General features: G+C 39.2%; 99 protein-coding genes, 2 tRNA genes, 1 other RNA gene and 1 CRISPR repeat array (2 of these 103 cut by a window edge). Of the genes, 39 read left to right on the forward strand and 63 right to left on the reverse strand.

All coding sequences use genetic code 11. From position 1 onward, the window contains the following. The 3 genes from dnaQ to nudC all read left to right on the forward strand — a co-directional run. On the forward strand, window positions 1-1,322 hold the 3' portion of the coding sequence (gene dnaQ / locus B9T30_RS02320) for a DNA polymerase III subunit epsilon (protein ID WP_086183594.1). The gene continues 112 nt to the left of window position 1, outside the view; 1,322 of the gene's 1,434 nt are visible here — the last part of the coding sequence; its start codon lies off the left edge, out of view; it ends in the stop codon at window positions 1,320-1,322. Window positions 1,323-1,446: 124 nt separating this feature from the next. After that, on the forward strand, window positions 1,447-3,090 hold the full coding sequence (locus tag B9T30_RS02325; RefSeq protein WP_086183595.1) for a chemotaxis protein: 1,644 nt from the start codon (window positions 1,447-1,449) through the stop codon (window positions 3,088-3,090). Further along, window positions 3,090-3,863: an NAD(+) diphosphatase gene (gene nudC / locus B9T30_RS02330; RefSeq protein WP_086183596.1), complete on the forward strand. Its 774-nt coding sequence runs from the start codon at window positions 3,090-3,092 to the stop codon at window positions 3,861-3,863. The genes B9T30_RS02325 and nudC overlap by 1 nt, the downstream gene beginning before the upstream one ends. Before the next feature lies 1 nt (window position 3,864). Here the strand turns inward: nudC and B9T30_RS02335 are convergent, their stop codons facing one another. The 4 genes from B9T30_RS02335 to B9T30_RS02350 form a co-directional block, all read right to left on the reverse strand. After that, window positions 3,865-4,752, reverse strand: a complete 888-nt coding sequence (locus B9T30_RS02335; RefSeq protein WP_086183597.1) for an alpha/beta hydrolase — start codon at window positions 4,750-4,752, stop codon at window positions 3,865-3,867. Further along, window positions 4,742-5,425 carry a BON domain-containing protein gene (locus tag B9T30_RS02340; protein ID WP_086183598.1) on the reverse strand — a complete coding sequence of 228 codons (684 nt, stop codon included), beginning with the start codon at window positions 5,423-5,425 and terminating at the stop codon, window positions 4,742-4,744. Before B9T30_RS02340 ends, B9T30_RS02335 begins: the two co-directional genes overlap by 11 nt. A 65-nt stretch (window positions 5,426-5,490) precedes the next feature. Beyond that, window positions 5,491-5,922, reverse strand: coding sequence for a YraN family protein (locus B9T30_RS02345; protein ID WP_086183599.1), 432 nt, complete (start codon window positions 5,920-5,922; stop codon window positions 5,491-5,493). Continuing rightward, complete coding sequence (locus B9T30_RS02350; RefSeq protein ID WP_086183600.1) at window positions 5,922-6,857, reverse strand: penicillin-binding protein activator; 936 nt, start codon at window positions 6,855-6,857, stop codon at window positions 5,922-5,924. Before B9T30_RS02350 ends, B9T30_RS02345 begins: the two co-directional genes overlap by 1 nt. A gap of 12 nt (window positions 6,858-6,869) precedes the next feature. Between B9T30_RS02350 and rsmI the strand changes: the two genes are divergently transcribed. Next, the gene (gene rsmI, locus B9T30_RS02355; protein WP_086183601.1) at window positions 6,870-7,709 is read left to right on the forward strand and encodes a 16S rRNA (cytidine(1402)-2'-O)-methyltransferase; all 840 of its coding nucleotides are present in this window, start codon (window positions 6,870-6,872) and stop codon (window positions 7,707-7,709) included. Window positions 7,710-7,789: 80 nt separating this feature from the next. Here the strand turns inward: rsmI and B9T30_RS02360 are convergent, their stop codons facing one another. The 3 genes from B9T30_RS02360 to ubiH form a co-directional block, all read right to left on the reverse strand. Next, window positions 7,790-8,041, reverse strand: coding sequence for a hypothetical protein (locus B9T30_RS02360; protein WP_086164239.1), 252 nt, complete (start codon window positions 8,039-8,041; stop codon window positions 7,790-7,792). 177 nt (window positions 8,042-8,218) lie between these two features. Then, complete coding sequence (locus B9T30_RS02365) at window positions 8,219-9,460, reverse strand: FAD-dependent monooxygenase (RefSeq protein WP_086183602.1); 1,242 nt, start codon at window positions 9,458-9,460, stop codon at window positions 8,219-8,221. Then, on the reverse strand, window positions 9,457-10,665 hold the full coding sequence (gene ubiH, locus B9T30_RS02370) for a 2-octaprenyl-6-methoxyphenyl hydroxylase (RefSeq protein WP_086183603.1): 1,209 nt from the start codon (window positions 10,663-10,665) through the stop codon (window positions 9,457-9,459). The genes B9T30_RS02365 and ubiH overlap by 4 nt, the downstream gene beginning before the upstream one ends. A 387-nt stretch (window positions 10,666-11,052) precedes the next feature. Between ubiH and B9T30_RS02375 the strand changes: the two genes are divergently transcribed. Then, window positions 11,053-11,433, forward strand: coding sequence for a hypothetical protein (locus tag B9T30_RS02375; protein WP_086183604.1), 381 nt, complete (start codon window positions 11,053-11,055; stop codon window positions 11,431-11,433). 174 nt (window positions 11,434-11,607) lie between these two features. Here the strand turns inward: B9T30_RS02375 and pepP are convergent, their stop codons facing one another. Both pepP and B9T30_RS02385 read right to left on the reverse strand, forming a co-directional pair. Further along, complete coding sequence (pepP, locus tag B9T30_RS02380; RefSeq protein ID WP_171264113.1) at window positions 11,608-12,927, reverse strand: Xaa-Pro aminopeptidase; 1,320 nt, start codon at window positions 12,925-12,927, stop codon at window positions 11,608-11,610. A 79-nt stretch (window positions 12,928-13,006) separates the two neighbouring features. After that, window positions 13,007-13,639, reverse strand: coding sequence for a UPF0149 family protein (locus tag B9T30_RS02385; protein WP_086183606.1), 633 nt, complete (start codon window positions 13,637-13,639; stop codon window positions 13,007-13,009). A gap of 64 nt (window positions 13,640-13,703) precedes the next feature. Between B9T30_RS02385 and B9T30_RS02390 the strand changes: the two genes are divergently transcribed. From B9T30_RS02390 to ssrS, 3 genes are all read left to right on the forward strand, one after another. Next, window positions 13,704-14,255 carry a hypothetical protein gene (locus tag B9T30_RS02390; protein ID WP_086164245.1) on the forward strand — a complete coding sequence of 184 codons (552 nt, stop codon included), beginning with the start codon at window positions 13,704-13,706 and terminating at the stop codon, window positions 14,253-14,255. Between the two features lie 2 nt (window positions 14,256-14,257). Further along, the gene (locus B9T30_RS02395) at window positions 14,258-14,542 is read left to right on the forward strand and encodes a cell division protein ZapA (RefSeq protein WP_086183607.1); all 285 of its coding nucleotides are present in this window, start codon (window positions 14,258-14,260) and stop codon (window positions 14,540-14,542) included. A gap of 100 nt (window positions 14,543-14,642) precedes the next feature. After that, window positions 14,643-14,827, forward strand: a non-coding RNA gene (gene ssrS, locus B9T30_RS02400) — 6S RNA. Window positions 14,828-15,374: 547 nt separating this feature from the next. Here ssrS and B9T30_RS02405 read toward each other — a convergent pair. From B9T30_RS02405 to B9T30_RS02435, 8 genes are all read right to left on the reverse strand, one after another. After that, window positions 15,375-16,049: a 4'-phosphopantetheinyl transferase family protein gene (locus B9T30_RS02405; protein ID WP_086183608.1), complete on the reverse strand. Its 675-nt coding sequence runs from the start codon at window positions 16,047-16,049 to the stop codon at window positions 15,375-15,377. Between the two features lie 72 nt (window positions 16,050-16,121). After that, on the reverse strand, window positions 16,122-16,784 hold the full coding sequence (gene elbB / locus B9T30_RS02410; RefSeq protein WP_086183609.1) for an isoprenoid biosynthesis glyoxalase ElbB: 663 nt from the start codon (window positions 16,782-16,784) through the stop codon (window positions 16,122-16,124). A gap of 93 nt (window positions 16,785-16,877) precedes the next feature. Continuing rightward, complete coding sequence (locus tag B9T30_RS02415) at window positions 16,878-17,684, reverse strand: AraC family transcriptional regulator (RefSeq protein WP_086183610.1); 807 nt, start codon at window positions 17,682-17,684, stop codon at window positions 16,878-16,880. Window positions 17,685-18,451: 767 nt separating this feature from the next. Continuing rightward, window positions 18,452-18,994 (reverse strand): YbhB/YbcL family Raf kinase inhibitor-like protein, encoded by a 543-nt coding sequence (locus tag B9T30_RS02420; protein WP_086183611.1) that lies wholly within the window; start codon window positions 18,992-18,994, stop codon window positions 18,452-18,454. A gap of 62 nt (window positions 18,995-19,056) precedes the next feature. After that, the gene (locus B9T30_RS16450) at window positions 19,057-19,206 is read right to left on the reverse strand and encodes a hypothetical protein (protein ID WP_171264103.1); all 150 of its coding nucleotides are present in this window, start codon (window positions 19,204-19,206) and stop codon (window positions 19,057-19,059) included. Between the two features lie 162 nt (window positions 19,207-19,368). Next, window positions 19,369-20,061 carry an LrgB family protein gene (locus B9T30_RS02425; protein ID WP_413772547.1) on the reverse strand — a complete coding sequence of 231 codons (693 nt, stop codon included), beginning with the start codon at window positions 20,059-20,061 and terminating at the stop codon, window positions 19,369-19,371. Then, window positions 20,061-20,444 (reverse strand): CidA/LrgA family protein, encoded by a 384-nt coding sequence (locus B9T30_RS02430; protein ID WP_086183613.1) that lies wholly within the window; start codon window positions 20,442-20,444, stop codon window positions 20,061-20,063. Before B9T30_RS02430 ends, B9T30_RS02425 begins: the two co-directional genes overlap by 1 nt. Before the next feature lie 198 nt (window positions 20,445-20,642). Continuing rightward, window positions 20,643-21,458: a hypothetical protein gene (locus B9T30_RS02435; RefSeq protein ID WP_086183614.1), complete on the reverse strand. Its 816-nt coding sequence runs from the start codon at window positions 21,456-21,458 to the stop codon at window positions 20,643-20,645. 393 nt (window positions 21,459-21,851) lie between these two features. Between B9T30_RS02435 and B9T30_RS02440 the strand changes: the two genes are divergently transcribed. The 5 genes from B9T30_RS02440 (at window position 21,852) to B9T30_RS02460 (ending at window position 26,353) form a co-directional block, all read left to right on the forward strand. Next, entirely contained in the window at window positions 21,852-23,312 is a 1,461-nt protein-coding gene (locus B9T30_RS02440; RefSeq protein ID WP_086183615.1) for a cytochrome ubiquinol oxidase subunit I, read from the forward strand. After that, the gene (gene cydB, locus B9T30_RS02445; protein WP_086183616.1) at window positions 23,305-24,309 is read left to right on the forward strand and encodes a cytochrome d ubiquinol oxidase subunit II; all 1,005 of its coding nucleotides are present in this window, start codon (window positions 23,305-23,307) and stop codon (window positions 24,307-24,309) included. Before B9T30_RS02440 ends, cydB begins: the two co-directional genes overlap by 8 nt. 30 nt (window positions 24,310-24,339) lie before the next feature. Then, the gene (locus B9T30_RS16550) at window positions 24,340-24,456 is read left to right on the forward strand and encodes a DUF2474 domain-containing protein (RefSeq protein ID WP_413772550.1); all 117 of its coding nucleotides are present in this window, start codon (window positions 24,340-24,342) and stop codon (window positions 24,454-24,456) included. A gap of 143 nt (window positions 24,457-24,599) precedes the next feature. Continuing rightward, the gene (locus tag B9T30_RS02455) at window positions 24,600-26,027 is read left to right on the forward strand and encodes a PLP-dependent aminotransferase family protein (RefSeq protein ID WP_086183617.1); all 1,428 of its coding nucleotides are present in this window, start codon (window positions 24,600-24,602) and stop codon (window positions 26,025-26,027) included. A 203-nt stretch (window positions 26,028-26,230) separates the two neighbouring features. Further along, window positions 26,231-26,353 (forward strand): hypothetical protein, encoded by a 123-nt coding sequence (locus B9T30_RS02460; protein ID WP_086183618.1) that lies wholly within the window; start codon window positions 26,231-26,233, stop codon window positions 26,351-26,353. 153 nt (window positions 26,354-26,506) lie between these two features. Beyond that, a CRISPR array of direct repeats spans window positions 26,507-30,482; the repeat unit is 28 nt; unit sequence TTTCTAAGCTGCCTACATGGCAGTGAAC. A gap of 131 nt (window positions 30,483-30,613) precedes the next feature. On the opposite strand, the gene cas6f is transcribed toward B9T30_RS02460, so the two are convergent. The 8 genes from cas6f to B9T30_RS02500 form a co-directional block, all read right to left on the reverse strand. After that, the gene (cas6f, locus tag B9T30_RS02465) at window positions 30,614-31,201 is read right to left on the reverse strand and encodes a type I-F CRISPR-associated endoribonuclease Cas6/Csy4 (RefSeq protein ID WP_086183619.1); all 588 of its coding nucleotides are present in this window, start codon (window positions 31,199-31,201) and stop codon (window positions 30,614-30,616) included. Between the two features lie 2 nt (window positions 31,202-31,203). Next, window positions 31,204-32,214, reverse strand: coding sequence for a type I-F CRISPR-associated protein Csy3 (gene csy3, locus B9T30_RS02470; protein ID WP_086183620.1), 1,011 nt, complete (start codon window positions 32,212-32,214; stop codon window positions 31,204-31,206). Window positions 32,215-32,238: 24 nt separating this feature from the next. Continuing rightward, entirely contained in the window at window positions 32,239-33,129 is an 891-nt protein-coding gene (csy2, locus tag B9T30_RS02475; protein ID WP_086183621.1) for a type I-F CRISPR-associated protein Csy2, read from the reverse strand. After that, window positions 33,129-34,379 carry a type I-F CRISPR-associated protein Csy1 gene (csy1, locus tag B9T30_RS02480; protein ID WP_086183622.1) on the reverse strand — a complete coding sequence of 417 codons (1,251 nt, stop codon included), beginning with the start codon at window positions 34,377-34,379 and terminating at the stop codon, window positions 33,129-33,131. The genes csy2 and csy1 overlap by 1 nt, the downstream gene beginning before the upstream one ends. Window positions 34,380-34,397: 18 nt before the next feature. Next, window positions 34,398-37,787 carry a type I-F CRISPR-associated helicase Cas3f gene (cas3f, locus tag B9T30_RS02485; protein WP_086183623.1) on the reverse strand — a complete coding sequence of 1,130 codons (3,390 nt, stop codon included), beginning with the start codon at window positions 37,785-37,787 and terminating at the stop codon, window positions 34,398-34,400. Continuing rightward, a complete protein-coding gene (gene cas1f, locus B9T30_RS02490) occupies window positions 37,784-38,743 on the reverse strand; it encodes a type I-F CRISPR-associated endonuclease Cas1f (RefSeq protein WP_086183624.1) in 960 nt (319 codons plus the stop codon). Before cas1f ends, cas3f begins: the two co-directional genes overlap by 4 nt. A gap of 278 nt (window positions 38,744-39,021) precedes the next feature. Next, entirely contained in the window at window positions 39,022-40,722 is a 1,701-nt protein-coding gene (locus B9T30_RS02495; RefSeq protein WP_086183625.1) for an NAD-dependent malic enzyme, read from the reverse strand. Window positions 40,723-41,288: 566 nt separating this feature from the next. Further along, window positions 41,289-44,159, reverse strand: a complete 2,871-nt coding sequence (locus tag B9T30_RS02500; protein WP_086183626.1) for a heavy metal translocating P-type ATPase — start codon at window positions 44,157-44,159, stop codon at window positions 41,289-41,291. Window positions 44,160-44,243: 84 nt separating this feature from the next. Here B9T30_RS02500 and B9T30_RS02505 point away from each other — a divergent pair, with 84 nt between their 5' ends. The 3 genes from B9T30_RS02505 to lon all read left to right on the forward strand — a co-directional run bounded on the left by B9T30_RS02505 (window position 44,244) and on the right by lon (window position 47,834). Further along, window positions 44,244-44,624, forward strand: coding sequence for a MerR family transcriptional regulator (locus tag B9T30_RS02505; protein ID WP_086183627.1), 381 nt, complete (start codon window positions 44,244-44,246; stop codon window positions 44,622-44,624). Window positions 44,625-44,673: 49 nt separating this feature from the next. Next, a complete protein-coding gene (locus tag B9T30_RS02510; protein ID WP_086183628.1) occupies window positions 44,674-45,261 on the forward strand; it encodes a 5-formyltetrahydrofolate cyclo-ligase in 588 nt (195 codons plus the stop codon). 146 nt (window positions 45,262-45,407) lie between these two features. Beyond that, the gene (gene lon / locus B9T30_RS02515) at window positions 45,408-47,834 is read left to right on the forward strand and encodes an endopeptidase La (protein WP_086183629.1); all 2,427 of its coding nucleotides are present in this window, start codon (window positions 45,408-45,410) and stop codon (window positions 47,832-47,834) included. A 240-nt stretch (window positions 47,835-48,074) separates the two neighbouring features. Here lon and B9T30_RS02520 read toward each other — a convergent pair whose 3' ends face one another. Continuing rightward, window positions 48,075-49,040, reverse strand: a complete 966-nt coding sequence (locus B9T30_RS02520; protein WP_143223186.1) for a M28 family peptidase — start codon at window positions 49,038-49,040, stop codon at window positions 48,075-48,077. Window positions 49,041-49,194: 154 nt separating this feature from the next. Between B9T30_RS02520 and rlmH the strand changes: the two genes are divergently transcribed. From rlmH to B9T30_RS02535, 3 genes are all read left to right on the forward strand, one after another. Continuing rightward, a complete protein-coding gene (rlmH, locus tag B9T30_RS02525) occupies window positions 49,195-49,677 on the forward strand; it encodes a 23S rRNA (pseudouridine(1915)-N(3))-methyltransferase RlmH (RefSeq protein WP_074943347.1) in 483 nt (160 codons plus the stop codon). Window positions 49,678-50,207: 530 nt separating this feature from the next. Next, window positions 50,208-50,984 carry a DODA-type extradiol aromatic ring-opening family dioxygenase gene (locus B9T30_RS02530; protein ID WP_086183630.1) on the forward strand — a complete coding sequence of 259 codons (777 nt, stop codon included), beginning with the start codon at window positions 50,208-50,210 and terminating at the stop codon, window positions 50,982-50,984. 139 nt (window positions 50,985-51,123) lie between these two features. Next, a complete protein-coding gene (locus B9T30_RS02535; protein WP_086183631.1) occupies window positions 51,124-51,891 on the forward strand; it encodes an META and DUF4377 domain-containing protein in 768 nt (255 codons plus the stop codon). A 71-nt stretch (window positions 51,892-51,962) separates the two neighbouring features. On the opposite strand, the gene gdhA is transcribed toward B9T30_RS02535, so the two are convergent. Continuing rightward, a complete protein-coding gene (gdhA, locus tag B9T30_RS02540) occupies window positions 51,963-53,309 on the reverse strand; it encodes an NADP-specific glutamate dehydrogenase (RefSeq protein WP_227518932.1) in 1,347 nt (448 codons plus the stop codon). A 347-nt stretch (window positions 53,310-53,656) separates the two neighbouring features. Here gdhA and B9T30_RS02545 point away from each other — a divergent pair, with 347 nt between their 5' ends. Further along, entirely contained in the window at window positions 53,657-54,451 is a 795-nt protein-coding gene (locus B9T30_RS02545; RefSeq protein WP_086183633.1) for an RnfABCDGE type electron transport complex subunit B, read from the forward strand. Window position 54,452: 1 nt separating this feature from the next. Next, window positions 54,453-55,148, forward strand: a complete 696-nt coding sequence (gene nth, locus B9T30_RS02550) for an endonuclease III (RefSeq protein WP_086183634.1) — start codon at window positions 54,453-54,455, stop codon at window positions 55,146-55,148. Window positions 55,149-55,150: 2 nt separating this feature from the next. Here nth and B9T30_RS02555 read toward each other — a convergent pair whose 3' ends face one another. The 4 genes from B9T30_RS02555 to B9T30_RS02570 all read right to left on the reverse strand — a co-directional run bounded on the left by B9T30_RS02555 (window position 55,151) and on the right by B9T30_RS02570 (window position 58,080). Next, window positions 55,151-55,333, reverse strand: coding sequence for a hypothetical protein (locus B9T30_RS02555; RefSeq protein ID WP_034697385.1), 183 nt, complete (start codon window positions 55,331-55,333; stop codon window positions 55,151-55,153). Window positions 55,334-55,429: 96 nt separating this feature from the next. Continuing rightward, complete coding sequence (adk, locus tag B9T30_RS02560; protein ID WP_074943360.1) at window positions 55,430-56,089, reverse strand: adenylate kinase; 660 nt, start codon at window positions 56,087-56,089, stop codon at window positions 55,430-55,432. Window positions 56,090-56,180: 91 nt separating this feature from the next. Continuing rightward, window positions 56,181-57,497, reverse strand: a complete 1,317-nt coding sequence (locus B9T30_RS02565; protein WP_086183635.1) for a hypothetical protein — start codon at window positions 57,495-57,497, stop codon at window positions 56,181-56,183. A gap of 64 nt (window positions 57,498-57,561) precedes the next feature. After that, window positions 57,562-58,080, reverse strand: a complete 519-nt coding sequence (locus tag B9T30_RS02570) for a hypothetical protein (RefSeq protein WP_086164570.1) — start codon at window positions 58,078-58,080, stop codon at window positions 57,562-57,564. Window positions 58,081-58,311: 231 nt separating this feature from the next. Here B9T30_RS02570 and mrdA point away from each other — a divergent pair, with 231 nt between their 5' ends. The 4 genes from mrdA to B9T30_RS02590 all read left to right on the forward strand — a co-directional run bounded on the left by mrdA (window position 58,312) and on the right by B9T30_RS02590 (window position 62,244). Beyond that, on the forward strand, window positions 58,312-60,318 hold the full coding sequence (mrdA, locus tag B9T30_RS02575) for a penicillin-binding protein 2 (protein WP_086183636.1): 2,007 nt from the start codon (window positions 58,312-58,314) through the stop codon (window positions 60,316-60,318). Window positions 60,319-60,321: 3 nt separating this feature from the next. Then, on the forward strand, window positions 60,322-60,882 hold the full coding sequence (gene rsmD, locus B9T30_RS02580) for a 16S rRNA (guanine(966)-N(2))-methyltransferase RsmD (protein WP_086183637.1): 561 nt from the start codon (window positions 60,322-60,324) through the stop codon (window positions 60,880-60,882). A gap of 140 nt (window positions 60,883-61,022) precedes the next feature. Further along, window positions 61,023-61,757, forward strand: a complete 735-nt coding sequence (locus tag B9T30_RS02585; protein ID WP_086183638.1) for a sulfite exporter TauE/SafE family protein — start codon at window positions 61,023-61,025, stop codon at window positions 61,755-61,757. A 157-nt stretch (window positions 61,758-61,914) separates the two neighbouring features. Next, window positions 61,915-62,244 (forward strand): hypothetical protein, encoded by a 330-nt coding sequence (locus tag B9T30_RS02590; RefSeq protein WP_086183639.1) that lies wholly within the window; start codon window positions 61,915-61,917, stop codon window positions 62,242-62,244. Window positions 62,245-62,388: 144 nt separating this feature from the next. Here B9T30_RS02590 and B9T30_RS02595 read toward each other — a convergent pair whose 3' ends face one another. Further along, window positions 62,389-62,976, reverse strand: coding sequence for a 1-acyl-sn-glycerol-3-phosphate acyltransferase (locus B9T30_RS02595; protein WP_086183640.1), 588 nt, complete (start codon window positions 62,974-62,976; stop codon window positions 62,389-62,391). Window positions 62,977-63,270: 294 nt separating this feature from the next. On the opposite strand from B9T30_RS02595, the gene B9T30_RS02600 reads away from it, so the two are divergent. From B9T30_RS02600 to B9T30_RS02610, 3 genes are all read left to right on the forward strand, one after another. Next, window positions 63,271-63,759 (forward strand): copper resistance protein NlpE, encoded by a 489-nt coding sequence (locus B9T30_RS02600; protein ID WP_086183641.1) that lies wholly within the window; start codon window positions 63,271-63,273, stop codon window positions 63,757-63,759. A 252-nt stretch (window positions 63,760-64,011) separates the two neighbouring features. Next, the gene (locus tag B9T30_RS02605) at window positions 64,012-64,680 is read left to right on the forward strand and encodes a copper resistance protein NlpE N-terminal domain-containing protein (RefSeq protein WP_171264104.1); all 669 of its coding nucleotides are present in this window, start codon (window positions 64,012-64,014) and stop codon (window positions 64,678-64,680) included. 273 nt (window positions 64,681-64,953) lie between these two features. After that, window positions 64,954-67,044 (forward strand): TonB-dependent siderophore receptor, encoded by a 2,091-nt coding sequence (locus B9T30_RS02610; RefSeq protein WP_086183643.1) that lies wholly within the window; start codon window positions 64,954-64,956, stop codon window positions 67,042-67,044. A 361-nt stretch (window positions 67,045-67,405) separates the two neighbouring features. On the opposite strand, the gene B9T30_RS02615 is transcribed toward B9T30_RS02610, so the two are convergent. The 8 genes from B9T30_RS02615 to B9T30_RS02650 form a co-directional block, all read right to left on the reverse strand. Beyond that, the gene (locus tag B9T30_RS02615) at window positions 67,406-68,110 is read right to left on the reverse strand and encodes an ABC transporter ATP-binding protein (RefSeq protein ID WP_086183644.1); all 705 of its coding nucleotides are present in this window, start codon (window positions 68,108-68,110) and stop codon (window positions 67,406-67,408) included. Further along, entirely contained in the window at window positions 68,103-69,326 is a 1,224-nt protein-coding gene (locus tag B9T30_RS02620; RefSeq protein WP_086183645.1) for an ABC transporter permease, read from the reverse strand. Before B9T30_RS02620 ends, B9T30_RS02615 begins: the two co-directional genes overlap by 8 nt. After that, window positions 69,323-70,552: an efflux RND transporter periplasmic adaptor subunit gene (locus B9T30_RS02625; protein WP_086183646.1), complete on the reverse strand. Its 1,230-nt coding sequence runs from the start codon at window positions 70,550-70,552 to the stop codon at window positions 69,323-69,325. Before B9T30_RS02625 ends, B9T30_RS02620 begins: the two co-directional genes overlap by 4 nt. A 207-nt stretch (window positions 70,553-70,759) precedes the next feature. Further along, on the reverse strand, window positions 70,760-71,260 hold the full coding sequence (locus B9T30_RS02630; RefSeq protein ID WP_086164287.1) for a Dps family protein: 501 nt from the start codon (window positions 71,258-71,260) through the stop codon (window positions 70,760-70,762). Window positions 71,261-71,831: 571 nt separating this feature from the next. Continuing rightward, window positions 71,832-73,466 (reverse strand): chaperonin GroEL, encoded by a 1,635-nt coding sequence (gene groL, locus B9T30_RS02635; RefSeq protein ID WP_086183647.1) that lies wholly within the window; start codon window positions 73,464-73,466, stop codon window positions 71,832-71,834. Window positions 73,467-73,524: 58 nt separating this feature from the next. After that, window positions 73,525-73,815 carry a co-chaperone GroES gene (groES, locus tag B9T30_RS02640; protein WP_086164289.1) on the reverse strand — a complete coding sequence of 97 codons (291 nt, stop codon included), beginning with the start codon at window positions 73,813-73,815 and terminating at the stop codon, window positions 73,525-73,527. A gap of 197 nt (window positions 73,816-74,012) precedes the next feature. Further along, on the reverse strand, window positions 74,013-74,786 hold the full coding sequence (locus B9T30_RS02645) for a metallophosphoesterase family protein (protein ID WP_086183648.1): 774 nt from the start codon (window positions 74,784-74,786) through the stop codon (window positions 74,013-74,015). After that, window positions 74,767-75,705, reverse strand: coding sequence for a diacylglycerol/lipid kinase family protein (locus B9T30_RS02650; RefSeq protein WP_086183649.1), 939 nt, complete (start codon window positions 75,703-75,705; stop codon window positions 74,767-74,769). Before B9T30_RS02650 ends, B9T30_RS02645 begins: the two co-directional genes overlap by 20 nt. A 416-nt stretch (window positions 75,706-76,121) precedes the next feature. Here B9T30_RS02650 and B9T30_RS02655 point away from each other — a divergent pair, with 416 nt between their 5' ends. Beyond that, window positions 76,122-77,954, forward strand: a complete 1,833-nt coding sequence (locus B9T30_RS02655; protein WP_086164292.1) for a phosphoenolpyruvate carboxykinase (GTP) — start codon at window positions 76,122-76,124, stop codon at window positions 77,952-77,954. Between the two features lie 94 nt (window positions 77,955-78,048). After that, the gene (locus tag B9T30_RS02660; RefSeq protein ID WP_086183650.1) at window positions 78,049-78,414 is read left to right on the forward strand and encodes a hypothetical protein; all 366 of its coding nucleotides are present in this window, start codon (window positions 78,049-78,051) and stop codon (window positions 78,412-78,414) included. Between the two features lie 191 nt (window positions 78,415-78,605). Here the strand turns inward: B9T30_RS02660 and glpD are convergent, their stop codons facing one another. Continuing rightward, window positions 78,606-80,120, reverse strand: coding sequence for a glycerol-3-phosphate dehydrogenase (gene glpD, locus B9T30_RS02665; protein ID WP_086183651.1), 1,515 nt, complete (start codon window positions 80,118-80,120; stop codon window positions 78,606-78,608). A gap of 301 nt (window positions 80,121-80,421) precedes the next feature. Here glpD and B9T30_RS02670 point away from each other — a divergent pair, with 301 nt between their 5' ends. Together B9T30_RS02670 and B9T30_RS02675 are read left to right on the forward strand one after the other, a co-directional pair. Then, the gene (locus B9T30_RS02670; protein WP_086183652.1) at window positions 80,422-81,729 is read left to right on the forward strand and encodes an MFS transporter; all 1,308 of its coding nucleotides are present in this window, start codon (window positions 80,422-80,424) and stop codon (window positions 81,727-81,729) included. A gap of 224 nt (window positions 81,730-81,953) precedes the next feature. Continuing rightward, on the forward strand, window positions 81,954-82,382 hold the full coding sequence (locus B9T30_RS02675) for a hypothetical protein (protein ID WP_086183653.1): 429 nt from the start codon (window positions 81,954-81,956) through the stop codon (window positions 82,380-82,382). A 25-nt stretch (window positions 82,383-82,407) separates the two neighbouring features. Here B9T30_RS02675 and B9T30_RS02680 read toward each other — a convergent pair whose 3' ends face one another. Together B9T30_RS02680 and folD are read right to left on the reverse strand one after the other, a co-directional pair. Further along, window positions 82,408-83,076: a class I SAM-dependent methyltransferase gene (locus tag B9T30_RS02680; RefSeq protein ID WP_086183654.1), complete on the reverse strand. Its 669-nt coding sequence runs from the start codon at window positions 83,074-83,076 to the stop codon at window positions 82,408-82,410. Between the two features lie 250 nt (window positions 83,077-83,326). Further along, window positions 83,327-84,175: a bifunctional methylenetetrahydrofolate dehydrogenase/methenyltetrahydrofolate cyclohydrolase FolD gene (gene folD, locus B9T30_RS02685; protein ID WP_086183655.1), complete on the reverse strand. Its 849-nt coding sequence runs from the start codon at window positions 84,173-84,175 to the stop codon at window positions 83,327-83,329. 152 nt (window positions 84,176-84,327) lie between these two features. Between folD and B9T30_RS02690 the strand changes: the two genes are divergently transcribed. Both B9T30_RS02690 and B9T30_RS02695 read left to right on the forward strand, forming a co-directional pair. Beyond that, window positions 84,328-84,401: transfer RNA gene (locus B9T30_RS02690), tRNA-Cys, on the forward strand. 12 nt (window positions 84,402-84,413) lie between these two features. Next, a tRNA-Leu gene (locus tag B9T30_RS02695) sits at window positions 84,414-84,499 on the forward strand. Window positions 84,500-84,722: 223 nt separating this feature from the next. Here B9T30_RS02695 and B9T30_RS02700 read toward each other — a convergent pair. The 7 genes from B9T30_RS02700 to cysD all read right to left on the reverse strand — a co-directional run bounded on the left by B9T30_RS02700 (window position 84,723) and on the right by cysD (window position 91,095). Then, window positions 84,723-85,715 carry an NAD(P)H-quinone oxidoreductase gene (locus B9T30_RS02700; RefSeq protein ID WP_086183656.1) on the reverse strand — a complete coding sequence of 331 codons (993 nt, stop codon included), beginning with the start codon at window positions 85,713-85,715 and terminating at the stop codon, window positions 84,723-84,725. Between the two features lie 146 nt (window positions 85,716-85,861). Continuing rightward, window positions 85,862-86,122, reverse strand: a complete 261-nt coding sequence (locus B9T30_RS02705; RefSeq protein WP_086183657.1) for a DUF2798 domain-containing protein — start codon at window positions 86,120-86,122, stop codon at window positions 85,862-85,864. Between the two features lie 32 nt (window positions 86,123-86,154). After that, window positions 86,155-86,457 carry a DUF3861 domain-containing protein gene (locus B9T30_RS02710; protein ID WP_086183658.1) on the reverse strand — a complete coding sequence of 101 codons (303 nt, stop codon included), beginning with the start codon at window positions 86,455-86,457 and terminating at the stop codon, window positions 86,155-86,157. A gap of 9 nt (window positions 86,458-86,466) precedes the next feature. Next, window positions 86,467-86,988, reverse strand: a complete 522-nt coding sequence (locus B9T30_RS02715; RefSeq protein WP_086183659.1) for a PadR family transcriptional regulator — start codon at window positions 86,986-86,988, stop codon at window positions 86,467-86,469. 46 nt (window positions 86,989-87,034) lie between these two features. Beyond that, window positions 87,035-88,396, reverse strand: a complete 1,362-nt coding sequence (locus B9T30_RS02720; RefSeq protein ID WP_086183660.1) for a hypothetical protein — start codon at window positions 88,394-88,396, stop codon at window positions 87,035-87,037. Window positions 88,397-88,487: 91 nt separating this feature from the next. Then, window positions 88,488-90,104: a sulfate adenylyltransferase subunit CysN gene (cysN, locus tag B9T30_RS02725; protein WP_086183661.1), complete on the reverse strand. Its 1,617-nt coding sequence runs from the start codon at window positions 90,102-90,104 to the stop codon at window positions 88,488-88,490. 82 nt (window positions 90,105-90,186) lie between these two features. Beyond that, window positions 90,187-91,095: a sulfate adenylyltransferase subunit CysD gene (gene cysD / locus B9T30_RS02730; protein ID WP_171065359.1), complete on the reverse strand. Its 909-nt coding sequence runs from the start codon at window positions 91,093-91,095 to the stop codon at window positions 90,187-90,189. Window positions 91,096-91,436: 341 nt separating this feature from the next. Here cysD and B9T30_RS02735 point away from each other — a divergent pair, with 341 nt between their 5' ends. The 5 genes from B9T30_RS02735 to pgaB (B9T30_RS02755) all read left to right on the forward strand — a co-directional run bounded on the left by B9T30_RS02735 (window position 91,437) and on the right by pgaB (B9T30_RS02755) (window position 96,988). Then, window positions 91,437-91,979 (forward strand): hypothetical protein, encoded by a 543-nt coding sequence (locus B9T30_RS02735; RefSeq protein ID WP_086183710.1) that lies wholly within the window; start codon window positions 91,437-91,439, stop codon window positions 91,977-91,979. Window positions 91,980-92,274: 295 nt separating this feature from the next. Continuing rightward, on the forward strand, window positions 92,275-92,922 hold the full coding sequence (locus tag B9T30_RS02740; protein ID WP_227518937.1) for a YqiJ family protein: 648 nt from the start codon (window positions 92,275-92,277) through the stop codon (window positions 92,920-92,922). A 33-nt stretch (window positions 92,923-92,955) separates the two neighbouring features. Continuing rightward, complete coding sequence (locus tag B9T30_RS02745) at window positions 92,956-94,674, forward strand: flotillin family protein (protein WP_086183663.1); 1,719 nt, start codon at window positions 92,956-92,958, stop codon at window positions 94,672-94,674. 148 nt (window positions 94,675-94,822) lie between these two features. Beyond that, window positions 94,823-95,653, forward strand: a complete 831-nt coding sequence (locus tag B9T30_RS02750) for a VOC family protein (protein ID WP_086183664.1) — start codon at window positions 94,823-94,825, stop codon at window positions 95,651-95,653. Window positions 95,654-95,764: 111 nt separating this feature from the next. Further along, on the forward strand, window positions 95,765-96,988 hold the full coding sequence (pgaB, locus tag B9T30_RS02755) for a poly-beta-1,6-N-acetyl-D-glucosamine N-deacetylase PgaB (RefSeq protein ID WP_086183665.1): 1,224 nt from the start codon (window positions 95,765-95,767) through the stop codon (window positions 96,986-96,988). On the opposite strand, the gene pgaD is transcribed toward pgaB (B9T30_RS02755), so the two are convergent. The 13 genes from pgaD to sdhC form a co-directional block, all read right to left on the reverse strand. Beyond that, window positions 96,954-97,460, reverse strand: coding sequence for a poly-beta-1,6-N-acetyl-D-glucosamine biosynthesis protein PgaD (gene pgaD, locus B9T30_RS02760; RefSeq protein WP_086183666.1), 507 nt, complete (start codon window positions 97,458-97,460; stop codon window positions 96,954-96,956). The two genes, pgaB (B9T30_RS02755) and pgaD, sit on opposite strands and share 35 nt — an antisense overlap. After that, window positions 97,453-98,721, reverse strand: coding sequence for a poly-beta-1,6-N-acetyl-D-glucosamine synthase (gene pgaC / locus B9T30_RS02765; protein ID WP_086183667.1), 1,269 nt, complete (start codon window positions 98,719-98,721; stop codon window positions 97,453-97,455). The genes pgaD and pgaC overlap by 8 nt, the downstream gene beginning before the upstream one ends. Continuing rightward, a complete protein-coding gene (pgaB, locus tag B9T30_RS02770) occupies window positions 98,721-100,559 on the reverse strand; it encodes a poly-beta-1,6-N-acetyl-D-glucosamine N-deacetylase PgaB (protein ID WP_086183668.1) in 1,839 nt (612 codons plus the stop codon). Before pgaB (B9T30_RS02770) ends, pgaC begins: the two co-directional genes overlap by 1 nt. Next, a complete protein-coding gene (gene pgaA, locus B9T30_RS02775) occupies window positions 100,559-103,033 on the reverse strand; it encodes a poly-beta-1,6 N-acetyl-D-glucosamine export porin PgaA (RefSeq protein ID WP_086183669.1) in 2,475 nt (824 codons plus the stop codon). Before pgaA ends, pgaB (B9T30_RS02770) begins: the two co-directional genes overlap by 1 nt. 377 nt (window positions 103,034-103,410) lie before the next feature. Further along, on the reverse strand, window positions 103,411-104,301 hold the full coding sequence (gene sucD / locus B9T30_RS02780; protein WP_074945622.1) for a succinate--CoA ligase subunit alpha: 891 nt from the start codon (window positions 104,299-104,301) through the stop codon (window positions 103,411-103,413). Window positions 104,302-104,313: 12 nt separating this feature from the next. Continuing rightward, on the reverse strand, window positions 104,314-105,480 hold the full coding sequence (sucC, locus tag B9T30_RS02785; RefSeq protein ID WP_004651302.1) for an ADP-forming succinate--CoA ligase subunit beta: 1,167 nt from the start codon (window positions 105,478-105,480) through the stop codon (window positions 104,314-104,316). A 174-nt stretch (window positions 105,481-105,654) separates the two neighbouring features. Further along, window positions 105,655-107,088 carry a dihydrolipoyl dehydrogenase gene (gene lpdA / locus B9T30_RS02790; RefSeq protein WP_086183670.1) on the reverse strand — a complete coding sequence of 478 codons (1,434 nt, stop codon included), beginning with the start codon at window positions 107,086-107,088 and terminating at the stop codon, window positions 105,655-105,657. 63 nt (window positions 107,089-107,151) lie between these two features. After that, complete coding sequence (gene odhB / locus B9T30_RS02795) at window positions 107,152-108,363, reverse strand: 2-oxoglutarate dehydrogenase complex dihydrolipoyllysine-residue succinyltransferase (protein WP_086183671.1); 1,212 nt, start codon at window positions 108,361-108,363, stop codon at window positions 107,152-107,154. Then, a complete protein-coding gene (locus B9T30_RS02800) occupies window positions 108,363-111,203 on the reverse strand; it encodes a 2-oxoglutarate dehydrogenase E1 component (RefSeq protein ID WP_086183711.1) in 2,841 nt (946 codons plus the stop codon). Before B9T30_RS02800 ends, odhB begins: the two co-directional genes overlap by 1 nt. 832 nt (window positions 111,204-112,035) lie before the next feature. Then, on the reverse strand, window positions 112,036-112,746 hold the full coding sequence (locus tag B9T30_RS02805) for a succinate dehydrogenase iron-sulfur subunit (RefSeq protein ID WP_086164314.1): 711 nt from the start codon (window positions 112,744-112,746) through the stop codon (window positions 112,036-112,038). Between the two features lie 14 nt (window positions 112,747-112,760). Then, a complete protein-coding gene (gene sdhA / locus B9T30_RS02810) occupies window positions 112,761-114,659 on the reverse strand; it encodes a succinate dehydrogenase flavoprotein subunit (protein ID WP_086164315.1) in 1,899 nt (632 codons plus the stop codon). A gap of 12 nt (window positions 114,660-114,671) precedes the next feature. Then, entirely contained in the window at window positions 114,672-115,037 is a 366-nt protein-coding gene (gene sdhD / locus B9T30_RS02815; RefSeq protein ID WP_074945610.1) for a succinate dehydrogenase, hydrophobic membrane anchor protein, read from the reverse strand. Then, a protein-coding gene (gene sdhC / locus B9T30_RS02820) for a succinate dehydrogenase, cytochrome b556 subunit (RefSeq protein WP_074945608.1) crosses the window boundary here: on the reverse strand, window positions 115,037-115,343 show its 3' portion. The gene runs 92 nt beyond the window's last position; only the last 307 of its 399 coding nucleotides appear in the window; its start codon lies beyond the right edge, outside the window; its stop codon occupies window positions 115,037-115,039. The genes sdhD and sdhC overlap by 1 nt, the downstream gene beginning before the upstream one ends.

Below are 115,343 nucleotides of genomic sequence, written 5' to 3' on the forward strand. Positions count from 1 at the left end.
GCGAACCACACACCACCAACAATCGTATGGAATTAATGGCGGCAATTGAAGGGATTAAATTTTGCCCTAACGATGCCAAATTGATTATCTGGACCGATTCGAACTACGTCAAACAAGGCATTACCGAGTGGATTCACGGCTGGAAAAAGAAAAACTGGAAAGATGTTAAAAATCCAGATCTTTGGAAATTACTGGATGCAACCTGCCAAGGTCGTGAAATTGAGTGGCACTGGATTAAAGGTCATGCAGGACATGCAGGTAATGAAATGGCAGATCAATTGGCAAATTTAGGGGCAGACCAAACCCTTGAGTCCATGAAAAATCCATCTGCAAATGCAAATCAAACACCCACAGTTGTTGTCGATATGGATAAAAAAAAAGATGAAAGAGATTGGTTGTTAGATGACCCTTTTGGTTTTGATTTAATGGATTCTGATCCACAAGATGACGATGAAATTTTAGAAAATGATGATCAAATTGCAGAACATTTAACAGTAGAAATTGCTCAGACTGAAACGGTGCAAGACGATATTATGCCTCAGCAAGAAGTTTTATCGAGCACTGCCACACCTTCTGCATCGGCGCATCCACACATTGTTATTACCCCTCGAAGCAAAGAGGTTTTTGGCCCACGTCAACTGATTTTAGATACAGAAACCACAGGTTTTTATTTCCAAGATACGGATCGTATTATTGAGGTCGGTGCGATTGAAATGGTGAACCGTAAACTTACGGGCAGCTCCATTCATATTTATATCAACCCGAAAAAACCTGTGGGCGACTCTGAAAATATTCATGGTATTTCAGATGCCTTCTTGCAAGACAAACCTGAGTATGCAGAAATTGCAGAGGTACTTTTTAATTATTTAAAAGGTGCTGAAATTATTGCCCATAACGCCACCTTCGATATGAACTTCCTGAACATGGAGTTTAAACGTGCAGGTTTTGTTGCCCTCTCTGAAGTCTGTTCCGTCACAGACACCTTGGCTATGGCAAAAAATAAGCATCCGGGACAAAAAAACTCCCTCGATGCTTTAGTGCGCCGTTATGAAGTTCCACAACGAGACCGTACCTTCCACGGTGCGTTACTCGATGCGGAAATTTTATCCGATGTCTATCTTGCCATGACAGGTGGTCAAGTCTCCTTCGATATGGATAGCTTGACTGAAAGTGAACAACAAGAAGCACAAACAGCACGCCAGCAAAGTGTACAGGTTGATCTACCAATCATTTATCCTTCAGCACAAGAACTTGATGAACATGAGACATGGATCAAACAATTTGAAGAAAAACATGGAATAGCCTGTCTTTTTGTAAAATAAAATCTACATTTCTAGTGTTTTTTGTATTTAAACGTTTAGCAGTTAAGTTATAGTTAAACGTAAAGAAGTTTCGCCTTAATTGGCTGCTCATAAACAGATAAAACCCTAGGAAAGGTGCAGATACATGTCTTACCAAACCTCTATTCATTTTGACCCAACTGCATTGCTGATAATAAAAAATGAGGTTGATAACTCAATTAAATTAGTTGAATCAGCGGTGAGTACTTTAGCAGAAGACCAAAGTTTACCTTTTGGTATTGATGATGCGCTCAATCAATTTGAGCAATGTGCTCAAGTCTTGGCGCTAATTGACATGCAAAGTTTGGCTAAAATTGCACAATATTCAGCTGAATTAATGCGTAAAATTATGGGGAATCCTGCGCAAATTAACACGCAAGAGGTGATTGCTTTAAGTGAAGGCACCACCATGTTGAAGCGCTATATCGAATTTATTTGCTTACGCGAAGTTAAAATTCCACAATTCCTACTCGACACCCTCAATCGTTTGGAAATTGTCTTGGGTAAGCCAATTACCCATGAAGGTCAGCATATCGAGTCGCTACTTGACTGCATCACCCCAGATTTTCAACTGCCTCAAGCACCTACATTAGAAAAATCTAAATATGTGCATCGCTTGTATAAATTATCTTTGAACAAGATGATTAAACAAGATGAAACTGAATTTGATCTTCAAGCCATTAAATTAGTCGGTGCATATTTAGCAGGTCTTGCTGAAAATACACCAAGTAAACAATATTGGAATTTGGTGCATGTCGCGTTTAATCAGATGGATCATTTGCTGCTCAATGACCCACGTTTACGCACCTTAGTCAGTATTGAAAGAAATATGGCCCAATATTTCAATGCACCTGATCGTTTCAAACCAAGTTTGTCCGATTTAGCCAATATTTTAAGTTTGTGTATTAGCCAAGAAGATGATGCTGCACAGCATATTCGTAACCAATTAAACATTGGTGACGACCATCTTACAGATACGCAATTACAAGTCTTCAGCCGTCATTTATATGGCCCTGATTTTGATACCATGCATACGATTAGTGAACTTGTGACCAGTGAAATGGCACAAATTCGTAACGACATCGAATACAACTATCAAAACATGACCGCAGAGAAAACTTCAGAATTACAACAGAAGTTAAACAATCTGGCTAATATTTTCAAAGTGTTAAATCTCAATGAAGCCTTCAATGATTTATCGCGCCAAGCCAGTTTGCTTAACGATGCAGAGGTGCTAAAAGATGAAGGTTTTGCACAACAATTGATGAATTGTATTTTATCTGCAATGAATTCAATTGGGGTCTTAGAGCGTCATCACACTTCAAGCCGTTTACAGCTTCGTGTCAACAATATGAATATTTCGTTAGATCGTTTGGACGAAGCACATGAAGCTTTACTCAATGAAGCGAAGATGCTGGTTGATCTGTCTAGTCAAACCTTAATGCAATATGCACAAGACAATAATCTTACGATAGTAGAAAGTATTCCGACCCAATTACGTGAAATTGGTGGTGCATTACTGTTCTTAAATGCTGAAGCAGGTCAAACGGCATTAAGAACTGCGGCTGATTTTATCCAACAGCAAATTGAAACGTCAGGATTAATCAACCCTGAACACATCAATTATACGCTCGACACTTTAGCCAGTGCCGATATGATGATTGACAATTTAAAATACAAACAGCCTGTATTACAGTCGATGTTTAATGTAGCATTGCAAAGTAGCGAAAAACTGAAAACTGTTGCCTAATGTCTGAATTATCACTTGCTTATATTTTTCATCAACATCAACTTTTAGTGGATGAAAACTTTCAACTTCCTCAAGTTGAAAGTTTAGCAAGTGATCTTTACTTTCAGGCAGGCGATCAAGTGATTGCCCGTGATTTACGTGAAGATGAAGCCATTCCTCAAGGTTTACAGTTGGTTCCCATCCGTCAATTATTGACGCTTTGGGATACCCAGCAATTTGAATATGCCAGTCGTGCAATTCAACTCTTAGAATGGCGTAGAAACCATAAATTTTGCAGTCATTGTGGGCATCAAACAGAAGCACATCCGACTGAACATGCCATGATTTGCCCTGCATGCCGCTATCATCAATATCCCCGTGTCCAACCTTGCGTTATCATTGTAATTACACGCGGTGATGATGAAATTCTGCTGGCAAAAAATGCAAAAAATACAACCGATATGTACGGTCTCATTGCAGGTTTTGTCGAAGTTGGGGAAACTTTGGAAGAGGCTGTACGCCGTGAAACCTTCGAGGAAATTGGATTAAAATTAAAAAATGTCCAATATCTTGCCAGCCAACCTTGGCCTTTCCCAAGCAATCTCATGCTCGCTTTTCGTGCTGAATATGCTTCTGGAGTAATCAAACTTCAAGAAGAAGAAATTAGCGATGCGCAATTTTTTAAATTTGATCAACTGCCTGAAATTCCATTTAAAGGCAGCATTGCATACGCGATGATCAAACATGTCATTGAAGGTCACCCTGTGGCAGATGACACTCGTGAATGGTTATAAATTAAGGTTTTAACGCTTCCTCTAAAACCGCCAAAATTTGTTTTTTGGTTTGGAAATAACGGCTAAACAAACTCGAAACCGATCCCATAATGGAAACATGCCCCGTACCAGAGATGGTAATCATTTGGCTATGATTACCCTTTTCCTGCAAAATACGATGAAAATCTTCTGAATTATTACGACCAACCACTTGATCATTCGATGCTAAAAAGAGGTAATGCTTAACTTCATTGGTTTCAACAAAATAATACGGCATGACATTTTGATAGGGTACGTTCTGATCAAATGCGTCTGCACATAAAGGATCATCTTTATAATCAAAATGATAAGGTCCCGATAAACCAATAATCACGCGAATTTGAGAACGACATTGCAAAGCATAAGGCTTCGGATGATAAATGGCCGACATCACATTAAAGGCACCCGCTGAATGCCCCATCAAGACTATTTTTTCAGTGCGAATCTTTAATTTCGTTTGATGCTGCGTCAGATAATTTAATGCCAAATTCAAGTCATCAATATAACTCGGAAAAACATATTTCGGTGCCAGATGATAATTAATGACGACAACATCATAGCCTTCTTTCGCAAAGGCTTCACCGACAAAGCGATAGTCTTTTTTGTCCCCATGCAACCATGCCCCGCCATGTACAAACACAATTAAAGGGCGTTGCTCACGTGCGACTTCGGCAGAAAAAATATCTAAGCGCTGTCGTGCTTTTAGACCATAAGCAATATTTTTATTCAGCGTATAACCCTTTCGAGGAGTTAAACGATTCAAGACATAACTACCAAAATCGTAAAGGCGGAACTCTTTATACAGCGTTCTCGCCAATTCTACTTTTTGATGCAACGTTTTTGTGATGACCCGAGTAACATTATTGAGCATTCGTAGGCTCTGCTTGATCTGGATCGATTGCTACAGGTGTTTGTTCAACAGGTTGCGCATTGACAACTGGACTGCTAAAGCTTGAAGTCACTGCACGTGATTGTTCAACATTATCAATCAAGGTAATAATTTTAGTAACATTACCCACTTGCTGAAGCACTTGATTAAGATCATTAATCTCTGCCTGATTTAAACGCCCCATCACGTACAGAATCCCATCTTCGGTATGGATACGCACTTTACTATCAGAGACCACCACAGCTTTCATAATCAAACCACGTGTATTTGCCGTCACCGTGGTATCTTGCATAATGCTGCTATAACCAATTTGATCGCCAACGGTAAGGTAATTATGTACCGTTTTAACATCCGTCATCGCACGTAAATTATCTTCCGCCAATTGCTTTAAATGCGCATCTGGCACTTGTCCTGTAAGCAGGACATTACCGTGAAAACTTTCAATATTTACACGAGATTGTTTAAAGCGTGAATCTAATTTATATAAATTAATTTTAGCAGTACGTTCTATAGAAGAATCAATAAATACCTGTCCAAGTGAACGAGCACCACTTTCTGTTCCAACTGGCGCTGACCCTGTACCACTTGATATAAAGCTCGCACAACCAGATAAACTTGCTACACACAGTAACGTCATTGCAATACGATTAAACACTCAGCAAGACTCCTAATCATCCATTTAAATTCTATTTTATTGCAATATTTATACTCTAATTTTGTTCAAAGATTAATAAACTCTTGATCAAAAGTAAAAGCATTTTCTATCCATTGCTGATCATAAGGGCATTTAGAAAAATCTTGCTGTATCTTTTTTGCAAATTGTTGGAAAAAATCAAAACAAATCACATCAAAACGGCAATAAAATTCTTGGAATTGTGGCTGTGCATTTAAAAAGCACAGTGCTGATTTCATAATCTTCTTTTGCTTTGAGGATGAAATCGTTTCACATGATTGTGCATATTGCGTCACTGAGCGTGCCTTGACCTCCACAAAAATCAACTCTTGATCCTTTTGTACAATCAGATCAATTTCCCCATAGCGGCAATGATAATTCGCAACAATCAAGGTAAAACCCTGCGCTTGTAATAACTTTAAAGCCTGCTGCTCTGCCCACTGCCCCAAGTTTAATAGGCTAGATATCGTCTCTAACATTACAACACCTTCAAACCTTTTTGAGTATTTTCATAACAATGTGGTACACGATGAATTTGATGATCACTCAGTTGAATCAGTCCTGTACGTCCCTGAAACTCAAGATTTCTCAAATGAGGCGTTTGTAAATACTGCTGGCTAATCTGCCAAGCATCGCCACCAAATGCTAATAATCGCTGATAGGACATCGCAACGGGGTTCTGTTGATAGGCATGTATCAGATCGGGCCAGACACGGCTATATAAAGCGGGTGCATCACAAAATTTCACGCCCTGAGGTATGGTTTGATCTTGTTCAATGGCATTGGCCAATACATAAATGTGCTGCGTGGGCAGTTTAATCAGGCTGTTTATCCATTCATGCTGACCAAGCAATAATAAACCCTGCTGCTTGGTCAGCTTTTGGGGCACTTCTTCCACAATGCGAATAGCATGCTGCGTTTGCCCCATTAACGACATCAAAAAAAGTTCAGTTTCAGCTTCCGATCCTTTTTGACGCAAAACATAGAGCTGTTTAATTTTATCTTGCTCGAACACTTGATTCAGTGCATCCGCATCTTGTTTTTTCGACAAACTAAATTGCCACACATTTTCCGCTTGGTTGCTGACATCGTTTAAAGCCAAAATACGCAGCTTGAGGTTCGCCTGCATTACAATATCCACGTCGCTACGCGCTAAAGGCCCAACAATCATTTGCGTGCTTTTGCTCACATGGCGTTTTAACAGTTGCGCCATAGATTTCTGATCTGAGTTTACAAATTTAATCGAGGTTTTTATGCCCGATGCTTGATAAGCACTCATAAAGCCCTGTTTGATACTCAATCCAGCTCGCGCCATAGGCCCCGATTCAGGTAAAATGACCAATACTTCGGCTTGTGCATAATTAAAAATGCCAAACAGGATAAAACCTATCAAATTCTTTTTATTATTCAACATTGGAAAAACCTTATGAGTGCTCAGTTATTTGTTGTAGCGACCCCAATTGGGCACTTAGATGACATTACTTATCGTGCTATTGATGTTTTAAAGTCAGTGAGTATTATCGCGGCAGAAGATACACGTACTTCTGCTCAATTATTAAAGCACCATAATATATCAACTCCACTCACTGCTTGTCATGAGCATAATGAAAGTAACAAAATTGATATTTTGATCCAAAGATTGCTGAACGGCGAAAACATGGCATTGATTAGTGATGCGGGTACACCGCTCATTAGTGATCCGGGTTTTAAATTGGTGCGTGCCGCACAAGACAATAATATCCGTGTTGTTCCTGTACCCGGTGCCTGCGCTGCAATTGCCGCACTTAGTTCGGTGGGTTTACCTAGCGACCGTTTTAGTTTTCAAGGCTTCTTGCCTTCTCGTCAATCTCAACGCCTGATTCAGTTAGAAAAGCTCAAAGATGAAACACAAACTTTAATTTTTTATGAAGCACCACACCGTATTTTAGAGTCAGTTAAAGATATGGCAGATGTTTTTGGGGCAGACCGCCCTGTGGGTTTTGCTCGTGAAATTACTAAAACCTTTGAAACCATTAAAAAAATGACCTTGGCAGATTTAATTCAATTGATTGAATCGGATCGTAACCAGCAAAAAGGCGAAATTGTTTTAGTGATTGGTGGTGCAACGCAAGAGAAGGATTTAGAACAAGAAAAACTAGATCAGTTATTAACGCGTTTATTGCAAGATTTATCGGTCAAAGCGGCTTCGCAACTGGCAGCGGACTTGACTGGCATTAAAAAGAAAGTGGCGTATCAACGTGCGTTGGAACTCACCAATAAAGTTTAAAGAATTAGTTCATCAAAACTAAAAAAGCATCACCGAAGTGATGCTTTTTTATATGTCTGACAACATGGAGCAAAAAAGGATTAGTCTTTTGCAGATTCGTCCGCAGGAACTTCCGTAATGCGTCCACCACGTGCCAGAAAAGCTGCAACTTCATCTTCCAATGCCTGACGTTGCTTCAATTTTGCTGTCACAGTCAATGTTTCAGCTTCTGCCATATCACCATCAGTTGCACTGTTTTCACTGCTGTCAGATGCACCTTTTTCAGCCGCTTTGGCTTCATCATCATCTACTGCTGTTTCTTCTACGTCATCGTAGTCATTCATATCCGTCATCTTTATTTCTCCCCACAAATGACTTCTCTTGATCCAATTTAAATTGGATGCGAATTAGGAAGAAATTTAGCAATCTCTGAGCATTTCGCATAGAGTTAAATATCAAAAAATCGTATCTTTTTTAATCAAAAAAGTAAACTTATATGAATATTTGTACAAAAAGCAGCATTTTCAAAATTAAACGGCATACATGGTCTGTTTTAAAACCTGCAATCCATTGGCTTGAGACAAAAAGGCATCTTTTAAAATCGCATGCTGTTCCACTTGTTTTAAGCCAAAATTTCGCGCCCATACCACTGGAAAAAGCTGTGTCGTTTCCAACCACCCCAGTGCAGACATACTGTGCATCATGGCATCATTTTGTCCTTTACGACGGTGCTCATAACGCTGTAGGGTTTGCTCGTGTGCCCATACACCACGCTTTTGATCATGCAGCAACACATCACATAAAATAGCGGCATCTAAGCAACCAATATTCACCCCTTGCCCTGCTAAAGGATGAATCACATGTGCAGCATCACCAATTAACGCTAAGCCTGCTTTGACATACTGCTGTGCTGCACGTGCTTTCAGTGGAAATTGTGCGCGTGGCGTTGCCTCTAGAACTTGACCCAACATATGATGACTTTCACGGGTAAGAAGTGCACAAAACTCTGCATCATCCAGAGCTGCATATTCTTCGGCATAATCGTCTGGTAATGTCCAGACAATCGATTGCCAATAACCCTCTTGTTCAGGTTTTAAACTCGCCATCGGTAAAAATGCCAGTGGGCCAGTTTCAAGAAAAATTTGACGCGCCACATGCAGATGTGGCTGTGCAGTTCGGATCGCACAGGTCAATCCTGCTTGCTTATAATCCAAAACATCAATGTCGATAAAAGCTTGCTCGCGTACAAATGAATTTGCACCATCAGCACCAATCACCAATTTGGTTTTTAGCTGTGAACCATCGGCAAGGTGAATATGCCAAACCCCAATGCCTTGTTCCACACGGGTAACTTTGACTTGAGTCCGATAATCTTTCACCTGTTCCAGCATTTTTTGCTGAATGGCTAAATTCAAGACGCTGGGCTCCACCATCGAACCCAAAGTCTGTTCAGCACTGGGCATGTTTTGGCTAGGCTGTCCAAAATTAATTTCACCATAGCCATTTTTATTCCACACTTGCATACCACTATAAGGCATGTGACGTGCAAGTTTGTCCCAGACATGGACTGTTTTGAGCAAATGAATGGTCGCTTGGCTTAAGGCCAATACACGTGGATTGGCAACGGCTAAAGTTTTAGCTTCATCCAAAATGGGAGCCGCATCTAAAACCGTTGCTTGCACGCCACCTTGAGCAAGCAGCAAGGCAGTTAAACCACCAACTAAACCACCACCAATAATGACCACCTCTAGCACATCTAAAACGTCACTCATGCTTTTAACCCCATTGCATAATTGGCAACAAGCGGTTTAATGCCCGGAATGGTATCAAAAGCCACCAAACCTGTGTTTCGGATAAATTTAAGTATCGGATTTTGATTGCTAAAGCCACGTACCACAGAATCGCAGAATTTAATCACACGTTGTTGATCGGTTAAACGCGCTTGCTCATATGCAAGTAACATACTTGGCTGACCAATATCATCCGATTGTGCGAGTTGCTCTGTCAGATAACGAACCAAGACATAAGCATCACGCATACACAGGTTAAAACCTTGCCCCGCCACAGGATGAATGGTGTGTGCTGCATTTCCCATCAATACCACGCGACCAACGGCTTGTTTTTCTGCAAGCACTTGTGACAATGGGAAGCTAAAGCGTTTACCTGTTTTTTGGAATTTACCTGCGCGGTCGCCATAGGTTTCTTGTAAAGCATCAAGGAAATGTTGGTCATTTTCATCGCCCAGCCATTCGCCTTCTGTGCCTTTTTTCACCGGCCAAACCACAGAGCGACGATATTCACCCGGTAAAGGTAATAATGCCAAAGGCCCTAAATGGCTAAAACGTTCAAAGCCAACATGCTTATGCGGTTTCGACGTTTGTACTGTGGTGACAATTGCAACTTGGTCGTAATCATGTTCGCTTGCACCAATACCGAGGGCTTTACGGCAAAATGAATCACGACCATCGGCAGCAATCACCAATTTTGCATGTAATGACAAATGTTCTTCGCCACGTATCGCCTCAATCAATGCTTGATCGGTATCTTGCGTCAGCGAAGTAACCTGCACACCATCAATCAGTTCAATGAGCGGCTGTTTGCGAACTTCTGTCAGAAGCACACGCCCCAACCAAGCATTTTCAATCACCTGACCAAAGCTTTCGACTTTTTCTTGTTCTGCTTTTAAACGTGCCTTACCAAAACTACCTTGTTCAGTAATATGCACCTCAAGAATTGGGGTTGCATGCGCTTGCAATGCATGCCATAAACCGAGTTCTTGATAAATTTGTACACTACGACGCGACAATGCACTATTTCGCGCATCAAAACTGGAGTGATATGGCGCAAGATTGACATCATCATAATTCGGGTACTTAATCGCCTCTAACAGCTTAACCGCAATGTTTGCCTTGGCCAACATTAACGCCAGACTTAGCCCGACCATACCACCGCCGACAATGATCACTTCTTGCTGCATGCGTATATCCTTTTTATGATGTATCCGAAGTCACAACCTTCAAATACCTATAACTTTTAATGGATTTTATATTACATCAAAGATCTTAATTTTTATAATAAAGTGGATGTTTTTACGTACTTTCACGGTAAAGCTCTGTCGTAGTGGTGATTGAAGTAACAACGCTATAGACTTCTCGCTGATATTGCTCAGATAGTTGTTTAATCCAACGAATTAAAATCGTGCAACGTGAATAATCATTTAAAAAGCCTAAACGGTTGAGATTGGGCTTTAATGAAAAACCTAGATTAATGATTTATATCAGAATAAAATAATAATTTCGTATAAGATGTATTATATTAATTTTAGAAACACTTAAATTTCAGCTAATAGATTTAGAGAATAAAAATGAAATATACAGTTCAAATCACAGAATATAATGATGATTTTGAATTTCTTTTAAATATTAAGATTCACAATCGCACCTTACTAGTATTCAGTTCCTCAATTCCATTCCCTATAGATTTTAAAAAAAATTATATTGTCGATTTAGAAGCAATTGTTTTTGATGAATATATAGTTGAACAGATAACTTCTTTTCCTCAAATTCGGCAAATAGATGATAGCTTACAGTATGAAATCATAGGATTTTTAGATAATGGCAAAATTAAAACTAACGATTTAATTTTTGAGGATAGTATTTTAAAAATCGATTTTTCTTATTTAGATCAAACTATTGTGAAATGGAGAGTTGATAGAATTAGTGTTGATTTTGAAACCAATCATTAAGTCTATTTAATATAATGGTTGTTACACGAAGCGAAGACTGTAGATCCTCGCTTTTTTAGTGTAAGCCTCAAGTAGAAAGTCGGTATAGGGCATTTTTACTTGGGAATAACATCATTTTCCAGAACGTCAAAAGCCGATCTTTTACTTCAGATCGGCTTTTAACGCTCATTTTAGTTATTGAGCCATCAACGCTTCAATTTCTTCAACCGTTTTCACGACCGCAGCAGTTAAAACACGTGGTCCATTTTTAGTCACAACCACATCATCTTCAATACGAATGCCTATGCCACGCCATTTCGCATCTACAGTTTCATCATCTGGTGCAATATAAAGCCCTGGTTCAACTGTCACCGCCATGCCTTCTTCATAGGTACGCCAGTCTCCATCTTGTTTGTATGAACCGACATCATGCACGTCCATACCCAACCAGTGGCCTGTACCATGCATATAGAATTGATGGAAACTTTCAGATTCAATAATCTGTTCAATATCGCCTTGCATCAAGCCCAAATCAAGTAAACCCTGCACCAAAATACGTACTGCAATACGATGTGGTTCTTTATACGAATTACCAATACGCACAGCATCAATCGCTGCAAGTTGCGCTTTTAAAACAATCTCATATAGTGCTTTTTGTTCAGGGCTAAATTTGCCGTTGACTGGAAAAGTACGGGTAATGTCCGAGGCATACAGCTGATATTCACAAGCCGCATCAATCAGGACTAAATCGCCATCTTTCAGTACTTTGTCATTTTCAACATAATGTAAAATACAGCCATTTGCACCACCGCCAACAATACTGTTATACGAAGGCACACAACCATTTTGACCAAAAATATAATTCAGTTCGGCTTCAAGCGCATATTCCATCATGCCCGGCTTAACTGCTTGCATAGCACGGGTATGTGCTTGAGCTGAAATAGTCGATGCGATTTGCATCAACTCAATTTCTTGTGTCGACTTATGCAAACGCATTTCATCTAAAATACGATCGAGTTGAATCACCTGTGCAGGTGCAGATGAGCCTTTACGCGATTCGCCATTGGCTTCAGCAATCCATTTGGCTACACGTGCATCAAAATCGACTTGTTGCCCCATGCGATAAAATAGTTTTTGCTTATTGAGCAATTTCTCAATAATTTCCTCATCCAGCAGATCAATGGCATAAGCTTCATCGGCATCATAATCCTCTACCGCACCATCAACTCCCGCTCGGTAACCGTGCCAGATTTCCATTTCACGGTCACGTTCGCGGCAGAACAAGCTATAGGTATAACCTTCATCTATAGACTCAAAGGTCTCAATGATTGCCACTGCTTCAGGTTCGGCAAATCCCGTCAGGTAGAAAAAGCTACTGTCCGCACGAAATTTATAATCTGCATCACGGTTACGCATAGCAACCGGACTGGTGGCAATAATCGCAATACTGTGCGGACCCATTTCTTCTGCTAGGCGGTCGCGACGTTCCTGAAAATCTGCTTGAGTCAGTTTCATCATTGAGAGGTACTTTTATCTTTTATAGGTGGAGTTAATAACTTTTAGATTGCTTGTTGTTACATCTCAGTCGTCTGAATTAGCTTGGACGATGCGGTGTAAACATTTCTACAATATTGTTTGTTTCTGGTGCAGCTGTACTTTGTTTCAATTGCGGCTGAAGATTTTTCAGCAATGGTGTTTCTGCAATTTCCACTTTTTTGCGTCCCAAAGACAGACTAACAGGAATTAAACGCACAAATTCATAAAGTTCCTGATAACTTTCCTCACCTTCTTCATCATTATCCGATTCTTCAAATTCAACTGCTGCCACATCTTGTAGATGTTCGATCAGTTCCATTTCATCTTGGCGAATATGACCTGAAGCCAAACCGAAGCCCAGTACTACGCCTGCACACCAATCTGCCAATGCTTGTACACGGTCAGCGAGGACATGCTCATCATCTGGAAGCAGTGGTAAATAATCCAGTTCATCATCCGACAATGCATGCGCAATATCTTCTGCTTCACCTGTTAACAAATCTAGAACATGATCATCCAATGCTGGAATTTCAAGCGTTGCTAAAATTTGTTGCCATTCTTCACTTTTAGGTGCTTGAGTAACACAAACAATACCTGTAAGTAATCCATGTAACTCACTTGGGCTTGAAATCTCTTCAATTTTTGAAAAATTGTGGTGCCATTCCGACCAACCTGAAATATCGTCTTGCATTCGTTTATCCAATCTCTATACTTCGTATATATTACCTTTGTTTGCAATACTGTGCGACTACGATATGTTAGAAGAATTACAGCGTCTACAGGCGCATATTGGCGTTTTAAAAACGCGACTTACGCATTATGAAAGTGAAAATAATGCACTCAACGCGGCAAAAGAAAATTCTGCCGATCATCATCATGCCCAAATTGTGCAAAAGAACGGCATCATTACCCAGAAACAAGAAGAAATAGACAACCTTAGCGAGCAATTAAGTGATGCGCAGTCTCAATTCAAGCAATTGAATACAGATGCGACCTCACTGGCTGATCGTTATAGTCGTTTAGAAAAAAGTTGTACCGATCTTAAGAATCGTTTTCAAGAAATTCTTGCTGAACGTAATGAACTACGTGTCATCAAAGAAAAAATGCAAAATGAACAGCGTCTTGCTCAACAGGAAATTCAGGGTTTTCAGCAAGAACGTGAAAGATTGTTACAAAAAAATGAACATGCCAAAGCAAAAGTCGAAGCCATTATTCAGCGCTTGTCTATTTTAGGCACGGCTCAGGATCATCACGCGCAAGAAATTCAACAACTTGCTCACCCAACAGAAGCAAATGAGGACATTTAATCATGACTGAACAAATTGCTGTTGAGTTGCGTGTATTGGGACATACTTTTCGTTTAGCCACGACTGAAAGTGAAAAAGGTGATTTAGAGCGCGCCGCTGAATTATTAAATCAAAAATATGATGATTTTCGTCGTAAAGCCCCACGTCTTGAACCAAGTAAACTGATTATTATGGTGGCGCTAGAACTGATGCAAGAAGTACTGGTGATGAATAAGTCGTTGCAAGAGTATTCACATTGCGAGCGTTTACTCGCAACCATTTTAGAAGATGTGGATGATTTAGTTTAGTTTTTATTCAAACTGAACAAAGTATCGGCATTTGAAATGTAAGTTTACAGTTACTGCACACTGAAGATTTGCCAATGCCACATTATTCGTTATACTTACTACATCTCTGAGGTGTTCGCCAGCGGGTCAAGTTCCCCTGAGCCGATATCAACACCATTGGATTGTGTTCTGTATATTTAGAGTGTATGCCTGCCTTCGAGTAGGAAACCCAGCAAGTATGCGTCGCGTCCACCTTGAACTTTAGGGTTCAAGGGTAATGACATGCAGCGGCATCATCGGAGTGTTTTTATTTACTCTAAAAACAGTAATTTATATAAAATAAATATACTAAAAATTATTTATAAATGTGGTTTCAATTAAAATTTCGTCAGTAAGAAATACTTTTAACAGCTATTCATAATGGCTCAATATTGCTTATTTGCCTTAAAACCTTCCATATCGGTTAAAAAATATAATTTCACCAGCAATTAAGTACCTCAACGATCAAAGCCTATGATCGATGTATTCATCATGATATGAGCTTTGAAAGCATAATATTTTTTCTATCTGGCAGAACAATAACTCAACCCTGCATAAACCTTAAAATTCTGATGCCTCGTTACCCTTGCATAATGCTGACAGGAATAGAAAAAGCAGTTAAGTTTAATCAGCGCAATACGGGGGATGTGTTCCACAACTGCCCTTCTGAGTTTAATTGCATAGAAAAATACTGTGGTGTACTCAAACAGAAGATAAATCGACTTTAAATTATTTTTTAGCTATGAATTGATTACTGTTATTGAGCTACAAGCGTTAAAACGTGCTGTTTATGTATTTTTGCTGCAACCATAATCTAAGCCTCAAAATTGACTTCTCTCACATCAAATTTCATTGTGAGTGAATGCCTCAAATAGCTAAACCCAGATAGTTCAAAACGCTGAAAATCAATACCATGATGAATTTGCTTAGAAAAAGCTTTGAACACGCTTTCCTTTGCAGAAAAGATCAATGTAGCCGCTATTTCTTTACTTATTCCTTTTGCAGTCAATAAATGAAGTTCTCTTGACGAATAAACTTTACCCTCTATCCCCGAAAGATCGGTTTTTGTCATAATCGGTTCTATGTCTATTCCCACAAAACTGACCAATCTTGAAGGAGTAACCGCACACATTGCTATACTGTTGCTATGCGTGAGTGTGCCAATCACATTTTGGGGAAATATCGGTTCTTTATGCTTACCAATATTTACTTGTTCCAAGCAAACCCTTTGGTGCATTGCAGACAGTGCTACTTTGGCCGTATAACGCCCCGCCAAAAACTCACTTTGCCTAATACTTGGATATGACAGCAACTGATTTGGAAGCAGAATTGAGAGTTCATCAAACAAATTCACATCAAAATATTGTCGATTAAATTTACAATATGCCAAATACAGGTCAGCACATGGTTCATATAACAGTTTTTGTGTTTCTATAAACCTATTAGGAAGTGGAAGACGAATATAGCAATTCACAAAACGATTCAGCACTGTGCCATCTCAAGCTATTAAGCGGAGCCAATAAGGACAGTGATTACCCTGCCCCTATAAAAGAACAAAACCTTATTTACTAAGGGCGACCATGCCTTTCACCAACTTAGTAATCCCTTGGAAAATATCCTTTAAATTGGCATGATCATCCATGTAGGCTGGTGTTGTAACCAAGCGATTGGTCGTGTCTATAACACAATCATTGGTTTCACATACCTGATGCACAGCACCCGTTTTTTCGATTTCTGCGGCAGTTCCAGCATGGCTGCCAATAGTAAGTGTAGGCTGAAGGTCACCAAATGCCAGTGCCAATAATGCAGGAGAAATACATATTGCACCGATTGGTTTATGACTTGTTTTAAAATCTGTTAGAACAGCAACGACCACGGAATCTACTTCACCCTCGGCACCTTTAAAGGCAAATGTTGATAGATTCTTTGCAACGCCAAAACCGCCAGGAATAACAAGACCATCAAATTGTTCTGCTTTAAGTTCCGTAATCGGGCTAATCTCGCCCCGAGCAATTCTGCCCGCCTCTTGTAGTACATTTCTGCTTGCAGATGGATCAGGCTCACCAGTGATATGATTCACTACATGATGTTGCTGCATATCTGGTGCAAAGATACTGTATTCAATACCTTCTATATCCAATGCCAATAGCGCTAAAACAGACTCTCGAATTTCCGCTCCATCTAAATAACCACAGCCTGATAAAATAACCGCGACTTTTTTCATACTCATTCCTTAATTTGCTTTGCAATGTGTTGCAAACAAATCATAAATGTATCTGTCGAGTCACAATACATCCGAATACGTCATAAATTATCCCTAATCAAGCATTTTTGTTTTACGAATTTCTCGTGGCGTCATACCAAAAAGAATCTTGAATTGTTCGGTAAATCTAGATTGAGATTGATAACCACACTGCTCTGCAATATTGCCAATATGAAATTGCGTGGTTTGTAATAAATGAAGCCCATGACCTAATCGGGCTCGATTGCGAATATCTTGGATATTATTGCCTTCACTTTTAAGCTTACGTCTTAATGTTGAAGCACTCATAAATAAATTAGAAGCAATTAAATCCACAGACCAATCACAAGAAATATCATTTGAAATCATCGATTGAACCTTCTCACTTAAGCTTGGAGGTTCAACAATATTGCAAACATCCTTGTAACCAGAATGATAGATAATCTCGAGTATTTCTCTTTTTCTCAACCTCATCACTTGAGATGGTGCGATTGATGAAAACTCTATCAATTGGCAAAGTGCGCTGGCGAGCACGGGGTTTATTTCACCCTGAAAATATTTCTTATACGGCGCAGAATTTTTAGGGAGTTCAGCAAAATCTTCGTGTTCGAAATCAATCAGTACCGCAAAATACTCCTCTTGAATCGGGATGTTTCGCATATCAATTCGAGGACTGTTCGATAAAAATACAAAGCTACCTGACAGACATTCTACCGATCCAGATTTACCCAATTGTTTAGTACCACTGAGTATAAAAATGAGTAATGGCTTGATAATAGGCACATTGGTAATCATCTGCTCTTTATGAGAAGAATAAACTGAAAAAGGGAAACACGACTGATTTTTAACCGCTTCTTTAGCGACTACAATAATATTATCCATAATTAAGCGTTCGGGATATCAGCTATTTATTGATCGTTATATCCTGAAACTCCACCCCTAATATTAAATTAATACTGCATAGATAAATCTAAGACTTTTAAAAACCTAAGAAATAGCTGAAAGCTAAAGCCAAATTTTTCTGATGACAACCATATCCAGAATAGCGTAAACCATTTATGAATTTAAATTTTGTATTGGACATGTGTCTAAATGCAGCTACAACCCGAACAAAATTGCTGCTAGGTTTCTAAATTGAAATATTTAGAAGCCATCTTGACCAGAACGCAGTGTATTAATGTGTTCATATAAAGAAGTAAGCTGCCAACTCATGATCTGTTTAGGTAATACAATCTGATTGCATTTTTATTGTTGCTCCCATTTACCGCAGTTGATTTATCCCCTAAATCAACATATTGAATGCCCAACACATCATTTTCATCACTGTATGCTAGAGCTAGGTGCAATCACCATCGGAATTTGCACCAGTATAACCAAGATTAAATTTTAAGCTATTCATTTTATGGGAATAATAAAAAATACTGTTCCCTGTAAAACCTCTTGTTATGCTGGAGAAACCGCAACTATTTGCTATAAGTGAATAGTCACCGATTTTGTAGACACCTTTAAGTTAGATAAAATGGCTAATTAACGAGGTGTTTATGAGCAGACATGTTATTTTTCCTTCGTTTAAGAAACATGTATTGCGAATAAGATTCAACAGCCTCCTGAGCTACATGTTCAATAGCTCAAGAAGCTATTGAAATACTTTATCTTTTATATAGAGCTTCGATCGTACTTGATGCCAACGAATGGGCTTTGACCATATAACCTGTCAATGCCCCAGATGCATCAGCAGGTAATTCCAGTTTTTTTGAAAGTGCATACACCGTGAATTGATAGCGATGTGCGCCATGACCTTGAGGCGGACACGCTCCCCCAAATCCTTTTTGACCATAATCATTGCTCACATCAATCACATCTTTATAATCGAGCTTGCCATTACCAGATGGAATTGAAGTCACTTCAGCAGGGATATTCACCACTTGCCAGTGCCACCAGCCACTGCCAGTCGGTGCATCTGGATCATAAGCCATGATTGCATAAGCCTGCGTCCCAGCTGGAGCGCCACTCCATGACAACTGCGGAGATTTATTTTCGCCCGAACAACCAAAACCTTGGAATTCGAACGTATTTTTCATGAATACGCCATGCGCGATATCGGTACTTTTTAATTTGAATTCGTCAGCATGTGCGAATCCAGCGGTCAACCCGATAACAGGCAGCATGAGTTTTAAAATAGACTTATACATTGAGATCTCCGTTTATGAAAAAACACGGTGATCTTAATGTTTTTGCTTCGCTCAAATTCTCTCTAACACGCCATATTTTCGCCTAAACAAATCATATCCTGATCAAATACAAACAATTTAGCCACTGCCCCATCTGATATATCCAGTCCACACATACCTGCGATATGTTTTACAATGTCAAGACAACTCATGCCGTATGCATATAGTGACATGATTTTATTATTCATTTTTTTCAACAATCTAGTCTGATTCTTTTAACTGACTATGACTCAAACTCACCACTACAATCTTCAGGATGCGTTAAGCCCCAATAAACCACATTCTGCTTAAACAATGATTTATCATTCAAACAGTTGGCTTAAATAAAATTCAGGCTATGACAGCATTTTAATCAATGCAATCACAGGTGGCGCAAATAGAACCATAATTATGCCAGAAATAATCATCGACAAACTTGCCACGACCCCTTCCTCGGAATGACGTTGTTGTGCCCGAGCAATCCCCATCGCATGTGCAGCATTACCAAATGCAGCACCATAAGCAATCCGATGCGGATATCTCATCCACATCAAAAATAGGTCTCCAAATAACATCCCCACTAATCCTGTAATCACAGTAAAAAGTGGAATAAGACTAATAGAGCCATCAATTTTTTCAGTCAAGATCAAGGCAAATGGGATAGAAATCGAACGTGCCAATAAACTATTTTTTACGATTTGCTCAATATTAAATAAATTTGCCAAACACCAGCTGCTTAAAATACCAATCAACATCGAAATACTGGAGGTGATAATTAAAACTTTAAAATATTTACGGATCATCGTTCTATATCTAAATACAGGAATTGCAAATGCCACAGTAATTGGCCCGAGCATTGCCACTAAGTATTGGGTATAACTGTAATAATCCTGAAAAGTACGCTGAAAAATGAGAATGCTTAAAATACTCAATATGGGCACAATAATAATGGGAGAAAAATAAATTTTTCTTGTGTGTATAAATAATTTCTTGGCAAAGAAATAACACACGAGCGTCCATATAAAGAAAAATACTCCCCAAAGTGACATTATTTAACCTCATCCTGTTTTAATAACATCCTGACACTAAGCATTGAACTTGCCATCACCAGAAAAGTACTGATAAAAATTACGATGACGATTTTCCATCCGCTACTCATGAGTAATTGCTGATATTGAATAACCCCAACCACAGGTGGAATAAAAAATAAAAGTAATTCAGTTAACAATAGGTTAGCACCATGTTCCACCTGCTCTAGTCGAATCCATTGCATTTCAAGCAAAAATAATAAAATGAAGAAACCCAACACGCCTGATGCAATTGGTAAATGTAAAAATTTTTGAATGCTATAAGCAAAGCCCCAAACCATCAGGATCAGAAGAATCTGTAATAACGTAACTCGCAGCTGTTTTAAACGGAATGAACTCAACATGATTTAATGATGTACTCAACTTGTACAAGTTTGCTGTTTAAAAGGCTCAATGGAGATGTGTTTATAAATTTTAAACACAGATTTTTCTTTTAACTGCATATCGAAATATGTATTTAACTTCAATTGCAGATAAAATTTGGCTAAAATTAAAAATAAATTCATTAAGAATACCTCAAGCCATTCACTGCGTTAACACAGTTAAAGACGAGGACTAAATACAGAATTTTGATGTTGTAGACAGGTTTGCATATATTCAGCATAAACAGATAATTTTTCATAAATATGCTCGGCATAGAACATATCTTCAATTAAGTGAATGCTTTGCTGCGTATTATAACTATCACAATACTGAAGCAGCTCAGCATTAATTTCTGAAAATTTTTCACAAAGTTTAATATAGTCTGCATCTTTGTTTTTAAATAATAATTTACGCGTATTCATCTCACTACTATCAATAATTTTTTCCTGATGCTGTGTACTAATCAGGCGGATATTCACTTTAAAAAATGTTTCTAATTCATCTCGTTTTTCAGAATTAATGTTCAAATTTGTAATAATGAAAATACTTGAAACATCCGCTCTACACAGGGCTTTAATAAGGGACAGATATAAAAAATCACTCTCCTCTAATTCAGTCAGACTTAAATCTAAATAAATATTTAAAGTGCTCAAAACTTCATCTATTTTCAAAGTCTGCTTTTTTTCTGCCTGATAATAAGTATTCAAAATATTAAGAACAGGCTCCGTTGCAGGTGTATTATAAATCACTGTTTTATTCAGGTTCGCTAAAATAAAAGGTGCAAAAAGAAAAGCTAAACTTGCCTGCTCTGCTTGAATTTCAGATTGAATAATATAATGAACTTTAAGCTTTGAAAATTCACGTAAAACTTTGGCACGTAATAATGTTGCTTCTAAATTGACATATTGCTGTTGCAATATATTCTTTAATTGCTCAGAAAAACTCTTTGTTTCGATGAGTTCTGAGAGTGTATTCAATTTCTCTGTAACAAACATTGCATCACCATTTTGCTTCGAATCTATATTTCATGAGTATTTCGCTTGCTCATTCAATGCTGATCCGTCATGTCCAACCCCAACTTGATGCATTAACAAATAGCCACTCATGAGACTGAAATAGATTTTGTCGTGATGCTGCTCAAATGTATAGCTACAAAAACATTGGAAAAAAATATAACAGTTCTAAAAATCACAGTTCAAACTGTTATATTTTTTTAAGCAATTTTCTGTACCTACTCATCATTTAAATTGTGATGCAAGATAAAGTAATTCCTCTTGATCGGTGGTTTAAATGAAACGATCTCTTACTTTTTGTGCTGTTTTATCAAATGACTGTTGTTCTATCCGTCATGTAAAACGCAATGATCTGCTCACAATGTGGAGAGTGATATGAGCCTTGGACTCACTGCTCTAGAATTAGCGCGCATACAATTTGCTTTTACTGTTTCTTTTCACATTATTTTCCCTGCTACCTCTATTGGGCTGGCATGTTTCCTTGCGGTACTGGAATGGAAATGGTTACGTACTCAAGACCCGATCTATAAAGATTTATTCAAGTACTGGATTAAAATCTTTGCGGTTGCCTTTGGTATGGGCGTGGTATCAGGCGTTGTCATGAGTTATCAGTTCGGTACTAACTGGAGTGAATTCTCACGCATAGCAGGCAGTATTACGGGGCCTTTACTGACCTATGAAGTGCTAAGTGCTTTCTTTCTTGAAGCTGGTTTTCTCGGCATTATGCTGTTTGGCTGGGGACGAGTCAGTCCAAAAGCACATTTCTTTGCAACGCTCATGGTGGCAATTGGCACCTGTATTTCCATGTTCTGGATTTTATCCTCGAACAGTTGGATGCAGACTCCGCAAGGCTTTGCCATTGAAAATGGCATTATTGTACCTACCGACTGGTGGGCCATTGTCTTTAATCCTTCCTTCCCCTACCGTTTTGCCCATATGGCTACCGCAGCATTCCTCGTGTCATCTTTACTGGTGGTCGGTACAGCAGGATGGCATTTATGTAAAGGACGGCGTGATGCTTTGGTTAAAAAATCATTCTCTATGGGTTTATGGATGGTTCTGATCACCTCATGTTTACAAGTCGTTATTGGCGATCACCACGGCTTAAACACTCTAAAACATCAACCTGCAAAACTGGCAGCAATTGAGGGACACTGGGAAACCAATCGTGATCATGCAATGCCACTGCTGCTGTTTGCAATTCCAGATATGCAAAATGAACGCAATGCAGTCGAATTCGGTATTCCTCATTTGGGGAGTCTGATTCTCACCCACTCAATGGATGGTCAAGTCACAGGCTTAAAAGATTTTGCAGCTGAAGATCGCCCAAATGTACCAATCGTCTTCTGGAGCTTTCGTGTCATGGTCAGTCTGGGAATGTTGATGGTACTGCTCTCTTTGACTGCACTCTGGTTACGTAAGCAAGGTTCATTGTATGAAAGCTCATGGTTCCATAAATTTGCCATCATCATGGGGCCTACGGGTTATGTTGCCTTATTAGCAGGTTGGGTCACCACTGAAGTCGGTCGTCAGCCGTGGGTGGTTTATGGCGTAATGCGTACTCGGGATGGTTTATCCCACTCTGTCACAGCGGATCAAGTCGGTCTTAGTCTGCTTATTTTTGTGTTGGTCTATACCGTGGTGTTTGGTAGCGGCATTTACTACATGCTCAAACTGATTAAAACTGGCCCTGCGTTCTTAGACAGTTTAGCACCTGAAGAAACAACTGGTCTGGGTCATTTTAAAACCCCATTACGTCCACTGAGTGCTGTGGATGAAATGATTGATGATGAAACATCAACGACAGATCAAAATAAGGAGAAACATCATGATTGATCTGGCTTTAATCTGGGTCGGTATTATCGGTCTAGGTGTCCTTATTTATGTCGTTATGGATGGTTTTGACCTTGGGATTGGGATTTTATTCCCATTCATTCAGGATCATCAGGAACGTGATGTAATGATGAATACCGTTGCCCCTGTTTGGGATGGCAATGAAACATGGATGGTGCTAGGTGGGGCAAGTTTATATGCTGCCTTCCCCTTGGCATATGCGACTATTCTTTCCGCACTTTATCTGCCCATTACCTTCATGGTGGTGGCCTTAATTTTCCGTGGCGTTGCATTTGAGTTTCGTTTTAAAGCAACGCGTACCAAATACTTGTGGGATCAAGCCTTTATTTGGGGTTCGATTCTATCTAGCTTCTTTCAAGGTGTGATTCTTGGTGCTTATATTCAGGGAATTGAAACCACACATGGAATTTACAGTGGTGGTGCGTGGGATTGGTTGACACCTTTCTCTATTTTTTCTGGCATAGGTGTGGTTGCCATGTATGCAGCACTGGGTTGTGGTTGGTTAATTCTTAAAACGGAAGCAAACTTACAGCACACCATGTATCAACTTATGCCAAAGTTAATCATTGCCTTGTTGATTATCTTTGCGGGTGTCAGCTTATATACTCCATTTACCCATCCTGAAATTGCACAGCGCTGGTTCTCTTTACCCAATCTTTTCTATTTCAGCCCTGTACCAATTTTAGTGCTACTTTTTGTCTGGCTTATTATCTCTGCTTGCAAGAAACAGCAAGATGTTAAACCGTTTATCTATACGTTGGCATTGGTGTTTCTCGCATTTACTGGCTTTATTATCAGTTTATGGCCAAATATTATTCCGCCATCTGTGACCATCTGGCAAGCAGCATCACCAGAATCAAGTCTGAAATTTACTTTAGTTGGTGCAGTCATTTTGATCCCGATCATTATGACCTATACCTTCCTATCTTATTGGGTATTTCGTGACAAAGTTCGTATTGGCGATGAGGGTTATCATTAATTTTTGGAGGCATTTTTAATGAATAAACTGATGTCTAAAATGAACTCAAACCAATGGTTTATTGTCCTATGGTTAGTTGGGTTTCTAGGATTGGCATTGATTGCTGGACTGTTCCGAGTTCTGTTATATTTTGCTTATCCGTCATAGCATTTTAATGCAATCTATCGACATTCATGGTTTTTCAGATTGGACTGAATTGACTTGTTACAGTAGCCAAGCAACTATGATAAAAACATATGGATAGAGTGATCTATCCATATTTTATCTACATTATGATGACCTGAATTATTATGTATAAATCTGAAAAACTTGCCAACAGCCTAAAATTATTAATTGAAAATGGCACTTGGAAAGCCAATGAAAAATTGCCCTCCTTGCGCCATCAAGCAGAACTATCGGGTTTTAGCTTGATTACGGTCATGAATGCGTATCAAGAACTGGAAGCGCAAGGACTGATTTATTCAAAAGAAAAGTCGGGTTATTTTGTGGTTGCACAAGAACCTGTAAATGATGAACAAAATCAGAATGTCACACTCAATGCTAAAATTGAAATTAACTCGACTGTATTTCAATATTTAAAATCCATTCAACCCGATACGATTATTCCTTTTGGCACTGCTTTTCCGAATAGCCAATTGCTCTATTCAGCCAAATTAATCCAGACTTTAGGACAACTCGCCCGCCATAGACTGAGCTATGAACAAACGCCCAGCTTGCCACCTGGTAATTTCGCCTTACGAAAACTAATCGCTCAACGCTATTGTATGCAAGGGATTCAGACTGACCCGTCAGACATTGTGATTACATCGGGTGGATTAGATGCTTTGAACTTGTCTTTACAAGCCATGACGCAAGCAGGTGATTATATTTTATTGCAACAGACTATTTTTTATGGCGCATGGCAAGCAGCAGAACGCTTGGGCTTAAAAGTGATTACCATTCCTGAACATCCTGAACATGGAATTGATCTGAATGCCTTTGAACAAGCAATTCAAAAATACCCCATCAAGGTGTGCCTACTGATGCTGAATTGTCATAATCCGATTGGGTTTACCGTGAGTGATGAAATTAAGTTTCAATTGGCGAAGTTATTACATCAGTATGAAATTCATTTGATTGAAGATGATGTCTATGAAGAACTGTATTATGACCATAAAAAACCACTCTCAATGAAATACTTTGATCAGCAAAATCTGGTGCTACATTGTTCTTCATTCTCTAAAACATTAGGCGCAGGCTTTCGTGTGGGCTGGGTCTATGCAGGAAAATTTTCCGAACATATTCAACATATTCAGTTAATGAGTACACTATCGGTCAATTCATTTATTCAAAATGCACTGGTTGAATATTTATCACACCGTCATTATGAAAAGCATCTTAAAACCCTACGTTCATCCTTGGAGCGTAATAAAAAACAGTTTTATGATTATCTAACAGAACATCTACCGCCTGTATGTAAAATTGCCTATTATCCCTCAGGTTATTTCTTATGGATTGAATTACCTGAATATATAGAGAGTGTCTATATTTATCAGCTACTATTAGCTCGAAATATTAGCATTGCACCCAGCGTCTTATTTAATGCTAACTTTGCTAAACAAAATAATTTCTTACGGATTAATTGTTCTTTTGACTTTAATGATCGAATTAAATTTGCTTTGTCACAGGTGGTTGAATGTATTCAATATGCTATAAATAACCCTTCTGTACGATCATAATTTATCTCGTTTAAAGCCTCAATTGATTCATAAAAGTCAGTATTTTATAATTTCTATTATTAGATTTATATGCACATAACTATAACAGATGAATAAAAACACATAAATCTGTTATATTTTTTTAATCATTTTTTGTATCTACACGTTTAAAGCTAAACTCGACATAATGATGTTATCTTAAAGGCTAAGCAGTGGGCATCAATATGAATTCATTAAAAAAGAAAAACAAAGCGAGTTTTGTATTTTTCATCATCACACTTTATGCATTCATTGGATTCGGTTTAGGTTATCTCATTTGGGAATATATTTTACAAAAAAGTATATAGTAAGTGAAAAATTCCGCACAGATGTCATGCACTGGCTTTATTAAATCTAATTTTTTGATTGTTGAATCGACCTGTTCCTATTTAGAGTAAAACGCATTCATCTTATTCCAAATGCTCCTGATAGCTTTAAGTTCTAACATGAGCTTTGATGAATTACTAAGCTGCCTACATGGCAGTGAACTTTGTCACCACGTTTTACACACACCATTTGTTTCTAAGCTGCCTACATGGCAGTGAACGCAAAAGCTATTAGCTTATATTTTCTAAGCTGCCTACATGGCAGTGAACGCAGATCAGGGCAAGGCTCCATTAAATTAGCTTTTCTAAGCTGCCTACATGGCAGTGAACTAATACTTACAATAGCACTTGCGGGAATTGATTTTCTAAGCTGCCTACATGGCAGTGAACTATCGACACCCTCGCCTTGTTGTGTCCATTGTTTTCTAAGCTGCCTACATGGCAGTGAACCTTGAAGAAATTTTAAAGAGAATAGGGTGATTTTTCTAAGCTGCCTACATGGCAGTGAACAAAGCCCGTGATGTTGAGCTTGAAATCACTATTTTCTAAGCTGCCTACATGGCAGTGAACAAAGCACTTTTGATGTCACCCCCGCGAATATTTTTCTAAGCTGCCTACATGGCAGTGAACATCCACCCGCTTAGGCGGGTTTTTTATTGCCCTTTCTAAGCTGCCTACATGGCAGTGAACGTGAAATTTATGGACGTTACTGTGTAACTTTATTTCTAAGCTGCCTACATGGCAGTGAACTTTCATGCCAGTTTACTTTTTCTGCCGATGATTTTCTAAGCTGCCTACATGGCAGTGAACCAATTAATTCTAATGGGGTTTGTAATTGCGATTTTCTAAGCTGCCTACATGGCAGTGAACTATTTTGAGTAGCATTTAAAGCCTGCCCTACATTTCTAAGCTGCCTACATGGCAGTGAACTCATTGTTTGATAAAATTGCAGAACAGGCACGTTTCTAAGCTGCCTACATGGCAGTGAACAAACTTCAAAGTCTCGATGGTGATTTTTATGTTTTCTAAGCTGCCTACATGGCAGTGAACAAACTTCAAAGTCTCGATGGTGATTTTTATGTTTTCTAAGCTGCCTACATGGCAGTGAACAGTCACTATCATCGTCGCTTTACTTTGCTATTTTTCTAAGCTGCCTACATGGCAGTGAACTAATTGTAGATTTAAAATTACAACAAATTCAATTTCTAAGCTGCCTACATGGCAGTGAACAAAATACGCAATTTACTGTGATTTACAACTTTTTTCTAAGCTGCCTACATGGCAGTGAACTTCCATCCAGTAGGCTTCGATGCCACGCATATTTTCTAAGCTGCCTACATGGCAGTGAACGGCCAAGACGTCGGTAAAATGATTGCGCTAATTTTCTAAGCTGCCTACATGGCAGTGAACCGGGACCCGTTGATTAACATTGTCACTTTATTTTTCTAAGCTGCCTACATGGCAGTGAACGGTTTACTTAATATGTATAATATTAACCCTGCTTTCTAAGCTGCCTACATGGCAGTGAACATTACTATGATCAATTACCGCAGGCATCAAACTTTCTAAGCTGCCTACATGGCAGTGAACTGAATCTACATATAAACTTGCATTTATATGTTTTTCTAAGCTGCCTACATGGCAGTGAACGATGTGGCAGCTAAATCAGTGTTTTTTGTGACTTTCTAAGCTGCCTACATGGCAGTGAACGAAGCCGCTATTAAGGCTAATGGCGGGGTCATTTTCTAAGCTGCCTACATGGCAGTGAACTTGGTGGAAGTAATGGTGCAGGATCTTGGAGCTTTCTAAGCTGCCTACATGGCAGTGAACCAAGCGGTAAAAACTCACCCCATTTTTCTTGGTTTCTAAGCTGCCTACATGGCAGTGAACGGTTTTATTCCTGTTGATTTAAATTTGTTAATTTTCTAAGCTGCCTACATGGCAGTGAACTTAATGCTGGCTGATAACGTCTGGCTTCAACTTTTCTAAGCTGCCTACATGGCAGTGAACCAATACCTTCTTTGGCTTGGTCAGGCGTTTGATTTCTAAGCTGCCTACATGGCAGTGAACGGTTTTATTCCTGTTGATTTAAATTTGTTGATTTTCTAAGCTGCCTACATGGCAGTGAACGGTTACATCGTCACAATAGATGAAGCTGGCAATTTCTAAGCTGCCTACATGGCAGTGAACTTAAAATAATATCTAAAGCGGCTGCTTCTTCTTTTCTAAGCTGCCTACATGGCAGTGAACACGTAAATCATTGGCCATATTGTCAATCTGTTGTTTCTAAGCTGCCTACATGGCAGTGAACCATTGCTTAGCCAAAGGCGGCATAATTTCAAATTTCTAAGCTGCCTACATGGCAGTGAACTCACACCTGAAGCAATCCCACTGTTATTTGACTTTCTAAGCTGCCTACATGGCAGTGAACCAAAGTTTAAAATGACATTATGACTATCAATTTTTCTAAGCTGCCTACATGGCAGTGAACGGTAGGTGTTGCACCGGGTGTGACTATAAATTTTTCTAAGCTGCCTACATGGCAGTGAACCTCCAATAAGCCCCATTAGAACTGTTACCATTTTTCTAAGCTGCCTACATGGCAGTGAACACAAAAGACCATTGGGAAGTGCTGAACATGGCTTTCTAAGCTGCCTACATGGCAGTGAACCACCACCAGCACCATTGCTGACTTTTTCATAATTTCTAAGCTGCCTACATGGCAGTGAACCAGATCAGGGCGGATTACTTAAAACATCAAGTTTTCTAAGCTGCCTACATGGCAGTGAACTGCGTACCGCGATACGTTGCCTGATTTATTTGTTTCTAAGCTGCCTACATGGCAGTGAACATGACACAGTATTTAATTTAGATGATGTTTTATTTCTAAGCTGCCTACATGGCAGTGAACAGAAAGCAAATACTGCGGGGGTTTTGACTGCTTTTCTAAGCTGCCTACATGGCAGTGAACCTTATAAAGCCCTCCGACCAATGTCAACATCGTTTCTAAGCTGCCTACATGGCAGTGAACCATTGCTTAGCCAAAGGTGGCATAATTTCCAATTTCTAAGCTGCCTACATGGCAGTGAACAAAGATCGCAAGTCTGGGAAACTTAAAACTGATTTCTAAGCTGCCTACATGGCAGTGAACATCACAGGGGCAAGTCGCGCTATGATGCTAGATTTCTAAGCTGCCTACATGGCAGTGAACACAGCCGAGAGCTTGACCATTAATTCGACTGGTTTCTAAGCTGCCTACATGGCAGTGAACTCCCAATGCTTTAACCACTGGTAAATCCATGATTTCTAAGCTGCCTACATGGCAGTGAACTCAATATGCGGAAATACTTCAATTTTCGTATCTTTCTAAGCTGCCTACATGGCAGTGAACTAAACGACATTTGTGGAGTAGTTACCCCAACATTTCTAAGCTGCCTACATGGCAGTGAACTTTTTTCTTTATCCCACGCGCCTAATTCCGTTTTTCTAAGCTGCCTACATGGCAGTGAACCATGATTGACACGTAAAATAATTCCATTGTGCTTTCTAAGCTGCCTACATGGCAGTGAACGCGATTTTACCTGTCGCGCTCGGTAGCACTGGTTTCTAAGCTGCCTACATGGCAGTGAACAGAATAACAAATAAGTTTAAAGACGTTATTCATTTCTAAGCTGCCTACATGGCAGTGAACGTAGAACTCTTTATATTGGTGATCGTACCAGTTTTCTAAGCTGCCTACATGGCAGTGAACTTGCAGATGTACAGGACGGAATTATTTATGGGTTTCTAAGCTGCCTACATGGCAGTGAACTCTTGCGGTAAAGAAAATTCGCGTACTAATTCTTTCTAAGCTGCCTACATGGCAGTGAACGTCCCTTGTGATGAATATGGATTTTCCTCACTTTTCTAAGCTGCCTACATGGCAGTGAACAGCAACGAATTGTAGCGAAAGCCAAGACACAATTTCTAAGCTGCCTACATGGCAGTGAACTACCGCTAATGTCATACGTGTGACGTTGTGAATTTCTAAGCTGCCTACATGGCAGTGAACATTCACGTTTAGAGCGTATCGAAAATGTTTTATTTCTAAGCTGCCTACATGGCAGTGAACAGTAATTCTATAACAAAAAATTAATTTATAACAGTGAGTTAATACTCATAATCTACAAAAGACCCAAGTTTTAACCCACGCTTATAACTTATTGATTTTATTAAACTGTTAAAGAATGAAAAAATATTGGGTTAAAATTCAGGAACACTTGATTGTGAACTTAAACCATAAGTACTAAAAACCTGACTTTCAGATTGTTCAGCATTTTGCTTTTCTATAAAAAGTTTAAACATTTGATCTGAAGTTAAACTTTTCATTTGGACAAATGGCAAATTCGTCGTTGTCACTACATTGCTATAGCGAGCTAAAGCTTCGTCAAAGCCAATATCACCGCGTTTTACTCGATGGCGGGCCAAACGTGCAGCATTGGTTTTCACTTGCTTACGCTTATAAATAGCGTAACCGTTTATATTCTCTGGGACTTCTCGAATAGAAGTGATGTGAACATAATCAGTTAATCGATCTAACCATTTTTTAAGATCAAGTTTTTTCAAATCAGCTTCATTTTGGGCAAAAAGCCGAAGCTTTTCACCCAAAAATCCAATACCTTTTTCCTGATTAAATCGATATTGAGGAAAAGACACACCAATATTCACCTTATTATTTGTATCTTTTATTTCAGCCAAAGCAATATGCAACTGCGTATAGAGCTTTGACCAAATGAAATACGATGAAATCTCGGCTTGATCAATCAGCGTGATTTCTTGGTAATATTTCATATTTAGTCCTTAGCACTTTGACCGAATACACCACCACGGACTAAAACAGCCATGACATAGTGTTCCTGTTCAGCATTTTCTAACTTTTCACCCAAAGCATATTTATCAAAGAGTGTAAAAAAGTCTTTTTTCTCTTTTGGTGTACGATATGCTTTGCCTAAATTAGTCACGGCGCCATAGGGTTCAATTGCAATTGTCATTTGTTTATCTTCAAATTCTGGATACCACGTATCAATAGTACGTAGTGCATTTCCAATCTTTTGAGAATGCATTGCAGCAACATCATTCACTTGATATAAAATCTTACTTTTATCACCTTTACCTTTGTCTAGTACAAGTTCTTCGCTTGGATAAACTTCCTGTGCTTTCCCCACCAAAGCATACGCTTCAACCTTTAATAGTAAATACGGTAACTCACCCTTTAAAGCCGAAGCAATTTGATCGGCTAATGCCTGAACTTTGCTGTCAACCGTATCAAAGTCATGAAGTGAATATTCAAAAGCATTAAAGCTAACTGATTGTTGATCATTCACTGTGACAACTACTTCAACTTTTTCAGCCCCCACACGGTTACGCCATAAAAAGCGCCCATTGGCAATATTCAATGCATAACGCTTAGCAAGTTCGGTAAAACCATATTGCTGAATATAGTCTTTTGCTACGGCTTCATAAGACTTAAAGAATGCTTCATTATTACAAGCGGATGGTTTTTCCACCCCACCCAGCACTTTTAAGCTAAATGAAATTTTTAATGTGTCCTGATTTTCACCCACTGAACAGGCATCTACTTTTTGTAAATTGGCATTTTCCACTTTGCCATCCAATTTAAGTGGATCAGCATCCGCTGCTTTGAGACGATTTGAAATCGTACCACGTACTGATTTTTCAATTAACTTCAATGCTGTTTGTTCAGCACGGTTTTCCCAATTTGTCCCATAAAAATATCCATCAGATGGTACTAATTTTTTTTCAAATGCTAAGACACTTGCAACTGCTTTTTCATTTTTAGCCATGAATTTTATTCCTTAATGAATGATTTAAATCGTTGTTGTTAAGTTTTGACAAAGGTATAAATTATTTTCTAAATCAATATGATATTGCCATAACAATTGATCTAGACTTTCGATACGATAAGGCATGATAAATTCACCCAGCGTAATCACACTTTCTGCAAAACGATGGGGTGTATTTGCATCACGCTGATTTTTTGCTTGCCCTAATTCAGAAATCCCTTGAAAACCAACTGCAATTGGAACAAGCCAGCCCGTGGTTTTACGTTTAGATGACCATGTGACTTTGCCATTTTCATCTTGTGCGGAACTATGCGTGACTTTTAAATAATCCAGTACAGCATCTAAGGCATCTTTGCCTTCATTCATACTTTCAATGACCAAGTCACGACGTTCAATAAGGACATGACCGAGCATTAATTTATTTAAAAGAGGCTTGAGTTGCTGATTTTGGTCTTTATCTTCATCAAAATATTGCAAGCTACAATTTTTCACTGCCAATACATCGCCACTGGCAAATTTCATACTTAAAATTAATTTTTGTACATCTACCAATAGCCGTTTTTCTTCATCAGGGTCTAAATTTTGACATTCAATCAATAGTGAAACTTCAAGATGGCAACGTGCTTCTTCAATAAAAGCAGGTCTATTACCATCTTTATCAAGCGGATTTGCAGTGCCTACAATTGAATGTACAAAATCCCCTCGCCCCTTATAGGTTTGTAAATCAAAGTGATGACAACTTACCGCAACTTTATCTAAAACAATCTTTGTGTAACCTTGAGCTTGTAATTTTCGTTGCAAGGCATGTACCGCACCAAGCCATGCTGTCATTGCAGGAAAGCCTATGGTATATGGACTACTCATGGCATTGGCATTTTGAATTTTTAAATGTGGAATAAGTAAGAAGTTACGCATTAGAAAAACTCCTTCGTGTGTTGTAGAGATTTATCAACGCGTTGTTTGACGTTTACCAATTCACCCATTCCAAGCATGAAAGAACCCTCAATAGACTTTTCATAACCTCTTAAAATCCAACGTGCAATTTCATGGCTCAATTCATCACGCCACTCATCATCTTGTTCACGTTCATTTTCATAAAAATCGTCTAGCCATATACGCTGTAATTTTGGCAAACTTACATAGTAATCTTCGTTCGACCATCCTTCAGCATAGCTTTGTCTAATTTTAAATGCCTGAAACATCACTTGATCAATCACAAACTGAATGATGTTACGAATTGCTGTACGAATATCAATATTATTTACATCCAATTGCATCAATTTATGTAACTGTAAAAAGCTGTCCTGAAAGTTTTTACGATATAAACATTGAGCAAAAAAATCAGTTTTTGGTAATCGAATAGCACGTTTTTCAAATTGAGGTGGAGCACTGGATAATAAATACGCCCGTCCTGCATTTTGACTATTTAATACACTGACATTTTGTGGTTGTGTTCCACCATAAGCCGTCACTGTTAAATCATAAATATCGGCATAACCCACATCATCAAGTTCATTCTTTTTACGTTGTTCTTTTGCCAATTTTGTTGCATCTGAAAAACGTATTGCATCAATATTTTGCTTTAATTTGGTGATTAATCCCGAAGGTGTGAGTAATGAAAGTAAATGGTAGTTTTCTCCGCCAACAGGAAAATAGACCTGCTTTACTAAATGATCTGTTTTTACTGACGTATCATTTTCTTTAATCACAAGAAAAGCTAAGCGTAAAGCATCAAAATCCAAAGAGGAATGTTGAATAAATTGTTTTAAATCTTCATTTTGTTGTTCAAAGGCATCTAAAATCGTCTGCCCATTTTCCAAATTGACTGACAAAAATTTGAAAACATCCATTGCAGCAGCATTACCAAAGACATCTAAGGGATAATTCACATTACCACTACGTAAATATCCGTCGACTGAATAGTCTGCTTGAGCAATCACACTGGATGTTTTCGCACTAGGGTGACTAAATTTACTTGGATGGCTCACCATCGAAAGTTGACTGACTCGTTTAGCCGCATCAGACAACCATTCTTGTACACTAAACCGCTCATTGGCTTGCTGCTGTAATTCAACAATTACCGTTTCATTTTCTGCTTTCTTTAACCGATCTTTGAGCCACAGCTCTTTCCGTTCATTTAAAAATGCTTCAATACTTGCTGTCATTATCTATTTATCCCCCTATTATTTATCTTTATTCAAAACCACTAAACCCAATTGCTCTGAATAAATCAGCTTTTTTTCACTGTCATATTCAGGAAGCATTATTTCTCCGTAACGCTTTGATAAATTTTCAATATCAGTATTAATATCCTCACTTTCAGATACTTTTTCAATTGCCATACGACACAAAATGTCGTTGTAATTCCGATTTAACCAAAGTCGCTGCTTTTCTATATCAGTTAATACAACATGCCGAATGCTGTAGAAATCTGTCCGCTCAATATATTTACCAAAATCATCTTTTTCACAAAAGATAAGCTTGTTGTTTTTCCAAACGGCAAACAGTCGAATATTCGGTGAGCTTTGTCTAAATGCATTAAAACGTTGTGGCAAAGCCGTTAAAAACCATTTTTGCGTGAGCCAACCATTTAAAGGTTGTGCCCCTACTTTTTTATAAGATGTTAAAGCATCTGCCATCACAGCATGTTCTAAATCAGCTAATTTTTTAGTTGGTTGCAATGGATTATTACGCTGTATGCGAGGAATAGCATTAATACCTGATTCAATTTTTTGAATATCTAACAGTTCAGCAAGATTCTTGCTGTCTAATTTAAAATTACCTTTCGCAGAATTAATTTCAAAACCGGGTTTTTCAAAAGCAACATCAGCTTTCCTTAAACCTTTTAAGTTATATTGCAACAACGCAATATTCGGCTTTTCAATATCTTGTTCTAATTTACGATGCCGAAGTACCCGCCCTGCCAACTGAATAATCGAACGATATGAAGAGGGTTCAACAATTGCCCAATCAAAATCATGGTCTCGTCCAACTTCTTCCACAGGTGTCGCCACTAAAATAAAAATGACATTGTCTGCTTGTGTAGAATCTAAATGCTCTCGAATCACAGGATTTGAAAATGCTTTAGGTTGTTCACCAAATTTTTCTTTACGCTTTAGAACGATATCTAAATGATGTTCCTGCTCACTGCGCAACAATAAAACTTGTCGGCTATGATATGCCATGGTTCGAGCCGCTACATCAGACGACCATTCTGCATTGAGTAAATACTGCGTGAGCGCAACACAAGGTGGAATATTGGCAACACGGATGACTCCCAAAGAAACTTTTTTACCTGTCTTTTCATCAATCGTATAATGATCGTGATGTAATTTCTCTACATGCTGTTGAATACGTTCAAAATATTGTGATTGCACACTTTCATCTAATTGCTGTGTGTTTTTTTCTGCTACTAAATCAGCACAATCAATGATATATGCTTTATGTTTCACCACTTGTTCTAGTAAAAATTTGGTACGAATTTGTACAAATTTTTCATGTGCCTTTTCATAATCCAAAATAATATTATGATTATTTTCCAATGGAATCATGTGTATTGGTGCTTTGAACTCATCTACCCACATACTAATAACATCAGTATTTTTTAACTTTTTAAAAGCACAATACAGTTGCCACCCTTGCTGATAAGCATTGAAAAACCCTTCTGCCAATGCAGGTGGAATCGTCGCAGATGAAATCATCACCTTACGTCCCAACATTCCTGTTAAATGCACTAATCGAGTAATTGCTATTAAATCTTGCCCATTAAAATCATCAACTTCATCAATCACTAAATCTGAAGACAACAACCTTAAACATGGCAAAATATATTTTCCGCCGCGTTTGGTCTCGGTGGCAGACATAATATGATCAATGGTACAAGCCAAAACAGGTTTATATAAAAATGCTTTATTTCGCTCCGCTTGATTTTGTGGAAATAACGCATTCATAAAATCGGCTTGTGGCATCGACTCATAATCAAGTTCGTTATCTAATAGTTGTTCTAAAGATTCTGAGCCTATCTCGGCAAAATCATTTTCTATTTCATCTTTCTGTTGCGTATTTTGATGGTGTAACTCCTGAACCGCTTTAGATCCAATCAAGACTGCAAGCTCATCATTGCCCAAACCAATATCATTACGATAAGAATCACCTGTTTGTAGAGTTAAGGTTCTTAAACCTAAAGCAAGGATATAACGTAGTGAATCAGCATTCGGTGAAAGGGCCTGCATAATTTTGGCATTGGCAATGGTTTTACCTTTACCTGTACTTGCCATATTGACAATAAACCAACCCTGTTTTTCAGCGCCCTCATTCTTTTGCACAAATTGCTGAATGCTTTTGACTGCTTGATCTTGCCATTCAAAACCATCTGGACTTTTCTTTTTTAGTTTTTGAATATCGTAAGCAGGTTCCATATCTTCAGCCAAACGACTTAAAGATTGACTCACCAATAAGGCATTTTTACTCACATTGACCAAATGTTCATCTAAGAACTGTTTTGGCTGCTTCGTCTTTTGATCCGTGTTAGCAATCAAGGTGAGTTTGGTTTTCCATGTTTTATCTGCATCACAAGATGAATAATAATGATCGCCTAACATCAAACATAAACGCGCATGATGCAATATGACCCGCCAACTACCATCGGCAAAAATTTGTTCTGTATGAACTAATTCCTGTAATAAACGCCCAGACCATTTTTTGACTTGTTTTGTCCACTCTGTAGACTGACTCAGTAAACCTTGCTCAAACTCAAAACATTGCTTTAAACGTAGCTTATAATCATTTTCTTCAAATTTATTTTGATATCCCCAATCCGCACCAATACTTTTTAATAAACTTGAAAGTGTTTCTTTTGGAGTACATGCATAAGCTTTTCGACGATCTTCTTCTTTTAAATCGGGTAAACGGTGATGGGAAACGATCAACCAAGAAACCAATTGCGCCATAGGCGGTAGTTGATCTAAAGCTTTGGACTGATCTAAATTTTGCGTAATGGTTTGTTTTAATGCATCTTCACTCCAGCTCTGTTGAAGTAATAAATTTAGCCATGCTTCATCATTTTCAATATCACCGGAATGTTGTACTAAAGCATTAAGTAAGAGACATGAGATCCATTCGTGTCGCAATGGATCACCCTTTTTACTATTCTTACTCGTTGAGTTTAGTTTTTCTTGGAATAAAACTGTTGCTTTTCCCCAGTCATGTAGTAAAGCAGAAACTGCCACCAATGCTTTTATTAAAGGCAAATAATGCCAATCATTCTCCCATTTATTTTGTGCCAAACTTTTCTTTGTTGTATTCACAGGTACAATCCCCTGCGCATTAAACTTATTCCGATTCCCCACAATCCACAGCAACTCACTTCTACGCCTGCCCCGAATCCAGTGACAACTGACTGCTGTACTTTTAGTCACAGTTTTGCGTAATAATTTTTTAACGGCAATTAGACCATCTTCGGTAATGACCGTTTGCCAAGTGTTATCGCCAATACGGTCAGCAAAAGCATCCAATACACGACGCGTTCGAGCTAAAGCTTTCTTTTCACACTGACTAACAAAGGTGACAATCATACTTCATCTCCATTTTTAGAAGATAAAGCGGCTTCCTTCACCTGATCAAACATAAAATCTAAACATTTATGCTCTGTAAACTTCTGAAGTATTTGTTGTCTAAACTCTTGCTCACTTAACTTTTCTTTTGCGCAAATAAAGGCATACGGAAGTACCACAGCATCCTTAATTAAATCTGCCACATCAAACACCAAAGCACCACGACGGGTTTTACCATGCATCACCGCAAAACCATGTGGAATGCCTAAAACCCAAAGTGTAGTCGCTGCCAATCCATAGGCTAAATAATTACCATGATTGAGAAAATCATTGGCTAAATCGCCCTGTTCACGATTGCGCTCAAAACTCATTTTGTTACGTGTTGCAGCAATTTTATAAAGTTGTTTGGTCATTGCCGCTTCATGCAAAAGTAAATCACCCACTTTTGCAGTATGGGGAATTTTCTTTTCAAAACCATCCAGTGCAGTTTGAATATCCCGATCATCCAAATAAAAACCCTGTTCTTTTAAGTCTCGGTCTTTATCCCAAACTTTGCGTATAAAATCGATACGAGCCTGTTGAAATTGTTTGGCTACGGCTAGACGCTTGGCATCTTCGAACCAAAATTGCATCCAACCCTGCATATATTCTGTCGGTCGATATTCACTTTGCGGTGTCATCCACTCAATTTCACTGCCCATAAAAAGTGGCGTCCCACCGCCACCGCAAAATCCCACCAATACCCCAGCACTGGCTAACATTCGCATCGCTGCCTGAGTGATAGATGTACCTGTGCCCAATAAAATAACGGTGGTATTGGCAATCGGGATATTCCAATATTGGTTTTCATTTTTAGCTTCAGTCAAATATAAAACACGACCGTCTTTTTGCATGACTCGTGCATGTTCAAGGTAATACACATTGGCGCGTTTAGAATGAAGAATAGCTTTTAAGTCTGATGGGTTAAGTTGTTCCATTTTTATACGTTTTATATTTTTAGATAGATAATTTAATATACATAATTTAGATAAATATTTTAAGTAAAATAAAATACTTATAAAGTTTTTTACATAGTAATTTCAACCGTTTCTTATTTGATTTAACTTCACTTACAAAGAAAAAAATACGCTAAATTTATACCTCATGATGACGATAAAGTTTTTAAATATAAACACTATCCATCATAAAATTTACCCCAAAAATCTCATTGATCAACATAAAAAGATTTTCGGGGCAATACATGATTATTCACATATTAAAAAGTAATACGTTTATAACTGCGGTACTCAGGTTTCCAATAATGCTTTTCAATGGCTTTCGCTAAAGTTTCATCACTGACAATCGGTGCAACACCCGCCTGCATTGCCGCTTGAGCCACTTTTAAAGCAATGATTCTTGAAACCTGTTGAATTGAATCAATGTCGGGCAACAAATCTGCATCGGGATCAATCAGTTTCGGTGAACAATCTGCAAGGGCATTGCTTGAAGCCATTAACATACTGTCGGTCACGCGTGTGGCACCTGACGCAATCACACCCAAACCAATGCCTGGGAATATATACGAGTTATTACATTGCGAAATGTTATAAATTTTGCCCTGATAATTGACTGGAGCAAAAGGACTCCCCGTCGCAATTAAAGCCTTACCTTCTGTCCACTGAATAATATCCGCTGGCACCGCTTCAACACGTGACGTCGGGTTGGATAAGGGTAAAACAATCGGACGTTCACAGTTGGCAGCCAGTGTGCGAATCACTTCTTCTGTAAATAAACCCGGTTGACCTGAAACCCCAATCAATACCGTTGGTTTGGCATTTTTCACTACATCCAGTAAAGAAATGATGCCTTCTGCATTGCCCCACTCGGCAATCACTTCAGGTTTTTGTGCTAATTTTCTTTGGAAATCTAGTAAGTTTGGCTGATTTTCAGTAATTAAACCGAAACGGTCGACCATATAGACACGAGCACGTGCTTCGAACTCAGTTAAGCCTTCTGCCATCATTTGTGCCACAATTTGTTCAGCAATACCGCAACCTGCCGAACCCGCACCTAAAAAGGCAACAGTCTGATCTTTTAGCTGTTTGCCTGCTGCATGTGAGGCTGCAATTAAGCTGCCCACTGAAACGGCTGCTGTCCCTTGAATATCATCATTAAAACAGCAAATTTTATCGCGATACTTATTCAGCAATGGCATGGCATTTTTTTGGGCAAAATCTTCAAACTGAATCAGTGCATCTGGCCAGCGACGCTGAATCGCTGCAATCACATGGTCGACAAAATCATAATATTCATCACCACTAATGCGTGGCTGATTCCAACCTAAATAAATAGGATCATTTAACAACTGCTGGTTATTGGTGCCGACATCCAAAGTAATAGGTAAGGTATACGCGGGGCTAATACCACCACAAGCGGTATACAGGGAAAGCTTACCAATCGGAATGCCCATGCCACCGATGCCCTGATCACCTAAACCTAAAATACGTTCGCCATCTGTAATCACAATTACTTTGACGTTTTTACGATTGACGTTATGCAAAATGTCTTCAATATGATCGCGATCAGGATAAGAGATGAAGATCCCACGATGACGGCGGTAAATATCCGAAAATTGCTGACATGCCTCACCCACTGTTGGGGTGTAAATAATCGGCATCATTTCACTTAAATGATTTTCAAGTAGATGATAAAACAGGGTTTCGTTGGTATCTTGAATATTACGCAAGTAAATATGTTTATTGATCGCATCGTTAAATGAGCAATATTGCTGATATGAACGATGGCTCTGTTCCTCAATAGTTTCAATAACATGCGGAATTAAGCCATGTAAATTAAATTTACTACGCTCTTGTTCGGTAAACGCAGAGCCTTTATTTAACAACGGAAGTTCTAAAAGCGTATTTCCTGCATAAGGAATATATAAAGGTTGTTTAATCACCAAGTTATCTGTCGTCATTTCCTATCTCATTTCAAAAGTCATGAAGATGGTATACAGAAAAATGTATATCATATCTTCACAAGCGACTAGCTTAGCCCGATTTTACCGTGATGGTATATTTTTAAATTTGATACCAATACACAAACAATTTTTTAATCTAATAAAGATAAAAAAATCTGCTTTTTCAATTCAATATATCTAGGTGAATAAAAAAACAGATGCTTTCTAATAAAATTTTGAGTTTATTTTAATCTTTTTAATCATCATTTAAAGCGGTGATAAATTTGCTTACATACATTTCCAAAATTTATAATAATTGCACAATTGTGGTGCATTAAATTTAAATGCTTAAAATTTGATTGAAGGGTAAAACTGTCAAACTATATTCAGCGACATTTCAGACATTATTCTTATTCAGCATACGCTGTGTTGATCAGCAACTTTTTTCATATTTATGACCGATATCATGAACTTATTTACTTCATTTAGTTCCTGCTTTCTGCGCCAAAAAAATACCCAAGAAATTTATCTTGGGTATCGCAGCGTATTTGAGCTGTTTAAACTTATTTAGAACTATGTTAAGGCTATTTAGACTTTTGCAGTCGCAAAGCATTAATCACCACGGATAATGAACTTAGTGACATGGCAACAGCAGCCAACATTGGTGTCAACAACAAACCCGTCAATGGATAAAAAATACCTGCTGCAACAGGCACACCTAAGCCGTTATAAACAAATGAAAATGCCAAATTCTGTTTCATATTTTTAACACCCAGTTTTGCCATGTGAATGGCATCCGCCACACCACGAATATCTCCTTTTACCAAGGTAATTTGTGCCGTTTGTTTGGCAATATCTGTTCCATTGCCCATTGCAATCCCAATATTGGCTTGAGCAAGTGCAGGTGCATCATTTATACCATCACCTGCCATGGCTACAATTTTGCCCTGTGCTTGATATTTTTTCACAATGTCTAATTTTTCAGTCGGTGTACAGTTGCCATAAACATGCTGAATACCCAGCTCTGCCGCCACCAGTTTTGCATTTTGTTCGTGATCACCCGTTGCCATGACAACATCCACACCATCGGCAATCAATTGTGCTATCACTTGATGCGCATTTGGTTTAACTGCGTCATGAATCGAAATATACGCCAAAACATCCTGCTCATTGGCCAAGAAACTAATCACATTGCCTTTAGCACGTTGTTGTTGCAACTGAGTCTGAACAGATGCTTCTAAGTTTAAACCCAATTGATCAAGTAGCTTTTGACTGCCGACATACAGCATTTGATCATGAATCTGACCTCTTACGCCAAAGCCCGTGACATCTTCAAAATCATTGACTTTAAGCAGTTCAGTTGCCGCAACCAATTTCGTCAAAGTCTGTGCAATAGGATGGCTTGAATACTGTTCAATCGATGCAATCCATTGTTCAGCCTGAGCTTGTGTCACCTGATCGGACAATAACTGAATTTCTTTTAGGCTGGGCTTGCCTTCAGTCAATGTTCCTGTTTTATCAATCACCAAAGTATTGACTTTACTTAATGCTTCAATCGCTTCGGCATCTTTAAACAATACGCCTTTTTGTGCAGCTCGCCCCGTGGTTGCCATTACCGACATGGGGGTTGCCAAACCTAAAGCACAAGGACAAGCAATAATCAGTACAGCCACGGCACACATCAATGCCAAATCAAATTGCGCATTGCCAAAGACCATCCAAGCGATAAAGGTCAGCACACTAATGGCAAGTACGGTAACAACAAAATATTTAGCAAAAACATCGGCAAGTCGTTGTAATGGTGCTTTAGAGCGTTGCGCTTCTGCCACGGTTTGAATCATTTTAGCGAGTGTCGTATTTGCACCCACCGCAGTGGTTCGAATACGAATACTGCCCTGTTGATTCACCGTTCCGCCAATGACTAAATCATCTAATTCTTTTTTGACTGGAACCGGTTCACCCGTCATCATCGCTTCATCGACATAGGTTTTGCCTTCAACCACAACTCCATCCAGTGGAATTTGCTCACCCGATGAAATTTGCAGAATATCGCCTTGTTTCACCATGCCAATATCAACTTCGACCACTTGATCATTCTGCACCAGTTTTGCAGTATTGGATTGCAATCGCAGTAATGACTTTAATGAATCAGCAGTTTTGGCACGGGCTTTCAACTCCATCATTTGCCCAAGCAAACTTAAAGACACAATCATACAGGCTGCTTCAAAATACACCGCCACGCCATGACCTGTTTTGGCTTCCATCGGAATAAGGGATGGAAAAACAGTTGCAACCACACTATAAATAAAGGCCGCTAATACCCCTACACCAATGAGACTCCACATGTTTAAGTTACGTGTTTTATAAGATGTCCAACAACGCTCAATAATGGGTTTCCCTGCCCAAAGCACCACAGGAATAGAAAGCACCAATTCAATCCACGGTTGAATATGCTGTGGAATAAAGGCATGAATATGCGAACCCATGGCCAAAACAAAAACAATTAAGGTCAAAGGCAAAGTCAGCCAAAAACGATGGCTAAAATCCACCAGTTCAGGGTTCGGTGCATCATCCAAGGTTGGTTGCATAGGCTCTAAAGCCATACCACAAATCGGGCAAGTTCCCGGGCCTTTTTGTACAATTTCGGGGTCCATCGGACAGGTATAATCCATATCTGCCGCACCTTCTGGTACAGGACGTTCATCGAGTGGAATTAAATAAAATTCAGGATCCTGTTTAAATTTATCCAAACAAGATGGATTACAGAAATAATAGGTTTTGTCTTGATAATCTGTTTTTAAATTGGTTGATGTGTCCACCGACATGCCACAGACAGGATCAATTTCTGTTTGCCCTGAAGAATTCACCGCATGACCGCCCGCACAACACGATGACTGTTTTTTCGGTTCTGGTGGTTTTTCTGTGCTACAGCATGAAGCGCTTTGAGTCTTTGAAACCACATATTGCTCAGGTGCGATATTAAACTTACTTAAACAACGCTCAGAACAAAAATAATAGTCATGGTCTTGGTCAATACTGTGATATTGAGAATCGGTTTTAACCTGCATACCACAAACGGGGTCAACCACCGTTTCAATGGATTGAACTGCTGTTTTCGGTTTATTTCCAGCACAACAGCCCGATGATTGCGCTACAGGTTGTTGATCTTGAGGCGCACAGCATGAAGCCGTTTTTTCTTCAGTTTGAGCTTTTGGAGCACAACCACAACCGGTTTTTTTCGGTTCATTTCCCTCAGCTGACAGCAGATATTGTTCAGGATTTAGCTCAAATTTATTTAAACAACCCTTACAACAGAAATAATAACGCTGCCCTTTATAGTCAATATTGGGTTTAGACAAATCGGTAACTTTCATCCCGCAAACAGGATCTACTTTGACCCATTCCGGACTCGATTGTTGTTTTGTACAGCAAGAAGATTTAGCTTGTTCACTCATCAGACTTACCCATTTAATTATTCAATTGTGCTAGCATAAAGTCTGTACCTAGGTACAGAGTCAAGTCATATTGAGGATACTTTTATGCTCACCATTGGAAAACTGGCTAAACAATGTCAGGTCAATGTCGAAACCATTCGTTATTATCAACGCATTGGCTTAATGCGTGTGCCTGAAACCACACAAAGTTATCGTTATTATAATAGCCAAGATATTGAAACTCTAAGCTTTATTCAAAAAGCTAAAGATGCGGGTTTACAGCTCAGTGAAATTCAGGAGTTATTACAGCTACAATTTGAAGACCGTGAACAAGTTCGCCATGTTATACAACAACGTCTGGACAAAATTGACCAACGAATTCAAGAACTCAATAGCTTAAAACAACGCCTTTCAACGTGGATTGATGAATGTAAAACAACCAATAATAGCTGTTGCCCAATATTGAAAGAACTTAAAAACAGTTAAACTTACACTCTACTCTACACTTGAACTTTGCGTTTAGGACCAACGACTTATGTCTATCGACTTAAAATCACTACGACAACAACTTAAAACCAAGCGCAAACAAGTCGATAAATTCCAACAACAATCTTCCTCCAGCCAAATTTTGCATCGCTTACGTCATTTTCCACAGCTACAACAGGCAAAGCGCGTCGGTATTTATTTACATGCTTTTGGTGAAATTCAGACCCAGCACATGATTGAATATTGCTTCGCACAGCATAAACAGGTCTATTTACCCATGATTTGCACCATGAATCAGCAATTGCACTGGGTCAAAATTTCAAAACAACAATATCGCAACAAACGCTTTTCACATCATCCTCTTGGCATGCAGGAACCGATGGCAAGCCGTGCAATGCATGTCTCAAAACTGGATGTGCTAATCATGCCTTTACTGGCATGTGATGTTTACGGGACACGCATTGGAATGGGTGGCGGTTTTTATGATAAAACCCTTGCCAGTGCGCCAAACAAGCCTTTGCGCTTAGGCATTGCACATGACTTTCAACTGGTGCAAGAGCGACTTCCCCGTCAGGTTTGGGATCAGCCACTCGATGTACTTATCACGCCCTTACACATGCGGTTATTTAAACGTTAATTTGGCATTTTTGACTGTTGTTATAAGCATTAAATCAATTATTTAAGTATTTATCATACAATTTATGTGCAGCTCCCCTTGTAATTTTTGAAATACACATCACTATAAAAATATGGCAACACCATTGTTACTCATTAGGAGTGCCCATGTCTGAAATTATTATGAATCAAGAAACCTTAGAACCACAGGTTCCAAGCGTATTACCGCTTTTAGCGCTACGAGATGTTGTGGTTTATCCACACATGCAAATTGCGTTATTTGTAGGTCGTGAAAAATCGATCAAAGCAGTTGACGTGGCTCGTAACAGTGACAATCTCGTATTTGTTGTTGCGCAACAAGATTCGCTTACAGAAGAAATTGATCACGACAACCTATATCAATACGGTACTGTCGCAAAGATTGTGCAAGTTGTGAATCATGAAAATGATGAAAACTGTATCAAAGTATTAATTGAGGGATTACATCGTTCTAAACTGGTAAAAATCATCGAAAATGATGAATATTTATCGGCTGAACATGCAATTAGCCCAATGACAGTCAACATTAAAGCAGAATCTCAAGAAACACGTATACAAGAACTGCGCACTTTATTTGCACAATATGCAGAAGCAAAATTACGTAATGCACGTGAATTGATTACTGCTGCAAATAAAATTGATGATTTATTGCAACTGGTGTTCTTCGTAGCAACCCGTGTGCCTTTAAACATTGATGTCAAACAAAAGTTCTTAGAACACGATGATTTCGAAGCTCACTTACAAGAGCTAATGACTTATCTGTTGCAACAATCTGAAGAACAACAGATTGAACAAACCTTGCATGACTCGGTAAAACGCCAAATGGAGAAAAACCAGCGCGAATATTTCCTCAATGAAAAAATGAAGGTGATTCAGCGTGAACTTTCTGACATGAATGGCGGTGCTGAAGATGATGTTGCAGAAATTGAACGTCGTCTTGAAGAAGCAGATTTACCTGAACATGTGCGCAAAAAAGCAGAGTCAGAATTCCGCAAGCTTAAAGCAATGCAACCTGCTTCAAGTGAAGCCGCAGTTGTTCGCAACTATATCGAAGCTATTTTAGATACCCCGTGGAACAAAGCCAGTAAAGTTAGTATTAACTTGGCAAAAGCACAGGAAATTCTAGATGCAGACCATTATGGTCTAGATGAAGTTAAAGAACGCATTGTTGAATACTTAGCGGTTCAATCACGGGTGAAAAAACTCAAAGGGCCTATCCTGTGCTTAGTTGGGCCTCCAGGGGTCGGTAAAACTTCACTCGGTGAATCGGTTGCCAAAGCCACAGGTCGTGAATTTATCCGCATGGCTTTAGGTGGCGTGCGTGATGAAGCGGAAATCCGTGGTCACCGTCGTACCTATATTGGTGCGATGCCGGGTAAAATTGTGCAATCGTTAACCAAAGTCGGTGTGAAGAATCCATTATTCTTGCTCGATGAAATTGACAAAATGGCGCAAGACTACCGTGGCGACCCTGCTTCTGCATTGCTTGAAGTGCTTGATCCATCGCAAAACAGCAAGTTTAACGATCACTATTTAGATCTTGATCTTGACCTATCTGAAGTGATGTTCATCTGTACTGCAAACAGCATGAATATTCCAGAAGCTTTGCTTGACCGTATGGAAGTGATTCGTCTTCCGGGTTATACCGAAGAAGAAAAAGTCAATATTGCAGACCGTTATCTTGTGCCTAAAGCAATTAAGGACAATGGTTTACGCGGCAAAGAATTGACCATTCATGAAGAAGCGATTCGTGACATCGTGCGTCGCTATACACGCGAAGCAGGTGTGCGTAGCCTAGAACGTGAAGTCTCAAAAATTGCCCGTAAAGTGGTCAAAGAAGCGGTCAGCAAAAAAGCCAAAAACTTGCATATCGACATCACTGCGGAAAACTTATCTGACTACTTAGGCGTACATAAATTCGACTATGGTATGGCAGAAGAAGAAGCTGAAGTCGGTCGTGTCAATGGTTTAGCTTGGACTTCTGTCGGTGGTGAATTACTGTCGATTGAAGTGGCAGCTGTAAAAGGTAAAGGTAAATTCATCACGACAGGTTCACTTGGTGATGTCATGAAAGAATCCATTACCGCTGCAATGACTGTGGTACGTACCCGTGCAGATGCACTGGGTATTGAAGCTGCACGATTTGAAGAAACCGATGTTCACGTGCATTTACCTGAAGGTGCAACACCAAAAGATGGTCCATCTGCTGGTTTAGCATTAACCACAGCATTGGTTTCTGCCTTCACAGGGATCCCTGTTCGTGCGGACATTGCAATGACAGGTGAAACCAATTTAGGTGGTCGTGCCATGCGTATTGGTGGCTTAAAAGAGAAACTACTTGCAGCACACCGTGGCGGCATTAAGTTAGTCTTTATCCCACAAGAAAACGTACGTGATCTGGTTGAAATTCCAGACAATGTCAAAGCTGGTTTAGAAATTAAAGCCGTGAAAAGTATCGATGATATTTTGCCATTGGCTTTAACAGAAATGCCAAAACCTTTGCCAAAAAATCCGATTGTTAAACCGGCTGCTGAAAGTAAAGCTGCACGTCATTAATGGTAATTTGATACAAAAAAGAGAGCTTCGGCTCTCTTTTTTTATGCGTTTATTTTGTTATATTGGACATATAGAGAACTTGAAAAGTCTAGCTTTTGACCTCATCTATTAATCTAGCTAATATAGAAACACAGATGCGCTGTAAGCTTCTATTTTTACATGTTATGTGAATGGTCATCTACATCTCCAGGTGGATGACCTTTTGATCGCAGTCCCATTTTTCTTAGTGGACTGCGTTTTTTATGGCTTAGATGGCAATGGCATGAGTAAACTATTCACTAAACCATCAATTACATTGGCCATTTTTCCAATATTCAGCGTTTTTAAAGTATCTTTTTCGGTATGATAATTCTTATTTCGAAAAAAAGCGGTATCGGTAATCATCACTGCCGGAATATCAAACTTCCAATAATTAAGATGATCCGAGAACTCCATTCCTGAAACAAAAGAAGGTGCAACCAATCTTTGACACTCTAAACGGTTCAGTGTTCGCATTTCTTCACAGTATTTCGCGCCCAAATCATAAGACTGTAAATTACTCACCGTAGCAATATAATTCGCATGACTAGGATAAACCCACTTCAAACCAGCTGGATATTCTTGCACCAATTTTTCATCAAAATAACCAATCATATCTAAAATATACACACCTTGAATTTGATCTTTTTGTGCTTGTACCGATTTGGCATGGATATAACTGCCCATCTGCTCGGTTTTAAAAAACGGCGGTTCTTGTAAGGTATAAAATACAAATTCTATATTTTGCGTGAGTTGAGATTTCTGTTGCGCAAGAATACGTGCAGTTTCAATTACTCCCGCTACACCAGAAGCATTATCATCAGCACCCTGCTGCTCACCAAAGACATCGTAATGTGCACCTATAATCACTTTGTCCGCATGACCCGCTGTTAAAGTACACACTACATTACGATAACCTAAACCATTGACCGAATAATTTTGATATTGACATGGAATACCAAACAAGCGCATTTGTTCTTTAATCCATGCCGAAACACGCTGTAATTCTTCTATATTTTTATAATTACGATAGCTATCAGTACCAATAATTTGTTCCAAATAGACTTTTAAATTATTCGTGCTTGCTGTCGTCAGGTTAGGTGCTGCCCATGTTGAAGCACTCAAAAAAATAGAGAAAAGAAATGTGCCCAAGCATAAGCCTATATTTTGATTTTTTTTTGCTCTCATTTATTCTTCGTCCATGGTTTTTATTTATATTTACTCCACTATTCATGATTAAAACAGCATCACATACTAACTTTCAATTGCAATTTGTTGCTCAAAATAAGTAAAAAGCATTTTAGTGCTTATAATAGTGCAGACTCTTAAACCATCGAATCTTATGAAAATCCGTATTATTACCATCGGTCAAAAAATGCCTGCTTGGGTACTCACTGGTTTTGAAGATTACTTCAAGCGTATCCAACCTTTTGTTCAAACTCAGATTATTGAATTACCCATGGCAAAACGCGGGAAAAATGATTCTGAAGCCGATATCTTAAAATATCGTCAAATTGAAGGTGACAGTATTTTAAATGTGCTTAAACAGAATGAAACCCTGATTGCACTTGAAGTGGGTGGCAAAGAATTTAGCACTGAAAAACTCGCTGCAACCATGAAAGAATGGATGCTTGAAGGCAATGATGTGGTATTAGCGATTGGCGGCCCAGATGGTCACTCGGAAGCAGTACGTAAAGCGGCTGCATGGCACTGGTCATTGTCCAAGCTCACTTTACCTCACCCTATGGTTCGAGTGATGCTAATCGAGCAGTTATACCGTGCAATGACCATCAATCACAATCATCCTTATCATCGGGCTGGTTAAATAAATCTGCTAAGTCCTTTATTAGATCACCTGAATAGATTAAAAAATACTCAATACTCAGTTCTTTAAAATCAGCACGGCATCATTTGATTGATTTAGTTTTTATACCTTTGTGTAGGCATTAGCTCTATTTTTGAAAGGTCAAAAGTAGAGCTAATGCTTTTTGTTTCCCAGACACGACATCCTGAGCCAGTTTTAAGGCACTGTTTTAAAATGCAGCACAAGGATGGGAAACGTGTGGCATCCATGCCACACTCATGAATCCAATACTTCCTAGAATTTATTTTTAATTTTGACTTTACGAACGACTTATATTGATTGAAAAATGAATTATGAAAGAAGTCTTCTATTGAATTTTTATCAAACTGAAATTATGGTAAATACCATCGAGCAATTTTGATAAAAATGAATAAGACTATTTTCTATTGTTCTGTTTATGCAACGAGATGTTGAAATAAACCCTCTTTTATCTATAGGTTAATTTTGACATCATTGCTCCAGTCAATATAATTTGAATTAGGCGCATCATTATGAATTTGCAAACTTTACCCGGTTTATTTATTTCACATGGCTCTCCCATGCTTGCGCTTAATCCAGAACAAGTTGGCCCTGCATTACAACGACTCAGCCTGAATCTGCCTAAACCACAAGCCATTATTGTGATGTCTGCACACTGGGAAAGTAACTCACTTGAAGTAAGTACAAGTGTACGTGCCGAAACTTGGCATGATTTCCGTGGTTTTCCCACTGAACTTTATGAAATCCGCTATCCCGCACCGGGTCAACCAGAACTTGCTGAAGAAATTTTACATCTTTTAGCAAATGCAGGTTTAGCGGCTCATGCCAATAGCACTCGTCCGCGTGATCATGGCGTGTGGATGCCCCTGCTACATATGTATCCTGATGCAGATATTCCTGTGGTAGAAATTTCACTACCGATGAACTGGTCTGCTGAAGATATTTATAAAATTGGTCACACACTTGCTCCACTGCGTGAAAAACAAGTGTTAATTATTGGTTCGGGCAGTATTACCCATAACTTAGCTGAGTTAGCTTGGCGTGGCGAACCGACTGAAGTCCCTGTATGGGCATCCAGTTTCCGTAATTATGTCGTGAGCAAACTTACTCATCAAAATTATGATGCTGTACTGGACTGGCAAACAATTCCCTATGCAAAACGAAATCATCCAACCTTAGAGCACTTTGCCCCACTGTTCTTTGCAATGGGAACAGGTCAGCGCTTCAACATTGTCCACAGTAGTTTTAGTATGGGTTCACTAGGTATGGATATCTATCGTTTTGACTAATTCATAACTTTTTATCAATAATCAACAAAATAATAGTTATGGATACATTTTGATACCTAACACCTCAAAATGTATCCATTTTTTTTAAGCACGAATACGATATGCTTATAAAAATCTTTCAAAACCAAGTACTTTTAAAATGAAACTTAAATTTTTAGCGATTGCCCTTTTTCCATTAACGCTTGCGGCTTGTCAATCTAGCGATATGCAAAAAGTTGGAGATTTAGCCGTGTCGATGGTTCAACAACAAAATGCAGATAAAACACTCGCTGCCTACCAATGGTCTTATCAACCACAAGGCACAAATAAGCCACTTGTGTTGAATTTCAATGATCAACAACGTTTAAGTATTGCAACAGGTTGTAATACTCAAGGTACATCATGGAAAATTGAGAAAGGTCAAATTGTCACTGCTGATTTGATGTCAACCATGATGGCTTGTTCACCCGAATTAATGAAACAAGAACAGTTCTCCAGCTCACTTTTTGCTAAACGTACTATTCCCTTTGTTTTAAATACACAAGATGTAAATAAACCGACATTAACGCTGATTGATGCAACAGGTCAAAAAATTGTATTCGAAGGCAAAATGACGCCTGAAACACAATATCAAACGCAAGCTGAAACCATTTTTCTTGAAATTGCTCCAGAAACAAAAAAATGTACAGGCGTAGCACCACAAACCTGTTTGCAAGTGCGTGAAATTAAATACGCAGAAAACGGTGTTAAAACTCAGGTCGATAAAGACTGGACATTGTTTTACAACCATATTGAAGGTTTTGAACATAATCCCAATGAGCGCCAAATCATTCGTGTAAAACGTTATGAAATTAAGAACCCTGCCGCAGATCAGTCTAAATATGCCTATGTACATGACATGACGATTGAACGTGCAAGCGTAAAATAAGCTGTTAATTTCATTAATAAAAAAACCGATGCCAAAGCATCGGTTTTTTAAGTATTCAAGAAAATAAAATCTTAGAATACGCCTTGAGCCAACATTGCATCAGCAACTTTGACAAAGCCTGCAATGTTCGCACCATCAACATAGTTCACAGTACCATTTTCTTTAGTACCGTATTTAACACAGTTACGGTGAATTTCTTTCATGATCGCATGTAAACGCTCATCCACTTCTTCGAAAGTCCAACCTAAACGAATCGCATTTTGCGACATTTCAAGACCAGAAGTCGCAACGCCACCCGCATTTGATGCTTTACCCGGCGCATACAGAATTTTAGCTTCAATGAATTTTTCAACAGCATCTAGAGTCGATGGCATGTTTGCACCTTCAGCAACACAAATCACACCATTTGCAATCAATGCAAGCGCATCTTCACCTGTCAACTCATTTTGAGTTGCACATGGCAGCGCGATATCACATTTGATTGACCAAGGGCGTTTGCCCTCAAGATATTCAAAGCCATGTTTAGACGCGAATTCAGAAATACGACCACGTTTAACGTTTTTAAGCTCCATAACTTCGGCCAACAATTCGTCGGTAAAGCCGTCTTTCACATACACAGTACCCGCAGAGTCTGAAAGTGAAACCACTTTAGCCCCTAAGAACATCGCTTTTTCAGCAGCGAATTGTGCAACATTACCTGAACCTGAAATAGTCACCACTTTATCTTGAAAGCAATTACCCTTAGTTTTCAGCATTTCTTCAGCAAAATACACCGTGCCATAACCCGTTGCTTCTGGACGAGCCAATGAACCACCGAATGACAAACCTTTACCTGTAAATACAGATGAAGTGTCATTACTGAGTTTTTTCATCATCCCAGCCATGTAGCCAACTTCACGACCACCTACACCAATATCCCCCGCAGGAATATCCGTATTTGAACCAAGGTGACGGTACAATTCAATCATTAATGCTTGGCAGAAACGCATAATTTCGCCTTCAGACTTACCTTTAGGATCAAAGTCTGAACCGCCTTTACCGCCACCCATAGGAAGTGTGGTTAAAGCATTTTTAAATGTTTGTTCAAAACCTAAAAATTTAAGAATTGACAGGTTCACCGATGGGTGAAAACGCATACCACCTTTAAATGGCCCGATGGCTGAATTGTACTGTACACGGAAAGCACGGTTCACATGAGTCTGACCTTTGTCATCGACCCAAGAAACACGGAATTGAATCGCACGTTCTGGCTCAACCAAGCGTTCAAGCAAACCGTGATCAGCATACTGTGGGTTCTTTTCAATGAACGGCCAAAGGCTAGTCATGACTTCTTCTACAGCTTGTAGAAATTCGGGTTGATGTGCATCACGTGATTTAACGTAGTCTAGGAAGTCGTTAAGGCTGTTATATTTCAACACTTAATCCTCAGCAGAAAGATGGATCAAAATTGATCAATTTTTTAAAAAGTGATAATTTTTGGCGCAAAATATTAAATATCTTTTGCAGCCAATCCACAATAGTTTTTTTAAAAAAAATGAAAAAAAGTTTTAATAACATATATTTATATTAACTATAACCAACTAAAGGCGCTGAATCCCCAGCATGTTTGATCGCTGTTTTCATTGACTTTTTTGCTCAATAATAATGCATTCATGGCGCTATTTTCGGGCAAGAGATTAAACAATAAAATCATGCTAAAATCGCACACCTTGACTCAATCTTCTTTTCTGTATGCTGCTATTTCTTTAGCAGTTGTGGTTTACACATGAATTCTCAAATTGCTCTCATCCAAAATATTGATGCCTTACTTCCTCAAACCCAATGTGGTTTATGTGGTCATCGAGATGGATGCTTACCTTATGCCAAATCCATTGCAGAAGGTGAAGAAGCCAATAAATGTGTCCCCGGAGGTCAACCTGTCGCTGATGCACTTGCAGCGCTGCTTAAACGCCCTCAATTACACGCCGAAGAAAGTGTTTGGCCTATTCAAAGTGATGGTCGTCCACAGCGCATGAAAGCGATTATTCGTGAAGATGAGTGTATTGGCTGTACCAAATGTATCAGCGCTTGTCCTGTGGATGCCATTATCGGTTCAGGTAAACTCATGCACAGCATTTTGACTGATTTATGCACGGGCTGTGAACTTTGCATTCCGCCCTGCCCTGTCGACTGCATTGATTTAATTGAAGATGATCACATTTTACCGAATGAGACATTACGTATTAGCGAGCAAAATGACTTACGCAATCGTTATTACTCACATATTCAACGTGAAGAACAACGACGTACCCATCGTAAGGGCCCTGTGGTACGTGCCAATATTGACACTGCATTATTTGCTCAATTTTCAGCTCAAGATGACCGTGTACCTGACATTTTGATTACGCAAATTGAAGATAAACCAGCGGTTCAGTTAGATGCTCAATCCACCATTGAGTTGGCAAAAATTCGAACACAAATCAAAAAGTTAGAAAAACAGCTCAGCGTTCGTGATGATGCAAAAAAACGTCTGCTCTTAGATGAACTCAACCAACAGCTCAATGCTTGTCAAGGAATGTAAAATGCCTGTAAAGAATATGACTAAAAAACAAATTCAGGTATTTTTTGAGCGATTACGTGAGCAAAGACCCAACCCGAAAACTGAACTCAATTATTCCAGTCCTTTTGAGCTTTTAGTCGCGGTTACGCTTTCTGCACAAGCAACCGATGTGAGTGTCAATAAAGCCACCGACCAGCTATTTCCGATTGCCAATACACCTGAAGCAATCTATGCGTTAGGAGTCGATGGTTTAAAGCAATATATTAAGACCATTGGCTTATATAACGCTAAAGCCGAAAATGTGATTAAAGCATGTAAGATATTGATCGAGAAGCATAATAGCATCGTACCCAACAACCGTGCTGACTTAGAAGCATTACCGGGTGTGGGGCGTAAAACGGCAAATGTGGTGCTTAATACCGCCTTTGGACAAGCGACTATGGCAGTCGATACCCATATTTTCCGCTTAGGCAATCGTACAGGTTTAGCCGTAGGCAAAAATGTGCTTGAAGTTGAACAGCGACTGCTTAAAGTGATTCCTAAAGAATTTATGCTAGATGCGCACCATTGGCTGATTTTACATGGTCGTTATTGTTGTATTGCCCGTAAGCCCAAGTGCAATGAATGTGTGGTGTCTGATGTCTGCCAGTGGCCAGATCGCTTTGAATTTGGCGCAGCCAAAAGCATTGCAATAAAAATGCTGCAAGACCAAAACTAAATTTAGTTTTGATCTTTATTTTTCTGTTGCAACTTCGGATGGAGTTGACGCGCTGATTGGCTGTTTTTCTTTTCTGCCGCTTCTTGCTTTTGCACGTGACGTAAAGCTTTAAAACTCTGAACCATTAAGGCCAATACCACAAGACCAAATACAATCACCAGTACAATTAAACCCATTTTCAGCAAGATAGCATCCTCAAAATTTTGCACAAATTAAAAGAGCCCTAATATGACTTAGGACTCTTTTAATGTCAAAACATTCACCGCACTATGGCATATGAATTATTTTGCTTGATCTAAAATTGCAAACAAATCTGCTTGAACTTCATCAATTGGACGAAGACCATTGAGTTTGTCATACGTCGGTGCATTTTCACCAGACGCTGCACGACCTTGGTAAAAACCGACCAATTGTTCAGTTTCAGTATGATATGAACCAAGACGTTTACGAATGGTTTCTTCTTGATCATCTGGACGTTGAACTAAATCTTCGCCAGTTTCATCATCTTTACCTTCCACTTTAGGCGGATTGTAAACCATATGATAAACACGACCAGAAGCTGGGTGCTGACGACGACCTGAAAGACGTTGTACAATTTCTTCATCTGGAACATCAATTTCAATCACATGATCGATATTAATACCTTCGCCTTCCAAAGCTTCTGCTTGAGGAATCGTGCGTGGGAAACCATCAAAAATGCAACCGTTTACACAATCAGGTTGAGCAATACGTTCTTTCACAAGACCAATGATTAGCTCGTCAGATACAAGACCGCCGCTCTCCATCACGCTTTTAGCTTTAAGACCTAATTCAGTACCTTCACGAATTGCAGCACGGAGCATATCACCGGTTGAAATTTGTGGGACATTGTAGCGCTTACAGATCAACTGAGCTTGTGTGCCTTTACCTGCTCCAGGTGGTCCGAGTAATATAATGCGCATAAAAAAACATCCTCATTTAACAATGTATATGACGCTTTGTTCATGCCAAATCTATTGATTCACCATGTAGTCCAGCATCCAATTAATCTAATTATAAGAAAGCCACAAACAAATGTATTGTACCTGCTATAAATCCAGTTACGCCACCCAGAACAATCAAAATCCATTCGTCTTCCTGAAAAGCAGGCCGTAATAAATTTTGAAACTCTCTTGGTGTCAACTCTAGAATACGCTCTCTAAACATTTGATAGATTTTCTGTGCACGGCTCGCATTAAACGCAGGGTCGCATACAGGCACCATCGTAATTTCAATTGAGCGATCGATCAAGTCTGTCTTGAGTTTTGCATACTCTTTTGGCCCTAAAGAGAGTTGTAAAGAGGTTCTAACCAGAGGTGTTTCCATAATTTGGTTAATATGGCGTTTAACAAGGCGGCGAGTTTTATCTTTCTTCCCGCCATACATCATTTCCGTCATAATGGATTTTAACGTAATTAGGTCTTCTGTGACTACTCGTGCAAAGACATCTGATACTTCATCCTGACGTTTCATAAACGCGCCTTGAATATTGTATGTGCCAATACGTGGAATCACAGGTTTTACCCACGGGAATTTACGATCTTTAGTTAATTCAAAGAATTGCGGATAACGTACATAGTGTGGTTCAAGTGGATTAAACACCATCCAGATCGCAATCCAGTTGGTCAAAAAGCCCCAAATAGATGCCCAAAAAGGTACAGTCCAATGCCATGGTACAACGAACCAAACAATCATTTGGAATACACCAAAGAACATTCCAATGAGCGCACTAATATGCCAAATAAAATTGATCTCTTTCTGACCGACTTTAAGAAACATATTGACCATTAAACGGCGATCACCTTCCATTTGGCGAACCACCATTTCACGCATATCAACAAGTGACTCGACGTTCATGGTCAGCTCAGTCACAAGTTCTCTTAAAATACCCGGCAATTGTTTATGCGCTTGAGCATAAATTCGACGTTTAATCGAATAAGGTAAGTTTTCCCAAAGGACAGCATTACGTTCAAGCATCGTTTCATCAATGAGGTGTTCAAGTTCCAAACCGACTTGTTCACCAATGATCCGTGCCATATCTTCAGGATCCATTGCATCTAAAAACTCACGCAAAGAGCCCAATTTGGATAAGGTGTTATCGGTAATAATGCCTGAAATACGACCCGCTTTACGTGGCACAATTCCCTGCCAACCGACAGGTAATGGACCTAAATGGAATCCCCAAAAAGTAAGCGGATAAAATACCATTTTAAGCGCCATCCACACATGCGCCCAAGTGACAAAAGCCGTGACTGGGATAATGCTTAGTACTGCCCAAAAATCAGGACGATTCAAGAAGGTTTGCCACAATTCGTTGACGTACTCAAGCATGCATAAAATCCATATTTAATTTTTAATCACAAAATAATAAATGTTATAAAATCAATTTTTTTTACTATAAACCAATACTTAGGGTATAGGAAAATTGTAGCCTTGGCTGTGTCTCAGCAACCACATAACCCGATTTATCCTTAAGCTCTTCACCCGCACCAATACCAACACTAAAAGTACTAATCCGTTCAGAACTCAATAACACATAGGCTAAATCAACCCCTGCACCCAATCGTGCTTTATATTCATTGTCTACGCCCTTACTTTCAATATGTCCCGCATAGACACCAATATAATAGCCATTCTTATCTTTACCTGTGAGGTGATAAGGATAGCGAAATCCGACTTGACCACCCGCAGTATAATCATCATCGATGAAAACACCTGCTTTAGCATAAGCAATCCCATAAGGATTTACCCACTCTACATTCATATGAAGCATTTCTTGTGTAAATCCTGCCCCTAAATTCCATGCTGTTGCACTTTCTGGTGTCAATTTAGCTTCTGGTAAATATGGATTATCTTGTGCATACGCTACATTGGTTAGCGCAAAAAATGCCAATAAAGGATACATTTTTGTCATTTTTTTCATCGTGGTCCCTAATTCTATTTTTAATACAGTCCTTTTTCAATTTTGACTTTAGCAGAATTATGAGAACTCTTATATACTGCACTTTACAATTTTAATGTCTGTAAAGTCAAAGTTTAAGCTAAACAAGCCCAACTGTTTACCTGAACAAATATCAAAAAATGATGATATGCATTAGAATATGCCTCTGGTTTTTCCACTCTCCTGTATGTAAGTCGATCACGTATGAAGCAGCACTTTCCTTTAAAAAATGCTCAACAAGAAAAGCGCATTTATCGCAATCGAATTTTTATCTCGGCCGGGATTGTTGCATTCTTTCTGTTATTACTGATTGTTCGTTATGCTTACTTGCAAATCTCACATTATGATGAGTTTTCAACTGCATCGGATCAAAACCGAATTCGCTTGCAACCTTTAGCACCAGCACGTGGCTACATTTATGACCGTAATGGTATTTTGCTTGCTGACAACTACCCTGTATTTTCAGCAACCATGTCTCGTGCAGATGTTGACGATATTGATGGCACCGTACAACGCTTAATTCCAATTTTGGGCTTGACTCAAGAAGATATAGACCGTTTTAGCAGTCGAATTAAAACCTCAAAAAAAACAGAACGTGTTTCGCTTAAACTTAATTTAACTGAAACGGATATCGCTAAATTTAGTGAAGTTAAATTCCAGTTTCCTGGGGTCAATATAGAAACCCAAATGACTCGCTACTACCCACATGGTGACCTGTTTGCTCATGTGATTGGTTATGTGGGACGTATTAATGACAAAGAATTAAAATCCATTGATAAAGACTTATATGCAGGCACTAACTTAATTGGCAAAATTGGCGCTGAAAAATCCTATGAAGAACTTTTGCACGGTGTACCAGGCAATGAATCTGTCGAAGCAGATGCCCACGGCAATGTGCTGCGTAATTTAGGACGTAAAGATCCCGTTCGTGGCAATGACTTATATCTGTCGATTGATTATGGCTTACAAGTGGTCGCGACAGAACAGCTTGCGGGGCGACGAGGTGCAATTGTAGCACTGAACCCGAAAACGGGGGAAATTCTAGCACTGGTCTCTAGTCCAAGTTTTAATCCCAATTTATTTGTCACAGGCATTAGTACTACCGATTACAGCGCATTACGAGACAACCTAGACCAACCGCTTTATAATCGTGCTGTTCAAGGTGCCTACCCTCCCGGTTCAACCATTAAACCAATGTTTGGTTTAGGCGGGATCCATTATGGATATGTCGATTGGAATACGGCTATTTCTGACCCCGGTTATTTCACCTTACCTGGCGATAGCCACCGTTTCCGTGACCACAAAAAAGCGGGGCATGGCGTGGTCAATATGCATAAAGCCCAAAATGTATCTTGTGATACTTATTTTTATGTATTGTCCTACCGTATGGGTATCGACAAAATGAATACGTGGATGCGCCAGTTTGGTTTTGGTGAAAAAACAGGTGTTGACTTACCCAGCGAAAGTACAGGTTTATATCCAAATCCAGAATGGAAAATGCGAACCCGTAAAAGTAAGTGGCTAAAAGGTGAAACCATTTCCGTGAGTATTGGCCAAGGTGCTTTTACAGCGACCCCGTTACAACTGGCAATGGCAACAGCAATTACAGCAAATCAAGGCTCGCACATTACCCCGCATGTACTGCGCGAAAGTCATGGTGCAAAACCATATACCCCTATCAATGCACCCAATGGGAAAATTCAGTTTAATGGGCAACCTGAAGACTGGATTAAAATGCGAGATGCAATGGTCGATGTCGTTGACACGGGTACGGGTCGTGGTATCCGCACTCCAATGTATAAAATTGCAGGTAAAACAGGAACAGCACAGGTTAAAAGTATTGCCCAAGGAAAGAAATATAACGAATCATTATTGACCGAGCGTCAACTGGATCATGGTTTATTTGTCGGTTTTGCTCCAGCTGAAAATCCTGAAATTGCCATTGCAGTGGTTTGGGAAAATGGTAAACACGGCGGTTCAGCTGCACAATTAGCCCGTCCTATTTTTGATTATTGGCTACTTAAACGTGAGAAAAATCCAATCCGTCCCGCAGCGCATCAAATTAGTGGTGGCTTAATGACAGCAGGAATTAAACCCGGTGAATTACCAAGTGGTACACCTCCTGTGACGGATGCGACTCATCCGAATCAACCTCAAGCCACAACTCAAACTCCAGCATTAACCAGCCCACAACAAGTACAGGGTGAATGATCTATGAAAAATCAACTCCGCATTATTGGCGGTGAATGGAAACGCCGCCAACTTCCTTTTGCCAGTGTGGATGGTTTACGTCCTACACCTGACCGTGTACGTGAAACATTGTTCAACTGGTTAATGTGGGATATTCAAAATACTCACGTTTTAGATCTTTGTGCTGGCTCTGGTGCATTAAGTTTTGAGGCATTGTCACGTGGCGCAGCTCACGTCATCATGATTGAACCGAATCGTAATCAAGCTGCATTTTTAACCGATAACTTGCAGTTGCTTAAAGTCACTAATCAACGTGCAAAATTAAAAATTGCAACGGCACAACAAACCTTGCCTACGCTCAAAGAACAATTTGATTTGGTTTTTTTAGATCCACCTTATAGTTTGGATTTATGGCAAGAACTGGCTCAACTTGCAGACCCTTTAATTAAAGATAAGGGTTTCATTTATGTTGAAGCAGATCGTGACTTAACCCAATTAAAACTGCCATCGACTTGGCAACAAATCAAACAAACCAAAGCTGGAACAGTGCGCTCTGGGCTATATCAAAAACAAGATTTTAATTAAACCCAATAAAAAAGGATTCCACTATGGAATCCTTTTTTATTGAATTTTTGACTTTAATTTGCAGAAATACAGCTAAATATAGACTTGGCTTTTTCACTCATCTTTAGAATACTGCTCACTTTTCTTTTGTACACATTACTATGACTTGGTTGTTATTTATTCTTGGTGCAATAGTCGCTGGTTTTGTACAAGGACTTACAGGTTTTGCCTTCGCTTTAATTGCCATGTCTTTTTGGGTATGGGTACTCTCTCCTCAGATTGCCGCACCTTTAGTGGTGTTTGCGTCGGTATGGAGCCATATTATTTCTTTATCCAATGAACCGAAACAAGTTCATCTGAATAAATCACTGGTTTTACCTTATTTAATCGCGGGCATGATTGGCGTTCCTTTAGGGAGTTACTTACTCCACATCATTCAAGCCGATACCTTTAAATTAATTTTAGGTTTATTTTTAATTGTGTGGTGCCCGATGATGCTTTTCAATCCACAATTTCCACGCCTGCAACAAGCAGGAAAATTTGCAGATAGTTGGGTTGGCTTTATCGGTGGAATATTGGGTGGTTTAGGCGGATTTTGTGGTGCACTGCCTTCCGCTTGGCTGATGCTCAAAAACGTATCCAAACAAGAACAGCGCTATATTTTACGCCATTTCAACTTCGGCATTCAGGTCTTTACCTTACTCGCATATTTAGTCCAAGGCACACTGGATATACAATTACTCCCTTATCTGCTGATCTTGCTTATTTTTGTCAGTTTCCCTGCCATTTTAGGGGCAAAATTATTCTATAAAATTTCAGAAAAACAATTTAAACATATTGTTTTAAGTCTTTTATTTTCATCTGGCTGTTTCTTAATGTTCAGTAATCTGCTCTAACTTTCAGACTGATTGTGAGGTTTATTCTTTTATAATAAGTTTCGCAATTAATCCAAATTTTATTTAATCAAAAAACAGCCAATCAATATGCAATCAAGCATTTATAATAAAAAAAACTTTATACAATATCGGCTCCCCTTCACCAGTCGTTTTAAAAATGAAAACCTTGATTTTATTAGCAGGGGTTATTCTTCTCACTGCCTGCTCCTTGGGTACATCACGTGAAGTCAAACTTGCTGAAAAAATGCTCTCACATTTTCAATGTAATAAAATTGAAAGTGCACAAATGACACATAATTCTATAACCTCTTATCACGAACAATCTTTAGCCTCTAGCCATCAGAAAGCCAGCTTGTATGTACAAAGCTATAAAGATGGTGAACAATTATTTGATATGCCCTTAACTGAAGTCATTGAGCAGCAATATGTCATTTACAAAGCAGCTTGCCAAAATTTAGGGGGGATTGAACCGACATTTGCTGAATAAAAAATGAATTCAAATAAATTGATGAATGAGATGAAATTCTGTTTTTTATTAAAATTATCAAATATTAAGCTAAGATCTTTGTAATGGAGCAATCTAAGCCTTACTTTAAAGTCAGACAGGGCTAACACCCTGTCTTTTTAAACATTATGCTTCAGGGTAATAGCGCGTATCTACACTAAATTTTTCTGGAAATTTAGGATTAATTTGAGCATAGAAACCCATAATTTCAGCCATATCTTTCTCATAATCCCCTGTCGGATATACAATTTTTCCTACGCCCGTTTTTTTCTTGGCATAATCCATATAAGCCAAAGCAATCGGCACACCTGCACTGATGGCAACATGATAAAAGCCTGTTTTCCATTGTTCTTGTTTGGCACGTGTCGCTTCGGGTGTTACCAACATCACCAACTTTGGATGCTGTTTAAATAAGTCTGTCATGACCTGAACCATACTAAGACGAGGTTCACCTGCATTTTTTGGCGTTCGGTCTATACCTATTCCGCCCATCGCTCTTACAAATGGACCAAATGGCAGTTTCATGTAACTGTCTTTAATGGTTAAACGAACATTAACGCCTAAAGCTTTAAGTGCTAAACGTGCGTATAAGGCATCCCAATTACTGGTGTGTGGCGCGGCAATCATGACACATTGATCTAAATCAAGCGGCCAATGATTATCCAGTTCCCATCCCATCATTTCTAAACTTTGTTCAGCTAATTTTTCGAACACCTAAAAACACCACACTTAAGAAAGTGTGCAGATTCTAACAATGCGGCTGAAATATGAAAGCACAATACGATCAATAAATAATCAATTAATGTATAAATGTATAAATTAATTGCTTCATTATTTTTCAAAATTTCTCTTCTTGACGAAAATCATGACCTTATTTTAAAAATGATAAAAGCAGAATCAATCAAAATCCATGTATAGAATAACAAAGCATAACAATATCTATATTTAATAAACTTCATTTTTTTCGTAGTTTTAGCAGTTGCATTGAAACATCTTAGGAATCACCTCATGAAAAAAATAATTTTCATTCTCTCTCTGACCACATTGGCTTTAAGTGCATGCACAAAACCAAATAATGATACTCATCAGACCAATAAAGCACCTGAAACTACAGCAACGCAAACGACTGAAACTACAGCGACCCAACCTGCAATGCCAATGGGTGACACAGCCGAAACCTCACTGGATTGGGCGGGTGAATATACTGGCATTTTCCCCTGTGCAGACTGCGAAGGAATTGAAACAGAACTTGAATTAAAAGCAGATAAAAGCTATGAACTCACAGAAGAATATCTCGGTAAAGGAAAAGGCAATGAATTTAAAGTTAAAGGAACATTTAGCTTTGATCAGGACAATCCATCCGTGATTAGTTTAGATAAAGCTGGGGAAAATCGTAAATTCTTTGTCGGTGAAAACTTTGTTGAAGCACGTGAGATGGATACAGGTAAAGCGATTGACTCTAAGCTTAATTATAAACTACAGAAAAAGTTGAATTAATTCCGCTATTTTTAGCCGAAAAAGCCTGAAGGATGGCTTTTTTGGCTACTTTTCTGATGCATTAATCATGATTTGCTACAAATAAATGACTTATTTTGCTCATCTAGACTAGATAGATCATTCAATTGTGATTATGTTTAAAAAAACCTTTTTTATAATTTGATGCTCATTATGAAAAAAACGATGATTTTGCTCGGTTTTTTTCCCATACTCTTTTTAAGTAGTTGTGAGAAATCATCAAGTACGTCCTCAATGAAACAAGATGCTGATCCACATCAACACTCCTTAAAATCGGTGCAGACTCAAGCTCCAGACTGGCTTGGACATTATAAAGCGTTCGTTCCTTGTCATTCTTGTGAAAAAAAACTGATTTCATTACAACTGAATCAAAATAAAACCTATAGCTTAAAAGAAGTTAAATTCTTTAAGCAAAAGCAGCAGCAAAAAGAATCTTCGGGAACACTTCATTTCAATACTCAAAATACTAATTTGCTGCAATTAATCGAAGATAAAACCCACAAAATTCATTACATTGCTTTGCATAATCAGTTCATTGAACTGCTTGATCAAAATAAAAACCGCTTTGAAAATTTCGAAGAATATCAAATTCCGAAAGTACAGCATATTGAAGTTAATAATGCACTTAAACATGTCAGCATACAGGCAGATTTATTTAAAATAGAAAAAATAAATCTGAATAGCATTGAAAATACAAAACTAACGTATCTCTTTGAAATTAATAATCTCTCAGATCGTGTACTTAAGTTACGCGACAACGATATTATTTTAGTCGATGAAAAAAATAATGAGCACATTTCAACAATAGAAAATAGCCTCATTGCTCCCAATAAAACCCGTTATGAACTTGTCTCCTTTGTTTATCCTAAACCCTCCCCACCCACTTATATTAAAATTAAATAATTTCAAGTTTAATCTCAGAATACGAAAATCCCCGCACTATGTGGGGATTTTTAAGGTCGAATAACTTATCTGACTTAGATGATTATTTTGGTGAGAACCATTGTCTAAAATAACCATACCGATATTTTTGCAAATAACACCAAGCCTTCTCATGCCTCAATTAATTGTAATCACAGCAATTTATGTTCTAAAGCCATAAACATGAATGGCTGAAAATAACGATATGTTATATCATAACAATAATATTCATTTATCTTTGGACTTTGCTCAATAATGAAATACAAGACCACTTTTCTACCTGTTTTGAGCTTCTCATTTATTTCCTGTTTTGCTTGGGGCGATGATATGACGGTGTTAGAAACCATTAAAGTTCATGCTGAGGCTTCATCGGAGCATGATTTGCAAAAAAATACTGCTGCGACCAAATTTTCACATGATGCATTAGATGTTCCCTTCAATCGTGCTTTTATTGATTCCGAAACGTTAAAGCAACAAAATGCTCAACGGATTGACGATGTGCTCATCTTAGTCAGTGGTGTTTTTCATCAAAACAACTATGGCGGTGGATTTTGGGATAATTACTCTTTCCGTGGCTTTAGTAGCGATCCAAATTTAGGTGCAGCAATCATTCGTAATGGCTTAAGTGTTAATCGTGGTATTAGTGCACCCAAAGATATGGTCAATATTCAATCTCTCGATTTTTTAAAAGGGCCTGCCGCAGCACTATATGGCCGTGGTGAAACAGGTGGGTTACTGAACATCAATAGTAAAAAACCGCTTTGGCAATCTGAAAGTGAAATTAACTTAAGTACCAACACCTTCGAACAATATCGTTTCAGTGCCGAGCACACAGCACCTTTAAATGATGAAATTGCTTATCGTTTTGCAATAGCACATGAAAATAATCAGAGCTTTCGAGATCATGTATCTAGTGAACGCTGGTTCTTTTCGCCTCAACTCTCTTGGAAAATTTCAGATCAAACCCAACTGGATTTCGACAGTGAATTGACCCAGCATATGGGTACATTTGATCGTGGGGTTAGCACCCTTCATCAACAATTTGTGATGGATCCTAAGACCTTTACTGGTGAACCCAGTGATGGAGACATGCGCGTAAAGGATCATTTTTTCCAGCTATGTTTAAATCATGCTTTAAATGATGCATGGCGCTTGAAAACAGCTATCAGCTATAAAGATGCTCAAATGCTCGGTTATTCAACTGAGCCACGTCGTATTCAGGCAGATGGACAAACTCTAGAGCGTCAGCGCCGTTATCGTGATTATCAAAGTGAAGATGTTCTATGGCAAAATGAGTTACTTGGCACAGTTGATCATACGTGGGCACGTCACGAATTACTGGTTGCAACCGAATTAGGACAACTCGATTTTAAACAATATCAATTACGCCGTAACCATAGTCCTGGTTATTTAAATACCATCGATATTTATCAACCTATATATGGTGTGTATGCTCCTGAGCTGGCAGCGTTTACCAACACGCAAGAACGACAACGCTATGCTGCGATTAATTTGCAAGATCAAATATTCTTCAATGATCAGTGGAGTATTTTAATTGGTAATCGCTACGACTATATCCAACAAAATTTTGAAAATCATTTAAATGCAAAGCAAGACAAACAAAACCTGCAACGTAATAGCCCACGTGTAGGTATTAATTTTAAAATTTCAGATCAAGCGTCTATTTATAGCAACTATGGACATTCTTTTGCAATGAATAGCGGTATCAATCGTTTAGGCGAGACTTTCGCTCCAGAACAAGGGCAAAGTTATGAATTAGGTGGAAAATATCGCTTAAATGAAGCAAGTTTAGTGAGTATGGCACTCTTTAAAATGAAAAAACAAAATGTGTTAACCACTGATCCGATTGACTCTAACTTTCAGACCACTGCTGGGGAAGTAAGCAGTCAAGGCATCGAATTTGATTTAAACAGTCAACTCACAGACCAGTGGACAATAGCAGCAACCTATAGTTTGACTGATGCTAAAATTGAAAAAGACCAAGATTTGGCAAAAGACGCTCGTTTAAGCAATATCCCAAAACATCAAGCCTCTCTAAGTAGCCAATACGAATGGTTATTACACGGTACTCAACGTGCTGGAATTGGAGCAAATATTATTCATGTTGGGGAACGTAGTGGACATAACTTAGATAATAGCTTCAATCTGCCAAGTTACACCCTCACCAATTTAAATGCTTATTACTCACCCTCTGAGCAGTTACGTTATCAACTAAATCTAAACAATGTATTTGACGAAAAGTACTATGTTTCTAGTTATAGTGAATTATGGGTTCAACCGGGCGAACCTTTAAATGCTTCTGTTTCTGCACAGTTTAAATTTTAAATTATTTTATATGCACTCTCGTACTACTCGCCAAAAGTTAGATACCTCATCTGATTTTTGGCGGTGTGTTCTATAAAAAATAATAAGTTTTAAATGACGATAAGATCATTCTAATTTTTTAAAAAAATATTGGAAATTTTAAACAACCCCATTATGCGCAAAAATAGGTTGAACAAACAAAAAACAAGCAGACTGTTATCTCAAGATATTGCGCTTTGAGATGCATTGGAAATGCTTTGCAGCACTTAAATTATGCTTGGCTATATAGTTTAGTTTAAAAATAAACCATTATATAAATGACAATAAAGTGCTCATTCTTGATTGCTCTAAATATGCTGACGGTTAAATGGATAAATCTGCGTTAATTATTTTTCGAATCACTTTCAATACGCCCATCAACCAAATTAATGGTTCGATCACAGTTTGCTGACAGACGTGGATCATGCGTAACCAGCAGTACTGCACAGTCTCGCTCACGATTCACTTTACGGAATAACTCAAAAACCTCAGCAGCCGTCTGGGTATCCAGATTACCTGTAGGTTCATCGGCTAGAAGCAATGCTGGCTCAGTGATAAGTGCTCTGGCAATCGCGACCCGTTGTTGCTGACCACCCGAGAGTTCATTCGGTTTACGATGAGCAAACTTTTCTAGACCAACTGCGGCAAGCAATTCATGTGCTTGCTGTATCGCAAATTTATCGGGTTTGCCTCTTGTCAGCATCAATGGCATCAACACATTATCCAAAGCCGTAAAAGCTTGAATAAGGTGGTGAAACTGAAAGACAAATCCGATACTGTTGCCGCGCAGTGCAGTGCGTCCAGCATCATCCATGCCACTTGTCGCCTGCCCCAAAAGATAAAGCTCACCGCTACTGGGTTTATCCAGTAAGCCAAGAATATTCAACAAAGTACTTTTACCAGAGCCAGATGGACCAATGAGTGCAGCAAAGTCGTGGCGTTCAATACACAGATCAATGCCATGCAACACCTCAACCTCATTGGGTTGAGCAATATTGTAAGACTTGCGTAGCGCCTCTAGGCGTAACACTTCAGCAGACTCAGACATGACGAATCGCCTCCACTGGATCCAGTGCTGCTGCACGGCGTGCTGGTACAGCAGCAGCCAACACACCAGTAAGTATGGCCAATAATAATGCCAGCATAATCAGCTCGATAGACACGGGAATATAAAATAAACCCGGGCCAAAATTATTAAATACCCACACCAACGCGTAACTGGCCACACTGCCCAGAACTGAACCAAGCAAGCCAAACATCGCACCCTGAAAGAGAAAAATTCGTAAAATTTGCTGTCGGGTCGCACCTGTCGCACGCAAAATACCAATTTCTCGGGTGCGCTGTACGACACTAACCGACAACACACTGGCAATGCCAAAGGCTACCGAAATAGCCACAAAAACAATAATCATACTGGTCGATAAACTCTGCGCTGAAATCGCATTCATTAATTGCGCATTGGTTTTAATCCAGCTTTCAGCTTGCAGCGATGTCAGACGTCCGACCTGCGCAGCCACATTTTCTGCCTGAAAAATATCTGCGACGGTTAAGTCGATGACCGTGACCCCACCAGGGAGACCTAGTAAAGATTGTGCTTGCTTCAAATCTAGATAGACATAGCGAGCATCCAGCTCACGTACCCCCAGTTCAAATATACCGGCAATATTTACCACCGCACTGTTCTGCTGACCAGTATCCAGTCGCAGCTTATTGCCCACCTGCACCCCCAGATCTTCAGCCAATTGGCTGCCAATCAGCACATCATCGGCTCCCACACGTAGCTGACCACTGATCAGATACTGTTTAAGGGGGATGATTTTCTGATAACGCTCAATATTTATACCTACCAATGCCACCGACTCCAAGGCATCACCACGCTGGGCAAAGGCAGGCCCAGATACGACTGGTGACACAGCTGTCAGTAATGGCAACTGATCTAGAGTTGCTGTAATTTGCTGCCAATTGTTGATAGAGCGCAAGCGCTGTGGGCGTTTATCTTCCTGCAACAACTGTAGAGTACCCACTGCTGGTGGTACTATTTGGTTCACATCATCTGGTGACAGCAAACGGATATGGGCCTGAGTGCCTAAGGTACGCTGGATAATATTAGACTGTAAACCTTGCATTAAAGCCGTAACAAACACAATCACAGCCACACCCACTGCAACACCCACAGTAATCATGATGGACTGCGCACGCCCCTCGCGCAAAAAACTGATCGCAATAGTCCACTCGATCCAAAGTCGCCCGAAAAAAATTTTCAATCGAATTTCACCGGCAATTCATTTTTGCTGTTTGCGTCATTGGTATGATGAGTAAATGGTGTTTTTTCCAGCTTTAAGCGTACCCGCGTACCATCCGCTAGTGAAGATTCAGCATCAGCCAGTACATGATCACCTGCACTTAAACCTGACATCACTTCAGACATGGCCAAACCACGTAAACCTAGATTGACCTGTTGACGCTGTATTTTTCCATCTCGCAGCAACAGCACCACTGCCTTATTTCCTTGCACACGACTTAAAGCATCATTTGGAATAACCAACGCTTGCTCTCGCTTGCCCGTTTCGATATTCACCGATACGGTCATATCCTGACGCAAAAATTCAGGCACTGGATTAACCGCCAACCGAACCTCCACCGTACCACGCTGTGGATCAATGCTGGGTGCAATAAAATTGATACGGGCAGGAAAAGGTTTATCTGGATAGGCATCGGCAATGACTGCCGCATTTTGCTGCAAAGCAAGCCGTGGTAAATTTCGCTCGTCGAACGGCACACGAATTTCCGTGCTGCCATCAAGTGCAATAGTAAGCAGAGTTCGCCCCGGCTGTACCAGATCGCCTGGCTCTACATTACGTGTCAGCACTGTACCTGCCACTTCGGCACGTACTTTTGTTTTAGCAAGTTGTGCCTGTAGCGCAGCAAGACGCTCACGGAGCAAAACTTCCTCAACTTTACCGGGTGCCAGTGCGGCCACTCTTAAGCGAGCCGACTCAACGTTATTGCGGGCAACCTTCTCAGCTTTCTCCGCCTGTTCCCTAGCTTCGGCCGACAACATTTCAGGTTCAGTCAAATTGCGTCTACGCTCCGCTTCACGGCGTGCCTGTTCAAACTGTACTTTCGCATTCGCCAAATCCACTTCAGTTTGTGGACGCCTGCTGGTCGCCAACTCGGTCAGCGCAGCCTCGGCCTGCCGTACCTGAGCAGTCAGCTCATCCGATTTCAGTACCAACAGCAAATCACCGCGTGAAACCCGATCGCCTTCTTGCACAAGCCGCTCAAGTACCACCCCAGTAATTTCACTGCCAATCTGGGTGCGTGACACCGTTACTACTCGCCCAGTCGCAACCACTGTTTGTACCAATGGCATCGATGCAACGGTATAGCTCGACAACAGCGGCCCCTGCCACCAATGAAATACCGCAAAACCAGCTGTGAGCATAAGCAGTATAATAATAACCACAGATTTATAGCGAGCAGCGCGCAATGAGCTTCTCCAGTTCAAATTAAAAGCGTAGTACATCAATCAAAAGTACCATGCCTCTGTAAAATTATATATTTTAGAGAGCATTCAAAAATCTGTCTCACTCACTCAACGAGAAATAAGACAGATTTTTTAAGTTAACAGTAACCCATTGAGCTTAGGTTACTTTTATAAATAAAATCCACATATTAAATAGAGATATATCTATTTTTACTCTTCTAAAAGACTTCTTAACATCCATGCTGTTTTTTCATGTACTTCAAGTCTTTGTGTGATGATATCGGCTGTTGGCTGGTCATTTACTTCATCGACAATCGGGAAAATAGCTCGAGCAGTCCGCGCAACAGTTTCATGAGCATTGACCAATAAGCTGACCATTTCCTGTGCTTTTGGAACGCCTTCCACTTCTTTAATTGCGGTTAATTTTACAAATTGTTTATATGTCCCAGGAGCCGGAAAACCTAAAGCACGAATTCGCTCAGCAATGATATCCAATGCGTTCCATTGCTCAGTATATTGGTTCATAAACATGTTATGTAAGCTATTGAATTGTGGCCCTGTAACATTCCAGTGAAAGTTATGGGTCATCAAATATAAAGTATAGCTATCAGCAAGTAGTTTGGATAAACCTTCAACAATTTTGGCACGATCATTATGAGAGATGCCAATATCAATTTTCATCGTTTTAGATTGTTTTTTAGAATTAGCCATTTAAAGATTCCTCATTATTTAAGTATTTGTTTATTCTATATAAAATTAAAATCCATCACTAAGACCATAAGTTCTGTCGAACAAAGGATATCTGTTGTTATACTCCCCTAACAGCATTTTGCAAACCTTTACAATCATTAAATCTATTATCACAAGATCTGCCTTAAGCTGTATCGCAGCAGAAATACAGTTTCCCCAAGCTCTAGATTTTTAATGACTTTCTTTTCTATTTTAACACCCGCTATATGTGCAGTTTTGCTTGTTTTTTTTAACACGTCCTCTGCATTAGCATAGGCTTAAAAATTATTTCTAGGCACAGATATAGTCGTAATAGAAGCCTACCTGTGTGAATAAATCTTTTAAAAGCATAAATGAACCAAGTGTGTTCATTAACTGAAATACATCCAAGCCTTAAATTAGTTGGAAATAACACGAAATCCAAGCATAAAAAAGGTCGCATTTAAGCGACCTTTTCTACAACAAAAACAAATGTGAGTCACACTGTGCGTAATCTTGATATAAAAGTAATATTTATAAAAAATTACAACAACAAGTATTACTCAAAGGCAGATTACATCATACCGCCCATACCACCCATGCCGCCCATATCTGGCATAGCAGCTTTGTCTTCTGGGATATCAGTGATCATGCATTCAGTTGTTAACATTAAAGCAGCAACAGATGCAGCATGCTCAAGTGCAGAACGCGTTACTTTAGCTGGGTCAAGAATACCCATTTCAAGCATATCGCCATATTCACCTGTTGCAGCGTTATAACCGAAGTTACCTTCACCATTTTTAACAGCATTGATGACTACAGATGGTTCATCACCCGCATTGGCAACAATTTGACGTAAAGGCGCTTCAATTGCACGACGTAAAATGTTGATACCAACATTTTGGTCATCATTGATACCAACTAAACCATCAAGTGCAGAAGCAGCACGTACCAACGCAACACCACCACCCGCAACTACACCTTCTTCAACCGCTGCGCGAGTTGCATGAAGTGCATCGTCTACACGGTCTTTCTTCTCTTTCATTTCAACTTCTGTTGCTGCACCAATTTTGATGACTGCAACACCGCCTGCTAATTTAGCCACACGTTCTTGAAGTTTTTCTTTGTCATATTCTGACGTTGATTCTTCAATTTGTGCACGGATTTGAGTAACACGTTCAGAAATTTGAGCTGCATTACCTGCACCATCAACAAGTACTGTATTTTCTTTAGAAACAGTCACTTTATGCGCTGTACCTAAATCTTGTAATGATGCAGTTTCTAAAGACATACCAACTTCTTCAGAAATCACAGTTGCACCAGTTAAGATCGCGATATCTTGCAGCATTGCTTTACGGCGGTCACCAAAACCAGGTGCTTTAACCGCACATACTTTAATAATGCCACGCATGTTATTAACAACAAGTGTTGCTAACGCTTCGCCTTCAACATCTTCAGCAATAATAAGCAGCGGTTTACCGGTTTTCGCAACAGCTTCTAACACTGCAATCAATTCACGGATATTGCCGATTTTTTTATCAACAAGCAAAATGAACGGATTTTCAAGTTCAGCCGTTAAGGTTTCTTGTTTGTTTGCAAAATACGGGCTGATATAACCACGGTCAAACTGCATACCTTCAACAACGTCAAGCGAATCTTCAAAGCCTGAACCTTCTTCAACCGTGATCACGCCTTCTTTACCCACGCGTTCCATTGCTTGTGCAATGAGTTTACCCACAGTGGTGTCAGAGTTTGCAGAGATTGAACCCACTTGTTCAATGGCTTTCGTGTCTGAAGCTGGTTTAGCGGTTGCTTTAATATTTTCAACCACTGCACGAACAGCAAGGTCAATACCACGTTTCAAGTCCATTGGGTTCATACCCGCAGTTACTGACTTGATACCTTCATTCAAAATAGCTTGCGCCAATACAGTTGCAGTCGTTGTACCGTCACCTGCGATGTCATTGGTTTTTGAAGATACTTCACGAACCAGTTGAGCACCCATGTTTTCGAATTTGTCTTTTAAAACAATTTCTTTAGCAACAGTTACACCATCTTTAGTGATGTGCGGCGCACCAAAAGAACGATCAATAACAACGTTACGACCTTTAGGACCTAAAGTCACTTTTACTGCATCTGCAAGTACGTTTACGCCTGCAATCATTTTGCTGCGCGCTGAATCACCAAATTTTACATCTTTAGCTGACATGACTTACTCCAAATATTTTTAATTTTTCAAGAATCTGATTCAATAAAACAGGTCTGTATTAGCCTTCTAAAACCGCTAAAATATCAGACTCTTTCATTACAAGAAGTTCTTCACCATCAACTTTTACTTTTGTTCCCGCATATGCGCCAAACAATACATTATCACCAACTTTAACATCTAAAGCACGCACGCCATTGTCTGTAATTTTACCGTTACCTACAGCAATGATTTCACCTTGAGCAGGCTGTTCAGCTGCTGAAGTGCTTAAGATTAGACCACCCGCTGTTTTGGTTTCCTTTTCAACACGGCGAATAACAACGTTATCATGTAAAGGACGAATGTTGCTCATTTGAAACTCCATCTACCTGATTGTAAGAACAGGTCTTTATACAGTGAATTGATAATGACTTAATTATTCCGTGGGTCATTATCAGAAAATAATTTCGATGACACTTTTGTGGGGATGGAAAAAAACGCTTCAAGGGTAAAATGAAAAAATATTTATGATTTTGTCTTTTTTTTATTCAATTCTCGCTATTTCTGGACTTAATCCGCATTTCTTTCATTCAGAACAAAATCACCTAACGCATTATCAAAATAATAATGTGCAATAGCACAATTAGAATGAATTACATTAAAACTGTTTGGCAAACCGCCATGTAAGCGATAGGAAGTTGCTGTTCCTGCATGAATTTCTAACACAGAATGACTCACATTTAAGTGGTAAAGCGCATTTAAATCATAGACAGCAGTATGATGTAAATGACCATGTAATAAGCCATTTAGACCACTTTTACTCCACACTTCCAGCGCCATTCGCCCTAATATTGGACAATCTTTTACGCCATGTTCAGCATTTGGAGGCGTATAAAAAGGCTGATGCGCCACAATTAATTTAATTTTATTTGGCGGTGCATGCTGCAAAGACTGATCAATCTGCTGAATTTGCTCCAGTGAAATATGCCCTTTGGTATGATAACGCCGCCGAATACTGTTCACACCCACAATAAAAAAGTGATCTGTTTCAAGTGTGGTTTCCATGTTGCCAAAAAACAACTGATAACGGGTAAATGGACTGAAGACCCGATTCCATAAATGATACAGTGGAATATCATGATTCCCCGGCACGACCAAATAAGGCAGCTTTAAACTGTCCAAAAACTGTTTACAATCATAAAACTGCGTATAACGCGCACGTTGGGTTAAATCACCACTGACCACAACAGCTTCAATTTCATGTTCTAGACAAAATAGCCTGATCGCAGCTATACAGGCAGATTTCTCAGTGCCAAAATGTAAATCAGACAGGTGCAGAATCATAAGGCACCATGACTTTTAACGCATTTTTCCGCACAGTAATTTTTAATGGCGGCTGCATTTCAACAATTTCTCCATCGATGGCAACGGTCAGCTTGTTGCGCTTCGAATGAACCTTGACTTCAGCTGCGGCAAAACTGTAGACATCTGGAGCTTTTTCCAAATTCCCTTGAATCAATTGCCACAGCATTTTAAATAAGGTCAGTTTGTCACTTTTAGCGACCACCACCCCAGCAACCTGTCCAAGTTCTGCGCATTTGGCAATCTTCAAATTCATTTCCGCCAATTGCAATTGATTATTGCCAAAAAAAATCAGCGGTGTTTTCACTGGATACTTTTTGCCATCCACTTCAACTTCAAGCTTCAATTCCTTGCGGTCACGAATTAACACATCCAGACTTGAGGTATACGCATGTAAAGGAAATCGACCAAAACGCTGATTGTAAAGCTCGCGCTTCTGAATAAATAACGGATACAAGCCTAAGCTGGCATTGTTTAGGTAAATATGATCATTAATCTGTGCCACGTGAATATTTCGGATCATTCCTGTAGCAATCACTTCTGCGGCTTCAAGTAAATCCAGTGGAATATTCAGTACCCGAGCAACATAATTAAAAGTACCTAAAGGTAAGATTCCCATCGGAATATCCAAACCCATTAAGCTTGCAGCGACGGCATTTAAAGTGCCATCGCCCCCTGCCGCAACAATCACCCCTTTATGTTCGCAATCCCGATGCCGTGCCAATACCTTTTGCATCAAGAGATCAAAACTACGCTCTGAACTGATTTCAAAAGACTGAATTTCAAAACCATGCTTAGATAACCGATTGATGATTTGCTCATAAAACTCAGCTTGGTTTGAAGCGTGAAATCCTGACTTTGCATTATAGATAATGGATAATGGTTTGTGCTGTTTAAACATTTTTATACACAATTAAAGCTTTTGTTCTAATTTCAACCAGTTGAGCTATTATTTAAAGCCCCTTTATGTAAATATTGAATTAGCACCATTTATTTAATCAATAACAATTCTCATAAAGAAGTAACACATAAGTAGCTGATTATTAAAAACATAATTAAAATAAATAACACTCATAAATACATTAAATAAAGAGATATGAATTAAAAAAACCCAATAAACAATTGTATTTTATGGTTTTTATAACAAATCGAGCTAAACCACCCATAGAAATCCAGCACGTCTTTGGTCTTATTTTTTTTATGATTTTATGCTTTAATACAGCCACTTTTTTTTCATATTTTATCTGAGTGATGTATTCCATTACTCAGATTGTACTTTGTACAGTTAAATTGTACACATTCGAGATAGGCCTCACCATGACCCAAGTGAACGCACCAGAATTCGTTCGTCACCCTAAGCTTATTGCATGGGTTGAAGAAATTGCAAAATTAACGAAACCAGCGAAAATTGAATGGTGTGACGGCAGCGAAGAAGAATATCAACGTTATATTAACTTGATGATCGCTAACGGCACTATGCAAGCGCTTAACCAAGAAACTCATCCTGGTTCTTATCTTGCTAATTCTGATCCTTCTGACGTTGCTCGTGTTGAAGGCCGTACTTACATTTGTTCAGAAAAACAAGAAGATGCTGGCGCGACAAACAACTGGGAAGAGCCTGCTGAAATGCGTGCCCGCTTAAACGGTTTGTTTGATGGCTCGATGAAAGGTCGTACTTTGTACGTTGTTCCTTTCTCTATGGGTCCTTTAGGTTCTCATATTGCGCACATCGGTATCGAACTCACTGATTCTCCTTATGTAGCAGTCAGCATGTCTAAAATGGCTCGCATGGGTAAAGCTGTTTATGACGTTCTTGGTACTGATGGTGAATATGTTCCTTGCGTACATACTGTAGGCGCACCGCTTGAAGCAGATCAAAAAGACGTTGCATGGCCTTGCAACCCTGAAAAATACATCGTTCATTATCCAGAAACACGTGAAATTTGGTCTTACGGTTCTGGTTACGGCGGTAATGCATTGCTGGGTAAAAAATGCTTAGCTTTACGTATTGCATCAGCTATGGGTCGTCAACAAGGCTGGTTAGCTGAACATATGTTGATCCTTGGTGTGACTAATCCACAAGGTGAAAAACATTACATCGCAGCGGCATTCCCTTCTGCTTGTGGTAAAACCAACTTTGCAATGCTCATTCCACCAGCAGGTTATGAAGGCTGGAAAATTGAAACTGTAGGTGACGATATTGCTTGGATCAAACCAGGTGAAGACGGTCGCTTATATGCAATCAATCCTGAAGCTGGTTTCTTCGGTGTTGCACCGGGTACAAATACCAAAACCAATCCAAACTGTATGGCTACTCTTCATAAAGACGTAATCTATACCAACGTTGCGGTAACAGACAACGGTGAAGTTTGGTGGGAAGGTCTAACCAAAGAAGCACCTGCTAACCTAACCAACTGGAAAGGTCAACCACACACTGGCGCAGAAAAAGCAGCACATCCAAATGCACGCTTTACTGTTGCTGCGGGTCAATGCCCTTCAATTGACGCTGACTGGGAAAATCCAGCGGGTGTTCCAATTTCTGCATTCATCTTCGGTGGTCGTCGTGCAGACACAGTGCCTTTAGTTTCTGAAGCGTTTGACTGGGTTGATGGCGTATATAAAGCAGCAACAATGGGTTCTGAAACCACTGCTGCTGCTGTTGGTCAACAAGGTGTTGTTCGTCGTGATCCGTTTGCGATGCTTCCATTTGCTGGCTACAACATGGCAGATTACTTCTCTCACTGGTTAGAACTTGGTGAACAAGTTGCAGCTAAAGCTGAAGTTGCAGGCAATAAACTTCCTAAAATCTTTAACGTAAACTGGTTCCGTCGTGATGCTGAAGGCAACTTCGTATGGCCTGGTTTCGGTCAGAACATGCGTGTTCTTGAGTGGATGATTGATCGCTGTGAAGGTCGTGCTGAAGCGACTGAAACACCAATCGGTTTAGTTCCAACTTACGAACAATTAAACTGGGAAGGTATTGATTTCTCTAAAGAGCAATTCAACACCGTAACAGCGCAAGACAAAGACCAATGGATCAAAGAGCTTGAAAGCCATACTGAATTATTCAGTAAACTGGGTGAGCGTTTACCTGCTGCTCTAACAGCACGTCAAAATGAACTTTTAGAAGCAGTTAAAAAATCTGCTTAATCTAAATTGAAAAAAAGGTCGCTTCGGCGACCTTTTTTTAGAATTATACATTACAAAAAAATCTAAAAAACTTTATTACAACAAGGGGCAACTCATGCTAAAAACATTCACACTGACGGCCTGCTTACTCGGCTTATCTAGTCTAGCCATGGCGAAACCAGAGACTACCGAACAACCTGCTCTTCATATTTGTGCAATCAAAGGTAAGCCAAGTCCAGAGCAATACAAAACTATTAAGCGTGTTATTGCCGCCAAAGGCACTTATGGCAGTGTTGAAGAGGTTTACCCACGTTTCGTTGAGCGTGTGCATCAAACAGGTGGAGATGTTGTCATCAACTATAGAGCCAGCCAAAGATTCGGTTTCTGGCCTTGGCGATTTGTACGACCAGTAATTTACGGCACTGCTGTCAAATGGAATACCCCCGTTGACTGCAAAGCGTTGGGCGGCACAGAAATTTAATAATTTAAAACAGCTAAAAAGGTCACTGCGGTGACCTTTTTGTATAAACAACCTATAGCTCAAAATAAAATTTAAAAATGAATAGCAACACTCGCGTCTATCCACTCAAAGCTGACATCGCAAAAACCTGATGGAATTGGAAAAACAATTGCCATTTCTATCCAGCAATTCAAAATATCCAATCAAAAAAATTAAGCTACAGCAGACATGGCGCGGCGTTTATGCAATTCAAGTAAATATTCATCCAAAACTTGAATCTCAGCTTCAGTAAATTCTAGACCTAATTTACTTCTACGCCACAAAACATCAGAACTCTTCATCGCCCATTCTTGATTTACAAGATAGTCCACTTCTTGCGCATATAAACCATGCCCAAAATCCTGCCCAAGCTCATGTAACATTGAAATATTGTTTAAAAATATCCATACCCTTGAGCCATAGGCATGTGCCCACCTTGAAGCCAATTGCAAAGGTACATCCTGAACCGCTTGTACAAGCTGCTGAATTAAAAGCTCAACTGAAACCAAGTTCTCGGCACCGGGTAATAAAGCCTTTTCTGTCCAAGGCTTTTTCATCGTTGGGAAAAAAGGCTGTAAGTGTGTCAGGGCAGATTCTGCTAACTTTCTATAAGTGGTGAGTTTCCCCCCAAACACCGAAAGCAAAGGCGCATCCTGCTCTTGCGAGAGAGCCAGAGTATAATCACGGGTGATCGCTGATGGATTATCAGACTCATCATCACATAAAGACCTCACCCCTGAATAAGTATATAAAATATCCTGAGGAGCTAATTGATGCTTAAAGTGATCATTATAAACATCCAATAAATAGTCCATTTCTGGCTGGGTAATATCAACTTTATTTAAATCACCTTGATATTCATGATCCGTTGTACCAATTAGGGTGTATTGATCTAAATAAGGAATCGCAAAAACAATCCGATGATCATCATTTTGCAGAATAAAAGCCCTATCCCCTGCATAAATTTTAGGGACAACAATATGACTGCCCTGAATCAGCCGAAGACCATAAGGGGATTTTTGTTTTAAATTCTGTTGAATAAATTGTGCCACCCACGGCCCAGCAGCATTCACCAACGCTTTAGCTTGAACGGTATAACTGCCTTGCATATTTTCTAACTGAATCACCCACAAGCCATTTTCACGGTAAGCCGATGTACATCGGGTTTGGGTCGCAATATGAGCCCCTCGTTCCCGCGCCTGTATCGCATTTAACACCACTAATCGCGCATCATCTACAGCACAATCAGAATACTCAAAACCCTGAGTGATTTCTGCTTTTAAAGGGCTTGTTGCTGCATCAAAAGTAAGATGAGTTGAAGCTGCTAATTTTTCTCTTTTACCCAAATGATCATAAAAAAATAAGCCTGTACGAATCAGCCATGCAGGACGTAAATGGGGCTGATGAGGCATAATAAAACGCAAAGGACGAATAATATGGGGGGCTTTGGCCAACAGAATCTCGCGTTCTGCTAAAGCTTCACGCACCAAGCGAAACTCTTTATGCTCAAGATAACGTAAACCACCATGAATAAGCTTACTGCTCGCTGAAGAAGTATGACTGGCTAAATCATCCTTTTCACACAAAAATACAGACAAGCCACGCCCTACAGCGTCAACAGCAATACCAATGCCATTAATACCACCACCCACAACGACTACATCATAAACTGGATGACTAACTTGCATGATTACCTCCCTTATATTATTAAAAAATTGGGCTTAAACTTCTTCTTATTTTAGGAAACTTAACACTATTTAAAGTGAAATGACACCGAGAAATCATCTATCAGTTTAAGGAAAATAAAATAACCATTTCACATCAGGACTTAAAGCATTTACAGCAACAACTTATTCTCCTTTTCTTTAAACCGATTGCTTAAAAAACCAATACCGCACACTTTTTGTACAAAACTAAAAATCCATATGCTTATGTCGTTAAAACAATTGGTTTACCATTTAAAAAGAATAACAAAATGGACTTGTACAGATGATTGAACAAAATGTCCCACAAGCAAATTTAGACACGAAAACACGGGTCAAATCCATTCTGGGTGGCTCAGCAGGTAACCTTGTTGAATGGTATGACTGGTATGTCTATGCTGCATTTACATTATATTTTGCCCATGCATTCTTCCCCAAAGGTAGTCAAACCGCACAATTACTCCAAGCTGCTGCCATTTTCGCTGTTGGCTTTTTAATGCGCCCGATTGGGGCTTGGATTATGGGCATTTACTCAGATAAAAAAGGACGTAAATCAGGTCTGACCCTTTCTGTGACACTAATGTGTATTGGCTCTCTGATGATCTCGATTGCTCCCACACATGATCAAATTGGAATATTTTCACCAATTATTTTAGTGGTTGCCCGACTCATTCAAGGCTTAAGTGTCGGTGGAGAATATGGTGCAAGTGCAACCTATCTCAGTGAAATGGCAGAAAAAAACAGACGCGGCTTTTTTTCCAGTTTTCAATATGTCACCCTCATTGCAGGGCAGCTTACCGCCCTCTGCGTTTTACTCATTTTGCAATTTGTACTCACCGAAGAACAACTCCATGCTTGGGGATGGCGAATTCCATTCTTTATCGGTGCTTGCCTCGCTATTGTGGTCTTTTATATTCGTCGCGGACTATTAGAGACGCAATCTTTTAAAAATGCACAACAAGATAAAAACCAACCTGAATCCAGCATGTTTTCCTTGTTTAAACATTATCCTAGACAAGCATTTACAGTTTTATTTTTAACAGCTGGTGGTACTGTTGCTTTTTACACTTACACGACTTATCTGCAAAAATATCTGGTGAATACGTCTGGATTTAGCAAACCTGAAGCTACGCAAATCACCACCTTAGCACTTTTTATTTTCATGTGTTTACAACCATTCGCAGGCGCTTTATCCGACAAGATTGGTCGAAAACCACTCATGATTAGCTTTGGTGTACTTGGTGTTTTATTTACCTATTTCCTATTTGACAAGTTAGGACAAACTCAAGATTATTGGTCAGCATTTTGGATTTGCTTAGCAGGTCTAGTGATTGTTACAGGTTACACATCCATCAATGCCGTGGTGAAAGCCGAAATGTTTCCTGCTCATATCCGTGCACTAGGTGTTGCCCTTCCCTACGCACTTGCCAACACCCTATTTGGGGGAACAGCAGAGTTTTTCGCACTCAGTTTTAAAGAGGCGGGACATGAGTCTTGGTACTTCATTTATGTCACTATTTTAATTTCTATCTCTTTGATTGTTTATATTTTTATGAAAGACACCAAACACCATTCAGAAATTAAAGAACATTAATTGAGGAGCTTTTTAAAAGGATTTGTTTTGCCAATCTTCTTTTGCAGGACAACATCATTACTGATGACTAAACCTATGCAACTTAGTTGAACAATCATCTAAAAAAGCTTTCTAAAAGCTCAGCATTGGAAAGCTTTTTTATGCAATATAGACCGATCTAAGATCGTTAAAAAAATAAGCTTATGGCATACTCAATAGAATAATAACGCTTGGAACTTTTGAAGATGAACAATACCTATAAATTGCTTGGCTTAGGTTTTATTGCGCTTGGACTTACTGCGTGTCAAAGCACTCCACGCCAATACAATGGCAATGTGGGCTATCAAATTGAAAGCCAGTCAAATAATACTGCTACACTGGCTTATACTTTGGCTGGTCGTCAAAACCAACAAATGGATGCAAAGAAATTACAACGTGCATGCCAAAAAGTTCTAGGTGCAAATAAACAATACACACTCAGTATTTTAAGTATCAATGAAATTGTAAACCCTGCCACTCAACTCGAAAAATCGGGTCGTCAAATTGGTAACAGCCGTACCAGTATTGGCTTGAGCAACACGCCCGACCTATACAACAGCGAAGATTATGCAACTCGCCAAGCGCTAAATACTCGCCCGAGCACATTGCGCGTGGTTCGTTATACCTGCTCTTAAGTAAAATAATTCTATAAGACGCTAATTACAGCGTCTTATAGAAACTGACATTACGAAATTCCTTCGACTCATCCAAATCAGGCCAAGTGGTGGCACTACGTTCATCCAATTTTTGATAATTCGGATGACTAAAGTTTTTTACTCGGCTGTCTGCCACCCAGACTTCTGGTGCAAATTTCAAAAATTCATCTAAGAAAAAACGATTGCATTGGTCATAAAGTACATCCGCAGCCAAGAGCACATCGACTTGCTCAGCTTGATACAGATCATCTAAATATTCGAGTTCCACAGCATTCAATTCTGCATTGGCACGACAGGAATCCAAACTAATGGGATCTATATCACAACAGATAACACGTTTTGCGCCTGCCATTTTCGCTGCAATCGCCACTACGCCCGATCCTGCACCAAAGTCCAGAATAACTTTATCTTTGACATGATGCGGCTCTGCAAGCAACCACTGTGCCATTGCCAACCCTGAAGCCCAACAGAAGATCCAATACGGCGTATCGTTCCAAATACGACGAATCACCTCATCATCCAAGCGATCGGTTGGAAATACAGGTGGAATCAACCACAGTGAAATGGGTGTCTCAGGCAATTGCTGAGCTACAAGCTCACAATTTGGAATCACTTCATGTAAAGCTTTAAGCAAATGTTCTGGGGCTTGAGGAAATTGAAAAGTACAGCTCATAGATAAGCCTTGAAAACTTATTAGAATTTACAACGATAATTTGATACACGATATGCCATCTACAGCTGTTCGAGGCAGACCATCATTAAATAATTAATGTTTCTGCGACATATTAAATCAAAGATTAAATAGGTCGAGTTCTGTAGATGGCAATGGTTTTGGTTACTTTTGCCGAAACAAAAGTAACATACGAGCTTCTTACATCAATAGTTACAACGAAAAGACTCCGTCGAGACTCATATCAATCAAATTAACCTAAAGCTTTTTCAGCAGCTTCAACCGTTTGACGAATCAACGTGGTAATGGTCATTGGCCCTACACCACCCGGAACAGGTGTATACGCAGATGCCACATCTTCAATACCCACCAACTGAATATCACCTACACCACCGCCATCACGTGGATGGAAACCAGCATCGATAACCACAGCGCCTTGTTTAATCCAGTCTTTTTGGATCAATTCAGCTTTACCCACGGCACCAACAATAATATCCGCTTGTTTTACCAATTCTGGAAGATTTTTAGTACGTGAATGGCAAATCGTAACTGTTGCATTAGCTTGCAACAACATCGCTGCCATTGGTTTACCCAAAATTGCAGAACGACCAACAACAACCGCATGTTGACCTGCAATTTCAATCTTATTTTCTTTTAGAATGGTCATGATGCCCGCTGGTGTTGCAGAACCATACGCTGCTTCACCCATTGCCATACGACCAAAACCAAGGCAAGTTACACCATCTACGTCTTTTGCAAGCGAGATTGCATCAAAACATGCACGCTCATCAATTTGCTCTGGTACTGGATGTTGCAACAAAATACCGTGAACATCTGGATTGGCATTGAGTTTCTCAATTTCTGCCAAAAGTTGTTCAGTACTGGTTTCTTTACCTAATTCAACTTTTAATGAATCCATACCGACACGACGGCAAGCATTCCCTTTCATACGCACATACGTTGCAGATGCACCATCATCACCGACCAAAATCGTGGCAAGGATTGGGGTACGACCTGTTTTTGCTTTTAACGCTTCTACACGTGTTAACAAGTCAGCTTCAATTTGTTTTGCCAATGCACGACCATCTAAAACTAATGCCACGGCACATCTCCAGAGTAGATATGAATCAATTTCGCAAATAATACATGATTATTTAGCCGATTTTATTCTATATGCCGATTTTATGTGCATATACACTATTTATAGTATTGTTTTTTTTTCAAAGGTTGCTAATATACGCATCAACAAGACATGGCGGGGTGGCAGAGTGGTCATGCAGCGGACTGCAACTCCGTGTACGCCGGTTCGATTCCGACCTCCGCCTCCATCTTGTTAAAATGCCCGAGTGGTGAAATCGGTAGACACAGGGGATTTAAAATCCCCCGCCCACAAAGCGTGCCAGTTCGAGTCTGGCCTCGGGCACCATTTTAATACTTCTTAAAATGGTGCAATAAAAATCCCAGCTTATGCTGGTTTTTTTATGTCTAAAATTTGAGTTTAACAATCTTTCTATCATAAAAACTTAGCGATTCATTTCTAATCTCTATTTCTGGTTTTGAATCCCACCTTAGGCAGCACTGCTCACCTTTTAAAACAGAAAGAAAAAAATCCCTCTTTATTACAGAGGGATTTAAGACAACTTAAATTTTTAAATCACTTCCACTACAATCTTACCAACATGATCACCTATGTCCATCGCAAGATGCGCATCGACAATTTGATCAAATTTAAAGGTCTTGTAGATCATCGGTAAGCATTCACCTTTTGCCCAAAGTGGTGCAACGGTGTCTTTTAAACCTTGAGCAATTTCAGCTTTTTCAGCCGTGGTACGCGCTCGCATAGTTGAACCGGTAATGGTCAAGCGTTTCATCATAATTTGACCAAGTTTTACATCTTTGGCTTTTGCTCCAGCCAAAAATGCAATATAGACCAAACGACCATCGCGACGTAAAAGATTTAAATTACGTTCTAAATACGGTGCGCCAACCATATCTAAAATTATATCTACGCCACCATTGTCGGTTTTCTCATTAATCACTTGTTCGAAATCTTGAGTTTTATAGTTAATGGCTGTCGCAAGCTGTGAAATAGCAGCAACCTTGTCATCAGAACCAACCGTTGCAAAGGTTTTAAGACCAAGTGCTTTACACAGCATCAATGCAGTCGTACCAATCCCACTGGTTCCACCATGAACCAAAATGGTTTCACCTGCTTTAGCTTTTCCCATTTGGAACACATTCGCCCATACAGTAAAGAAAGTTTCGGGAATAGCAGCCGCTTGGCTAAAGCTGACATTTTCAGGAATGTTCAAAGTTTGGCTTTCAGGCACAACGCAATATTCTGCATAGCCACCGCCATTCGTCAGTCCGCAAACTTTATTACCCACTTTAAACTGAGTGACATTTTCCCCGACTGCAACAACCTCGCCAGCCACTTCCAAGCCCGGCACAGGTGTTACACCTTTAGGCATCGGATATAAGCCTTGACGCTGCAAGATGTCTGGACGGTTAATACCAAAAGCATGCACTTTCACTAAGACTTCATCTGCTTGTGCAGTTGGAATAGCGACGGCTTCATAAGATAATTTTTCTGGGCCACCCACTTCGGTAATGATGACTTGTTGCATGGTTGCTTGTGACATGACGGCTTTCCCTATTCGTTACTTATCAAGTTTATTGAGCTTATTTGAACATAGATAGAGTAAGGAATGAAGTCAGGTCGGACTTATGTCTTAAGCCAACTTCATCAAGATAAAAAATACCTGTGCTTGATCTAACTTTATCCGCATTACTTTGCCAAATGATTAGGTGAAGCAACAAAAGGCATCAGCAGTTTACGTACCAATGGAATAAAGACCAGAATTAATGGAAAAGCCACCAACCAAGACAACACCCACGTATGTAGCCAGATCGAAATAAATCCATCAACCCAGCCTTTATTCATCAATAAGTTAAAACATGATAGTGAACCACTCATGACACATGACAAAATTAAAGGCATAAGCCAAGCCATGTGTTTAGGATGAAATTTTGGAAGAGAATTTGACATTAAATACCTTAAATATATCAATTTAATAACAGTTAAATTTCTTTTGGTGCAGATTTTTTCAATGCTTTCATAAACTGTACAAACTGAGGCATAAACTCTTTAAACAAAGGCACGTCTTTATGTTCCAGTAATACTTCACCAAACAGTTTTAACCCAACTGCGAAAGCCTTTGCTGATTCGCCATCGAGCAGTTCTGTTTTTTGTATAAAACCCAATACTTTAAAAATATCGTCATGGTTGTATGTGGTAAATTCGAGTGCTTCTGCGTAGGTCGATGGATTACCTGTTGCATCGGTAATATGTTCAACGCTAATTTTATATTTATGCTGTTTCACGTGTTACTCCTATAAACGGCCAATTTCTACGGCAGCCTGATCAATTTTGTCTGCAATGCAACGCACTTGTTCAGGAGTTAATTCAGTATGTTGAATTTTCAATCGCAGCGATGCTTTAAGGTTTTCCATTGCACGTTTAATGTCGATATATTCTGTTTGTGTGTGGATTTTTCGACGGGTTTCAAAACGACCAAGAATGCTTTCTACTTGATCTTGCTGAGCACTCAAATGTTCTATGCCTGTTGGGCTAATGCTGTATTGCTTACGATCCCCTGCAACAAGTATTGAAGTAACAAATTCATGCTCTTCTAGATAGTTCAGGGTTGGGTAAATGGTGCCTGCACTTGGGATATAACCACCACCGACAATGCCACCCATATCTTTGATGATGTCGTAACCGTGTTTCGGTGCAAGCGAGATGAGATGCAGAGCTAAGAGTTTCATTTGCCCTGCTTCAAATAGGCGCTGTTTACGTAGGGTTGGGGAACTTTCGAGGTCTGTGAGCAGTTCTGGATTGGGAGTTTTAGGCATAATTAAGATATAGCTTTATTTAATTAAGATATATCTTAAAACGGGTTTAAGATTTATCTAATAAATCTTGGCAATGCTTGAATTCAGTAATTTTAGGACTATCTTCATTTGTAAAATAATACCTTACCCCATCATATCTTAAGGCTTGAAATATCAAGTTATTAAATAAATTAAGACACAATAGAAAATTACTCTCAACTTTTTTTTGATCATCAATATCTAAAATTTTATTTTTTGGATGTGCTACTTCATTTCTTAGCTCTTTCCATACCTTCACCTCATCCTTAGTTAAAACTTTTTTTATCACCAATAAATTAAGTGCTTTATTTGCTGTTATATTCTTTAAATAAGAAATTGAGTTATGTAACCTTTGCTTGTAACTATGATTTATATCCAACGCCTTAATAATATTTTTAATATTTGATATTTCATCCAATAATTTCTGATCCACATCTTCCTCAAATATAGGTATAAAAATATCATTCAACAACCCCTCAACTGAGGTTGTAATCACTAAATTTAGAATTTGCTGAGTTGATCTAGAAGCATCCCACAAACGACTCCACTGCTCAAAAACACTATTAAATATATTTTCGTTTTCAGCAGCTAATTTAAATATTATTACAAGAAAATTTTCATGAAAATCCAAAGATAATTTATTATCAACACTTATATTTGTCGGACACACCTGAAAGAATCTATGATCAATTTTATTAGTATTTATTGAATTAATCCTTTGTATTCTTTCTTTTTTTATTTGCTGAAATGAATAATAAAATTGAAGAAGACACCCTGTTGTCAACCCATAGTACAACCTTAGACAATCATGCGTTCTGTTTGTTTGAAAATTCCCTATTAACTCTATATAGCTTTTATTTTGATAATTTTTAACATATCTAAATTTTAAATTATCATTAAAAAGGCTAAAAATAGTTTCATTACGTTCCGATCTTGAATCGCCAATTGTTGAAGTAATTGTATTACTTGGTATTTCTAAAATTTGCTGTGTTTCCAAATAAAGAAAGCTAATTTCATTTTTAACTTTCTCAGAAAACTCTATATAAGAAAGAAAAATATAAATTTGAATTGGTAATAAATAAATCTGATGATTTAGCTTTACGTTAAAACTCTTTGATGTAAAAGTACGACCATCTAAGGTTTTTCCAATTAAATTAAAAACCTGCTCAGCAATTAAATCATTTTTGGGATATTTGGTAGAAAAAAATTCAATTTCTGGCAAGTTATAAGCACTTTGGCAAATAAAATCTAAGTAAATTGTGCCAACGCTATTAATCTTAATTTTTCCATAGCCTTTTAAACACATCCCTTTATTTTGATAAATTAAAATTTCCGTACAATTTAACTCAATTTTTTTATTTCTTACATCATCTGTAAATCTTTCATTCATAATATTTTTCCTATAGATATTATGAATGAAAGCATAAGTCCTACCAAAAAAAACCCACCTAACGGTGGGTTTCTTCAAATCAACTCATCTCTTAAAGACGAACCAATTCCACAATTTTTTCAGCCAACTCTTCAACAGCATCTTGCGTAAATGCGACATCTGTACCTTCAGTCACAGTCGTAATCACCGCAATCCCTGTTTCACGAAGCAATGCCACTTGTGCAGCATCTAAATCCGCTTTAGCAATTGCCACAATACCTTGTTGAAGCAATAAGCTTTCAAGTGCTTGTGCATTTTCCAAAGCTTTGTTCGACACCGTAATAGACGCAGGTTTTTGACCCAAACGTGCTGCACGGTCTTCTGCTGTTACAGGGTTGCTATGCGCAGACCATTCAACAGATTCTTCCACCATGCCCGCACCAATCGTTACGTTATTTAAACGATCAATGAAGATAAACGAACCTGTATAACGGCTGTCTTGATAACGGTCAAATACCACTGGCGCATCAAATTCAACAGTCACATTGGCAATCGCATTAAGATCAAGATGATCCACTTGCATTTGCTCAAGCGTGTTCACATTAGTACGGAAGTTAATGGCAGTCACTTTTGCAGGAACAGTTTGCGTACCCACTTTTAAGTTATACAACTTGCCAAGCACTAGCGGTTGATCCGCCATCCAGACCACAGTCGCTTTTACAGAACGAGAAATTGTAGGAACACCCTGATCCGCACGGACCAACATATTACCGCGTGATACGTCAATTTCATCGTTTAGCGTGAGTGTCACCGCTTGACCTGCAAATGCATGTTCAAGGTTGCCATCAAACGTGACGATTTCTTTCACCGTTGAAGACTTACCCGATGGTAAAGCCACAACTTTATCGCCCACGTTGATTTCACCCAGCGCAATAGTGCCTGCAAAACCACGGAAGTCGAGGTTAGGACGGTTCACATATTGCACAGGGAAACGGAAATCACGTTTCACGGTATCACGGTTAATTTGTACCGACTCAAGCGTACCCATTAAGGTTTCGCCTTTGTACCACGGTGTGTGTTCCGAAACATTCACCACGTTATCGCCATTCAATGCAGAAATTGGCGTAAAGATGATGTTGCTTGGCTTACGGTCGCCCAATTGAGCAACAAAACCTGCATATTCAGTTTGAATTTCATTGAAACGTGTTTCAGAGAATTCCACCAAGTCCATTTTGTTGATCGCAACAACAATATTCTTAATACCCAACAAGCTTGCAATATAAGTGTGACGACGCGTTTGCGTTTGTACACCATAGCGCGCATCAATCAGGATAATTGCAAGGTCACAAGTAGATGCACCTGTTGCCATGTTACGCGTATATTGTTCATGCCCCGGTGTATCGGCAATAATGAACTTACGTTTTTCAGTCGAGAAATAACGGTATGCCACATCAATGGTAATACCCTGCTCACGTTCTGCTTGCAAACCATCAACAAGAAGTGCCAAGTCAGGTGCATCACCTGTCGTACCCACTTTTTTAGAGTCACGAGTCACGGCTTGTAATTGATCTTCATAGATCAATTTTGAATCATAAAGTAAACGACCAATTAAGGTAGATTTACCATCATCGACATTACCGCAAGTCAAAAAACGTAATAAGTCTTTATTTTCGTGTTGTTTCAAATATGCCAAGATATCTTGGCTAATCAGTTCAGATTGATGAGACATTGCTCAAACTCCACAAATTCGTTAGAAATCGGTTTTAATCTCCCTAAATCCCTCTTTTTAAAGAGGGACTTTCTTAAGGAAATTAGAAATAGCCTTCTTGCTTTTTCTTTTCCATCGAGCCTGCTTCATCATGGTCAATCATACGACCTTGACGTTCAGAGCTTGTGGCAAGCAGCATTTCTTGAATAATTTCCGGTAAGGTATTGGCAGTTGACTCAACCGCACCCGTTAATGGGTAACACCCTAAAGTACGGAAACGTACCGATTTCATTTGTGGAACTTCACCTTCTTTTAAAGGCATACGCTCATCATCAACCATGATGAGTGTACCGCTACGTTCAACCACAGGGCGTTCTGCAGCTAAATATAAAGGTACAAGTGGAATGCTTTCCAAGTAAATGTACTGCCAAATATCAAGCTCAGTCCAGTTTGACAATGGGAACACACGAATACTTTCGCCTTTGTTCACTTTACCATTGTAAAGATTCCAAAGTTCAGGACGTTGGTTTTTAGGGTCCCAACGATGCTTGCTATCACGGAAAGAATAAACACGCTCTTTAGCACGTGATTTTTCTTCATCACGACGTGCACCACCAAAGGCAGCATCAAAACCGTATTTATCCAGTGCTTGTTTTAAGCCCTGAGTTTTCATGATGTCGGTATATTTTGAACTACCATGATCAAATGGATTGATCCCAGCGTCTTTACCTTCTTTATTTTGATGAACGATCAAATCGAAACCATGGGTTTTTGCCATGTTGTCACGGAATGTGATCATCTCTTTGAACTTCCAGCCTGTATCGACATGCAATAGTGGGAATGGAAGTTTTGCAGGATAAAATGCTTTTAACGCAAGATGCAGCATGACTGCCGAATCTTTACCAATAGAATACAACATGACCGGATTTTCAAATTCGGCAGCCACTTCACGGATAATGTGAATACTCTCAGCTTCAAGCTGTTTAAGATGAGTAAGTCTTTCCTCATTTATGGACATTGACAACACCAGCTCAGATCAACGTGTACTTATTACACTTTTAAAATATATATATTCATTATAAAGATTTAGTTATCTGAACTATTGCTTGTTTTATTATATTGATATGCAAAATTATCATATAGAGCTTATCTAATAATAAGTATAAGTTTTTATTAATGATCAATTTTAAATACGCTATGATTTTACTTAAATATAGCGAATACAACAACTTTAGCACAGGAATGTATAAAATATAAGCTGACCGCTCACTTATCCAAAAGATCTATTTTATTCAGCTTAAAAATTTCATACAGTATCTAAATGCTCCCCCATACCTTATGTTGTGTTGAATGATGCTTACGCTAGACCGTACTGTCGAAACCGTTAAAACCAGCCTAGAAGATGCACAACTGGCAGGCTCTATCTATCAACATCATTCACATCTATTGGCACTACAAGAACCCTTAAATGACGATGGTTCAATCCTGAATAATTTTGTTCAACATGAACTGACAGCTGACCAAATTGGTCTGCAATTTGGTCTACGACTTTCGAACAATACATTTGAATTTTTGCTTGGTTTAACCCATAGCAATCAAGACCGTAGCTATGAAATTGGCGCTGGGCATTTAAAAGCAGACCAGAAAGCCTTTAATTTACTTTATGCTTTTTATAATTATCCCAAAGCATTTTATTTGATCCATCTGCCATTAATGGCAAATAGCGCCCAATTAGAAGATGCCATTGAAAGCCAATTGTTTCACCATGAAAAGTTAGACTTTCTCAATAGCGCGATTAAAACCAACTCCATGGGGCAACAGTATAATTGGATAAAAAGCTTTATTGTACAGCAAGCCTTAGACATGCAGGTTCGAATGCAAACCTGTTTATATTAAAATGAGCTTGTTCTACCCAGTCATTTCACCTATAGAACAGCATGTTCGTCATCGCTAGCTTTTGATTTTTTCTGAGCGTCTTTTTGATGATGTAAATTTTAATTTATGTTCATTTTAACAAAATAATTGATTAAAAATATGTACTTAAAGTCACCGCTGTCATCATATTAATAATCATAAAACCATGTTATTTCTTTAGACAAAAGTATCCTTGAATGCTATCTTGAGTTAGATTTAGTTATAAACAAGAATCAATAACATTTAATAACTTACTAACATAAAGACAGAGAAAAAAATAATGTGGGAACTTTTTATTCATCCGTCCAATTTCATTTTTAGCATTTCAATTTGCCTCATGCTGTTATTCGGCATTTTAGAACTGATTTTGCTGTTATTAGGTGGTGGTTCTCAAAGCTTTTTAGAACAATTTTTACCCAATGATTTCACATCTGCACAACATGCCGAAATTGCAATAGATACTGATCAGAGTCTATTTACCCTAGTGTTAGATTGGTTATATTTGGGACGTGTTCCACTGTTTGTTTGGTTGATTATTTTCTTAACCATTTATGGTTTAACTGGCTTTATTCTTCAAAGCATTTTTCATCATTTTACAGCAGACTTTTTTAGTGCTTGGATTATTGCACCTGCATGTTTATTCCTCAGCATGCCTATTGTGCGCTATAGCACCATGGTTATGGCGAAAATTTTACCGCAAGATGAAACCACAGCTATTTATAGTGAAGAACTCATTGGGCGCACAGCGCTGATTATTTTAGGTGAAGCCAAAATAAATTCACCAGCTCAAGCCAAAGTCAAAGATCAATTTGGGCAAATGCACTATGTGTTGGTTGAACCAGAACAAAATGAAGTTTTTCACCAAGGTCAATCTGTTGTATTAACCCAAAAAACTAAAATCGGTTTTCAAGCCATTACCCTTTAATTTTTAACTTCCAATAAAATAATTGAGATAACAATGTTAAATTCAAATTTGTACAACATCTTAGTCATTGCAGGTATTATTTTTGCCGCACTGGTCATTATTGGTATTATTATTGCCCGACTTTATCAACGCTCAAGTAAAGAAATTTCTTTTGTCCGTACAGGTTTTGGTGGGGAAAAAGTCATTTTAGGCGGTGGTGCCATTGTCCTTCCCGTGCTTCACGAAACAATTCCAGTCAACATGAATACGCTTCGTCTTGAGGTTCGCCGCGCAGATGATCAAGCGCTGATTACACGTGACCGAATGCGTGTCGATGTAATGGCTGAATTCTATGTGCGAGTTAAGCCTACAGCTGAATCTATTGCAACAGCAGCACAAACTTTGGGTCAAAAAACCATGTCACCCAATGAGCTGAAAAATCTCGTTGAAGGCAAATTTGTTGACTCACTGCGAGCCGTAGCAGCTGAAATGGCGATGGAAGAACTCCATGAAAAACGCGTCGATTTCGTGCAAAAAGTTCAACAAGTGGTTTCTGAAGACCTCTTTAAAAATGGTTTAGAACTGGAAACCGTATCTTTAACGGGCTTAGATCAAACAGGATTTAAATATTTCAACCCACAAAATGCCTTCGATGCCGAAGGTCTAACCAAATTAACGGAAACCATTGAAGACCGTCGTCGTAAGCGCAACCATATTGAACAAGATACCGACCTTGCTATTCGAACCAAAAACCTAGAAGCAGAACAAGCACGTTTACAAATTTTGCGTGAAGAAGAATATGCAAAAATGCAACAAGAGCGTGAAATTTCAATTCGTAAAGCTGAACAATTGGCTGAAATTGCCATGCAAGAAGCGGCTAAAAAACGTGAAGCGGAAGAAGCACGTATTGCGGCTGAACGTGAAGTCGATTTAAAACGGATCACTGCTACCCGTGATGTGGAAAGTCAAAACATTCAGAAATCACAAATTATTCAACAAGCAGAAGTAGAACAGAAAAAAACCATTGAATTGGCTGAACAAATCCGTGCCATTGCAATTGCAGAAAAATCTCGTGAAGAATCAGAAGCCAAAGCATCTGCCGACCGTGCTCGCGCAGAAGCGGTAAAAGCAGAAGAAGAAGTCATTACGGTACGTGAAACGCAACGTGCAGAACGTCAAAAAGCCGTTGAACTGGTTGCAGCAAAACAAGCGGCAGAAAAAGATGCCATTGCAATCACGGTCGCAGCCGAAGCTGGGAAAAAAGCCGCGATTGACGATGCAGAAGCAATCCGCATCGCTGCTGAAGCAGATGCAGAGAAAGAACGCCTGAAAGCCAAAGGTGAAGCAGATGCAAAAATCCTTTTGGCCCAAGCCATGGAAAAACAATACCAAGTCGATGCTGAAGGTACACGTGCTGTCAATGAAGCCAATAATATCTTGTCTTCTGAACAAGTCGAAATGCAGATTCGCTTGGCATTATTGAAATATTTACCAGAAATTATCCGTGAAAGCGTTAAACCTATGGAAAATATTGATGATATTAAGATTTTGCAAGTCACTGGTTTAGGCGGTATTGGTGGCAATACTGCACAAAGTGAAGGTTATTCAGATCAAGGACAAATTTCCCTATCTGATCAAGTGGTGAATAGTGCATTACGTTACCGTACTCAAGCGCCACTGATTGATAGCCTGATGAATGAACTGGGTATTCAAGGGGGTGATATCAATGGCTTAACTCAGAGTTTAAAACCTCAAACCACTTCAATAAAGTAAGGCTTTAGCAGCCAAAAATGCAGCCTAGACGCTGCATTTTTTATTTTAAATTGAATAAATTTTATACAATCAATCCACGTAAACTTACTTAAGTTAACTCGAAAAAAAGCTACATTATCTGCTAATACTGCACATATAGAGCACAATAATGACTCACTCTATTTACCCTGCTTTGCGGTTTAAAAAAAATGCTAAAACTGCATTAGAATGGTATTGCTCTATTTTTCCAAACAGCCAAATCATACAAGAACATGACACTGCACTAAAAGTACAATTCGCAGGTGTTCCATTTATGGGCATTAATGGTGGCCCCCCTTTCACCCCTAACCCTTCTATTTCTTTTATGGTAATTTGTGAAAGTCGAACTGAAATTGATGAATATTGGAAACAATTGATTGATGGTGGCTTCGCACGAATGGAGCTGGGTCTATATCCTTGGAGTAATTATTATGGTTGGTTACAAGACCAACATGGTTTTAACTGGCAACTCTATTTAGGTCAATTATCGGATGTCAATCAGCAAAAAATTGTCCCGACACTTATGTATTGCGGTTCATATCAAGGACAATGCTTAACAGCATTGAATTTCTATCAAACTCTATTTAAGCACTTTCAATTTCAAGGTGTTCTAAAATATAGCGAGGGAGAATATATTGGACAAGTAAAACATGCTCAATTTACAGCCAACGACCTGACCTTGATGGCCATGGACAGTGGCATTCAACAAAATTTCGAATTTAGTGAAGCTGTATCCTTAGTGATTGAATGCAAAGATCAAGCTGAAATTGACTATTACTGGAATGCCATCACCTTACATGGTACTGAAGACCAGTGTAGTTGGTGTAAAGATCAATTTGGTGTCAGTTGGCAAATTGTCCCGCAAAATTTATGGGAAATTTTAACAAACAATCCTCATGCACTCACTGCATTATTTAAAATGAAAAAACTGATTATTCAAGATTTACTTCAAACAAAATAACTTTTTATAAACAATAATTTGAATACCCAAAAGCCACTTTCCAACTTTTTGTTTTAGATCACGAAATAAGCATTACAAATCCATCATTTACTAAAAAGAGTACTATTCAAAATGATTAATTTTAAAAATTTATACAAAAATCGTTTTACTCATTGTCTTTATTTGAGTTTAGGTTATTTTCCTTTATCGACATCAGCTGGTTTAGCTGAAATTCAACACCACCCTATCAATGATATTGTTCAACAATATACAGCCTCTAAAACCACGGCGACTGTAAAGAAAACAAGTAAAATTGATCAAATGCGAATTATGCATATCGACATTGACTATGTATATGATGAAGACAAACAACAACAACGACAGAATATTCAAGCGTTATTGAAACGCATAAACATGATTCAACCCAATACCATTTTTTTACAAGCTTTTGCTGATCCTGATGCTAATGGGTCAGCAGATCAAGTTTACTTTAAAAATAGACACATCCCATTAAGAGACAATCTATTTCCCACGCTTGTCAGCCAAATTCGTAGCACAACGCAGGTTAAACATATTTATGCATGGCTGCCCTTAATGGCTTGGGAGTTTCCTAAACGCTACAAGCTTTCCTATGTTTCACACAGCGCTGGCGGAAAGCAAGGCTATATTCGAGTATCACCATTTGATCCACAAAATCTTAAATATGTCTCAGAAATTTATTTAGATTTCATGCAATCAAATTCAGTCGATGGGGTACTCTATCATGATGACGTTACCCTCAGTGATTATGAAGACTCTTCCAACATAGCCAAAAAGATGTACCAATCTTGGGGCTTTAATGCTGACCAGTTATTAAAACAATCGAAGCATCCTAAACCATCACAATTAGCAAAATTCAAAACAGCCTATTTAGATCAATTTGCGGAAGGCATTAGTAAAATTATTAAACAACAACAACCCAATATACTCACGGCACGAAATATGTATGCACCTGTGGTATTGAATCCTGAAAGTGAAAATTGGTTTAGCCAGTCTATGCCTAGCACCTATCAATACTATGACTACAATGCCATCATGGCGATGCCCTATATGGAAGAGGCAGATGATCATCAACAATTCTATTTGGACTTAATTCAACAAAGTAAAAAATACGACCCGAACTTGGATCGTACCATCTTTGAACTTCAAGCCGTGAATTGGATCAATAATCAAAAAATTTCAACTCAAGAAATTACCGAGACCATCCAGTTTTTAGAAAAGCATGGGGTAAAACATATTGGTTATTACCCCGATGATTTTGTTAATGAACACCCTCAGCCATCTAAGCTGAAATCCGCTTTTTTAACTGATGATTAGCCTCAAAAAATTCAAGCATTCCTTTTTCATCATAATAAAGGGTCAGGTTTTTAGCCTGTTGCATATTTAAAATATCGGCTGTATTGACTTTAAAACTAATTGCCAACTGTTGTTCATCCACTTCTACTGGAGCAGTACGTCGTTCATCACCAACAAAGCGAACCCAGTTGTAGCTTGCCCAAAGTAGCAACACACAAATAAAGAGTAAAATCATCACGGTAAGATTTAATAGGCTTAACTGACTATTTGGTTCTGCTTGTATCACCATTTGCTGATAAATTGTTTTACCTTCAAACCACCAAAAAAACACCGTGATTAGCGGCATGAACAACCACATAAAAACAAACCAACCCGCAATTTGTAAACTGTAGCCTACGCTCTTATTTCGCACATATTCAGGTCGGTCAATATATTCTGGGAGTTCTAGTTTGGATTCATCTTGAATAAGAAAAGATTCTTTTATATTAGTCATTTTCTGGCTCTCCTCGAAATCCACGGTCTGGGCTGACCCATCGCGCACGTTTTTGAGTTTTAAAAATTGTTTTTGGCAATGCGATAACAGTGGTTAGCATAGTGAGAATCCAGAAGAATAAAGGATACCAAATCACCCAAAAATAGTTCCTGAAGATTCGGTCTTTATCATAAGGCTTATCAATACACAAACTAACAAAGAATTGGATCAGACACGTTACACCTAGAATAACGCCATACCATTGAGGAAAGAGCGATTGAATTGCCCATTCTCCTGGTAAAGAGAAAAACAGACCATATAAATATAAGATAATAATTCCAGTCATGGCATATGCCCAAAGCACACTAATCACAGACTCTAGTGCAATCGGCCACATACGGCGTAAATTCCATTTAAATAAACGTGGAAGATAAGCAAACAAAACTTCAACCCCACCTTGGGCCCAGCGTAAACGTTGCTTCCACAGCCCATTTAATGTTTCTGGCATATAGATATAACACAGTGCTCTGGGTACATATTGCAGATCCCAATGATCAAACTGCAAACGCCACGACACATCAATATCTTCCGTGATCATATCGTCACGCCAATAACCAATGCGGTCTAATGCCGTTTTACGAAAACCCGCGATTGCTCCTGATATGGTAAAAATACGCCCATAGGTTCGTTGTGCACGTTTAATCAACCCAATAATAGATGAAAACTCACCCACCTGAATTTTACCTAAAATACTAGATCTGTTCACAATACGTGGATTACCCGTCACAGCTCCAACTCGGGGATAACGGGTTAAATGGTGCATCATCCATAACACAGCATATGGATGTAACAAAGCATCACCATCAATACAAATCAAATATTCATTTCGACTGACCATCGCTCCGGCACGTAAGGCATAAGCCTTACCTTGATTTTCAGCCAAATGAACCACTCGAAGCTTTGGATATTGCAATAAAAGTTCATCTAAAATTTCAGCAGTTCCATCTTTACTGCCATCATTGACTGCAATAACCTCAAAATTTGGATACTGGGTTTGCATCGCAAATTTAATCGTATCTCTAACCTGCGCCTCTTCATTAAAACAAGGAATAATAATGCTGCAAGCATGCTCACTGGGCTCTGGCAATACAGGTTGTTTACGTTCATGTTTTAAATAAAACCAAATTCCACCGGCAATCCACAGCCAAGCCATAAATAGCGGGTAGAAGAAAGCAAAGCCAAAATAGAAATCGCTAAATTGCAGTAGATTTAAATTTTCCATTATTTTCTCTCCTTAACATTAGCTTGTTCATAAGGATTAAGATAAGTTAATGGACTATTATTCGAGCTTAACTCTCTATAAAGGTTTTCCTGAACACGCTGTCCTTGTGCCAATTGGTAATTATTAATCCCAATTTTTTGTATCGCTAACTTTTTCAACACTTGATAATCGCGTTGATAGCGTTTCCACTCTCTTTTTGATGCATTTGGATCAATGGTAAAACTGAAAATCAAACGTTGCTTTTGTTGATCATTTAACTTTTCCAACTGTTTTTGTACAGCTTTAAATATTTCAGGCTGACTTACTGGGTCAAAATCAAGATATAGATAATCACTATAATTTAAACTATGTTCAAGTAACGGTTTTAAACCCTCTATATGCTTATCTTTCAAAGTCATTTTTAATGCAGTTTGATAGTTATTACTGATATTCGTATAATATTTTGCCTGTTCTTTGGTACGCTCTTTAATTTTAAAAACTTGATTAATTTTCTGGCTACAAGCTGCATCCCATGTTTTATTTTCAATAGCACATGAAAACTCATCACCTGTTTCTATCATTAACCCTTCAATTGAAGAATTGTTTTTGACCAAATCAGCTGTTAACTCCGCAAGATTTAACCCTTGTTTTGTTTCTAAACTCACTGGTAACTCCGCATATACACGATTATTAATTCGGGTACGCGCTTGCCAAACAGTACGATTGAGCAAATCTTGACTCATTTTCAATTGCTGGTTTGGAAAATAAGCAGTATCTATTTTTCCATCACCATTTTGATCAGCCACTGTTTGCAATAAAATTGTATTGCTGCTTAATGAATTGATTTGATTTAAAAATTTCCCTAATTTCTGATCAAAAACTTGATTGTTTGGACTCAGCATTTCTGCCAAATCGAAACGAATAAAACTTTTGCGTTGCTTATGGTCAGCACGTGCAAAAGTCAAAAAATCCATCATTTCCTCATGAATCATTTCAGGCGATGGATTGTTCATAATCAGACCACGTTGATAAGTTGCCCCCGAGTCTGCCAAGGTCGACATACTGCCTAAACTAAAGGACATGGGCAATCCCGCTTTTGCCGCAATTTCTTCACTTTCCTTGGTCACAGCCCCATAAGGCCAGAAAATAGCTAAGCTATTAATAGCCAGTTCAGAATCTAAAGTTTCCTTCGACTGTTTTAAGTCTGAAAATACGCGATCAGAATAGGCTTGATCAGACTCATAATTAGAAAACATTGGTGAATATTCACGTGTAATTGCAGCAGGCTGCATACTATTTTGTGGATTAGCTACAATACCCTTATGCAGGTTGTCTGAGTGTGAAACAAACTCGGCTAAACCCGACTGTTGCATTTCACGCATCTGATCCCAATTCATCAGATTATGTTGACCATAAGCTTGCTCGGCATCTTTAGTATTACCATTAATCCAACTGGTTGGAATCGCAAATACCGCTGGAAAATCATACTGTTTCAACAAAGGAAAAACTCGGGTATAGCTGCTTAATGCTCCATCATCAAAAGTCAATAATACCGATTTAGCTGGCAACGGTTTTTTCTTTTGACGAGCTTGCCACACATCTTCTAAACGAATAGGATGCCAACCTTCTTGCTGAATCCATGCAAAATATTGTGCTAAATTTTTTGTACTAATTGCATAGAGATCTCGATCCCCTGTTCTTGCAACATCATCTCTCACATCATGAAAAGTGAGTGTGACAAATAAATTATCTGATATCTCAGGTGCAGTTTTTGTCACATTCTGAGCCAAACTAACGGCAGGAACCACCAAAACTATTGTTAAAATTGAAGAAAATAAACTTTTTGCAATTTTTTTCATTAGAAATTCCCCTTAAAGCCAAGAGTTGCATAAGTTCTTTTTTCATCCTCCCCATCATACGGATGTGTTCCCCACCCTATGCCATAGTTCAAATTCCAAGTTCGAGAAAGTTGCCAATCATGTTGATAAAAAACGTTATAAATCATTTCTGAGGCAAATGATGTTTGTCTAAAAGTGCCTATAGTTGCTTCAAAATGTTGTGTGAAATTTCTGTCATGTCTACGCCAAGTGATCCAGTCATGTTGTAAACCCAGTTCGACACTATAACTTTCTTTAGGATTAAAATAATCGACCGGTACATTATCATTGTGACCGTAATAGCCCCCTAAAGTGGCACTGGTAATATTATGGGGTGCCGCAAAAATTCGTTGTTTAACGTAACCTGTAATTTCATGACGTGTGTTACCGTCATCAATATCTGTTAATTGATATGCTGCCCCTGCTTCTTGAGATTCATTTTTTTGCAAGTTCAACCCAACAGTATAAGATTTCCCCTCATTGCCTTTTTTGATCGCTTGTAATGGGATATCTGCCTGACTATTGAAGCCTAAAACATACTGCAAATGATCACCCAACCATTGCGACCAATTAAGTTCAACCCCAAAACGATCATTAGCCCCATCTAGACTTTGAGACAGTAGAATATTTGCAGCTTTACGATGCGACTCCCATTCCAGACCTAGTCCTACGCGTTGATCGTCAATTTTACCCTCAGTATAATCAGCCGAACGAATACTATGATCGACATAAGTACGCAAAGTATCGTAAAACCATGGGCTATTAATACGGGTCAAGTTGTCCTGTTCACGACTTCCTTTTAAGCGATTGAGCAAAGCTGTATTATCAGAGTCACTTTTTGAAAAAGTACTCATATGCTCAATCGATGCACGATCACGATCATCAAGTTCTTTTTTACTCTTTACAACACCCGAATCCCCCGGCATCGCTTCCATGAGATAAGCATTCAGCTTACGCCATTCTGGAATATGACCTAAGGCCTGCATATTCTGTAAGTTATTGATTCGTATAGCCTGATCAACGGGTTCAACACCATCCCACAGTGCCAAGGTTTCTTCGGAACGCTGTGGTTGTTCACGCCAGCGTTGTACTTCTGCAAGGTGATTTTGATAAATGATATTATTTGGCGCTTTTGCAACCAAATCTTCAAAATACGCTTCAGCTTTGGCATACTCATGGCGATAAACATAATTGAGACCCACCAAGGCTATATATTCAATACGATCATCATGGGTAACTTTATCAACCCCTTTGGCATTACTATATTGAAAAGTGGGCAATATTTTATCCATAGCTAAAATCAATTGATTCGCTTCTTTATACTTTTCTTGTTCAATTAAGGCGTAATACAAGCCAGAATAAATTTCATAGGTTTGATAGTTCTTTTCCTTCAACAAATTTTTATAGAGTGCTTCAGCCAATTTAGGTTGTCGATCTTTTAAGTAGGCATCCGCAATCGATTGACGTACATAGGCAGGCATTCGCTCGATCGGTATGCCAATTTTTGGAATTTGCTCAAGTACTTTTCCAGACAAATTTCGCTCATTTAAAGCATATATATATTCATAGTAGAATTGACGTCTAATATTTTGATCATTAGGCAATTGTGATTCAAACTTCGCCATATCAGCTAGAACTTGATTAAGTTGTTTATACGCAATATTTCCACGATCACGATAAGTTAAAACTTTGTAATACTGTACTGCATTTTGAATACGTTGGGTGAATTCACTAATCTTGGCACTCGCTCTAAGTTGAGGCTGTTTTCTGAGTACTTCATTATCTTGAATATATTTTTCAGCCTTAGCATAATCAGCATTTGCCATAAGTGCCAATACATACTGTTCTTGCGTACTGCTATTGGGATTTTTTTCAACGGCTAGGCTAGCGGCATTCAATGCTTCAATCGGCATATCTAACATGCGATAGGCATAAGCAAGTTGTGCTAAATAGTCAGGGTCAATATAGTTGATATCAAGCGGAGCCAAAGTTTTTTTCGATTCAAGGGTTTTTCCTGCTTCTGCCTGTAATACCCCGATCCACACCCCCCACATTTGATTTTGATCGGTCTCGGCGAATTTTTTTGCCCATTGTTCTGCTAATTCAAATCTTTTCAAATCTCGTAATGCTTTAATAACATTAACTTTTCCGTATTCTGGAAATTGTGCAGTTTGTATGCCATTTAAGTATTTAACATCAGATTCTACAAATTTTTTATTTTCATAGGCGATTACAACAAAATCAGCAATCAATTTCTGATCATCGGGTTGCTGCATGAGTAATTGTCTAAGTTTTTGCAAACCCACATCCACTTGCCCTTGCTTAATTAAACTTACTATTTCTTCACGTTGCGGGGCAGAGTCCTTATATAACAATTCTGCATGCAACAATGTAGAAAACAGTAAAGTTCCACAGGATAGAGTAAGTATATTTAATTTAGAATTCATCTTATTCATAGTTAAAGTACTCTTAATTCATTGTTATTAATTGTTGTATTCCCTTATAAACAATACGCTCAAACCTAATAACATCAACCATTTTTCATGTTTAGTTTTGTATTTTTATTAACCAACATGATATATGTCACATTAATTTAAAAGTGAAAAATATCTTTCTTTTTCTAATGCTATACTTTTTCATAAAGCATTTTATTGATAATTTAACCATGTTCTTGTACGTTGGTCGCTTTAATGCCCAAGTTAAAAGATTATTTATCTCTCATTATTACTGATCATTTTAAATTTCATCATCAGCTATTGCGCTGTCGTACCATAAATATCAAGTAATAAAAAACCCTCAATTCATTGAGGGTTTTTTATTACTTCTTGAATTATTAAAGCAAACCTTTTTCCTTCAGTACTGCATACATGGTCGAACCCAGTTCTGCTGGACTACGCGTATAAGCCATACCCGCTTTTTCAAAGGCCGCAAATTTCTCTTCCGCAGTTCCTTTACCACCTGAAATAATGGCACCCGCATGCCCCATACGCTTCCCTTTAGGAGCAGTCACACCTGCAATATAACCCACAACAGGTTTAGTCACATTGGATTGAATATATTCCGCAGCTTCTTCTTCCGCAGTACCACCAATTTCACCAATCATAATAATGGCTTCGGTTTGTGGATCTTCTTGGAATAATTTCAGGCAATCAATTTGATTCATACCTGGAATTGGATCCCCACCAATACCAATACACGTTGACTGACCTAAACCAAGTTTGGTGGTTTGAGCCACAGCTTCATAAGTCAATGTCCCTGAACGCGAGATAATCCCGATTTTACCTGCCTGATGAATATGTCCCGGCATAATGCCGATTTTACATTCACCTGGGGTGATAATCCCCGGACAGTTTGGCCCAATTAAGCGCACGTTATTACCATATGTTTCAAGGTAGCGTTTTGCTTTAAGCATATCTAAAGTCGGTACGCCTTCAGTAATCACGACAATCAATTCAACACCTGAATCCACTGCTTCCACAATAGAATCCAACACAAATGGTGCAGGAACATAAATCACGGAAGCATCCGCACCAGTCGAATTAACGGCTTCTTTCATGGTATTAAACACAGGAAGATCTAAATGAACCTGACCACCTTTGCCTGGTGTTACACCACCAACCACTTTTGTCCCGTAATCGAGTGCTTGTCCTGAATGAAAAGTACCATTTTTACCGGTAAAGCCCTGTACCAATACTTTGGTGTTTTTATTTACTAATACGCTCATGATTGATACTCCTTACGCTTTCACTGCAGCAACAACTTTTTCTGCGGCATCAGCAAGCCCATTCGCAGAAATCAATTTCAAACCCGATTCATCCAGTAATTTTGCACCTAACTCTGCATTGTTGCCTTCTAAGCGAACCACTACAGGTACAGTGACATTTACTTCTTGAACCGCTGCAATAATTGCTTCAGCAATCATGTCACAACGTACAATTCCACCAAAAATATTAATCAAAACAGCTTGAACAGATGTATCTGATAAAATAATTTTAAAGGCTTCAATCACACGCTCTTTGGTTGCGCCTCCCCCCACATCAAGGAAATTTGCAGGCTGACCACCATACAATTTAATGATATCCATGGTCGCCATCGCCAAACCCGCACCATTGACCATACAACCAATATTGCCTTCAAGCGCTACATAGTTCAGATCAAACTCAGATGCTTTCAGCTCACGCTCATTTTCTTGCGATTTATCACGTAGCGCGGCAATCGCCGGTAAACCATACAATGCATTCGAGTCGATCCCCACTTTGGCATCGACACACAAAATGTCACCATTTTCACGTACAGATAATGGGTTAATTTCAAACAAAGCAAAATCATTTTCAATAAATGCCGCATAAGCCGCAGTCATCACTTGAACAAATTGATTGATTTGTCCATGTTTTAAATTCAGTGCAAAAGCGACTTCACGTGCTTGAAATGGTAACAACCCCACCAAAGGGTCCACTTCAACTTTAATAATTTTTTCAGGCGTTTCTTCAGCGACTTTTTCAATTTCGACACCACCTTCCGTAGATGCCATAAATGTGACTCGACGACTGGAACGATCAACCACTGCACCCAAATAAAGTTCGCGTTCAACTGGATAAACATCTTCACAAACAAGAATACTATTTACAGGTTGGCCATTGGCATCGGTTTGATAGGTCACTAAACGTGTACCAATAATTTGATTGGCATAATCAGCAGCTTCTGAAGCCGACTTCACCACTTTTACACCGCCCGCTTTACCTCGACCACCGGCATGTACTTGGGCTTTCATGACCGCAAATTTACCACCGAGTTGCTCAAAAGCTTTTACAGCTTCTTCTGCATTTGTTGCGAGTACACCTTCTTGAACTGGCATACCATATTTTTTTAATAACGCTTTTGCTTGATACTCATGTAAATTCATTGAATAACCTTTTATTACTTCTTCGCTTTGTTATGAACCACCAATACCCAGACATCCGTCAAAGCAGTACTGGCATTTTTTAAAATCTTTCTTATCTTTATTTTTAGATGATTGTTCCAATAAAAACAACCACCAAATGTAAAAAGAGCGACCTAAGTCGCTCTTTTTTGAATCTTATTTACGTTTACGCTGAATCGCGTGAATCGCACGTCCATCCACTGCAAGTGCAGCTTCGTGCACCACTTCAGAGAATGTTGGGTGACCGAAAGTCATCAATTGTAAGTCTTCAACAGAAGATACAAACTCAAGTGCAATCATACCTTGGTGTACGATATCAGACGCAGCAGGTCCAATCACGTGCATACCCAGTAAACGATCTGTTTTCGCATCAGCAACAAACTTCACGAAACCAGCATTTTCACCAGCAGCCATTGCACGGCCGTTTGCAGCGAAACCGAATTGACCCGTTTTAACTTCATGGCCTTTCTCGATAGCTTGCTGTTCTGTTAAACCGACCCACGCCGCTTCTGGGTGTGTGTAGATCACAGAAATGATCGTGTCATAGTTCACTTGAGCTGCATGACCGTGAATACGTTCAACAGCCATTACGCCTTCTTCCATTGCTTTATGTGCAAGCATTGGACCACGTACCAAGTCACCAATTGCATATACACCTTCAACAGAAGTTGCACACCAATCGTTAACTTCAACCAAACCACGTTCAGTCAGTTTAATGCCGCAATCATCAGCCAATAAGCCTTCTGCATAGGCACGACGGCCGACACAAACGATCAACTTATCAAATACTTGAGTTTTGTCTTCGCCACCTTGGGTGTACTGAACAGTAACTTCTGAACCATTGACTTCTGTACCAGCAACTTTCGCGCCAACACGAATATCCATACCTTGCTTAGTCAACAGTTTTTGGTAGTCTTTTGCCAAAGCTTTATCAGCCATTGGTAAGAATGCATCCATTGCTTCAAATACAACAACTTCAGCACCCAAACGACGCCAAACAGAACCAAGCTCTAGACCAATCACGCCTGCACCAATCACACCTAAACGCTTAGGTACTTCTTGGAATTCTAGTGCGCCAGTTGAGTCAACAATGATGTTTTGATCAACTGGTGCTGATGGAATGTTAATTGGCACAGAACCCGTTGCAAGAATCACGTACTTAGGCTCTAAAACTTGAGTTTCACCTTCGTGAGATACAAATTCTACTTTTTTACCTGCAAGTAATTTACCTGTACCTTTTAACCACTCGATACCGTTACCTTTTAGAAGGCCATCAATACCCATGGTAAGTTGGTCAACAATTTTGTCTTTACGTGCAAGTAATTTTGCAAGATCAAACTTCACGTCACCTGTGGTAATACCGTGATCATCTAGGTGATGCACTGTATCTTCATAACGATGTGAAGAGTCAAGCAACGCTTTCGATGGGATACAACCCACGTTTAAGCATGTACCACCTAAAGATGGTTTGCCTTTATGAATGCGTTTTTCGATACAAGCAACTTTAAAACCAAGTTGAGCCGCACGAATTGCTGCTTCATAACCACCTGGTCCACCGCCAATAACGACTAAATCGAACTGTTGAGACATTTTTATCTCCAAGCTCTAAGACAGAGGATCGCCCTGTCTTAGATTGGTTTGTAATGGTAAGTATTAAAGATCAAGGATAAGTCTAGCTGGTTCTTCTAACAATTCTTTGATTGTTACAAGGAAACCTACTGCTTCTTTACCATCAATTAAACGGTGGTCATAAGAAAGTGCTAAATACATCATTGGTAAGATTTCGACTTGACCATTTACCGCCATTGGACGCTCTTGGATTTTATGCATACCCAAAATCGCAGTTTGTGGTGTATTCAAGATCGGAGTAGATAACAATGAACCAAAAGTACCACCATTAGTAATAGTGAACGTACCGCCAGTCATGTCTTCAATACCCAATTTACCATCACGCGCTTTACCAGCGTATGCACGGATACCATTTTCAACTTCTGCATAATTCATACGGTCTGTATCACGTAATACAGGAACCACTAAACCACGTTCAGATGAAACGGCAACACCGATGTCATAATAACCATGATAAACAATATCATCACCATCAATCGATGCATTCACTGCTGGGTAGCGTTTAAGCGCTTCAGTTGCAGCTTTCACGAAGAATGACATAAAGCCAAGACGTGCACCATGACGCTTTTCAAACGCATCTTTATATTGGTTACGCATATCCATGATTGGTTTCATGTTCACTTCATTAAACGTCGTCAACATTGCAGTTTCTTGCGTTGCAGCAAGAAGACGTTCAGCAACACGTTTACGAAGACGCGTCATCGGAACGCGTTTTTCTATACGTTCGCCAATCGCTACACTTAACGGTGCAACCGCAGCCGCAGCTGGCTTAGTTTGATGATTTGCAACATCTTCTTTAGTGATGCGACCACCACGACCAGTACCCGCAACATCACCAGCAGCAATGCCAGTTTCAGTTAACGCTTTACGTACCGCAGGTGCTTGATCAGAAACTTGTTGAGCACGTTCAACCACAGGTGCAGCACCCGCTTCAGTTTGAGATGCAGCTTGTTCAACGTTTCCTTGAACGGCTTGAGTTTGCGCAGCGCCAGAAACAGCACCTTCTTCAAACTGAGCAATCACTTCGTTTGATAGAACTGTATCGCCTTCACCTTTAATGATTGTAACAATCGTACCATCAGCAGGAGCAACAACTTCCAAAACAACTTTATCAGTTTCAATATCACAGATGACTTCATCACGTGATACGGCTTCACCTGGTTGTTTGTGCCAAGTTGCAATTGTTCCGTCAGCAACTGACTCTGGGAATACCGGTGCTTTAATTTCGGTTGCCATTATTTAGAATCTCCTGATTGTTCAGCTACGATCGCAAGTGCGTCATTGACGAGCTGAGCTTGTTGTTTTGCATGTAAGTATGGTGAACCACAAGCTGGCGCAGCAGAAGCTGGACGGCCTGCATAACTAATATGAACTTGTTTACCCATTTTCATCACGTCATCATATAAACGAGGTGCGATGAATAACCAAGCACCTTGGTTTTTCGGTTCTTCTTGCGTCCAAACGATTTCTTTTACATTCGGATAAGAAGCAAATACTTCAGCAATACGTTGTTCTGGGTACGGATACAATTGTTCAATACGAACGATTGCAGTGTTATTTAGTTCTTCTGCACGACGTTTTTCAAGTAAGTCGTAGTAAACTTTACCACCACAAAGTACCAGACGCGTTACGTCTGCTTTGTTGATTTGATCCACTTCATCAATCACAGTCTGGAATGTGCCAGTTGCAAGCTCTTCTAAAGTAGAGGTTGCAAGTTTATGACGAAGCAATGACTTCGGTGAAGTCACGATCATTGGTTTACGAATTGGACGAATTGCTTGACGACGCATCGCATGGAAAATCTGCGCAGGCGTTGTCGGTGTAATCACTTGCATGTTGTCTTCAGCACAAAGCTGTAAGAAACGCTCTAAACGTGCAGATGAATGCTCTGGACCTTGACCTTCAAAACCGTGTGGAAGCAATAATGTTAAACCACAAACACGTTCCCACTTGGTTTCACCAGAAGCGATAAATTGGTCAATAACCACTTGCGCACAGTTTGCGAAGTCACCGAATTGTGCTTCCCAAATAATCAAGCTTTTCGGTAAAGTCGTTGAATAACCGTATTCAAATGCCAACACCGCCATTTCTGACAATAATGAGTCATAAATTGCAGTACGTGGTTGGTTTTCTTTCAAATTACATAGTGGAATATAAGTTGAACCATCCACTTGGTTATGCAATTTTGCATGACGATGCGAGAATGTACCACGACCAACGTCTTCACCGGTTAAACGGAATAAGTAGCCTTCATCCAAAACAGTCGCATAAGCTAAAGTTTCAGCGGCACCCCAGTTTAACGGCATTTCACCCGTTTGCATTTTAAAGCGATCATCAATCACTTTAGACACCTGACGTTGCATCACGAAGCCTTCAGGAAGCTCGCGCATTTTCGCGCCAAGCTCTTTCAAACGCTCGATTGGGAAAGTGGTATCCCAAATATCTGTGTAATCGTGACCCAAATAAGGCGTCCAATCGACAAACATTTTTTCGTTTGGTTCAAGTACCAATGCATTGGCAACGTGTTTGCCCGCTTCTAAATCTGCACGGTAGTCTTCTACCATTTGATCTGCTGCTGCACGATCTAATACATTTTGTTGCACCAATTGATCCGCATAAAGCGTACGTGTGGTCGCTTTTTTGTTAATCACTTGATACATCATCGGTTGAGTTGCAGCTGGCTCATCCGCTTCGTTATGACCACGACGACGGTAGCAGAACATATCAATCACAACATCCTTACGGAATGTATGACGGAAATCATGTGCCAATTGCGCAACAAACAATACAGACTCAGGATCATCACCATTGACATGGAAGATCGGTGCCTGAATCATTTTCGCGATATCGGTACAGTATTCGGTAGAACGTGCATCACGTGGGTCAGATGTAGTAAAACCAACTTGGTTGTTCACCACAATATGAACTGTACCACCAACGGTATAACCACGCGTTTGTGACATTTGGAAGGTTTCTTGGTTGACACCTTGACCTGCAAATGCCGCATCACCATGAACGATCACTGGCAATACGTCATCGCCACCAATGTCTTTACGACGGACTTGGCGCGCACGCACAGAACCCTCAACTACAGGTCCAACGATTTCTAAATGCGATGGGTTAAATGCCAATGCCAAGTGAACTTCACCACCTGGTGTCATCACATTTGAAGAGAAACCTTGGTGATACTTAACGTCACCAGAACCTTTCTTGTGAATAGATTTACCTTCAAACTCACCAAATAAATCAGCAGGGTTTTTACCCATGATGTTCACAAGTAAGTTTAAACGCCCACGGTGTGGCATACCAATCACGACTTCTTTACAACCCACAGCACCTGCACGTTGAATCAGTTCGTTCACCATTGGAATGAAAGACTCACCGCCTTCAACACCAAAACGTTTAGCACCAACATATTTATTGCCTAGGAATTTTTCTAGGCCTTCAGCAGCGGTTAGACGTTCTAAAACATGCTTTTTCTGATCAGCAGTAAAGCCAAATTGACCTTTAGCACCTTCAAGACGCTGTTGAATCCAGCGTTTTTCTTTGGTATCAACAATATGCATGTATTCAACACCAATAGAAGCACAATATGTTGCTTCCATTGCGTTAACCATTTCGCCTAAAGTCGCTTCAGACTTACCTAGGGCAAGGTTACCTGCATTAAAGACTGTATCTAAATCTGATTTCGTTAAGCCATGTGAAGCAAGATCTAAATCTGGAACATCTTCACGTTTAGCCAAACCTAAAGGATCTAATTTTGCTTTTTGATGACCACGATTACGATAAGCAGCAATGAGCTGTACTACGCCAATTTGACGACGCTCATGTTCAGAACTTATAGCACTTTGAACAACAGGTTGAACGCGACTTGAATTGCGACCTAATAAAAGGAATTGCTCACGTACATTGCTATGTGGTTGATCACCTTTAGGGAATTTATCGAAATATTCGCGCCAGTCCGATCCTACAGAATCTGGTGACGTCAAATAATGTTCATAAAGTTCTTCAATATACGCTGCACTGTCAGCGGAAAGTTCAGTGTCAAGACGCAGTGCGTCAGCAACTTCTTGCATTTGTGGACCCATTTCCTATTGCAAAAACATTTCAGGATGCTTTTTAAGCTACCCCATGATTAATAATGTCAAATTGGTAATATGACATTAATCCCCCACAAGGCATAAGCCATGGGGCGTTATCACTACATCAGGAATAACCCAATGTGAACAATGAATCATAACGCCCCTCAGCGGCATCATCACTCATTAAAATACTCGACCAAAATCGAGCAATTTTTTGCAAATCGACTTAGAAAAAATAAGCACATGGCTTAATTTTTCTAAAGCGATTTATATCTATTGATAAACCCTACACACAATCCAAAACGTTGAAAAAACATCCCTAAACGAAGTACTTTTTTCACATATAGTTTGGTGTTAAATCCTAACATGTTCTCTAGTTACAATTAATTTTTTTGACACATACCTCTCATAAGCTTGCGAAATACATAACCATTATTTCCATCTAATATATGGTGCTTTATCTAATAATTAGATTCAATGTAGACCATAGTCCTACACCACCAAATCACAGATAACAAAAGAGAGCACAATATTTAAACCCGCTCTCTTCATTTACGTTATATGGTAACATTTTAACAGCAACTTTGCAGATTCAGGCTCAAGATTAACGCCTTAATTGCCGATTCGAACAACTTCACAACAATTAAATGGGTTTTTAGTCAGTTTTAGCTTTAATTTTAAGCCCTTCAAATAAACACTCAAAAAAAACCTACTTCAGCATAAGTATTTTCACATGTATCTTTTTTATACAACAGCATCAATCACAATAATATTAAAAGCATAAAAAAAGCACACCATCTGGTGTGCTTTTTTTAACTGATGCAGATTAGCCCGCTTGATCTAACAACATATTACGGATGTGACCGATTGCTTTAGTTGGATTTAGACCTTTAGGACAAACTGATACACAGTTCATAATCCCTTTACAACGGAACAACGAGAACGGGTCATCAAGACGTGATAAACGGTCTTGAGTTGCTGTATCACGTGAATCGATGATAAAACGATATGCATTCAACAATGCTGAAGGGCCCAAGAATTTATCAGGGTTCCACCAGAATGATGGGCATGCAGTTGAACAACATGCACAAAGAATACATTCATACAAACCATTCAAATGCTCACGCTCTTCAGGAGACTGTAAGCGCTCTTTTGGAGGAGATGGCTGGTTGTTGATTAGGAATGGTTGGATTTTGTCATACTGAGTATAGAATTGGTTCATATCAACAACCAAATCTTTAACCACTGGCAAACCCGGGAGTGGACGAATCACGATTTTTTCAGGTAAATCGTTCAAATTCCACAAACAAGCCAAACCATTTTTACCATTAATATTCACACCATCCGAACCACAAATACCTTCACGGCATGAACGACGGAATGTTAATGATTCATCCTGTACTTTTAAAGCAAGAAGCGCATCAAGCAACATACGGTGCTTATCAGTCAATTCAAGTTTAAAAGTTTGCATGTACGGTGCTTTATCCTTATCAGGATCATAGCGGTAGATTTCGAAAGTACGAGTGCCTCTACTCATCTTTATTCTCCTAATTAGAATGTACGCGGTTTAGGTTCAATAGCGTCTACAGTCAACGGTCTGTAACGTACTGGTTTGTATTCAAGACGGTTGTCTGATGAATACCACAAAGTATGTTTCATCCACTCATCATCACGACGACCATAAGAATATGTCGGATGATCCGCAGGCAATTCATAATCAACCACTGTATGCGCACCACGACATTCTTTACGAGCTGCAGCAGAGATTAATGTTGCTTTAGCGACTTCGTATAAGTTTTCAACTTCTAGCGCTTCAACACGTGCTGTGTTAAATACTTTAGATTTGTCTTTTAAGTGGATATTGCGTACACGCGGTTCAATAGCAAGAATTTGCTTCACACCTTCGTCAAGCAATGCTTGAGTACGGAATACACCAGCATGGTCTTGTACGATGTCACGGATTGCATCGGCAACGTCTTGTGCATTTTCACCTGAAGTTGAATCATCAAGATGACGAATACGCTTCATGGTGTTAACCAATGCAGTCGTTGGAACTGGCGTATAGTCTTCGCCGTGATGTTTAGTCACGTAGTCGATAATATGTTCACCAGCCGCTTTACCAAATACCACCAAGTCAAGCAATGAGTTTGTACCTAAACGGTTCGCACCATGTACAGATACACAAGAACATTCACCAATTGCATAGAAACCTTTAACAGGTTTTACATAATTGCGATCAGTATTGTTCGTGCTGTAAGTATCCGTTGCCTGATCATAACCCGCTTCTAAAGCAACAGTTTCTGCAGTTTCAGGAACAACAACTTGACCATGAATATTGGTTGGAATACCACCCATTTGATAATGGATTGTTGGTACTACAGGAATCGCTTCTTTAGTGATATCTACGTTTGCGAATTTCTTACCAATTTCAAATACTGATGGTAAGCGCTTCATAATCGTATCAGCACCTAAATGTGTCATATCAAGAAGGATATAATCACCTTTAGGACCACAACCACGACCTTCTTTGATTTCTTGGTCCATTGAACGTGATACGAAGTCACGTGGTGCCAAGTCTTTCAAAGTTGGTGCATAACGTTCCATGAACGGTTCGCCGTCTTTGTTACGAAGGATTGCACCTTCGCCACGACAACCTTCTGTCAACAAGACGCCTGCGCCCGCAACACCCGTCGGGTGGAACTGCCAGAATTCCATATCTTGTAATGGAATACCTGCACGAGCTGCCATACCAAGACCGTCACCAGTATTGATATAAGCATTAGTTGATGCACGGTAAACACGACCTGCACCACCCGTTGCAAACAATGTTGCTTTGGCTTGGAATACCGCAATTTTACCTGTCTCTTGGTCAATTGCCGTTACACCAATTACAGTACCTTCATCATCACGAATCAGATCAAGTGCGATCCATTCAACGAAGAACTGTGTACCCATTTTCACGTTGCTTTGATAAAGCGTATGCAAAAGCGCGTGACCTGTACGGTCGGCAGCAGCACATGCACGTGGAACTGGCTTTTCACCATAGTTTGCAGAGTGACCACCGAATGGACGTTGGTAGATTGTACCATCTGCATTACGGTCAAATGGCATACCCATGTGTTCAAGTTCATAAACCACTTTTGGTGCTTCACGACACATAAACTCGATTGCATCTTGGTCACCTAACCAGTCAGAACCTTTTACTGTGTCATAGAAGTGATAATGCCAGTTATCGTCTTGCATGTTACCAAGAGATGCACCAATACCACCTTGCGCCGCAACAGTGTGTGAACGTGTTGGGAATACTTTAGTCAGCACTGCAACATTCAAACCCGCTTGAGCAAGTTGATATGAAGCACGCATACCAGAACCACCACCACCAACGATAACTGCATCGAAAGCTTGGCTTGGAATATTTGAATAATCTTCTTTAGGGGTTATAGCGCCCATGACATTTTCCTATCAATTCGCCCAAAAAATCTGGATTGCCCAGATTGCATATGCAAATACAGCAACAATCACTGCTGATGTCAGCACCAAACGCAAGCCTGAAGCTGAAGGACCCATTTGACGAGTAGTCACATAGTCAGTGAATACCTGCCACATGCCGATCCAAGCGTGTGCGACAAGAGATAAGACTGCCAATAAAGATAAAATCTTCATTGGTAATGTCATCATAAAGCCAAACCATTGTTCATAGTTAAATCCGCCATTACAAAGGATCCAACCCAACACCACAACAGTATAAACAGCTAATACAACAGCACTTACACGTTGGATATACCAATCGCGAGAACCTGAACCCGTTAAACCTGTAGCACTTTTCATTAGAGAACAATCCATACAAATGCTGCAACAATACCGATTGCAGACAAGATCAATGAAATAGTAGCTGCGATTCGACCACTTTGCAGTTCTTCGGCAATACCGATATCTGCAAGTAAATGCTTAACACCCGCAATAAAGTGGAAAATTAAGCCGGCTACAAATACCCATACGATGAAGCGCACAATGAAGCCACCAAAGATTGCTTGAACTTGAGCAAAACCTTCAGCAGAAGACAATGATTTGTCTAAAAGCCACAAAAGTACTGGTACGAGTAAAAATACGATGACACCAGAGAGTCGGTGTAGA

The organism is Acinetobacter sp. ANC 4973 (assembly GCF_002135275.1).
Classification (GTDB): domain Bacteria; phylum Pseudomonadota; class Gammaproteobacteria; order Pseudomonadales; family Moraxellaceae; genus Acinetobacter; species Acinetobacter kyonggiensis.

Coding starts and splice junctions, on each gene's coding strand:
- B9T30_RS02325 (WP_086183595.1), top strand. CDS start 1,447: ATGTCTTACCAAACCTCTATTCATTTTGACCCAACTGCATTGCTGATA.
- nudC (WP_086183596.1), top strand. CDS start 3,090: ATGTCTGAATTATCACTTGCTTATATTTTTCATCAACATCAACTTTTA.
- B9T30_RS02335 (WP_086183597.1), bottom strand. CDS start 4,752: ATGCTCAATAATGTTACTCGGGTCATCACAAAAACGTTGCATCAAAAA.
- B9T30_RS02345 (WP_086183599.1), bottom strand. CDS start 5,922: ATGTTAGAGACGATATCTAGCCTATTAAACTTGGGGCAGTGGGCAGAG.
- B9T30_RS02350 (WP_086183600.1), bottom strand. CDS start 6,857: ATGTTGAATAATAAAAAGAATTTGATAGGTTTTATCCTGTTTGGCATT.
- rsmI (WP_086183601.1), top strand. CDS start 6,870: ATGAGTGCTCAGTTATTTGTTGTAGCGACCCCAATTGGGCACTTAGAT.
- B9T30_RS02360 (WP_086164239.1), bottom strand. CDS start 8,041: ATGACGGATATGAATGACTACGATGACGTAGAAGAAACAGCAGTAGAT.
- B9T30_RS02365 (WP_086183602.1), bottom strand. CDS start 9,460: ATGAGTGACGTTTTAGATGTGCTAGAGGTGGTCATTATTGGTGGTGGT.
- ubiH (WP_086183603.1), bottom strand. CDS start 10,665: ATGCAGCAAGAAGTGATCATTGTCGGCGGTGGTATGGTCGGGCTAAGT.
- B9T30_RS02375 (WP_086183604.1), top strand. CDS start 11,053: ATGAAATATACAGTTCAAATCACAGAATATAATGATGATTTTGAATTT.
- pepP (WP_171264113.1), bottom strand. CDS start 12,927: ATGAAACTGACTCAAGCAGATTTTCAGGAACGTCGCGACCGCCTAGCA.
- B9T30_RS02385 (WP_086183606.1), bottom strand. CDS start 13,639: ATGCAAGACGATATTTCAGGTTGGTCGGAATGGCACCACAATTTTTCA.
- B9T30_RS02390 (WP_086164245.1), top strand. CDS start 13,704: ATGTTAGAAGAATTACAGCGTCTACAGGCGCATATTGGCGTTTTAAAA.
- B9T30_RS02395 (WP_086183607.1), top strand. CDS start 14,258: ATGACTGAACAAATTGCTGTTGAGTTGCGTGTATTGGGACATACTTTT.
- elbB (WP_086183609.1), bottom strand. CDS start 16,784: ATGAAAAAAGTCGCGGTTATTTTATCAGGCTGTGGTTATTTAGATGGA.
- B9T30_RS02415 (WP_086183610.1), bottom strand. CDS start 17,684: ATGGATAATATTATTGTAGTCGCTAAAGAAGCGGTTAAAAATCAGTCG.
- B9T30_RS02420 (WP_086183611.1), bottom strand. CDS start 18,994: ATGTATAAGTCTATTTTAAAACTCATGCTGCCTGTTATCGGGTTGACC.
- B9T30_RS16450 (WP_171264103.1), bottom strand. CDS start 19,206: ATGTCACTATATGCATACGGCATGAGTTGTCTTGACATTGTAAAACAT.
- B9T30_RS02425 (WP_413772547.1), bottom strand. CDS start 20,061: ATGTCACTTTGGGGAGTATTTTTCTTTATATGGACGCTCGTGTGTTAT.
- B9T30_RS02430 (WP_086183613.1), bottom strand. CDS start 20,444: ATGTTGAGTTCATTCCGTTTAAAACAGCTGCGAGTTACGTTATTACAG.
- B9T30_RS02435 (WP_086183614.1), bottom strand. CDS start 21,458: ATGTTTGTTACAGAGAAATTGAATACACTCTCAGAACTCATCGAAACA.
- B9T30_RS02440 (WP_086183615.1), top strand. CDS start 21,852: ATGAGCCTTGGACTCACTGCTCTAGAATTAGCGCGCATACAATTTGCT.
- cydB (WP_086183616.1), top strand. CDS start 23,305: ATGATTGATCTGGCTTTAATCTGGGTCGGTATTATCGGTCTAGGTGTC.
- B9T30_RS16550 (WP_413772550.1), top strand. CDS start 24,340: ATGTCTAAAATGAACTCAAACCAATGGTTTATTGTCCTATGGTTAGTT.
- B9T30_RS02455 (WP_086183617.1), top strand. CDS start 24,600: ATGTATAAATCTGAAAAACTTGCCAACAGCCTAAAATTATTAATTGAA.
- B9T30_RS02460 (WP_086183618.1), top strand. CDS start 26,231: ATGAATTCATTAAAAAAGAAAAACAAAGCGAGTTTTGTATTTTTCATC.
- cas6f (WP_086183619.1), bottom strand. CDS start 31,201: ATGAAATATTACCAAGAAATCACGCTGATTGATCAAGCCGAGATTTCA.
- csy3 (WP_086183620.1), bottom strand. CDS start 32,214: ATGGCTAAAAATGAAAAAGCAGTTGCAAGTGTCTTAGCATTTGAAAAA.
- csy2 (WP_086183621.1), bottom strand. CDS start 33,129: ATGCGTAACTTCTTACTTATTCCACATTTAAAAATTCAAAATGCCAAT.
- csy1 (WP_086183622.1), bottom strand. CDS start 34,379: ATGACAGCAAGTATTGAAGCATTTTTAAATGAACGGAAAGAGCTGTGG.
- cas3f (WP_086183623.1), bottom strand. CDS start 37,787: ATGATTGTCACCTTTGTTAGTCAGTGTGAAAAGAAAGCTTTAGCTCGA.
- cas1f (WP_086183624.1), bottom strand. CDS start 38,743: ATGGAACAACTTAACCCATCAGACTTAAAAGCTATTCTTCATTCTAAA.
- B9T30_RS02495 (WP_086183625.1), bottom strand. CDS start 40,722: ATGACGACAGATAACTTGGTGATTAAACAACCTTTATATATTCCTTAT.
- B9T30_RS02500 (WP_086183626.1), bottom strand. CDS start 44,159: ATGAGTGAACAAGCTAAATCTTCTTGCTGTACAAAACAACAATCGAGT.
- B9T30_RS02505 (WP_086183627.1), top strand. CDS start 44,244: ATGCTCACCATTGGAAAACTGGCTAAACAATGTCAGGTCAATGTCGAA.
- B9T30_RS02510 (WP_086183628.1), top strand. CDS start 44,674: ATGTCTATCGACTTAAAATCACTACGACAACAACTTAAAACCAAGCGC.
- lon (WP_086183629.1), top strand. CDS start 45,408: ATGTCTGAAATTATTATGAATCAAGAAACCTTAGAACCACAGGTTCCA.
- B9T30_RS02520 (WP_143223186.1), bottom strand. CDS start 49,040: ATGAGAGCAAAAAAAAATCAAAATATAGGCTTATGCTTGGGCACATTT.
- rlmH (WP_074943347.1), top strand. CDS start 49,195: ATGAAAATCCGTATTATTACCATCGGTCAAAAAATGCCTGCTTGGGTA.
- B9T30_RS02530 (WP_086183630.1), top strand. CDS start 50,208: ATGAATTTGCAAACTTTACCCGGTTTATTTATTTCACATGGCTCTCCC.
- B9T30_RS02535 (WP_086183631.1), top strand. CDS start 51,124: ATGAAACTTAAATTTTTAGCGATTGCCCTTTTTCCATTAACGCTTGCG.
- B9T30_RS02545 (WP_086183633.1), top strand. CDS start 53,657: ATGAATTCTCAAATTGCTCTCATCCAAAATATTGATGCCTTACTTCCT.
- nth (WP_086183634.1), top strand. CDS start 54,453: ATGCCTGTAAAGAATATGACTAAAAAACAAATTCAGGTATTTTTTGAG.
- adk (WP_074943360.1), bottom strand. CDS start 56,089: ATGCGCATTATATTACTCGGACCACCTGGAGCAGGTAAAGGCACACAA.
- B9T30_RS02565 (WP_086183635.1), bottom strand. CDS start 57,497: ATGCTTGAGTACGTCAACGAATTGTGGCAAACCTTCTTGAATCGTCCT.
- B9T30_RS02570 (WP_086164570.1), bottom strand. CDS start 58,080: ATGACAAAAATGTATCCTTTATTGGCATTTTTTGCGCTAACCAATGTA.
- mrdA (WP_086183636.1), top strand. CDS start 58,312: ATGAAGCAGCACTTTCCTTTAAAAAATGCTCAACAAGAAAAGCGCATT.
- rsmD (WP_086183637.1), top strand. CDS start 60,322: ATGAAAAATCAACTCCGCATTATTGGCGGTGAATGGAAACGCCGCCAA.
- B9T30_RS02585 (WP_086183638.1), top strand. CDS start 61,023: ATGACTTGGTTGTTATTTATTCTTGGTGCAATAGTCGCTGGTTTTGTA.
- B9T30_RS02590 (WP_086183639.1), top strand. CDS start 61,915: ATGAAAACCTTGATTTTATTAGCAGGGGTTATTCTTCTCACTGCCTGC.
- B9T30_RS02600 (WP_086183641.1), top strand. CDS start 63,271: ATGAAAAAAATAATTTTCATTCTCTCTCTGACCACATTGGCTTTAAGT.
- B9T30_RS02605 (WP_171264104.1), top strand. CDS start 64,012: ATGAAACAAGATGCTGATCCACATCAACACTCCTTAAAATCGGTGCAG.
- B9T30_RS02610 (WP_086183643.1), top strand. CDS start 64,954: ATGAAATACAAGACCACTTTTCTACCTGTTTTGAGCTTCTCATTTATT.
- B9T30_RS02615 (WP_086183644.1), bottom strand. CDS start 68,110: ATGTCTGAGTCTGCTGAAGTGTTACGCCTAGAGGCGCTACGCAAGTCT.
- B9T30_RS02630 (WP_086164287.1), bottom strand. CDS start 71,260: ATGGCTAATTCTAAAAAACAATCTAAAACGATGAAAATTGATATTGGC.
- groL (WP_086183647.1), bottom strand. CDS start 73,466: ATGTCAGCTAAAGATGTAAAATTTGGTGATTCAGCGCGCAGCAAAATG.
- groES (WP_086164289.1), bottom strand. CDS start 73,815: ATGAGCAACATTCGTCCTTTACATGATAACGTTGTTATTCGCCGTGTT.
- B9T30_RS02645 (WP_086183648.1), bottom strand. CDS start 74,786: ATGATTCTGCACCTGTCTGATTTACATTTTGGCACTGAGAAATCTGCC.
- B9T30_RS02650 (WP_086183649.1), bottom strand. CDS start 75,705: ATGTTTAAACAGCACAAACCATTATCCATTATCTATAATGCAAAGTCA.
- B9T30_RS02655 (WP_086164292.1), top strand. CDS start 76,122: ATGACCCAAGTGAACGCACCAGAATTCGTTCGTCACCCTAAGCTTATT.
- B9T30_RS02660 (WP_086183650.1), top strand. CDS start 78,049: ATGCTAAAAACATTCACACTGACGGCCTGCTTACTCGGCTTATCTAGT.
- glpD (WP_086183651.1), bottom strand. CDS start 80,120: ATGCAAGTTAGTCATCCAGTTTATGATGTAGTCGTTGTGGGTGGTGGT.
- B9T30_RS02670 (WP_086183652.1), top strand. CDS start 80,422: ATGATTGAACAAAATGTCCCACAAGCAAATTTAGACACGAAAACACGG.
- B9T30_RS02675 (WP_086183653.1), top strand. CDS start 81,954: ATGAACAATACCTATAAATTGCTTGGCTTAGGTTTTATTGCGCTTGGA.
- B9T30_RS02680 (WP_086183654.1), bottom strand. CDS start 83,076: ATGAGCTGTACTTTTCAATTTCCTCAAGCCCCAGAACATTTGCTTAAA.
- B9T30_RS02700 (WP_086183656.1), bottom strand. CDS start 85,715: ATGTCACAAGCAACCATGCAACAAGTCATCATTACCGAAGTGGGTGGC.
- B9T30_RS02705 (WP_086183657.1), bottom strand. CDS start 86,122: ATGTCAAATTCTCTTCCAAAATTTCATCCTAAACACATGGCTTGGCTT.
- B9T30_RS02715 (WP_086183659.1), bottom strand. CDS start 86,988: ATGCCTAAAACTCCCAATCCAGAACTGCTCACAGACCTCGAAAGTTCC.
- B9T30_RS02720 (WP_086183660.1), bottom strand. CDS start 88,396: ATGAATGAAAGATTTACAGATGATGTAAGAAATAAAAAAATTGAGTTA.
- cysN (WP_086183661.1), bottom strand. CDS start 90,104: ATGTCTCATCAATCTGAACTGATTAGCCAAGATATCTTGGCATATTTG.
- B9T30_RS02735 (WP_086183710.1), top strand. CDS start 91,437: ATGCTTACGCTAGACCGTACTGTCGAAACCGTTAAAACCAGCCTAGAA.
- B9T30_RS02745 (WP_086183663.1), top strand. CDS start 92,956: ATGTTAAATTCAAATTTGTACAACATCTTAGTCATTGCAGGTATTATT.
- B9T30_RS02750 (WP_086183664.1), top strand. CDS start 94,823: ATGACTCACTCTATTTACCCTGCTTTGCGGTTTAAAAAAAATGCTAAA.
- pgaB (WP_086183665.1), top strand. CDS start 95,765: ATGATTAATTTTAAAAATTTATACAAAAATCGTTTTACTCATTGTCTT.
- pgaD (WP_086183666.1), bottom strand. CDS start 97,460: ATGACTAATATAAAAGAATCTTTTCTTATTCAAGATGAATCCAAACTA.
- pgaC (WP_086183667.1), bottom strand. CDS start 98,721: ATGGAAAATTTAAATCTACTGCAATTTAGCGATTTCTATTTTGGCTTT.
- pgaB (WP_086183668.1), bottom strand. CDS start 100,559: ATGAAAAAAATTGCAAAAAGTTTATTTTCTTCAATTTTAACAATAGTT.
- pgaA (WP_086183669.1), bottom strand. CDS start 103,033: ATGAATAAGATGAATTCTAAATTAAATATACTTACTCTATCCTGTGGA.
- sucD (WP_074945622.1), bottom strand. CDS start 104,301: ATGAGCGTATTAGTAAATAAAAACACCAAAGTATTGGTACAGGGCTTT.
- sucC (WP_004651302.1), bottom strand. CDS start 105,480: ATGAATTTACATGAGTATCAAGCAAAAGCGTTATTAAAAAAATATGGT.
- lpdA (WP_086183670.1), bottom strand. CDS start 107,088: ATGTCTCAACAGTTCGATTTAGTCGTTATTGGCGGTGGACCAGGTGGT.
- odhB (WP_086183671.1), bottom strand. CDS start 108,363: ATGGCAACCGAAATTAAAGCACCGGTATTCCCAGAGTCAGTTGCTGAC.
- B9T30_RS02800 (WP_086183711.1), bottom strand. CDS start 111,203: ATGCAAGAAGTTGCTGACGCACTGCGTCTTGACACTGAACTTTCCGCT.
- B9T30_RS02805 (WP_086164314.1), bottom strand. CDS start 112,746: ATGAGTAGAGGCACTCGTACTTTCGAAATCTACCGCTATGATCCTGAT.
- sdhA (WP_086164315.1), bottom strand. CDS start 114,659: ATGGGCGCTATAACCCCTAAAGAAGATTATTCAAATATTCCAAGCCAA.
- sdhD (WP_074945610.1), bottom strand. CDS start 115,037: ATGAAAAGTGCTACAGGTTTAACGGGTTCAGGTTCTCGCGATTGGTAT.